At 64.3% G+C, this 101,980-nt stretch carries 83 protein-coding genes; 38 read left to right on the top strand and 45 right to left on the bottom strand.

The features are described 5' to 3' along the window. Positions 1 to 147: 147 nt before the first annotated feature. Complete coding sequence (locus OKA04_RS22540) at positions 148 to 714, top strand: hypothetical protein (protein WP_264503484.1); 567 nt, start codon at positions 148 to 150, stop codon at positions 712 to 714. Positions 715 to 730: 16 nt separating this feature from the next. Here OKA04_RS22540 and OKA04_RS22535 read toward each other — a convergent pair whose 3' ends face one another. The 7 genes from OKA04_RS22535 to OKA04_RS22505 all read right to left on the bottom strand — a co-directional run bounded on the left by OKA04_RS22535 (position 731) and on the right by OKA04_RS22505 (position 6,847). After that, the gene (locus tag OKA04_RS22535) at positions 731 to 2,176 is read right to left on the bottom strand and encodes a hypothetical protein (RefSeq protein WP_264503483.1); all 1,446 of its coding nucleotides are present in this window, start codon (positions 2,174 to 2,176) and stop codon (positions 731 to 733) included. Positions 2,177 to 2,186: 10 nt separating this feature from the next. Beyond that, positions 2,187 to 3,296 carry a patatin-like phospholipase family protein gene (locus OKA04_RS22530; protein WP_264503482.1) on the bottom strand — a complete coding sequence of 370 codons (1,110 nt, stop codon included), beginning with the start codon at positions 3,294 to 3,296 and terminating at the stop codon, positions 2,187 to 2,189. A 72-nt stretch (positions 3,297 to 3,368) separates the two neighbouring features. Beyond that, a complete protein-coding gene (locus OKA04_RS22525; protein ID WP_264503481.1) occupies positions 3,369 to 3,800 on the bottom strand; it encodes an arsenate reductase ArsC in 432 nt (143 codons plus the stop codon). Continuing rightward, entirely contained in the window at positions 3,797 to 4,450 is a 654-nt protein-coding gene (locus OKA04_RS22520; RefSeq protein ID WP_264503480.1) for an MIP/aquaporin family protein, read from the bottom strand. Before OKA04_RS22520 ends, OKA04_RS22525 begins: the two co-directional genes overlap by 4 nt. Before the next feature lie 4 nt (positions 4,451 to 4,454). Then, on the bottom strand, positions 4,455 to 4,934 hold the full coding sequence (locus OKA04_RS22515; protein ID WP_264503479.1) for a DUF6428 family protein: 480 nt from the start codon (positions 4,932 to 4,934) through the stop codon (positions 4,455 to 4,457). Continuing rightward, positions 4,931 to 5,290, bottom strand: a complete 360-nt coding sequence (locus tag OKA04_RS22510) for an ArsR/SmtB family transcription factor (RefSeq protein WP_264503478.1) — start codon at positions 5,288 to 5,290, stop codon at positions 4,931 to 4,933. The genes OKA04_RS22515 and OKA04_RS22510 overlap by 4 nt, the downstream gene beginning before the upstream one ends. A gap of 75 nt (positions 5,291 to 5,365) precedes the next feature. Then, positions 5,366 to 6,847, bottom strand: coding sequence for a SulP family inorganic anion transporter (locus OKA04_RS22505; RefSeq protein ID WP_264503477.1), 1,482 nt, complete (start codon positions 6,845 to 6,847; stop codon positions 5,366 to 5,368). A gap of 498 nt (positions 6,848 to 7,345) precedes the next feature. On the opposite strand from OKA04_RS22505, the gene OKA04_RS22500 reads away from it, so the two are divergent. The 7 genes from OKA04_RS22500 (at position 7,346) to OKA04_RS22470 (ending at position 18,165) form a co-directional block, all read left to right on the top strand. Further along, the gene (locus tag OKA04_RS22500) at positions 7,346 to 10,390 is read left to right on the top strand and encodes a DUF5060 domain-containing protein (RefSeq protein ID WP_264503476.1); all 3,045 of its coding nucleotides are present in this window, start codon (positions 7,346 to 7,348) and stop codon (positions 10,388 to 10,390) included. A 128-nt stretch (positions 10,391 to 10,518) separates the two neighbouring features. Beyond that, positions 10,519 to 11,358, top strand: coding sequence for a hypothetical protein (locus tag OKA04_RS22495; RefSeq protein ID WP_264503475.1), 840 nt, complete (start codon positions 10,519 to 10,521; stop codon positions 11,356 to 11,358). 445 nt (positions 11,359 to 11,803) lie between these two features. Beyond that, positions 11,804 to 12,892, top strand: a complete 1,089-nt coding sequence (locus OKA04_RS22490) for a ribonucleotide-diphosphate reductase subunit beta (RefSeq protein WP_264503474.1) — start codon at positions 11,804 to 11,806, stop codon at positions 12,890 to 12,892. Between the two features lie 63 nt (positions 12,893 to 12,955). Next, positions 12,956 to 13,348 (top strand): four helix bundle protein, encoded by a 393-nt coding sequence (locus tag OKA04_RS22485; protein ID WP_264503473.1) that lies wholly within the window; start codon positions 12,956 to 12,958, stop codon positions 13,346 to 13,348. Between the two features lie 131 nt (positions 13,349 to 13,479). Next, the gene (locus OKA04_RS22480) at positions 13,480 to 16,752 is read left to right on the top strand and encodes a ribonucleoside-diphosphate reductase subunit alpha (protein ID WP_264503472.1); all 3,273 of its coding nucleotides are present in this window, start codon (positions 13,480 to 13,482) and stop codon (positions 16,750 to 16,752) included. An 11-nt stretch (positions 16,753 to 16,763) separates the two neighbouring features. After that, entirely contained in the window at positions 16,764 to 17,093 is a 330-nt protein-coding gene (locus tag OKA04_RS22475; RefSeq protein WP_264503471.1) for a hypothetical protein, read from the top strand. Then, entirely contained in the window at positions 17,086 to 18,165 is a 1,080-nt protein-coding gene (locus OKA04_RS22470) for an ImmA/IrrE family metallo-endopeptidase (protein ID WP_264503470.1), read from the top strand. Before OKA04_RS22475 ends, OKA04_RS22470 begins: the two co-directional genes overlap by 8 nt. 1 nt (position 18,166) lies before the next feature. Here OKA04_RS22470 and OKA04_RS22465 read toward each other — a convergent pair whose 3' ends face one another. The 3 genes from OKA04_RS22465 to OKA04_RS22455 form a co-directional block, all read right to left on the bottom strand. Then, positions 18,167 to 19,108: an alpha-glutamyl/putrescinyl thymine pyrophosphorylase clade 3 protein gene (locus OKA04_RS22465; RefSeq protein WP_264503469.1), complete on the bottom strand. Its 942-nt coding sequence runs from the start codon at positions 19,106 to 19,108 to the stop codon at positions 18,167 to 18,169. Continuing rightward, positions 19,056 to 19,907, bottom strand: coding sequence for a hypothetical protein (locus tag OKA04_RS22460; protein WP_264503468.1), 852 nt, complete (start codon positions 19,905 to 19,907; stop codon positions 19,056 to 19,058). Before OKA04_RS22460 ends, OKA04_RS22465 begins: the two co-directional genes overlap by 53 nt. An 84-nt stretch (positions 19,908 to 19,991) precedes the next feature. Further along, complete coding sequence (locus tag OKA04_RS22455) at positions 19,992 to 20,921, bottom strand: thymidylate synthase (protein ID WP_264503467.1); 930 nt, start codon at positions 20,919 to 20,921, stop codon at positions 19,992 to 19,994. Between the two features lie 221 nt (positions 20,922 to 21,142). Between OKA04_RS22455 and OKA04_RS22450 the strand changes: the two genes are divergently transcribed. The 3 genes from OKA04_RS22450 (at position 21,143) to OKA04_RS22440 (ending at position 29,663) form a co-directional block, all read left to right on the top strand. Then, a complete protein-coding gene (locus OKA04_RS22450) occupies positions 21,143 to 22,519 on the top strand; it encodes an SGNH/GDSL hydrolase family protein (protein ID WP_264503466.1) in 1,377 nt (458 codons plus the stop codon). Between the two features lie 88 nt (positions 22,520 to 22,607). After that, positions 22,608 to 23,006 (top strand): hypothetical protein, encoded by a 399-nt coding sequence (locus OKA04_RS22445; RefSeq protein WP_264503465.1) that lies wholly within the window; start codon positions 22,608 to 22,610, stop codon positions 23,004 to 23,006. Positions 23,007 to 23,177: 171 nt separating this feature from the next. Then, the gene (locus OKA04_RS22440) at positions 23,178 to 29,663 is read left to right on the top strand and encodes an nSTAND1 domain-containing NTPase (protein WP_264503464.1); all 6,486 of its coding nucleotides are present in this window, start codon (positions 23,178 to 23,180) and stop codon (positions 29,661 to 29,663) included. Positions 29,664 to 29,673: 10 nt separating this feature from the next. On the opposite strand, the gene OKA04_RS22435 is transcribed toward OKA04_RS22440, so the two are convergent. After that, positions 29,674 to 29,886, bottom strand: a complete 213-nt coding sequence (locus tag OKA04_RS22435; RefSeq protein WP_264503463.1) for a PEP-CTERM sorting domain-containing protein — start codon at positions 29,884 to 29,886, stop codon at positions 29,674 to 29,676. 195 nt (positions 29,887 to 30,081) lie between these two features. Here OKA04_RS22435 and OKA04_RS22430 point away from each other — a divergent pair, with 195 nt between their 5' ends. Together OKA04_RS22430 and OKA04_RS22425 are read left to right on the top strand one after the other, a co-directional pair. Then, complete coding sequence (locus OKA04_RS22430; RefSeq protein ID WP_264503462.1) at positions 30,082 to 30,345, top strand: type II toxin-antitoxin system HicB family antitoxin; 264 nt, start codon at positions 30,082 to 30,084, stop codon at positions 30,343 to 30,345. Then, the gene (locus OKA04_RS22425) at positions 30,342 to 30,773 is read left to right on the top strand and encodes a TA system VapC family ribonuclease toxin (RefSeq protein WP_264503461.1); all 432 of its coding nucleotides are present in this window, start codon (positions 30,342 to 30,344) and stop codon (positions 30,771 to 30,773) included. The genes OKA04_RS22430 and OKA04_RS22425 overlap by 4 nt, the downstream gene beginning before the upstream one ends. Positions 30,774 to 30,789: 16 nt before the next feature. On the opposite strand, the gene OKA04_RS22420 is transcribed toward OKA04_RS22425, so the two are convergent. Together OKA04_RS22420 and OKA04_RS22415 are read right to left on the bottom strand one after the other, a co-directional pair. Next, complete coding sequence (locus OKA04_RS22420) at positions 30,790 to 31,746, bottom strand: hypothetical protein (protein WP_264503460.1); 957 nt, start codon at positions 31,744 to 31,746, stop codon at positions 30,790 to 30,792. Beyond that, positions 31,739 to 32,287, bottom strand: a complete 549-nt coding sequence (locus OKA04_RS22415) for an RNA polymerase sigma factor (protein WP_264503459.1) — start codon at positions 32,285 to 32,287, stop codon at positions 31,739 to 31,741. Before OKA04_RS22415 ends, OKA04_RS22420 begins: the two co-directional genes overlap by 8 nt. Positions 32,288 to 32,371: 84 nt before the next feature. Here OKA04_RS22415 and OKA04_RS22410 point away from each other — a divergent pair, with 84 nt between their 5' ends. Both OKA04_RS22410 and OKA04_RS22405 read left to right on the top strand, forming a co-directional pair. Continuing rightward, entirely contained in the window at positions 32,372 to 33,304 is a 933-nt protein-coding gene (locus OKA04_RS22410; RefSeq protein WP_264503458.1) for a DUF6807 domain-containing protein, read from the top strand. Then, positions 33,301 to 34,725 carry a Gfo/Idh/MocA family protein gene (locus OKA04_RS22405; RefSeq protein WP_264503457.1) on the top strand — a complete coding sequence of 475 codons (1,425 nt, stop codon included), beginning with the start codon at positions 33,301 to 33,303 and terminating at the stop codon, positions 34,723 to 34,725. Before OKA04_RS22410 ends, OKA04_RS22405 begins: the two co-directional genes overlap by 4 nt. Here the strand turns inward: OKA04_RS22405 and OKA04_RS22400 are convergent. Next, on the bottom strand, positions 34,695 to 35,231 hold the full coding sequence (locus OKA04_RS22400) for a phosphatase domain-containing putative toxin (RefSeq protein WP_264503456.1): 537 nt from the start codon (positions 35,229 to 35,231) through the stop codon (positions 34,695 to 34,697). The genes OKA04_RS22405 and OKA04_RS22400 overlap by 31 nt on opposite strands. Positions 35,232 to 35,258: 27 nt before the next feature. Here OKA04_RS22400 and fdhD point away from each other — a divergent pair, with 27 nt between their 5' ends. Both fdhD and OKA04_RS22390 read left to right on the top strand, forming a co-directional pair. Next, positions 35,259 to 36,026, top strand: coding sequence for a formate dehydrogenase accessory sulfurtransferase FdhD (gene fdhD / locus OKA04_RS22395; protein ID WP_264503455.1), 768 nt, complete (start codon positions 35,259 to 35,261; stop codon positions 36,024 to 36,026). A gap of 73 nt (positions 36,027 to 36,099) precedes the next feature. Then, positions 36,100 to 36,804, top strand: a complete 705-nt coding sequence (locus OKA04_RS22390; RefSeq protein WP_264503454.1) for a Bax inhibitor-1/YccA family protein — start codon at positions 36,100 to 36,102, stop codon at positions 36,802 to 36,804. A 1,058-nt stretch (positions 36,805 to 37,862) separates the two neighbouring features. On the opposite strand, the gene OKA04_RS22385 is transcribed toward OKA04_RS22390, so the two are convergent. Then, positions 37,863 to 38,690 carry a hypothetical protein gene (locus tag OKA04_RS22385; RefSeq protein ID WP_264503453.1) on the bottom strand — a complete coding sequence of 276 codons (828 nt, stop codon included), beginning with the start codon at positions 38,688 to 38,690 and terminating at the stop codon, positions 37,863 to 37,865. A 124-nt stretch (positions 38,691 to 38,814) separates the two neighbouring features. Here OKA04_RS22385 and OKA04_RS22380 point away from each other — a divergent pair, with 124 nt between their 5' ends. From OKA04_RS22380 to OKA04_RS22360, 5 genes are all read left to right on the top strand, one after another. Next, on the top strand, positions 38,815 to 39,672 hold the full coding sequence (locus tag OKA04_RS22380; protein WP_264503452.1) for an ABC transporter ATP-binding protein: 858 nt from the start codon (positions 38,815 to 38,817) through the stop codon (positions 39,670 to 39,672). Between the two features lie 9 nt (positions 39,673 to 39,681). Next, on the top strand, positions 39,682 to 40,596 hold the full coding sequence (locus tag OKA04_RS22375) for an ABC transporter permease subunit (RefSeq protein ID WP_264503451.1): 915 nt from the start codon (positions 39,682 to 39,684) through the stop codon (positions 40,594 to 40,596). A 1-nt stretch (position 40,597) separates the two neighbouring features. Further along, a complete protein-coding gene (locus tag OKA04_RS22370) occupies positions 40,598 to 41,554 on the top strand; it encodes a hypothetical protein (RefSeq protein WP_264503450.1) in 957 nt (318 codons plus the stop codon). A 63-nt stretch (positions 41,555 to 41,617) separates the two neighbouring features. Then, the gene (locus OKA04_RS22365; protein WP_264503449.1) at positions 41,618 to 42,340 is read left to right on the top strand and encodes a metallophosphoesterase family protein; all 723 of its coding nucleotides are present in this window, start codon (positions 41,618 to 41,620) and stop codon (positions 42,338 to 42,340) included. After that, positions 42,337 to 42,729 carry a (deoxy)nucleoside triphosphate pyrophosphohydrolase gene (locus OKA04_RS22360; RefSeq protein WP_264503448.1) on the top strand — a complete coding sequence of 131 codons (393 nt, stop codon included), beginning with the start codon at positions 42,337 to 42,339 and terminating at the stop codon, positions 42,727 to 42,729. Before OKA04_RS22365 ends, OKA04_RS22360 begins: the two co-directional genes overlap by 4 nt. Before the next feature lie 9 nt (positions 42,730 to 42,738). On the opposite strand, the gene OKA04_RS22355 is transcribed toward OKA04_RS22360, so the two are convergent. The 3 genes from OKA04_RS22355 to OKA04_RS22345 all read right to left on the bottom strand — a co-directional run bounded on the left by OKA04_RS22355 (position 42,739) and on the right by OKA04_RS22345 (position 45,087). After that, positions 42,739 to 43,383 (bottom strand): thermonuclease family protein, encoded by a 645-nt coding sequence (locus tag OKA04_RS22355; protein WP_264503447.1) that lies wholly within the window; start codon positions 43,381 to 43,383, stop codon positions 42,739 to 42,741. Between the two features lie 7 nt (positions 43,384 to 43,390). Continuing rightward, positions 43,391 to 44,050: a murein hydrolase activator EnvC family protein gene (locus OKA04_RS22350; protein WP_264503446.1), complete on the bottom strand. Its 660-nt coding sequence runs from the start codon at positions 44,048 to 44,050 to the stop codon at positions 43,391 to 43,393. Between the two features lie 77 nt (positions 44,051 to 44,127). After that, complete coding sequence (locus OKA04_RS22345) at positions 44,128 to 45,087, bottom strand: undecaprenyl-diphosphate phosphatase (protein ID WP_264503445.1); 960 nt, start codon at positions 45,085 to 45,087, stop codon at positions 44,128 to 44,130. 71 nt (positions 45,088 to 45,158) lie between these two features. On the opposite strand from OKA04_RS22345, the gene OKA04_RS22340 reads away from it, so the two are divergent. Continuing rightward, on the top strand, positions 45,159 to 45,788 hold the full coding sequence (locus tag OKA04_RS22340) for a DUF2062 domain-containing protein (protein WP_264503444.1): 630 nt from the start codon (positions 45,159 to 45,161) through the stop codon (positions 45,786 to 45,788). Here OKA04_RS22340 and OKA04_RS22335 read toward each other — a convergent pair. Continuing rightward, complete coding sequence (locus OKA04_RS22335; RefSeq protein WP_264503443.1) at positions 45,748 to 46,458, bottom strand: TPM domain-containing protein; 711 nt, start codon at positions 46,456 to 46,458, stop codon at positions 45,748 to 45,750. The two genes, OKA04_RS22340 and OKA04_RS22335, sit on opposite strands and share 41 nt — an antisense overlap. Positions 46,459 to 46,770: 312 nt before the next feature. Here OKA04_RS22335 and leuA point away from each other — a divergent pair, with 312 nt between their 5' ends. From leuA to OKA04_RS22315, 4 genes are all read left to right on the top strand, one after another. Next, positions 46,771 to 48,456: a 2-isopropylmalate synthase gene (gene leuA, locus OKA04_RS22330; protein ID WP_264503442.1), complete on the top strand. Its 1,686-nt coding sequence runs from the start codon at positions 46,771 to 46,773 to the stop codon at positions 48,454 to 48,456. Between the two features lie 81 nt (positions 48,457 to 48,537). Then, entirely contained in the window at positions 48,538 to 49,323 is a 786-nt protein-coding gene (gene rph / locus OKA04_RS22325; RefSeq protein ID WP_264503441.1) for a ribonuclease PH, read from the top strand. Between the two features lie 144 nt (positions 49,324 to 49,467). Continuing rightward, entirely contained in the window at positions 49,468 to 50,175 is a 708-nt protein-coding gene (locus OKA04_RS22320) for a type II secretion system protein (protein WP_264503440.1), read from the top strand. Positions 50,176 to 50,335: 160 nt separating this feature from the next. After that, complete coding sequence (locus OKA04_RS22315) at positions 50,336 to 51,208, top strand: alpha/beta fold hydrolase (RefSeq protein WP_264503439.1); 873 nt, start codon at positions 50,336 to 50,338, stop codon at positions 51,206 to 51,208. A 4-nt stretch (positions 51,209 to 51,212) separates the two neighbouring features. Here OKA04_RS22315 and OKA04_RS22310 read toward each other — a convergent pair whose 3' ends face one another. From OKA04_RS22310 to ileS, 3 genes are all read right to left on the bottom strand, one after another. Continuing rightward, complete coding sequence (locus OKA04_RS22310) at positions 51,213 to 51,716, bottom strand: hypothetical protein (protein WP_264503438.1); 504 nt, start codon at positions 51,714 to 51,716, stop codon at positions 51,213 to 51,215. A gap of 78 nt (positions 51,717 to 51,794) precedes the next feature. Next, positions 51,795 to 52,397, bottom strand: a complete 603-nt coding sequence (locus OKA04_RS22305) for a signal peptidase II (protein WP_264503437.1) — start codon at positions 52,395 to 52,397, stop codon at positions 51,795 to 51,797. 3 nt (positions 52,398 to 52,400) lie between these two features. Further along, positions 52,401 to 55,148, bottom strand: coding sequence for an isoleucine--tRNA ligase (gene ileS, locus OKA04_RS22300; protein ID WP_264503436.1), 2,748 nt, complete (start codon positions 55,146 to 55,148; stop codon positions 52,401 to 52,403). 210 nt (positions 55,149 to 55,358) lie between these two features. On the opposite strand from ileS, the gene OKA04_RS22295 reads away from it, so the two are divergent. Then, positions 55,359 to 55,799, top strand: a complete 441-nt coding sequence (locus tag OKA04_RS22295) for a hypothetical protein (protein ID WP_264503435.1) — start codon at positions 55,359 to 55,361, stop codon at positions 55,797 to 55,799. Positions 55,800 to 55,819: 20 nt separating this feature from the next. Here the strand turns inward: OKA04_RS22295 and OKA04_RS22290 are convergent, their stop codons facing one another. The 3 genes from OKA04_RS22290 to OKA04_RS22280 all read right to left on the bottom strand — a co-directional run bounded on the left by OKA04_RS22290 (position 55,820) and on the right by OKA04_RS22280 (position 62,376). Beyond that, complete coding sequence (locus tag OKA04_RS22290; RefSeq protein ID WP_264503434.1) at positions 55,820 to 57,367, bottom strand: reverse transcriptase domain-containing protein; 1,548 nt, start codon at positions 57,365 to 57,367, stop codon at positions 55,820 to 55,822. A 312-nt stretch (positions 57,368 to 57,679) separates the two neighbouring features. Further along, a complete protein-coding gene (locus tag OKA04_RS22285) occupies positions 57,680 to 59,326 on the bottom strand; it encodes an SWIM zinc finger family protein (RefSeq protein WP_264503433.1) in 1,647 nt (548 codons plus the stop codon). Further along, on the bottom strand, positions 59,323 to 62,376 hold the full coding sequence (locus tag OKA04_RS22280) for a WGR domain-containing protein (RefSeq protein WP_264503432.1): 3,054 nt from the start codon (positions 62,374 to 62,376) through the stop codon (positions 59,323 to 59,325). The genes OKA04_RS22285 and OKA04_RS22280 overlap by 4 nt, the downstream gene beginning before the upstream one ends. 209 nt (positions 62,377 to 62,585) lie before the next feature. On the opposite strand from OKA04_RS22280, the gene OKA04_RS22275 reads away from it, so the two are divergent. From OKA04_RS22275 to OKA04_RS22260, 4 genes are all read left to right on the top strand, one after another. Next, positions 62,586 to 63,896: a B12-binding domain-containing radical SAM protein gene (locus tag OKA04_RS22275; RefSeq protein ID WP_264503431.1), complete on the top strand. Its 1,311-nt coding sequence runs from the start codon at positions 62,586 to 62,588 to the stop codon at positions 63,894 to 63,896. A gap of 51 nt (positions 63,897 to 63,947) precedes the next feature. After that, the gene (locus tag OKA04_RS22270) at positions 63,948 to 65,150 is read left to right on the top strand and encodes a hypothetical protein (RefSeq protein WP_264503430.1); all 1,203 of its coding nucleotides are present in this window, start codon (positions 63,948 to 63,950) and stop codon (positions 65,148 to 65,150) included. Beyond that, positions 65,147 to 65,971 (top strand): hypothetical protein, encoded by an 825-nt coding sequence (locus OKA04_RS22265; protein WP_264503429.1) that lies wholly within the window; start codon positions 65,147 to 65,149, stop codon positions 65,969 to 65,971. The genes OKA04_RS22270 and OKA04_RS22265 overlap by 4 nt, the downstream gene beginning before the upstream one ends. 68 nt (positions 65,972 to 66,039) lie before the next feature. Then, positions 66,040 to 68,355, top strand: a complete 2,316-nt coding sequence (locus OKA04_RS22260) for a hypothetical protein (RefSeq protein ID WP_264503428.1) — start codon at positions 66,040 to 66,042, stop codon at positions 68,353 to 68,355. Between the two features lie 511 nt (positions 68,356 to 68,866). Here OKA04_RS22260 and OKA04_RS22255 read toward each other — a convergent pair. Next, positions 68,867 to 69,961 (bottom strand): glycoside hydrolase family 76 protein, encoded by a 1,095-nt coding sequence (locus OKA04_RS22255; protein ID WP_264503427.1) that lies wholly within the window; start codon positions 69,959 to 69,961, stop codon positions 68,867 to 68,869. Between the two features lie 201 nt (positions 69,962 to 70,162). Here OKA04_RS22255 and OKA04_RS22250 point away from each other — a divergent pair, with 201 nt between their 5' ends. Next, positions 70,163 to 71,023, top strand: coding sequence for a hypothetical protein (locus tag OKA04_RS22250; RefSeq protein WP_264503426.1), 861 nt, complete (start codon positions 70,163 to 70,165; stop codon positions 71,021 to 71,023). A 99-nt stretch (positions 71,024 to 71,122) separates the two neighbouring features. On the opposite strand, the gene OKA04_RS22245 is transcribed toward OKA04_RS22250, so the two are convergent. Continuing rightward, positions 71,123 to 73,225, bottom strand: a complete 2,103-nt coding sequence (locus tag OKA04_RS22245) for a prolyl oligopeptidase family serine peptidase (RefSeq protein WP_264503425.1) — start codon at positions 73,223 to 73,225, stop codon at positions 71,123 to 71,125. A gap of 247 nt (positions 73,226 to 73,472) precedes the next feature. Between OKA04_RS22245 and OKA04_RS22240 the strand changes: the two genes are divergently transcribed. Continuing rightward, the gene (locus OKA04_RS22240) at positions 73,473 to 75,704 is read left to right on the top strand and encodes an FdhF/YdeP family oxidoreductase (RefSeq protein WP_264503424.1); all 2,232 of its coding nucleotides are present in this window, start codon (positions 73,473 to 73,475) and stop codon (positions 75,702 to 75,704) included. On the opposite strand, the gene lpxK is transcribed toward OKA04_RS22240, so the two are convergent. Next, entirely contained in the window at positions 75,705 to 76,916 is a 1,212-nt protein-coding gene (lpxK, locus tag OKA04_RS22235; RefSeq protein ID WP_264503423.1) for a tetraacyldisaccharide 4'-kinase, read from the bottom strand. A gap of 368 nt (positions 76,917 to 77,284) precedes the next feature. Here lpxK and OKA04_RS22230 point away from each other — a divergent pair, with 368 nt between their 5' ends. Next, positions 77,285 to 77,746 (top strand): aminoacyl-tRNA deacylase, encoded by a 462-nt coding sequence (locus tag OKA04_RS22230; RefSeq protein ID WP_264503422.1) that lies wholly within the window; start codon positions 77,285 to 77,287, stop codon positions 77,744 to 77,746. Positions 77,747 to 77,786: 40 nt separating this feature from the next. Here OKA04_RS22230 and recJ read toward each other — a convergent pair whose 3' ends face one another. After that, complete coding sequence (gene recJ, locus OKA04_RS22225; protein ID WP_264503421.1) at positions 77,787 to 79,484, bottom strand: single-stranded-DNA-specific exonuclease RecJ; 1,698 nt, start codon at positions 79,482 to 79,484, stop codon at positions 77,787 to 77,789. Positions 79,485 to 79,700: 216 nt separating this feature from the next. Between recJ and OKA04_RS22220 the strand changes: the two genes are divergently transcribed. Then, complete coding sequence (locus OKA04_RS22220) at positions 79,701 to 81,170, top strand: hypothetical protein (protein ID WP_264503420.1); 1,470 nt, start codon at positions 79,701 to 79,703, stop codon at positions 81,168 to 81,170. 27 nt (positions 81,171 to 81,197) lie between these two features. Here OKA04_RS22220 and OKA04_RS22215 read toward each other — a convergent pair whose 3' ends face one another. From OKA04_RS22215 to OKA04_RS22180, 8 genes are all read right to left on the bottom strand, one after another. Beyond that, the gene (locus OKA04_RS22215) at positions 81,198 to 83,402 is read right to left on the bottom strand and encodes a hypothetical protein (RefSeq protein WP_264503419.1); all 2,205 of its coding nucleotides are present in this window, start codon (positions 83,400 to 83,402) and stop codon (positions 81,198 to 81,200) included. Between the two features lie 187 nt (positions 83,403 to 83,589). Then, positions 83,590 to 86,250 (bottom strand): AMP-binding protein, encoded by a 2,661-nt coding sequence (locus tag OKA04_RS22210; RefSeq protein WP_264503418.1) that lies wholly within the window; start codon positions 86,248 to 86,250, stop codon positions 83,590 to 83,592. 163 nt (positions 86,251 to 86,413) lie between these two features. Then, positions 86,414 to 87,334: an MBOAT family protein gene (locus OKA04_RS22205; protein WP_264503417.1), complete on the bottom strand. Its 921-nt coding sequence runs from the start codon at positions 87,332 to 87,334 to the stop codon at positions 86,414 to 86,416. Positions 87,335 to 87,339: 5 nt separating this feature from the next. After that, positions 87,340 to 87,783 (bottom strand): hypothetical protein, encoded by a 444-nt coding sequence (locus OKA04_RS22200; RefSeq protein ID WP_264503416.1) that lies wholly within the window; start codon positions 87,781 to 87,783, stop codon positions 87,340 to 87,342. Next, a complete protein-coding gene (locus OKA04_RS22195; RefSeq protein WP_264503415.1) occupies positions 87,780 to 88,184 on the bottom strand; it encodes a hypothetical protein in 405 nt (134 codons plus the stop codon). Before OKA04_RS22195 ends, OKA04_RS22200 begins: the two co-directional genes overlap by 4 nt. Next, the gene (locus OKA04_RS22190) at positions 88,181 to 88,657 is read right to left on the bottom strand and encodes a hypothetical protein (protein WP_264503414.1); all 477 of its coding nucleotides are present in this window, start codon (positions 88,655 to 88,657) and stop codon (positions 88,181 to 88,183) included. Before OKA04_RS22190 ends, OKA04_RS22195 begins: the two co-directional genes overlap by 4 nt. 29 nt (positions 88,658 to 88,686) lie before the next feature. Continuing rightward, entirely contained in the window at positions 88,687 to 89,142 is a 456-nt protein-coding gene (locus tag OKA04_RS22185) for a thiol-disulfide oxidoreductase DCC family protein (protein ID WP_264503413.1), read from the bottom strand. 100 nt (positions 89,143 to 89,242) lie between these two features. Then, the gene (locus OKA04_RS22180) at positions 89,243 to 89,899 is read right to left on the bottom strand and encodes a hypothetical protein (protein WP_264503412.1); all 657 of its coding nucleotides are present in this window, start codon (positions 89,897 to 89,899) and stop codon (positions 89,243 to 89,245) included. A gap of 120 nt (positions 89,900 to 90,019) precedes the next feature. On the opposite strand from OKA04_RS22180, the gene OKA04_RS22175 reads away from it, so the two are divergent. Next, positions 90,020 to 93,763 (top strand): glycoside hydrolase family 97 N-terminal domain-containing protein, encoded by a 3,744-nt coding sequence (locus tag OKA04_RS22175; RefSeq protein ID WP_264503411.1) that lies wholly within the window; start codon positions 90,020 to 90,022, stop codon positions 93,761 to 93,763. 76 nt (positions 93,764 to 93,839) lie between these two features. On the opposite strand, the gene OKA04_RS22170 is transcribed toward OKA04_RS22175, so the two are convergent. The 7 genes from OKA04_RS22170 to OKA04_RS22140 all read right to left on the bottom strand — a co-directional run bounded on the left by OKA04_RS22170 (position 93,840) and on the right by OKA04_RS22140 (position 99,176). Next, positions 93,840 to 94,544: a hypothetical protein gene (locus OKA04_RS22170; protein ID WP_264503410.1), complete on the bottom strand. Its 705-nt coding sequence runs from the start codon at positions 94,542 to 94,544 to the stop codon at positions 93,840 to 93,842. A gap of 224 nt (positions 94,545 to 94,768) precedes the next feature. Then, positions 94,769 to 96,076: a Fe-S cluster assembly protein SufD gene (gene sufD, locus OKA04_RS22165; RefSeq protein WP_264503409.1), complete on the bottom strand. Its 1,308-nt coding sequence runs from the start codon at positions 96,074 to 96,076 to the stop codon at positions 94,769 to 94,771. Between the two features lie 47 nt (positions 96,077 to 96,123). Then, positions 96,124 to 96,297, bottom strand: coding sequence for a type II toxin-antitoxin system HicA family toxin (locus tag OKA04_RS22160; RefSeq protein WP_264503408.1), 174 nt, complete (start codon positions 96,295 to 96,297; stop codon positions 96,124 to 96,126). Further along, positions 96,294 to 96,482, bottom strand: a complete 189-nt coding sequence (locus OKA04_RS22155; RefSeq protein WP_264503407.1) for a hypothetical protein — start codon at positions 96,480 to 96,482, stop codon at positions 96,294 to 96,296. Before OKA04_RS22155 ends, OKA04_RS22160 begins: the two co-directional genes overlap by 4 nt. An 11-nt stretch (positions 96,483 to 96,493) precedes the next feature. Then, a complete protein-coding gene (sufB, locus tag OKA04_RS22150; RefSeq protein ID WP_264503406.1) occupies positions 96,494 to 97,930 on the bottom strand; it encodes a Fe-S cluster assembly protein SufB in 1,437 nt (478 codons plus the stop codon). Between the two features lie 26 nt (positions 97,931 to 97,956). Beyond that, positions 97,957 to 98,715 (bottom strand): Fe-S cluster assembly ATPase SufC, encoded by a 759-nt coding sequence (sufC, locus tag OKA04_RS22145; RefSeq protein ID WP_264503405.1) that lies wholly within the window; start codon positions 98,713 to 98,715, stop codon positions 97,957 to 97,959. A 35-nt stretch (positions 98,716 to 98,750) separates the two neighbouring features. Further along, complete coding sequence (locus OKA04_RS22140) at positions 98,751 to 99,176, bottom strand: Fur family transcriptional regulator (RefSeq protein WP_264503404.1); 426 nt, start codon at positions 99,174 to 99,176, stop codon at positions 98,751 to 98,753. Between the two features lie 182 nt (positions 99,177 to 99,358). Between OKA04_RS22140 and recQ the strand changes: the two genes are divergently transcribed. Then, positions 99,359 to 101,539, top strand: coding sequence for a DNA helicase RecQ (recQ, locus tag OKA04_RS22135; protein WP_264503403.1), 2,181 nt, complete (start codon positions 99,359 to 99,361; stop codon positions 101,537 to 101,539). Between the two features lie 49 nt (positions 101,540 to 101,588). On the opposite strand, the gene OKA04_RS22130 is transcribed toward recQ, so the two are convergent. Continuing rightward, positions 101,589 to 101,980: hypothetical protein (locus OKA04_RS22130; protein WP_264503402.1), on the bottom strand; the 392-nt coding region annotated here is incomplete at its 5' end.

The raw sequence follows: 101,980 nt of genomic DNA, 5'->3' as shown, positions 1-101,980 counted from the left end.
GGAGGATTCTCCAATGGTCGTGCGGCTCTGTACAGCCCAATTGCTCAACTTCAGTTAATTTTCAGACGGCTTCTAAGAGGATATGCGCACTAACGGGTGCCCCGTGCAGTGGTAATGCACGGCAGGCGGGAGTAGAAATACCACGCCATGAGAACGACTGCTTACACGACCGACGGGGCGGTCGGCTTGGTCGATTGGCTCAAGCAACCCACGCCCCGCCACTCAATCGCCATCGGAGCCAATTGCGGCTGCGACGTCTCCAAGCTGGGACGCCGGGTCTCCGACCATCTCAATCTCCACCGCTCGCGCGACCGCGGTCACTGCCGGGCCTTCGATGCGGAGGAGGTCCGCCTGCTCGCCGGTGATCCCTTCTGGCGTCAATCCGTGCTCGCCGCCGCGCAACATGAGGCGGGCGATGACTTCCGCTGTGACTTCGAGGCGATGACGCGTGGCATCGCGGCCATCGGCGGAGCGGTGCTCTCAGGCGAGACAGCCATCGAGGCGACCGCGGATCTGGACAATGTCTTCCGCGTCTCGCTCTCGCACTGCGAACGCTGCTGCCCGGAATCCGAGCTGGTGCTGGATCCCGCGGGCTTCACGCAGGACGGTCTCGCGGCCGTCATCGCCAAACGCTTCACGCGTTGGTGCGAGGATCGCGCGAAGTCCCGGCGCCTGCGCATCGCGGAGGGCGCGCTGCCGACCGTGCTGGTGTGAATGGAGGCGCGGTGGATCATTTCCGCCCGCGGGTGCCTGCCCATTCCCACAGCTCGGTGAGCAGCAGGCGCTCGCTGGCCGCGACGACCTGGGCGGCGGTGGTGAAACACTTCGCCTCCGCCAGCTCGGCGCGCTTTTCCTTCAGCCGCCCGACGATCTGGCGGTAGAGATTCGCCCGGCGCTTGTGCTCGAAGAGCGGGATCATCGCCAGGCACCACGCCGCGATCGCCGGCAGCACCACCGGCAGGAAGGACAACAGCACGCGGTCCGCGAAGGGGGGCACCTGCCACTTGAAGACGCCTTTGAAAATCGCCACCGCGCCGAAAAGCATGGCCCCCGAGGAGGCGATGCGGAAGGCAGTCTGGAAGACCTTCAGCCGCTGTGCCGCGTGCTCGCCCTTTGAGGCGAGGTAGCCGATCTGGCCATCGAGCCGCTGCCTCAGGTAGCGGTCTCGCTCCTCCTGCCACGGGCGGCGCTGGCCGATCATCTGCCACGCCGCGCTGCGCAGGAAGGCCGCGTCGTCATGCAGCAGCTCCGCGGCGAAGGGACGCAGCGGCGGCGCGAAGGCATGTGAGGCGGAGAGCGAGCGCAGCATCTCCGCGCGCAGGCGGTCGTCCACCCACTGGTTATTGATCCGCAGGCGGGCCCCCACCCACGGCAGGCACGCGGCGAGGACGACGATGCCGAATTTCACCACCGCGGCGAGGTCGGCCCCCGGCCCGAAAACGGCGAGCACCCCGGCAATGACCGTCGCGCACTGGTTCAGCGAGATCGATCCGGCGGCAAACCAGCGCGACCTCGGCGCGCCGCGGACGGCACGTCGATCCAGCTCCGTGAACAAGCGATCCACGCCCGGCACGGCGGGCAGGCGCGCGATCACATCGTCCCGCCAAGGCAGCGGCACCTGGCTCACCAGCGGTCCCATGCGCGCCGTCTCCGCCTCGATGATGCGGTGGGGCAGGCCGCGCTCGCGCACCTCGCCCACGCTTTCCGCCGTGCCGCCGATGCCGCGCGCGGGCTGGCCGTCCCAGAGGAAGAGCATCGCATCGCACACGTCGAGGATCTCGCGCGCGGCGAGGTGGTAGGCCTCGGGGGCGACTTCATTTCCGGGGACGATCTCCACATTGGCCGCGCCATCGATGAGAGTCCTCGCCCTGGCCCACTCCGCATCATCATCGAAGTCCTCCTGGAATCGCTCTTCGGGGAATGGCAGCACCACGCTGTAGGCCAGCCCGAGCTCGCGGCAGGCCTCCAGGAAAAGCAGGTCCGCTCCCGCAGCCGCACTGGCGCGGCCGGTCAGCTCGCCCTCCACGCCATCGCGGAATTCCCGCAGCGCCGTGACGATAGCCGCCTTCACCGCCGCCGGCTCAACCAGCCGCCGGTGCCCGGCGAAGCCCACGATCCACACGCGGCGAAACGCCGGAACCCCATCACCTGCCATCTGCGATCCACGGTCTTCCATCTCCTCAATCTCAATCAAAGTGCTCCAGCTTCACCGACCGCTCCGCATACGCCCGGCCCATCTCGCCGAGGAAGTCCATCAGCTCGATATTATCCAGGGTGAAGCCCTTCTTGCTCACCTTCAGCGCGGCCTCCATGTCGGCGTCGCCGATGCTGCGGTCATAGCGCGCGTAGAGGAATGCCGCGCGCGGATTCTCCCGGACCAGATCGCCGATCTCGCTGTCCAGTGGCTCGCCATGGCGGCACTCGCCGTGCTGCCGGCAGAGCAGGTCCTGCATCCACTGCGCGGAGCCGATGAGCGCTGCCGGAACGGACTTCGCCTGACCGAGCAGATTCTCATCGAGCCGCGAGCCCCGCCCCGTCTTCACCCGTCCCGTGCCGATGGAGACAAGGCTCATGCGCTCCTTTCTATCCGGCCACTGCAGGCGATACTCCGGCAGCGTGGCCATGGTGTAGAGTAGATACGCGGGATTGTTGAAGGGCGTGACGCCGCCGTCCTCGAAGGCGAAGACCTGCTTCCTCGGCTCACCGCTCTGGCGGTCGGCGATCTCGATCACCTCCGGCGGGAAGAAGGTCGGCGCGGCAGTGCTCGCACGCACGATCTGCCACAGCGGCAGGTCGAGATTGCAGCCCGGCTGCGAGCGGTCGTTGTAGAGCGCCTGCGGGTTGTTCGAAATCGGCCACGGCGATCCGGTGGAGGCATTCCGTGTCACCACCAGCAGCAGCGTGCGGAGCTGCGCAGTACCGAGCGTCGAGGGAGTACCGTCGCTTTCGACGAAGAAATTCTTCAGGAAATCCGAGATCGGCTGACCGGCGAAGCGGTGCTTGTGGATGCTGCTCAGCCCGGCCTTCGTGAACATCACGCGGGCATTCTCGCGGTAGAGGCGCAGCACCTCGTCCACCGGTAGGCCCCACGACAGGAAGGTGGCGATGATCGCCCCCGTGCTCGTGCCGCCCATGTAGTGGAAATGGTCCGCCAGCACCATGTCCGGCCGCCCGTGCCGCTCCCGCAACAGCACTTCCATCCGCCGGGCGATCTCCAGCGAAAACAACCCGCGGATCCCGCCGCCATCAAAGGCCAGCAGCCGAGCACGACCGGAAGGGGGAGCGGTCAAATCCATGACTCCGCATTCTCTAACGGGTGCACCGCCTCCCCACCAGCAACAAAGCACGGATGTCGCGGCATGCGTCCGCTATGGTTTCCCAAACCTCAGCCCGGCGGCATACGCCTCGAAGACCTTCCGGATCTCGTCCCGCACGCGGCGGAAGACGGCCATCTGCTCGTCCTCGGTCCCGGTGGCGTGCGCGGGATCGTCGAAGTTCCAGTGATGCCGCTGCATCTGGCCGGGGAAGATCGGGCAGGCCTGGTCGGCATTCCCGCAGACCGTGATGACGGTGTGGATGTCGCGGGAAAGGAATTCATCGAGGTGCTTCGAGCGATGGCTGGCGAGATCGATGCCGATCTCGGCCATCGCCTTCACCGCAAGGGGATGCACGTAACCGGCGGGCTTCGAGCCGGCGCTCCGGACATCGATGATGTCACCAGCCGCGGCTCGGAGGATGCCTTCAGCGAGGTGAGACCGGCAGGAGTTGCCGGTGCAGAGGATGAGGACGGTTGGTTTCATGAAGGATGGTCGCTTGACCGGACGGCCCGGCACAGCGGCACTGCCAGCAGCGCACCGAGGATCGTAGCCACGGGGTTGAGCCAGAGGTGCTGGACGTGGCCGCTCACCAATGCGGGGGCGAGCGAACGCGCGGGATTCATGGACGCCCCGCTGATCGGCCCGGCGAACATCGCCTCCAGCCCGACCATGGCTCCCACCGCGATTCCCGCGGTGATCCCCTTTTCCTTCGCGCCGCTGGAGACGCTGAGGATCACCAGCATCAGCGCCGCGGTGAGCACGATCTCCAGGATGAAGCTCTGCGCGACACTCCCGGCTGGCAGCGTGGCCCCGAGGGTTCCCGGGCCCGGAAACATCAGCCTCAGCAGGACGCTCGCCGTAAATGCCCCGGCCAACTGCGCCGCCAGATAATTCGGCACGTCCCGCCAGGGAAATCGCCCGGCCACCGCGAAGCCCAGCGTGACCGCCGGATTCAGGTGCGCGCCGCTGACATCGCCGAAGGTGTGGATCATCACCAGCACCACGAGGCCGAAGGTCAGCGCGATCCCGACATGACCGATCGCCCCGCCGCTCGCCTGGTCGATCACGATCGCCCCGGTCCCCGCGAAGACGAGGAAGAAGGTGCCGAGCCATTCCGCGAGCGCCTTCCTCATCGATCTAACAGCACCCGGCAGGGCCGCAGCAGGGATTCCCGCCGCCGATCGACGGCAGGCGCTTGATCGATGGCAGCCCGCACAATTCCGGCGCGAGGCATTCGGTGTGTTTCCGCGCGAGCCGCAGGATGACCGCCTCACCGGTGACCTCGTGGCCTTCGATGGGATATTGGGAAATCAACCCGTCTTCGTATTCGATCTCCACCGGCACGGATTCGTCGGGCAGATACGCCTTCGCCTTGTCGAGGATGGCCGCCATCTTGCCCGTCTCGATGCGGTGGTCGAAGTCCTCGCCGACCCACACCTGGAGCTGGCAGGTCACGGACTCCCGCATGGTGCCGCCGCAGTCGAGGAAGGTCTTTTGCACCCGCCCGACCTCGGTGACGTGGAATGAAACCGGCACCGCCGCGCCATCGGGAAGCTGCAGGCGGAAGAAGCGGTCCGCGTGGTCGCGGAGCAGGGACTTGAGCTCGGAGAGGATCATCGGCGTGTGGCAAGTTTGACAGGTCCGGGGCAGCAGGAATTCTCGCGGACGGCGAGGCGGCGCGCGGCCTTCTCCGCATCATCCGGATGGAGGTCGTCGCCGAGCGTTTTCACCAGCGTGCGGATCAGGGCGCGGTAGCTTTTCGCGATGCGAAAGTAGGTCCACTTCTCGCACTTCTCATCCTCCAGCAGGCCTGCCTTCCGGATCACCTGCACGTGGCTGGAAACGGATGACTGCGGCATTTCGAGAATGTCCGCCAGTTCGCAGACGCACAGCGCCTCATCCATCACCAGGCGGACGATGCGCCAGCGGGTGACATCGGCCAGCGCGCGGGAAAATGAAACGACATCGCTCACAACGGGAAAACTCGTAACGAGTTTTCCCGTCATGTCAACCAGCCATACCGCGTTCCGGAATGCTGGCCCGGGCCCTCAATGTTCCAGCATCCGCTCCAGCGCGCCGGGCTTGTCGTGGATCGCCAGCTTGTCCACCACGGTGGCGCTGGCTTCATTCATGCCGATGATCCCGACCTCGGCACCCTCGCGGCGGAATTTCAAGACCACCTTGTCCAGCGCACCGACCGCGGTGAGATCCCAGAGATGCGCGTGGGAAACATCGATGACCACCTTCGCCAGCGTCTCCTTGAAATCGAAGGCCTCGGTGAAGCGCCCCGCCGATGCGAAGAAGACCTGCCCGCGCACGACATAGGTGCGGGTGTCCCCTTCCCGGCTGCTGGTCACCTCCATCACCTGCGCGATCTTCCGCGCGAAGAACAGGGCGCTGAGCAAGACACCGGCACCCACCCCCAGCGCGAGATTGTGCGTCCAGACGACGGTCACCACCGTGGCGATCATCACCGTGCTCGTGGACCTCGGATGGATGGCCAGATTCCGGAAGGACGCCCAGTTGAAGGTGCCGATGGAGACCATGACCATCACCGCCACCAGCGCGGGCATCGGCATCTTCCTCACCTGGTCATTCAGCAAGAGGAGCAACAGCAGGAGCACCACGCCCGCGGTGAGCGTGGACAAGCGGGTGCGCCCACCGGACCTCACATTGATGACCGACTGCCCGATCATCGCGCAGCCTGCCATGCCGCCGAAGAGACCCGCCACGAAGTTCGCGATGCCTTGCCCGCGGCACTCGCGGTTCTTGTCGCTCGTCGTGTCCGTCATGTCGTCCACGATCTGCGCGGTCATCAGCGACTCCAGCAGGCCGACCACCGCAAGGCTCACCGAATACGGCAGGATGATCGCGAGCGTCTCGAAATTCAGCGGCACCTGTGGCCAGAGGAAAACGGGCAGCGTGTCCGGCAATTGTCCGAGATCCCCCACGCGGCGGACGTCCAGCCGCAGCAGCTCCGCGAGCACCGTCATGACAATGATGCATACCAGCGAGGACGGCACCGCCTTCGTCAATCTGGGCAGCAGGTAGATGATCGCCAGTCCACCGGCGAGCATCGCGTAGGAGATCCAGCTCACGCCCTCCACCCGCAGGTCCAGCTCGGGGAGCTGTGCCATGAAGATGAGGATGGCGAGGGCATTCACGAAGCCGGTGATGACGGACCTCGATACGAAGCGCATCAGCCCGCCAACCTTCATGACGCCGAAGCCGAACTGGATCACGCCGGTCAGCAGCGTGGCGGCGAGCAGATACTGGAGACCGTGCTCCTTCACCAGCGTGGCCATGACCAGCGCCATCGCACCGGTGGCCGCGGAGATCATCGCCGGTCGCCCGCCGACGAATGAGATGACGATCGCGATGCAGAAGGACGCATAGAGGCCGACCTGTGGATCGACCCCGGCGATGATGGAGAAGGCGATTGCCTCGGGGATGAGGGCGAGGGCGACGACGATGCCGGCGAGCAGGTCGCCGCGCAGATTGGAAAACCACGGAGAATTCAAGGAAGGCATGACAATACAACAGGACGAGGCCGCGACGTGCGGCGGGATGGACACAGGCAGACGAATCAACCGCCGGACAACCGGGCCCGGCGGAAATCACGGGAGCATCAGCAGCTCGAACTCTCGCTTCAGGGCGGAGTGAGACTGGCGGGACAAGCCTGTGGCATCGTGTCGGTCAAAGCGGCGCGGACGCTGCCGGTGGTCACCACGCGAGGCAAGGCCGGAGTGCTCCCAGTGTGTGCGTTTTGCTTGGTGCCAAGGCCGTCGTTTGCAGATTGCGCGCGGCCTTCACACCGATGGGATAACGAGCGGGATATGCTTTTCAGTTGAACTGCGTGGCTTTCGGGACGAAATGCGGTTCACACGTATTCCGGCACGATTTGCGCAGCGACCTTGCGCGGTTGCCACGTTTGTCTCCTCCCCCCTTCCTTATCGTTCATGCGGCTTAACCTTCCATATCGGGTAATCGGACTTGTCTTATCAGCCGTCGCGTCGGCGATATCTCCCTTGTCCGCACAGACGCCGATCGCCCTGCCTGTGGAGGGAGAGCTGAAACGCTGGCACAAGCTGACTTTCGACTTCGCAGGACCGCAGACGGGCGAGGCCGCGACGCCGAATCCCTTCACCGACTACCGGGCGGATATCACCTTTATCCACACCGCCACCGGCACGACGAGAATCGTCCCCGGATATTATGCCGCGGATGGAAATGCCGCGGAGACATCGGCGACCACGGGCAATATCTGGCGTGTCCATTTCGCGCCGGATCTCGTCGGCGAGTGGACATACACGGTATCCTTCCGCAGCGGGACAAATGTTGCGTCGGCAGATGACGCAATGTCCGGAAGCAGCGGCGGCCACTTCGACGGAGTGCAGGGTGCATTCGTCATCGCGCCCAGTGACAAGACCGGCCGCGACTTCCGCTCGAAGGGTCGGCTGGAATACGTGGGCCGCCATTACCTGCGCTTCTCCGGCAGCGGCGAGTACTTCATGAAGACGGGGGTCGATTCCCCGGAGAACCTGCTTTCGTACGCGGACTTCGACGGCGACTTCAAGACCGACGGCCAGAAGGACGATCTGGTCAAAACGTGGGGCCCGCATGTGGCCGATTGGCAGGCGGGCGATCCCGTGTGGCAAGGCACGAAAGGCAAGGGGCTCATCGGCGCGCTGAACTACCTCGCCGCGGAGGGGCTCAACTCCGTCTCCTTCCTCACGATGAACATCAACGGGGACGACCGGAATGTCTTCCCCTACACGACCTACACCGAGCGCAGCAGGTTCGACGTGTCGCGGTTGGACCAGTGGGAGACGATCTTCGAGCACGGCACGCGCAAGGGCCTCTATCTCCACTTCAAGACGCAGGAGACCGAGAACGAGACGCTGCTCGACAGCGGAAACCTGGGACCTCTGAGAAAGCTCTACTACCGCGAGCTCATCGCCCGCTACAGCCACCACCTCGCGTTGAATTGGAACCTGGGCGAGGAAATCAATGACGCCACCACCGCGCAGAAGCAGGCGTGGGCGAAGTTCTTCCACGATAACGATCCGTACAGGAACCACATCGTCATCCACAATGGCGACCAGCACTTTGACCTGATGGGCCCGCAGTTCGCGCTCACCGGGATGTCGCTGCAATTGAACGAGTCAAATTTCAGCGACACCTTCACGAACGTGCTGCGCTACGTCCGGCGGTCGAGCCAGTATGGCAAGCCGTGGGTGGTGGGCTGCGACGAGCCGGGCAATGCCAGCGCCAGCCTGCGCCCGGACAACAACGCCGGCAACAGCCACACGGATGCACGGCGCGATGCCCTGTGGGCGACCATCCTCGCGGGCGGCGCGGGTTGCGAATTCTACTTCGGCTACAATTACGCGCACTCGGACACGACCTGCCAGGACTTCCGCAGCCGGGACGCCTTCTGGGCCTACTGCCGGAATGCGCTGCAGCTCTTCGCGGAGAATGATTTCTCCTTCGAGCTGATGAGCAACCAGAACGAGCTCGTCAGCGGCAACGGCGACAATGGAAACCGCTGCCTCGCGAAGACCGGCGACACGTATCTGGTGCAGCTCCGCTCGGGCGGCAGCCACACGCTCAATCTTTCCGCGGCCAGCGGTGCCTTCTCGGTGCAGTGGTTTGATCCGCGGAATGGCGGTCCCGTGATCCCCGCCGCCGATGTGCAGGGCGGTGGCACGGTCAATCTGGGCAGCCCGCCCTCGGACACTACCCAAGACTGGATCGTGCTGGTGAAATCGACCACCGGCGGCAGCGTGACGAATGCCCCCCCGATGGTAGAGGCCGGGGAAAACCAGGAGGCATTCCTCACCGGCGAGACCGTCGCGATCACGCTGGAAGGCCAGATCTCCGACGACGGCCTCCCCGATCCTCTGGACCTGGAGGTGAGCTGGATGATGGCGTCGGGCCCCGCACCCGTCGTTTTCTCCCAGGCGGGCGCGGCCGCCACGCAGGTCACCTTCAGCGAGCCGGGCACCTACGTGCTAAGCCTCGCCGCCGACGATGGTGACCTTGATGCTCACGATGAAATCACCGTGACCATCGAGCTGCCATCCCTGACCGGACGCCGCACTTTCTCACCGGTTCACGATGCCTTCACCGACGATGGTGAAAACGACAACGGGAGCACTCTGGCCGTTCGCGCGGAGGATCGCCTGGCCTATCTGACCTTCGACCTCACCACCCTCGATGCCGTGCCGCTGGGCGCGAAGCTGCGCCTGACGGAAGCGGCAGGAATCGCCACCGGGGAAACAACTATCCGCGCCTACGCCGCGCTCTCGAATGACTGGGACGAGGCCGCAATCACCTCGGAGACCGCCCCGGCCAAGGGCGCGGAACTCGGCAGCTTCACAGGATCGATCCCGTCCGGGGGTGTGATCGAGATCGACCTCGGTGACTGGGTCACGACACCGGGCGTGCAGGGCCTCTTTCTCGAAGCGGAGTCTGGTGAAGCTGCCTTCGCCTCGAAGGAAGCCACCGACCCCGCGAAGCGCCCGCTGCTCGTCATCACCACCGAAGGCAATACGCCGCCGGTCTATGCCGGCCACACCTTCACCACCACCATCAACAAGCCGGTGACGCTCCCGTATGCGACGCTGCTGGGTGGCGCCTACGATCCCGATGGCGACCCGGTCACGCCGGTCATCCTCCCCCACGGCTCGACCGCCCAAGGTGGCCAGGTCTCGATGAATGCGACGGCTCTCACTTATACACCGTCGATCGACTACTTCGGCCCGGACTCATTCCCGCTGACCGTGGAGGACGGCCGCGGCGGCTTCATCACCGCACAAATCTCCGTGGAGGTGACCCAGGGCGGAAGCGGCACGCCCTCCGCGCCACCGATACTGGAGCACGCGGGCGATGGCGCGATGCGCTTCCGCTACACCGGCACGCCCGGTGTGGGCCACACGCTCCAGCGCTCCACGGATCTCCTGACCTGGATCACGCTCGCCTCCGAGCTGGGAGTGGAGGACGGCGTGATCGACTACCTCGACACGGATGCTCCGGAAACGGCGGCATTTTATCGAATTGTGACGCCGTGACGCAGGGCACATGCTCGCCGATCATTGATCTTTAATAAGTCACAACCATTCGTGCCTCGCGGAGTTCTTGCCTGCGGGAAGCAAAGGGGGTAAATCGGCACTTAGACAAACACCCCCCCTGTTCCTGCATGAAGCTGCTACCCCCCTTCGCGCTTTTCGCTCTCGCTTGCTCCGGTCTCGCCACCGCCACGGTGGTGAATATCGACTTCGCCACTCCGAACAGCTCCGGCTACACGGGATTTGGCGCGGCGGAAACGACACCCGGCCATACGGTCTGGAACACAGGTGCCTATTCAGGCTCTGGCAACTCCATCACCCTGCTGGATCTGGTGGACTCGGCGGGTTCCCTCACGACGGTGGATTTCACCCTCAGCGGATTCCAAGGCTCGAATGCCGCAGGCGGCGGGGAAATGGAGCGCGCGTCCGGCTACTCGGAGCTGATGACAGACTACCTCCAGATCGACGGCGGGATGGACTCCAGCGTCCCCGAGTTCGCCGTCACCGCCACCGGGAAATTCAGCAACCTCGTGGTGGGTGCCAGCTATGACATCTATTTCTACGGGCAGGGCTCCACCTTCTCGCCAGGGGCCGGTGCGATCAACCGCGGGCAAAACAGCCTCTTCTCCGTGAATGGCGGCGCTCCCCTGCAGACGTCGTGGGACGGCATCGCGGGCGGCAACGGCATTCTCACCAACGGCGTCGAGTACGTGCGCTTCATGAATGTGGTCGCTCTGAATGGCGGAGCCGAGGGCGGTGTGATCAATTTCACGTGGGCTAATGTCGTCGCAAGCGGCTCATATCCAAACGCCACCCAGGATCTGGCGCCGAACGGCAATGCCACCGGCAACACTGCCTCGCGATACGCTGCCCTAAATGCCGTCCAACTCGTGTCCGTGATCCCCGAGCCTTCCGGCGCGCTGCTGGCCCTGCTCGGCATGACCGGCCTGCTCGCCCGCCGTCGTCGCTGATCCCGGTCTTCCGGAGGAGGGCTGACCAGGGGAGGCACTTGCTTTCAGGGACATCCTCCGGGGTGAATTCCATGAGCGGCATTCACCTTACCGCGGCTAAAATTTTGCGTCGCCCTTCCGGATTTTTAAAAAGTTTCAGCAGGCGTTTTCGGGCGAAAATTTTCATGCCCCTAGGGGGCCCCGGAGCGAAATGCACCCCTCTTTCACGACCCCCACATTTTCCGGGCGTTTAGGGATTTCGGGGCGATTGTCAAGTTCGCGCCGGAACCATCGCCATACCACATGTGGTATTGTGAATAATTTGTGGATACCATATGGACAGAATCGGCTTGAGGTAAGCAGGGGCTCTCCATAAACATTTACGCCGCTCGCACGCGCCGCCCGGCCCGCCGGAAGTCCCTGAAAATCACCTGCAAACCTCGCGAAAGCCGCCCTTCCCACACAGATGTCCGCCACCACCACGATCACCCTCGGCAACCGCACCTTCGTCCTCGATCGCGAAAAGGCCGAGCAGGCCTTCGCCGCCAAGAAGGTCATCAATGGCCGCGACACCATGTTCTTCAACATCCTCCCGCTGAAATACCAGTGGGCGTACGACCTGTACAAGACGATGAAGAACAACCACTGGGAGCCCGAGGACATCACCATGCAAAAGGATGTCGAGCAATGGCGCTCCGACGAGATCACCGACGTGGAGCGGTGGATCATCAAGATGGGCATCGGCTACTTCTCCGCTGCCGAGGGCATCGTGGGGGACAATGTCCTCCATGTCGTCCGCGAGGTCGTCACCGCCCCGGAGCTGAAGCTCGTGCTGGGCCGCCACGCGCATGAGGAAAACATCCACGCGGACTCGCTGGTGTACATGCTCTCCTCGCTGGGGCTGAATCCCCACGAGTGCGAGGCCATGTTCGAGGACGTGCCCTCCATCACCGCGAAGAACCACTTCGTCGTCTCGAACAGCCGCGCCCTCCGCCGCGATATCGACCTTACCGTCACCGCAAACAAGCAGGCGCTCGCGAAGAACATCTTCATGTTCGGCCAGGTCATGGAAGGCACCCAGTTCTACGGCCTCTTCGGCATGATCCTCAGCCTCTACCGTCAGAACAAGTTCCCGGGCATCGGCTCCATGTTCCGCTACACCCTGCGCGACGAGAGCAATCACATCGAGGTCTTCCGCAACCTGCTCATGGACCTCGTCGATGAGAACCCCGACATCTGGACCGAGGACTTCCGCGAGGACCTCCGCGCCACCATGAAGGAAGGCATCACCCTCGAGAAGCAGTTCATCCGCGACTGCCTCCCCGTCGCCGGCCTCGGCCTGAACTCCGGCGACTTCGAGCAATACATCGACTACATCGCCGACCGCCGCCTCGCCTCCTGCGGCCTCGCCCCGCTCAACGAGACCGCCACCAACCCCTTCCCCTGGCTCGCCGAGATGATGGACATCAAGAAGGAGACCAACTTCTTCGAAGGCCGCGTCACGGAATACCAGAAGGCCTCCGCCCTCGCCACCGTCGACGACGACGAGCTGTGAGGGCTTTTGTGCCGGGTGATCGGTGATCAGTGATCGGTGGAAAGACAAAAGAGTGAAGAAACCATGAGTGAGATCGAAACCTTTGAGGATCTGGACGTGTGGAAGCGCGGCTGCAATCTCGCCGTGGACGTGCATGTCGCACTCGCGCAATCGAAGGAATTCGCCCTTCGCAGCCAGATGGAGCGCTCTTCCCTTTCCATCCCGTCAAACATCGCCGAGGGCGCGGAGCGTGACAGTACCGCCGACTTCATCCGCTTCCTGCGCATCAGCAAGGGCTCCTGCGGTGAACTCCGCACTCAGCTGTATGTCGCCGAGCGCATCCGCCAACGCCTCGGGGCCACCCCACTGGAAGGCTCCCGCGAAATGATCTCCGAGACACGGACCATCTCCAAGATGCTCCAGGCCCTCATCAATTCCCTGCTGCGCCGCCTGAAGAACACCTCCGGCAACTCCTGACCCTCGCGCTCCGCCCTCTCACTTCTTCCACCGATCACCGATCACCGATCACCCGGCACAAGACCTTCCCGCTCCCGCAAAACCCTCCCGCTTCCCTTCTCTTAACACGCTCCCGCACCCTTTAGCTCGCCATGTACCGCGCCGTTAATCCCGACGAAGACCTTCTCCTGAAGCAAGTCATCACCGACCGCTTCACCATCCCGGCCACCGACCGTGCCTTCTCCTGGCGCGAGGTGCTGCCACAGGAACGCCGCAAGCCGATCACCGACATCATCGTGACCCGCGGCGAAGAGGACACCCACTTCTCGCTGGAAGACGTGGCCGACGCCATCGGTGAATCCCTCGCCGACCTCCTCATCTCCCGCCAGGCCGACGAGAAGTCCATCTTCTCCGACGTGAACCGCAAGTTCGTCGCGGACGTCGCCCACTCGGTCGCGAATTCCCTCATGAAGTCCCTCGACGACGGCGGCCGCCTCCGCCTGTCCGAGGCAGACCTCTACCTCCTCATCGAAAAGGCCCTCCTCGAAAACGAGGCCTACGACGTCGCGAAGTCCCTCGCCTTCCGCCGCTCCATGGAAAAGACCGGCACCGTGGACGTCCACTCCAGCCCCCACGCCCTGCCCGTGCGCCTCATCCGCCGCAGCGGCAATGTGGTCCCATGGTCCGAGACGAAGATCGAGATCGCCGTCCGCAAGGCCTTCCTCACCATCAAGGAAAACCCCGAGGCCGCCGTCGACATCGCCAAGGCCGTCACCGACCGCATCCGCCGCGGCGACCAATCCTTCGTCCACATCGAGGACGTGCAGGACATGGTCCAGGAAGAACTCATGCGCCAGGGCCGCTTCAAGGCCGCCGAGCACTACATCCTCTATCGCGCCCAGCGCGCACGCCTCCGCATCGAGCAGGAAGAAAGCGCCGATGACCCGAACCAGGAGTTCATGGTCACCGTCACCACCGACGATGGCCGCGCCGCCTTCTGGGACGGCACCGAGCTGAAGAAGCGCATCGCCTACGCCTCCATCGGCCTGGACCTCTGCCTCCCCGAGGCCGAGATCGAGCGCGAGCTCCGCCGCTCCGTCGGCTCCGAGATCTCCGAAAAGGACCTCAAGGCCACCATCATCCTCAATGCCAAGGCCCTCATCGAAAAGGACGCCGACTTCGCGAAATTCGCCGGCCGCATCCTCCTCTCCTACATCTACGAGGAAGTCCTCGACTGGAGCATCCAGAAGGACGGCATCGAAAAACTCCGCTCCGCCCACCAGACCGCCTTCAAGAGCTACCTGAAGCACGGCGTCGCCATCAAGCGCCTCCACCCGGAGCTCCTCGACACCTACGACCTCGACAAGCTCGCCGAGGCCCTCGACCCCACCGCTGACCTGGATTTCGACTACCTCGGCATCCAGACGATGTACGACCGCTACCTCATCGTCGACAAGACCGGCAGCAAGCCTCGCCGCCTGGAGACGCCCCAGTTCTTCTGGATGCGCGTCGCCATGGGCCTCTTCAAGAAGGAGGAAAAAGACCGCGAGAGCTGGGTCGTCCGCCTCTACAATCTCTACAAGGGCCGCCGCTTCTGCTCCTCCACCCCCACCCTCTTCAACAGCGGCACCCTCCACAGCCAGCTCTCCTCCTGCTACCTCTACAAGGTGGACGACTCCATCGAGAGCATCATGATCCGCGGCATCGCGGAAAATGCCTTCCTCTCGAAGTGGGCCGGCGGCCTCGGCGGCTCCTGGACCTCCGTTCGCGGCACCGGCGGCTACATCCAGGGCACCAATGGCGAGTCCCAGGGCATCATCCCCTTCCTCAAGCTCCACAATGATCAGCTCGTCGCCGTGAATCAGGGCGGCAAGCGCCGCGGCTCCGGCTGCGCCTATCTGGAAACGTGGCACAACGACATCGAGGACTTCCTCGAGCTGCGGAAAAACACCGGCGACGAGCGCCGCCGCTGCCACGACATGAATACCGCGAACTGGATCCCGGACCTCTTCATGAAGCGCATGGAAGACCGCGGCCAGTGGACCCTCTTCCGCTCAAATGAGGTCCCGGACCTCCACGACCTCTACGGCAAGGCCTTCGAGCTCCGCTACACCCAGTACGAAGCCCTCGCCGCCGAGGGCAAGATCTGGTCCCGCCAGTTCCCCGCCATCGAGCTCTGGAAGGGCATGCTCAAGATGCTCTTCGAGACCGGCCACCCCTGGATCACCTTCAAGGACCCCTGCAATGTCCGCTCCCCGCAGGACCACGCCGGCGTCATCCACTCGTCGAACCTTTGCACGGAGATCACCCTGAATACCTCCGACGAAGAGACCGCTGTCTGCAATCTCGGCTCCGTCATCCTCGACACCCACGTCACCCGCGACGGCGCCCTCGACCACGAGATGCTGAAGGAGACCATCACCGTCGCCATCCGCGCCTTGGACAACGTCATCGACATCAACTTCTACCCCACCCAGGCCGCCCTCACCGCCAATAGCCGCCACCGCCCCATCGGCCTCGGCGTCATGGGCCTGCAGAATGCCCTCTACAAGCGCGGCCTCTCCTTCGCGTCCGACGCCGCCGTCGAGTTCAATGACGAGTTCATGGAAGCCATCGCCTACTACGCCTACGGCGCTTCCAGCGATCTCGCCGGCGAACGCGGCACCTACTCCAGCTACAAGGGCTCCAAGTGGGACCGCGGACTCCTCCCGCAGGACACCGTCGATCTCCTCGAGGACGAGCGCGGCCGCAAGATCGACGTCCCCCGCGGCGGCAAGATGGACTGGTCCGTCGTCCGCGAAAAGATCGGCAAGAACGGCATGCGGAACTCCAACGTCCTCGCCATCGCCCCCACCGCCACCATCTCGAACATTACCGGCACCACGCCCTGCATCGAGCCGAACTACAAGAACCTCTACGTGAAGAGCAATCTCAGCGGCGACTTCATCGTCCTGAATGCCGAGCTCGTGAAGGACCTCAAGAAGGCCGGCCTCTGGAACCAGGAAATGCTCGACCAGCTCAAGTACTTCGACGGCGAACTCGACTCCATCGACGACATCCCCGAAGCCCTCAAGCACAAGCACAAGACCGTCTTCGGCATCGGCCACGAATACATCGTGGACGCCGCCGCCCGCCGCCAGAAGTGGATCGACCAGAGCCAGAGCGTGAACCTCTTCCTGGCCACCCCGGACATGAAGACGCTCTCCCACATGTATCGCCGCGCCTGGGACAAGGGCCTCAAGACCACCTACTACCTCCGCACCCTCCAGGCCTCGAACATCGAAAAGGCCACCATCGACGTGAAGAAGGAAGTCCGCGGCGGCATGGCCGCCTCCACCACCGGCAAATCCTTCACCGCCGAAGAAAAGAACGCCTGCTCCCTCGAAGCCATGATGAACGGCGGGACCTGCGAGGCTTGCCAGTGAAATGCCCAGACGTGGAGGTAGCCTTCTCAACCCCCAAGATCCGCACGCTCTGCGAGGACCCTCGCAGAGCGGTTAAGGACTTGGGTGATGAAGTTGCTGATCAGCTACAGCACCGTCTAGCTGACTTGGAATCTGCCTACAAAATTGACGACTTGTTCGTTGGCGGCCCCACAGTCATCGACAATGGTGGAAGAGGTCGCCTCCAAGTTCACATCGCGAATGGGACCTATCTCTTCGCCGAAGTAAATCATCCTAAAGTTCCTCGAATGAAATCCGGGGACATCGACTGGGAAAAAGTTTCAAGTCTGAAAATCCTCACCATAGGAGAAAAGCATGACTAAGTCTTCCTACTCTCCACAATGGATTTCACATCCAGGAGAGACCATCCGCGATGCCATAAAAGAAAGAAAAATATCCAAATCTGAACTCGCCAAAAACCTTAATCAGTCACTGGCGAAAACGGATGATCTCCTCAAGGGAATCGCGCACATAACAGAAACCACTGCGAAGCTCCTCGCCTCATTTTTGGGGGCCAGCGAGCAATTCTGGCTGGAACGAGAAAAGAAATATCGAGGTCATCTCTATCGTCTGGCTGACGCTCGTAATGAGGATGCGTGTGATCTTTGGTTGAGAGAATTACCCATAAGTGAAATGACCGCATGGGGATGGCTAAAAAGAAGGCCTTCTGCTGGCTCTCAGGTTGATGAGTTACTCAATTTTTTCGGCCTGCCTAGCCCGAGTGCCTGGAAGGAGCGGTATCAACATCTTTCCAAATGCGCAGCGTTCAGGACATCATCAACATTTGCAGCCTCTGTGGGAGCAACCTCCGTCTGGCTTAGAAAGAGCGAAGTCGAGGCTTCTCAAGAAGAGTGCAATAGCTGGGACCCGGATGCTCTGGTCGCTCAAATGAGTGACCTTAAAAAATTGTCTCGCGTTAAATCACCCACGAAATTCATATCTTCACTAAAGAAGATTTGTTCCTCCTGCGGTGTCGCGGTTTCTATCATTCCCGCTCCAAAGGGCTGCAGGGCCAGCGGAGCTACATTTTTTCTTTCGCCAGAAAAAGCGGTAGTGTGCTTAAGCTTTAGGTATCTATCCGACGACCATTTTTGGTTCACCTTTTTCCATGAACTTGGGCACTTATTACTACACGGAAATAAGGGAGTTTTCATCGAAGGTATCGATGAGCAATCCCAATATGAGAGTGAGGCGAATACCTTCGCCGCCAACACTGTAATACCCGAAAAATTCAAAGGTGAATTTCGGAAACTGGGGTCCGACCCTTTTCTTGTTCTAGAATTTGCGAAGAAATTGCAGATTTCACCAGGAATTGTAGTTGGTCAACTTCAGCACGCCAAAATTATTCCTCAGAATGTCATGAATCGACTTAAGGTTAGATATTCATGGGAATAGCTTATCCTCGAAATGGTTTAAACTTCATTGGAGATTTTTGCCAGTTGCACAGCGAATCTTCCATCGCCTGCATTCCTACTTCCAAGTAGGATTCGAGAGCGATGATTTTATCTTCAGCTTCTTTCCAAGAAATTTTCGCTTCGGAATTGCCAGCCAAGAGAAGCTTCGCGGCTTTCAACGGACCCGTAGCGCCCTCGAAATATGGAGAGTTCGGCTCGATAGGAAATAGCTGGGTGCGTCCCATCTGAGCCAAGTAGTCAAATTTGGCCATTCGACCGAAAGAACTGACGGTCATCGCTTTATACAAAGCTGAAAACACCTTCCGGGGATCGCCATCGTTTTTTTCTATGTATCTATCGATTAGCTCCCGATGAGTTCCATCATTCTGAACCCATTCAATATAGCTGTGTATTGAAGCTCCCGTGCCTGTCTGACTTGTAGCTGAAAGGCTCTGATACTTGCGGTGATTTCCGAAGTAACGAGGGACTCCATCAGCGCCTTTTAATATATTCATATTAGCTGAGAGCCATTGAATGAAATCTTCTGAATAGTTGGTAATTCGATCCCATGTCCACCAATTTCCTTGCCCAAGTCTCCCGTAGACATCACGAACCAATCGCCATCCAGTTCGGCGATTTTTCCCAAAATGAACTGATAAGAATATTAGCCAGCAGGCCTCTTCAAAGACTCCTTGTTGATTATAATAGATTCCCGCTTTGATAGGGTCGAAAGCGATGCTATTTGGATCCGCGACAATAGGCTTTTGCTGATTACCTACGAGTTGTGCGATGTAACGGTCTCTCCTAACACTTTCAACCAGTTGCTCAACCCACGCCCACCTCGCCACCTTTGAGGAAATTCCAGGAAGAGAATGGTGAGATTTCTCAAATTCATCCAACGAGTTCAAAAGCGCGCCTGCTAGTGTCGCATCTTTGGGTTTCATGATCTTGAATGTCGATTGAAAGGGCGAGCCAAGTTCTAATTGAATTAATCACAGATTTGGTAATTCCATAGCTGCTCTGAATATTATGATTATACCCATATACTTTGATCGACCTGCCTAAATCGATTCCTGCGAGATGCTCGATAACTCCCGTGTAGGAGTATCCATCCACCGGCTTACCAGTTACGCGAGGAAGTGACCATTCCGGTCTCAAGCTAGTTGTTAGAGGTTTTCCAGACAGGATTTCGAAGTTTTTTACCACGGAGACACCATTAAGCACCAGCGCTTCCACATTGGAGTCACGCAAGATTATTCCGAGAAAATCCCCCGAAACAGCTAATAACGAAGATTTTTCCTTCGGAGTTAGTGCGGTCCATTTTCGGCCAGTGGCGTAGGGTGAGAGGTCGAGATGACAAGCTCCACCACCATCCCACTCATAATAAGATAGACCTGTCCCTCTAATTAATTCATTCAATTTCTTAAACCACAAATCATATGGATTTGAGGAAAAATAGTTTACGCAAGCCGCCTCGATTTTTGCGATGTCTGTATCGCTTGCTTCTTTCCAATTTGAGAGATTTAGAGACTGCAAGGTAGGAAATCGTCTAACAGAACCCGCCAACTCGGACCCTGCAGCGTCAACGAATTCTCTATTACTCGGATTAAGACCAACTGTCGCGATAGAGGCATTATTTAGATCCCCAAAGGTGTGCACAGGGCAAGCCCAATCCATTACACTGATCCTCTTGAGATCCTCTGAATAAATTCTGGCGAGTAGCTGCTCAATGAGAGATTTCATGATATGAATAATGACCGGTCAAATAATCATAATTTTTATCTAGGCCAAGTCAAGCGAAAATGCCTACTTTCCGTTAACTTAAATCTACACATCGGACACGATTTTTTTCATGTTTGCGGGGGTGCGCCGGCTTATATAAGCAGAATAAAATCTATTTGACATCCGAGCTTTAATCAAGGCAACTTTAGCGCTATCATCCTTAACATGAAAAATTTGAATTAACCTAGCGAGGTCAGCCCAGTAGTCAGGTAGACTTTTATGATCATGATCGTCACTTGCAATCCCGCGAGCCTGAGATTCAATTTGAAGTAATTTTGAAATTGAATCCCAAGGATTCTCCTTGGGCATATCTGGCATCGCCCTTGTCGATTGCCAACCTTCTTGAAGATAGGCTTTGGCTCTAGCTTCAAATTTCTCATAAATATGGAGACTTCCGACCGAGTGAATATAATTTCCAAGATCTTTGCCGAGAGACCTTGCTACAATCTCTTGTAACATCGTAAAGCAAAATATATCGTGAGGCAACCCCCAAAAGGCATCGTTAGACCGCATGTGTGCGTGCATATCGAGCTTGTTACCTCTCACCATGAACTGAAGCGTACAGGTACAAGGAATCTCCTTCTTTCTCGGTGGCAGGAGATCTGCTGCATCAAAGAGCTGAATCACTGCTCTTCTAGATCCGGGATATTTATCCAGAAGCTCAATTATATTAGTTAGCTGATTTATCGGGCGTCGTCGTCCCGCAGCCTTTTTCGTCAAAAGCCTAGGGCCATACGCGCCAAATATCGTTAGTCCGTCATCTGAATTATTTTTATACTCCTCAACATAAGGGGTTATATCATCGAGACGATTACTCCCGGAGAGATACCAGACAAGCTCACCCAATCCACTGAAAATTTTCCCTCGGGTTTCACTACGGCTGAGCCTTGCTCGAGGATTTGTAAGCTTAAGAAGCGCTCCTCTTATTTCCCGATTGTCACCACGGGAAGCACCGCTGTGAGAAGGACTCTTCAATATTCGAGGATAAACTCGTTGGAGGAGATCATCTAAAGTCTTCGCTACAAGATACACAGGAGAGGAGGTTTTCGAGAGTCAAATCTGATAAACATGTGATGTCGATGATGAATTTCATAATGATGTTACCCATTACTCTATAGCCCCGGTACCACGGTGTCTTGTCTCAGCTCGCACGCGCTCGCAAGGTTTCCCGTCCTTGAACCGTTGAAGGGATTCCCATGAGCCATCCCTTGAAAGCCTGGACCGCCGCCCTTTCCCTTTCGCTGGCGCTGGCCGGCAGCGCCGCCGCGGAGGAGCCCGCCCCCGCCTACGTGCCTCGCGCGCCCCTGGCGAAGCTGGACCTGCACGATGGGGACACCATCGTCTTCCTGGGCGACAGCATCACCCACCAGTGCCTCTACACCCAGTACGTGGAGGACTACTTCTACACCCGCTTCCCCCGGATGAGGCTGCGGCTGCACAATGCGGGCGTGGGCGGCTCCCGCGCCTGGGACGCCCTCCACCGCTTCGACCGGGACGTGGCCGCCTACCAGCCGAAGTACGTGACCGTGCTGCTGGGGATGAATGACGGCCGCTATGCGGAATACCTGGATGACGTCTTCACCGGCTACAGCACGGAGATGGACCGGCTGCTGGAAAAGATCGACGCCTGCGGCGCCACGGCGGTGCTGATGACGCCGACGATGTTCGACGCCCGCGCGAAGCGGATGCAGCCGCCGGGGGGCTTCATGGGGCCGAAGGCGGTCACCTTTTACAATTCCACGCTCGCCTACTACGGCGCGTGGCTGCGGGACACCGCGAGCGAGCGGGGCCTGGGATTTGTGGACATGTGGGGGCCGCTGAATGAGACCACGCTCCGCGAGCGCCGGAAGGACCCGGCATTCACCCTGATCAAGGATTCGGTGCATCCGGACGCGCCGGGCCAGGTGGTCATGGCCGCCGCGATGATCGGGGACCTGGGTCTCCCGCGGATCGTCTCGGAGATGAAATTCAGCCTGCAGGAGGAGCAGTGGACCTCCACCGCGGAGGCCGCGGAGATCACCGGGCTGGAGGGAACGGCGGACGGGCTTTCCTTCACCTCCCTGGAGCGCGCCCTGCCCTGGGTGCTGCCGGCGGACGCCCAGCCCGGGGTCCGCCTGACGGACCTCGGCGGGGAATTCGGCAGGCAGACCTTGACCGTATCCGGCCTCCCTGCCGGCACCTACACCGTGTCCATCGACGGCGCGGAAGTCACCCGCGCGACCCGGGAGGAGCTCCAGACCGGCCTGCCCCTGCATGACCTGGCGAAGACCCCGCAGTATCAACAGGCCGCGCACGTCGCCGAGCTGAACAAGCAGCGCAACGAGGGCCCGGTGAAGACGCTCCGCAACGAGTGGGTCAATTTCCAGCAGGTGAAATTCCTCCAGTCCCAGGTGGAAAAGAATCCTGCCGACGAAGCGGAGAAGCAGCGCCTGGCCGACGCGGAGAAGAAGCTGCCCGGCATGGAAGAGCGGGTGAAGGCAGCCGAGGCCGCCGCCCGGGCGATCGAGGACGATATCTTCAAGAACAACCAGCCCCGCCCGCACCGCTTCGAGATCCGGCCCGTCGGGAAGTGACCATCCCCCCGTCCCCTCCTGGCGGTGATGGCGGCCAATGCGTCGTTTCGCTTGGCAAAGCTCGCGTCCCCGTTCTAAGCCCCGCGCGATGCTTTCCCACGAACCGATCGAATGGCCGGATGAAGTCGAGGTGCTGGTGGATCGCCTGGAGGGTGAATCCGCCGGGCGCACCCTCAGCCGCGAGGAGCGCGCCCTGATGGACGTGTACGAGACCGTGCCGGTGCTGGAGAGCGAGGACGGCCTCCACGGGTTTTGGCAGAGCGCGGTGAATCACCGCCGCGTGATCGATTCCTTCGAGCTCATCGGCGCCACCACCCTGGTCGATCCCATGAAGGCCAGCCAGTGGTGCGAGACCCGCCCGGAAGACCGCCACGACTACAGCGAGACGGAGGAGGAATACCTCTCCACCATCGAGGAAGAACTCTTCGAAGGCATGGACGAGCTGGTCGATATCGTCCTCGCCTTCATCGAGGACGAGTTGGAGTGACGGGGGCGGGCGGGTAGAGCTTTTGACGGCGATGCGGGCCGGAAGAGGTAGCGGGGTGTCTCGGTGCTTCTGCGGGCCAGTGGCTCCGCGCTCCCAGGGAGGGGAAGTGGAATTATTTCCCGAATTTACCAGTTAGAATTCCGGGCCGCGGCGGTTTTAACTGTCCGCGGGATGCAAACCCTCACGCTCTTTGTCAGCTCTCCCGGCGACGTTCGCGATGAACGCCAGGCCGTCGGGAGGATCGTGGAGCGATTGCAGGCGCGCTATTGGAACTTCATCCGGCTGGAGCCGGTGCTGTGGGAAAAGGAGCCGCTGCGGGCGACGGCGCATTTCAATGAGGAGCTGATCCGCCCGTCGGACTGCGATCTCTTCGTCTGCATCCTGTGGTCGCGGCTCGGCTCGCCGCTGCCATCGCAATTCAACCGCAAGGACGGCACGCGCTTCGACTCCGGCACGGAGTGGGAGCTGGAGGAGGCCACCGAGGCCTACGAGGAGCGCGCGGCGGCGGGGAAAGATGGCAAGGACGCGAAGGCGAAGCCGGACATCCTGGTCTATCGCCGCATGAGCGACCCGCCGCCGGGCGGCGACGCGGGGGCGAAGCGGGAGCAGAAGAAGAAGCTGGATGCCTTTTGCGAGCGCTTCTTCTTCAACAAGGACAAGACGATCCGCCGCGCCTTCTCGCCGTATGAGACCACGGACGAATTCATGGCGCTCTTCGAGCAGCACCTGGAGAAGCTGCTGCTGCGCCACATCCGCCTGCAGAGCGGGCTGGCGGAGGATGCCGTGCGGCCGCTGCCGCTGGAGGGCTCGCCCTTCAAGGGGCTGGGCACCTTTGACTTCGAGGATGCGCCGCTCTTCTTCGGCCGGAACCGCCCGATCGCCGAGGCACTGGCAAAGCTGAAGGAAAACCACGCCGCGGGCCACGCCTTCCTGCTCATCTACGGCGGCTCCGGCTACGGGAAGTCCTCGCTGATGCGCGCGGGCCTCGCGCCGCGCCTGACCGCCGATGGCTACCTGCCGGACGTGGGCGAGTGGTGCGGCACCTGCCTGCTGCCGGTGGAGGGCGATTCGCCGCCGCTGGAGACGCTCGCCCGCGCGATCGTCGAGGCCATCCCGGACCTCGGGAAGCTGCGCGATACTTCCGGGAAAGCTGCCTCCGACCCCGCTCTAACGCATTCGAAGAAAAAGCGGAAGGGCCACAAGCCCCAGCCCGCATCTGCCCACTCGCCAAAGTCCGCCGAGCCCGTGTGGGACACCGCGCGGCTGGCGCGCATGCTTGCCAAGCCGGAGGACCTCGTCTTCGCCATCGCCGCCATCGTCGCCGGGCTGGACCGCGTGCGTGCGGGCAAGCCGGCGCACCTGCTCATCCTTATCGACCAGCTCGAGGAAATCTTCACCGCCGGTGACGTGACCGCGGAGATGCGCGACGCGTATTTCCAGGTGCTGGCCGCGCTGGCGATGTCCCGCCGCGTGTGGGTGGTGGCCACGATGCGCAGCGAGTTCTTCCCGCGCGTGCCGGAGCACCGGGATCTCTTCCAGCTCGTGCGCCACGGCGGCGGCTACATCCTCAGCCCGCCGGAGCTGCCGGAGCTGCACCAGATCATCCGCTACCCGGCGCTCGCCGCCGGATTGCAATTCGAGCGGCATCCGGAAACCGGGCGCGATCTCTCCGAGCAGATCTACCAGGACGCCGCGGACGCCCACGATGCGCTGCCGCTGCTGGAATTCACGCTGGAAGAGCTCTACCAGCGCCGCCGCGAGAACGTGCTGGCCTGGGCCGCCTACGAGGAGCTCGGCGGGCTCGCCGGGGCGATCGCGAGGCGCGCGCAGGAGACCTACGATGCGCTACCTTCCGAGACGCGGCGCGAGGCGGCGAAGCAGATCTTCGGCGAGCTGGTCACGCTGGATGCCGCGCATGAAGGGCCCGCCACCCGCCGCCGCGCGAAGCTGGCGGACCTGCGCGAGGTTCACCCGGGGGCTCCGGCTTTCCTCACCGCCTTCATCGAGGCGAAGCTGCTCGTCACCGGCAGCGAGCACGATACCGCCACCGTCACGCTCGCCCACGAGGCGCTGATCACGCACTGGCCGGTGCTGAGGCAGTGGATCGAGGACCACCGGGACCTGCTGCTCGCCCGCCGCAGGCTGGAGGACTCGACGCGGCTGTGGACGGATGGCAATCGCTCGCCGCGGTTCTTTCTGACGGAAGGCCGCCTCGCCGAGGCCGAGCGCGTCGCCACCAGCGGGGTCTTCCGCCTGGGCGATGACGAGAATGAACTCGTGCGACTCTCCCGCCTCCGGGCGCGGAGAAAGCTGCGGATTTTCCAAGGAGCCACCGCCGTCTTCGCCGTGCTCGCGGTGGGTGCCGGAGCGCTGGGCGTGGTGGCGCGGAACAAGCAGCGGCAGGCGGAAGTGGCCGAGGACAAGGCGAATGCCTCCGCCGCCGAGACGCGCCGCTCGCTCGCCGCGGCAGACTTCGACTCCGGGGCCGCACGCGTCGCTGCAGGTGCGCCGGATGAAGCGCTGCCCTACCTGCTCGCCTCGCTGGAGAGCGATCCTGCGAATCTGGACGCCCAGGCCCTGCTCCTAGAGACGCTGCGCCACACGGCATGGAATTTCCCGGAGATCACGCTGAAGCACCCGCAGCCGGTGCGCATGCTTTCCTTTGGCGCGGACCGCGACACGCTCTTCGCCGCCACCGACACCAGCTCCAGCGCCGAGGGCTTCAATACCACGCTGCGCTGGGACCTCGCAAAGCCGGCGATCTCCTCGATGCTGGCCCCGCACTGGGGCGAGATCACGTTGACGCTGTCCACCTCGCCCGTCGGGAAGCACGTGCTCATCCAGCGCGGCTACAAGGCTGCCGACGATACTTTCCTCTGCGATGGGGAAACGATGCAGGTAATCGCGCGGCTGCCCGTGACGAAGGCGCATCCGGTTCCGGCCACCTGCTTCGCGTGGTCGCCGGACGGGGCCTTGTTCGCCTATCCCGCGGATCCGGATCCGGGCAGCCCGGGCGCGGACTCGCATTTCACCTGGCGCATCATCGACGCCACCACCGGCCAGACCGTGCGGGAGTCGGAAGCCCTTCCGAAATCATCCGCGGCACCCATCGCCGCCCAGCTCGACCGCACCCGGCTGCGCGCCGTCGCCGCGGACGGGGCATTCCTGGAAATGCCCATCCGTCCGGACGCGCCGACACGGCACGAGAAGATCGAGCCGGAGTTCGACTTCGCGATCTTCAGCCCGGACGGCGAGCGCATGCTTGCGGCCATCCCGGGCGATGAATTCACGAAGCCCAGCCACGCGATCGTCGAGTTCCGCGAGGATACCGGGAAATTCGACACCCATCTGCGCGACGTGACCGCGGAGGATGGCTGGGCGGCACCCGCCGCGCTTGCGGAGCGCTTTCCGTGGTCCTCCTGGGACTCGCCTTTCTGGAAAGGGATGTATGCCGCCTCCGATGGCATCACCCCGCCGCTGCTGGCCACGGGATCGCTGCTGGAAATCTCCGGCGCAGGCGCGGCCCGCATGCCGGTGCGTGCCGGGTCGAAGATCGAGGCCGTGGCTTCATCCGGCAGCCGCCTGGCCGTGGGCTCCGCATCGGGTGAGCTGACGATCTACGAAGTGCTCGCCCCGCTCGGCCACCAGCTCCCTCCCGCGACGGAGCAGGCCGGGGACGAGGGCGAATCCGGCTGGATGACCGCCGGGGAAAACGCGACCTACCGCATTCAATCACGCGGCCGCGACTGGCGGCTGAGGACGAAGGAAGGCGACCACGTCACCGCGCTCCAGCGGCACCCCGGCTGGATGTATACCACCGATGTCGCCCTGCCCTCCGATGGAGCCTTCACCGTGCAGGCCGGATTCAGCGCCGGCTCCGGTGGTTACTCCGCCGCGGGCATGGTGGTGTGCGACACGACCACGGGGGAAATCCTCTCCGATCTCGAGCCGGTCTCGGAAATCCGCGGCGTGAGCTTCCTCGGCGACCGCCACCGGGTGGCGGCGATGGGGGCCATGGAAGTCATCATCGCTGACGTGGACAAGGGTGGCTTCCGCCGCGTGGCCACGCTGCCTGTCGTCGATGCCCGTGCGCTGCACCACATCGCCGGGCGGGACCTGCTGGCGGTCGCGACGGTGGACTCCGTGCGCGTGTTCGATGCGCGCGATTTCTCACCTGTCATGACGCTGCCGCTCGCGCAAGCGTCCGGTGCCCGTGACGAGAGCTGGGATCAGGCAACCTCACCGGCGATGTGGGCCTACGACGCGAGCCGCGACTGGCTCGCCTACCACCGCGGAACCCTGCTGCACGCCTGGTCCCTGCGATCCGGCAGGCAGCTCGTGGGCGGTTTCACCCTGCCCTCCGCGAATGTCAGCCACGGCTTCACTGAAAGGGACGGGATGGTCGGGCTCGCACTCACCGGCGCGGTCGAGGCCTTCGTGCCGCTCGCCCGGCTGGGGGGACTGGATGCCTCGCAGCTCGCCACCTTGCGCGCGTTTTCCGAGACCGTCGCGGGCACACGCTTCGCCGATGGGTCACGCGCGCTCGCCTCGATGCCGTCCGCGAAACGCCACGAACTCGCGAAGTCGATGGATGCCGCCGCCGCGGAATCCCTGCTGCCCGGGGCGAAGGACCTGCTGGCCAAGCTGGCCGCGCACCCTCCCCGCGCCAGCACCCCGGCCACGTGGGAGCCGGTGTGGCAGCGGTTGACGCTGGGCAAGGGGGAAAGCCAGCGCATCGCCCGCTGGGCCGCCGATCTCGGCACGGATCACCCGTGGTTCCGCAGCTATGTCCGCGGTCTCATCGCTCGATCCGACGATGCCTTCTTCACCTGGCTGCGCGGCGAAACCCCGGCGGGCCACGAGGAAAATCACGAGGACCCGCTGCCGAATGATCCTGAGATCGGCCACCTTCACCGGCTGGCCGGGGACCCGGCCGCCACCACCGAACTCAAGCGCGCCGCCTGGCAGGTCCTCCGGATTTCCCGGGCTGGCAAGACGCTGGTGACGGAAAGCGATCCTGAGGAATTCCCGGGCATCGATTTCGCCGCGCTGGAAAAACTCGATCCCGCCACGCTGGCAGCGCTGCGCAAGGCCCTCGATGAGGGCGAGCAGAGCGACTGGCGGATCAAGCTGATCGACGATGAACTCGGTCGCCAGCCCGCCGCCGTGGCGCTGCTGGATGGCCACGTGGCATCCACCTTGGCCACCTGGGACGCGGAGAATACCCCTGAACACGCCATCGCCCATGCCGAGGCGCTGGCCCTCCGCGGCGAGGTGACGAAGGCCGCGGAATTCCTCGCCGGGAAGATCCCGGACGATGCCGCCCTGACGCTGGAGCAGGCGCATTTCCTCATCGCTTCGCGCCTCGCATCCGCCTGCCCGGTGGCAGTGGAGCGTTCGCTGGAGGCGCTCGGCTCGCCATGGCTGCGGGCGGCATGGGTGGCCATGCCTTCCGATGAGCCGCTGGCGGAAAAGGTGGCCCGCACGATGACCGCGGTGGCGGGCGAGGGCCCCGCCGCGATCGCCGCGATGCAGGCAGCCCTGCGGGCAAACGACCCCGCCGCACTGGTAGCAGCACTGGGCATGGCGAAGGACCTGCCGGGGCCCGTCCGCGAATACGCCACGGCCCGCACCTACTGGGCAGAAGGGAAAAAGGCGGAGGTCTTCGCCATGTGGCCGGAGGTGCCGGACTTCGGAGCGCTCGAGTCCGGGAGCGATTGGCATGGCTGGGAGTCCCTGATGGGCTACGAGGAAACCAATGCCTTCCTCGATGAGATCGACCGGATGGCCGCGACGCTCCATGCCGCGCCCGACGCCAGCGTGGAAGATCTCACCGTCCTCGGCGAATTGCTTCTTCAGAAGGAAACCACCGCCGACTTCGGCGTGAAGCGCGTCCGCGATGCACTGGTGACCTGCGCGCTCGCGCTGGCGGACGACGCGGGCTCGGCGGACCTCGTGACCCGGATGGTCGATCACGCGCGGCTCGCCGGGGCATCGCACCCGGACTGCCTGCGGATCGAGGCCCGCTCCTTCATGGCGCAGGGGGATTTCACCGCTGCCTACGCCCGATGGCTGCTGCTCATCGACAGCGAACGCGGTGAGATCGTCCCGAATGACTACCTCTATGCCGCCCAGTGCGTGTTGGAGGACATGCAGGATGTTGCGGCGATCGAGCTGCTGAACCGCGGCAAGGCGCGCTTCGCCGCCGATGTGGACTTCGCCTACGACTCCGCCTGGCTGCTGCTCACCACGGCGCACCCGGAGGAAGCCGGCATCATGCTGGAGCACGGCTTCAAGATCCCCTTCACCGAGGACCAGACACAGACCGCCACGGCCATGCTCGTCTGCGCCGCCGAGCAGACCGGCCGCACCGAGCGTGCCGACGAGGCATTCCAGGACCTCATCATCCTGAGCCCCGAGTGGGGTGAGGAAAAGAGCGTCGAGTCCCTTGAGTGGCCCGATGACCTCACCCAGATCTTGCTCTCGGTGGCAAAGCGCAGCCGCGGGGAAGCCGAGCCGGAAGAAGCCGCACCGAAGGCCATCGAGATCCCCGAAGAGGACGGGGACAGCGGGATGGACGAGCTTCCGTATCCGGACGATCTCTCCAACCCTGACGATCTTCCCGACCCGGACAAGTTCCCCGGCATCGAAGACTGACAGCCGCTCCTCAGCGGGAGCGCGGCCCGCCCTTTCGCATCAGCAGCAGGAGCACGGCCATCGCACCGGCCAGCAGGAAGAGCGGCGAGGGCTCGGGCACGGCGGTCGCCTTCACCTCGGGGATCGGGTCGCCGATCCCGGGGCCCTGCGTGGCATGGGCCACGGACAGGATGAGCAGATTCACCGCGGCCAAGGCTCTGCGGCAGGCATTCGAGATCTTCATGGCACCGGGGGGATCGGAAAAGCCGTGAAGGGAATCACCTCCAGAGCGGGGCGTGGCATAGCAGGCTTTGAAGGGCGGAACAAGCTGCAAATCGCAGCACTGCCCGTACCACACCAGCACCAAGCGCACACATGAATGCCACTTTCCAGAAAACGAAATGATCGGATTGCCTCCCGCCGCCGCGTATCCCGCGGGATGAAAACCCTGATCGATCTTCCTACTTCCCTGCATCAGAGGGCGCACTGCCGCGCCTCCGAGCAGGGCGTTACGCTGGCCGAGGTGGTGGTGGAGGCCCTTGAGAAGGAACTTTCGCCCTCGCGGACCACCGCGCGCACGGCCCACGACCGGCACTTCGAGATCGATAGCTTCGGCGTCCCGCTGCTCCGCCGCATCCCGGGCGACACCACGGTGGTGACCGCCGCCTTCATCGAGCGGTTGCGCGACCAGCAGGGCATATGATCCGGCTCGCCGATGTCCCGGTGCTGATTGCGCTGGCCGACCCGCGCCATGAGCACCACGTAGCGGCACGGCGCTGGCTGGCAGCGCGTCCGACGATGGGGCTCGCCACCTGCCCGATCACGGAAAGCGGCTTCCTCCGCATCTACGGCCATCCCTCCTACCCGCATGGTCCGGGCTCGCCGGAGAAAGCCCTGCTCGACCTGAAGGCCTACCGCGCACGCCGCGGTCATCATTTCCTGCCCTGCGACCTGTCATTCGACGATCCGCTCCTGACCTCGCTTGCAGGACTCACGCCGCAGCGCCTGACCGACGTGTATCTAGTGGCGCTGGCGCTGAAGTACGGGATCCGCTTTGCGACTTTCGACGCAGGCATACCCACGCGGTTGGTCGCCCGCGGATCGGAAGCGGTGGACGTGATCCCGGTGTGACTCCGCAGGGGCGCGGTCAGAACATCTCTTCCAGCCGCTTGCGATCGACGTTTTGCTTTCGCTCGGCGTTCTTCTCGCCCATCAGGACGAAGACCCAGTCATCGTCGCTCCAGCGGGCGGCGGTCCAGGTGCCGTGCTTGCCAAAGGTCGGCTGTCCGACCGCGGACAGCTTGCACTTCACATCGCAGCGCTTGAAGACCATGAGGTGGACCTCGTCATTCTCTTGGCGGAAGCAGACCAGAGCGCCCTTTTTCCCCTCGATCTCGATCTCGCGGCAGCCGAGTCCCGGGATCTTCTTCAGACCCTCGGGCAGGCAGCGGTTCGGGCAAGGCAGCTTGGCCGCCTTGATGTGGTCGAAGAGCAGGTGATGGTCCGGATTGTTCAGGTCGAGCCGCAGGCCCGAGGTCTCGAAGGTCTTGATGAAGCCCTCCTCCACCCGGCTGATCGGCAGCGAGGCGGATACCGGGACGATGTTTCCGGAGCCGACGTACGGCACCCCGTCGGACACGAGGTTGGCATCCACTTCGCCACCCGGCCGGCTGGCCATGAAGGCGAGCGCGATGCCCGCGGCCGCGGCGGCTGGCAGGCCGAAATTCCACCACCGGCGCGCCCTGACCGGCTCGGCCGCGGTGCGCTCCATGGCGGAAAGGATCTCCCCGCGCAGGGCACGCGGCGGCTGGATGCCCGCCATCGCCCCGATGACCGAGACGTCGAACTTGTCCGGATACACTGCCGCATCCCCGCGCTCCATGGCGAGGCCGACGAGGATTTCCTCCCGCAGCATCGGCGGGATGGTCACCGCATTCAGCGCGGTGGCGAAACCGGCGTCGCTCGCCCGCTCACGGGCCAGCCACTCGCCGAGTTCGCGATCCTTCGCCGCCCAGGCCAGCGCCTCGGCGAAATCCGGGTTCTCCGCGTCCGCTCCATCGGGGCGGAAGCAACGGAGGATAAAGCGTGCTTCCTCCTTATCCATGGCTTGATCTCAGGGCCTCAGGTTGCAGTTGAAGAATGTTTTTCGGAGCGCTGGAAGGCTCCGCGGTCATCCGGCGGCGGAGCATGTCCTTTGCCCGTGAGATGCGGGACATCACCGTGCCGATCGGCACGTCGAGGATCTCGGCGATCTCCTTGTAACTATGCTGTTGCAGGTAAAACAGTGCGAGCGGTGCGCGGAAGGTTTCGTCAAGGTCGCCCAGCAGCTCGAGCGCGCGCTGGCCGTCCATCTGGCGCTCGGTGTCGTCTTCCTCCGAGCACATCCTGCCCGCCACGGCCTCGGTCAGTTCCTCGTCGGTATAGCGTTTCGCCTTGCGGGCGAGGGCGAGGAATTCGCGGTGCAGGGTGGTGAAGAGCCAGGTCTTCGCCTTGTCCCGCTCCTTGAGCTGGTGCCCCTTCTGGGCCCAGATGCAAAAGGTCTGCTGGACGAGGTCAGCCGCGGTGTCCGCGTTTTTCGATAGCGACATCGCGAAGCGGTAGAGCGCTTCGTAATGGGCATCGACGAGTTGTTCGAATTCCGACATCAGACGTTTCTTGGAGAATGCCTCATGGAGGTTATTCCGCAATTTTCCATCGCCCACCCGCAGCCTCTTGTCCAGCTTGCCGGAATGAAGCGCCTCATCCTGCCCCTGCTTTTCACCGCCGCGGCGTCCGCGGACGAAGGATTCACGATCAAGGCCACCACCGAACCGACAACGGTCCAGGTGGAGCTGGATGGCAAGCCCTTCACCGCCTTTCACACGGACTCTAAGGTGCCCTATCTCTACCCGCTCCTGTCCGAGTCCGGTGCGACGCTGAGCCGCCGCTGGCCGATGGATGACAGCGCGAAGGGAGAAGAGCGCGACCACCCGCACCACCGGTCCTTCTGGATGAGCCACGGCGAGGTGAACGGCCACGACTTCTGGGCCTTCCAATTCGGCAAGGACCCGCGGATCGAGACGAAGAAGGTCCACGGGATGAAGAACGACTCCTTCACCGTGGACCTCGCGTGGACCGCGGGCGGCAAGACCCACCTGACCGAGGAGCGCACGTATTCCTTCAAGAAGCTGGACGACAAGACCACGCTGATCGGCGTCTCATCGAAGCTCACCGCGGCGGATGGCGACGCGAAATTCGGCGATACGAAGGAGGGCTTCTTCGCCCTGCGCGTGGACCGCACCCTGCGCCAGAAGGGCGCCCAGGCGAAGGGCCACATCGCCGACTCCGAGGGCCGGAAGGACAACGACTGCTGGGGCAAGCGCTCGAAGTGGGTGGCCTTCACCGGCCCGGATGAAAAGGACGAGCCCGCGGTGCTCGCGATCTTCGACCACCCGTCGAATCTCCGCTTTCCCACCTGGTGGCACGCCCGCGACTACGGCCTGCTGGCGGCAAATCCCTTCGGCATCCACGACTTCGAGAAGAAGGATGACAAGCACCTCGGCGATCATGTCTTGAAGAAAGGCGAGTCGATGACATTCCGTTATGGCGTGGTCCTCCACCACGGCAGCCTGGAATCCGCCAGGCTGGCCGACCACTGGACCGACTTCTCGCAGACGCCATGAACCGCCGCTTTTTCCTCCATACCTCGGCCTTCGCCGGCACGTGGTCGATGCTCTCACCGCTGGCCCGCGCCCAAGGGGCGAACGAGGACCTGCGCCTGGCCGTGATCGGCTTCAAGGGCCGGGGGATGAACCACATCGACAACGCCCTGAAGACGAAGGGCGTCCGCCTCGTCGCGCTCTGCGACTGCGACGCGAAGGTGCTGGCCGCAGGAAAGGACAAGCTGGAGAAGCAGAACGTCAAGGTCGCGACCTACGAGGACTATCGCAAGCTGTGCGAGGCGAAGGACATCGACGCCGTGGTGATCGCCACGCCGAACCACACCCACGCGCTGATCGCCGTGACCGCCGCGGCGAATGGCAAGCACGTCTATGTGGAGAAGCCCGTCTCGCACAACGTGTGGGAAGGCCGCGTGCTCGCCGACGCGCAGGCGAAGTATGGGAAGATCATCCACCACGGCTTCCAGCGCCGCTCGGAGACCTCTTGGGCCGAGGCATTCGCGTGGCTGAAAGAGGGGAATCTCGGCAAGCTGAAGCTCGCACGCGGCTTTTGCTACAAGCCCCGCCCGTCCATCGGCAAGGTGAACGGCCCGCAGAAGCCGCCCGCCGAGGTGAACTACGACCTGTGGTGCGGCCCGCGCCCGACCGACCCGCCGCGCCGGAAGCAATTCCACTACGACTGGCACTGGCAGTCCCCGTATGGCAACGGCGACCTGGGCAACCAGGGACCACACCAGCTCGACGTCTGCCGCTGGGCGCTGGGCGACCCGAAGGAATTGCCGCCGACCGTGCTGTCCTGCGGCGGCCGCTTCGCCCACGATGACGATGGCGACGTGGCAAACACGCAGGTCGTCTTCCTCGGCTACCACCCCGTGCCGATCGTCTTCGAGGTGCGCGGCTTGCCCAAAAAGGGCGTGGATTTCAAATCGGGCATGGACTCCTACAAGGGCCAACAGGTGGGAAACCTGATCGAGTACGAGGGCGGCTGGCTTTCCGGCGGCCACGACGGGAAGTGCCAGATGTTTGACACCGAGGGTAAGCAGCTCCGGTCCTTCCAGGGCGGGCGCTCGCACTTCGGCACCTGGGTGGACGCCATCCGCGCCGGGAAACAGGACGCGCGCCACTCCGCCGAGAATGGCCACCTCTCGTCCGCGCTGGCCCACATCGGGAACATCTCCTGGGACCTCGGCACCCCCGCCTCGCCGGGCGAGGTGAAGGAGGCCTTCTCAAACGCCGCAGCCGCCGAGGCCGTGGAGCGCATGGCCGCCCACCTCGCGGCGAACAACGTAGACCTGGCCAAGCAGAAGATCCGCCTGGGAGCCTCCCTCGCCATGAGCGGCGAGAAATTCACCGGCACCCATGCGGACAAGGCGAATGCCCTGCTGAAGGGCAGCTACCGGACGGGATTCGAGCTGCCGGTCTGAGGCCGGTAGACTTCCCGCCGGATCCTCGCCACGTCCACGGTCTCAAGGTATTCCCGGATATTCGGGAAGACCTTGGCGTGGTGGCCGTGGGCCTCGTCAGTCAGCTCGGCAATGGCCCGCTCCCGCGACCAATCCTGCACGACCATGCGATACATCGCGATGACCACCCCGGTGCGGTCCGCCCCGTGGAAGCAGTGGACCAGCAGCGGCTTCTCCGCGGACACCATGATCCGCAGCGCCTCCACGATGTCCTCGTCGCGGATCTCGCCGGCCCTCATGCGGACGTGATGGAGCTTCAGGCTTTTGCCCGCCTCTTCCTTGTCCGAGTGCCAGCGGCGCAGGCACAGCACCTCGCCGATCCCCTCCTTCTGTAAGTCGCGGAAATGCGAACGCCCGGGCTGGCCGGACCGCCACACCTTCTCATCCACCCGGTGCAGGTTCGGCGTGCCGGCGCATGAGGCGAGCAGCAGCGCCACGGCCAGGGCAATCGGGGCTTTCCGAATCATGGCTGCAAATCTAGGCAAGAGCCCGGCATGGACAAGCACGTGATGGCCACGGACGCGGAGGGCGCGGAAGTTCCCGATCAGGTCGTGATCGAGGAGCCCCTGCAGATCGTGATCGATGGCCACCCGGTCGCGGTCACCATGCGCACGCCGGGCCACGATGCGGACCTCGCGCTCGGCTTCCTGCTGACGGAGGGCGTCATCCGCTCCCGAGAGGATGTGCGGAAGATCGACACGGACTCCCGCGACAATCACGCGCTGGTCTTCCTCGCTGACTCCGCAGAGGTGGATCTGCAGAAGCTGACGCGCCACGTCTTCAGCGCCTCATCCTGCGGGGTCTGCGGGAAGGCGACCATCGAGGCGGTGACGACGCAGCGCCCGCCCCTCCCCGAAAGCATGCTCTTTTCCCCGGAGGTGCTGCTGGCCGCACCGGAAAAGCTGCGCGAGGCACAGTCCGTCTTCGCCCGCACGGGAGGACTACATGCCGCGGGAATTTTCGCTGCCGACGGGAACCCGCAGGTGATCCGAGAGGACATCGGCCGGCACAACGCGGTGGACAAGGTGCTGGGACACGCTGTCGAAGCCGGGTGGAATTTATCACAAAGTTTCCTATTGGTGTCCGGACGCGTATCTTTCGAGATCATGCAAAAGGCGCTCGCGGGTGGCATCCCGCTGGTAGCCGCGCTCTCCGCTCCCTCCTCGCTGGCAGTGGATTTCGCCGAGCGCTCGAATCAAGCACTGGTGGCCTTCCTGCGGCCGCCGAAGTTCCGCGTCTTCGCCGGGAAGCTGGCCCGCTGAGGTTCGCTGGGACTGCCCGTCACCGAAATCACCTTGATTCGAGGGGAAGTGGCGACCATACATCCTGCGACATATGAATTCCTCCTTCAATCCCTATGCCGTCGGTCCGGTGGCGGAGGCGCCGCTGGAAACGCGGACGGACTTCGTGCGGAAGACCTACTACCACCTTGCAGGTGCCATCCTCGCCTTCGCCGCGCTTGAGGCGGTGCTCCTGGCCATCGTCCCGCCGGAAGCCGTCTTCGGCTGGCTCAGCTCAGGCAAATTCAACATGTTGCTGGTCCTCGGCGCCTTCATGGGTGCCTCCTACATCGCCAACAAGTGGGCCTACAGCAGCACCTCGAAGAGCACCCAGTATCTGGGTCTCGGCCTCTACGTCGTGGCGCAGGCCGCGATCTTCCTGCCGATGCTGCTTTTCGCAAAGCTTTATGACCCGATGGCCATCGGCAAGGCGGGCGTCGTCACCGGCGGCCTCGTTCTCGGCCTGACCGCGATCGCCTTCACCACCAAGAAGGACTTCACCTTCCTCGGCGGTGCGCTGAAAATCGGCGGTATCGTCGCGATCGGTCTGGTTGTTTCCGCGATCCTCTTCGGCTTCGGTCTCGGCACCTGGTTCTCGGTCGGCATGATCGTCCTGGCGGCAGGCTCGATCCTCTACACGACGAGTGCGATGCTCTATCACTACTCGCCCGGCCAGCACGTCGCCGCCTCGCTCTCGCTCTTCGCAAGCGTCGCGACCATGTTCTACTACGTGCTCCGGTTGTTCATGAGCCGCGATTGATCGGATCGTAAGCATTTCATTCCCAAGGCCGGATGTCCCCGTGGCATCCGGCCTTTTTCTTTGAGCCGTGGACTACACCTGTCCGTGATACCCTCCTACTTTCCGGACTCCACCCTGCCTCCGTAGTCGTGGTGGTGACACCACGGAAGCACCGGGGCCGCCCGCCGTCAGGGACTCGGTTTTCAGGGCCAACGGCCCGGCCATCCCTCAGCCCCGGCCACCGGCCGGGGTCTCAGGATCGACGAGGACGGCGGCCTGAAGGGCCGCGATAGGAGGCGGGCCGGTCCTTCCAGAAAACGATCCCAACCACCCTCCTGCATCTCGCTTGAACCGCCGTATTCCGCGCAGGCATCGTCGCCTCCCCATGAGGCGGGCCTTGGCACGTATCGCGGCCCTTCAGGCCGCCCCGTTCCTCGGACCCGTTTCCCGGGCCGATGGCCCGGGCTGAGGAATGGCCGGGCCTTTGGCCCTGTAGAGCGGAAACGTGAGGCCACCTGGTCGCGATGCCCGGGCTTGGGCAGGCTTCCGGCAAGATGCCGGAGCCACGACTTGAAGAGGTCGCCCGTAGTCGTGGTGGTGATATCACGGGAGCCACGGGATGGCTCCTCAACCGGCGACCGAGTTTTCAGGGCCAACTGCCCGGCCATCCCTCAGCCCCGGCCATTGGCCGGGGTTTGAGAATCGACGCGGGACGGCGGCCTGAAGGGCCGCGATAGGAGGCAGGTCGGTCCTTCCAGAAGACGATCCCAACCACCCTCCTGCATCTCGCTTGAATCGCCGTATCCCGCGCAGGCATCGTCGCTTTTCGATATGGCGGGCCTGCCTCCTATCGCGGCCCTTCAGGCCGCCACGTTCCTCGGACCCGTTTCCCGGGCCGATGGCCCGGGCTGAGGGATGGCCGGGCCTTTGGCCTTGTAGAAATGTCGATATCTTCGCGCAGGCCGTTTCACCAATCCAACCACGATCCTCACGAAAACGCCCGCCGACCCCCGACGAAAAAAGCAGGCCCCGCGAACGGGGCCTGCCTTGAAATATCAACGGGTTGATCGGGATGCCGCTTACTTGAGCTTCACCTTGATCTCTTCCTTGGTCTCGATCTTGAGACCTTCCACGTCCTTGAAGGCGGCGGCCACTTCTTCGGGCTTCGCGTCCTTCATCGACTGGAGCTTCTTCATGTTCGCCGGGTCGCCGACGAGCTTGCCAAAGGGAACGTCCATGATGGTCACCGTGGTGCCGCTCACGTGGCTGGCATTCGACTCGGCGATGCCGCCGGGGATCTCCAGCTTGAAGGTGACGCGCATGTCCTTGAACATCTCCTTCATCATTTCCATCATCTGGGCGGCCATCGGGTCTTCGGCGTCGTCTTCCTTGGCCTCTTCACCGGCCTTCTTGTCGCCGTCCTTCGCCTTGTCCTGAGGCACGGTCATGACGAGTTCGCCGTCCTTGTAGGTGAACTTGATCGGCTCTTCCGCGGCCTTCTTGCCATCCGCATCCGGGGCATCGCCGCCCGGGCCGCCCGCGCCTTCCTCCTGCATGCCGGAGAGCGCGTCGCTGAAGCTGTACTTCACCTTGTTGATGTCCTTGAAGGCGAAAACGACGATGGCACCCTTCTTGCCGCCCTTCTCAAGCGCCTCGACCTTCTCGACCGTGACGCCCTCGCCCATCTTGGCGGCCTGCTCCTCGGCCTTCTTCTTGTCCACCATGTCCTTGGTGGGGTCCTGACCGCTCTGGGCGGCCATTTCCACCATCTCGGCGCTGATCAGGATGGTCTGGGTGATGGTGCCGCTGCCGTCCTTGTTCAGGCTGACGGTGGATTCCTGCTCGAAACAGGAGGTCGTGAAGAGCGCGAGCAGAGCCGCGCCGCAGAATTGAAGTGCTCGTTTCATGGGGTAGTCGCGAAATTGCACCAAGACGTAACTTTGACAAGGACTCGCTTGAGTCATCCCGGCCAGATTGACGGGCGAAACACGTTGCCGACGCCGCTCTCCCTCTAGCATCCTCAGCGCGCCGATGGAAACTGCCGTAGAGATCACCGATCTGGTAAAGGACTTCCGCCCGGCGGGCCGCAAGGAACCGCTGCGCGCGGTGGACCACGTGTCGCTGACCATCGCCCCAGGCGAGGTCTACGGGCTCATCGGGCCGAATGGCTCCGGGAAATCCACCACCATGAAGGCGCTGCTGGGCCTGGTGCAGCCGGACTCCGGGGTGTGCCGGATCTTTGGCAACGACTCGATGAAGGTCGACTCGCGCCAGGATGTCGGCTTCCTGCCGGAGAATCCCTACTTCTACAAGCACCTGAGCGGCACCGAGACGCTGCGCTTTTACGGGAAGCTCTGCGGCCTGCGCGGCGCGAAGCTGGAGGCCCGGGTGAAGGAACTGCTCCACCTGGTGGACCTCGAGGGCGCGGGCGACCGGCGGCTCGGCGGCTACTCGAAGGGCATGCTCCAGCGCATCGGCCTGGCCCAGGCACTGGTCCAGGAGCCGCGGCTGGTCATCCTGGACGAGCCCACCGCCGGGGTCGATCCGGTCGGCTCCCGCGAGATCCGCGACCTCATCTTCGACCTGAAGAAGCGCGGCATCACCGTCTTCCTCTGCTCTCACCTGCTGGAGCAGGTGCAGGAGGTGTGCGATCGCGTGGGCATCATCCATCGCGGCAAGATGGTGAAGGAAGGCCGCATCGACGACCTGCTGGCCATCGGCGACCAGACGGAGATCGTGCTGCGCGACGCCTCGCCCGAGCTGCTGGCCCGGCTGACCACGGAGATCCAGGCCGACGGCAAAGCGGAGCTGCTGCGCGCCGGCCGGCCAAAGACCACTCTGGAGCGCCTTTTCCTGGAAGAAACCGTGAACCGCCGCGACGACCGCTGACCCGACCCGATGCACCGCCCCGCGCCCAACCGCCCGCTCAATCCACGCCGCATCGGCGTGATCGCGATGCACACCTTCACCCAGCTCGTGCGGATGAAGGTCTTCTACTTCCTCGGGATCTTCGCCGTCATCCTGCTGGCGAGCAATCTCTTCAACATCCAGCACATCGACCGCCCGAATCTCGAAGGCATGGAAGTGCTGCGCTCGATCCGGAACCTGTCCCTCGGGACCATGACGATGTTCTCCGTGGTCATCGGGATCGTGGCGACGGCGCTGCTGATCCCGAAGGACGTGGAGGACCGCACGCTCTACACCATCCTGGCCAAGCCGGTACCGCGGCTGGACTACCTGGTGGGAAAGCTGGGCGGGCTCGTGCTGCTCATCTTCACCTCGCTGCTGCTCATGGACTTGCTCATGATGGGGGTGCTGACGATCCGCACGAACATGGTACTGGAGGCGCAGACCGCCTCGGCCCTCCGCATCGGCTGGCCGCCCGACCAGATCGCGGCTATGAAGGAAGAGACGGCCAAGCTGGGACCGGGCTGGGACCTGCAGGTCGCGGTGCTCGCGGTATTCCTCCGCGCGGTGGTGATCGCCTCCGCCGCCCTGCTGCTCTCCATCCTCTCCAGCAGCACGCTCTTCACGACGGTCACCGGCTTCATCGTCTATTTCATCGGGAACTTCCAGGCCACGGCGCGCGAGGTTTACTTCGACTCCGCGGGGGTGAGCGCCATGGAGCGCCTCGCCGGACTGGCCGTGGCGACCATCTTCCCGGACATGTCGCTCTACAACGTCATCGACAAGATCATCTCCGGGATGGAGGTCCCGCCCGGGACGGTGGCCACGCTGTGCGGGGTGACGGGCTTCTACCTCGTGATGCACCTCTTCGTGTCCTGGCTGGTCTTTTCCAAGAAGGAGTTCTGAGATGAAATCCCGCCGACCGCTCATCGCCGCCGCCGTCTTCCTCGCCGGGGGACTGCTGCGCCTGCCGCTGGAGCAGGCGGTGACGGCGGACTTCCGGCAGCAGGGGCTGCTTTCCCCGCCGCTGGAGATCGCGACCCGTGAGAAAATCGGTCAGAATAGCTGGGCAATCGCCCTGTCCGGCCTGCGGACGCTGGTGGCGACCTTTGCCCAGCTCCAGGCGACCGGCCACTTCAACAAATGCGAGTGGACCGATCTGGAAGGCTGGATGAATACCGCCGTGGAGCTCTCGCCCCAGGGCACCTACTACTGGGACATGGGGGCCTGGCACATGGCCTACAATGCCGCCGCGTGGTATCGTCTGGAGTCCGATCTGCCGCCGCTCCGCAAGCAGGCCGAGGAGCGCCGGTGGGTGGAAAAGGGCAGGCAATTCTACATCCGCGGCATCGCGAACAACCCCGGCGACTGGCAGTTGCCGATGCTGTATGCCGTGCTTTTGACGGACGGCCGCCGGTTTCCTGACGATCAGGCCGCGGTCGAGGCGCTGCGGAAGGCGGTCGCGACGGGGAAGGCCCCGCCATACGTCCACCGCCAGCGATTCTTCGCCGAGGCCCGGGCGGGCAAGGATCCCGCCGAGATGCTCGCCGCCGTGAGGTCCCTGCTGGTGCATCAGGAAAACCGGGTGCCAACCCTGCTGGCGCTGTGCTACACGCTGGAATACCAGACCAACGAACCGGAAGACCCCGCGGCGCTGGCGCTGTCCATCTTCGGCAGCGAGGAAAGGGCGCTGCGGATTCTGGGCGACTACTACGTGAACAACGTGGTCGACCGCATGCCCGAGCGGGGCGTGGAGACGGGAATCCGCATCCTGGAAGGCCGCAGGGGCATTTCTCCGGAAGACCCGAAGAGCTACATCCGTTTGAAGGAAGTGGCCCGGCAGCGCCTCACTCTTGGCCACTGAACCGGGTTTGACTCGACAGCCGACGGAGCCGTCACCTAAAGCCTCTCCCGCCGCTAGTCTCCCATGCGAATCGCTCTCTTTGGTGACATTCATGCCAACCTCGAAGCCCTCGAGGCTGCGCTGGCCGATGCCGCCGAGCAAGGATGCACCGACTACGTCTGCCTCGGCGACGTGGTCGGCTACAATGCAGACCCCGCCGCCTGCCTGGAAAAAGTCCGCGCCATGGACTGCCCGGTGGTGAAGGGGAACCACGACGAGGATGCCTCCGGCACCCACTCGCTGGAATCCATGAACCCGGTGGCCGCGGCCGCGCTGGAGTGGACCCGCGAACAGCTCACCGACGAGCAGCGCACCTGGCTGCGCCGCCTCCGCATGGTCCGCCAGGTGGAGGACTTCACCGTGGTCCACAGCACCTTGGACCAGCCTGCGCACTGGAACTACGTGACGAACCGCTTCGACGCGATGTCGAACTTCTCGTACCAGTTCACTCAGGTCTGCTTCCACGGCCACACCCACGTCCCGCGGGTGTATGTGAAGACGGACAAGGTGACCGAGGTGGCCGCGGATTCCGTGGTGATCGAGGACGGCTCGAAATATTTCATCAATGCCGGCTCCGTGGGCCAGCCCCGCGACGGCGACTGGCGCGCCTGCTACGCGATCTACGATCTGGAGCACAAGCTGGTCGTATTCCGCCGGGTGGAGTACGACCTCGCGACCACCCAGCGGAAGATCATCGATGCCGGCCTGCCTTCCATGCTGGCCGAGCGCCTCGCCGACGGCCGATGATCGAGGTCGTCGCAGGCCTGATCCTCGATGGCACGGGCCGCCTGCTGGCCTGCAAGCGCCCGGAGGGCAAGCACCTCGGCGGCAAGTGGGAATTCCCCGGCGGCAAGGTCGAGCCCGGCGAAAGCCCCTCTGACGCACTGGTCCGCGAGCTGGAGGAAGAGCTGGGCATCCGCGTGGAGACCGCCACCGCCCTCACGCCCGTGGTGTGGGACTACGGCCGCGGCCCCATCCGCCTGCATCCTTTCCTGTGCCGCATCCTTTCCGGCCAACCCCATCCGCACGAGCACTCGGAGATCCGCTGGTGCGGCCCGGACGAACTCGGCGAGCTCGATTGGGCGGAGGCCGACGTCCCCATCCTCGAAGAATGGCGGGCCATGGACACTCGATAGGAGCGCCGCTCAGAAGCGCCCCCAGGCACCGCGCCCGGCCTGCTTCGCCTCTTTCTCCAGCTCACGCAGTCGCTTGAGGCGGGCTTTCACCGGCGTGCCGTCGGGCATCTCGGCACCCCTCGTGTGAATGCGGACGAGGCCTTCGCGGACCAGCGTTTCCTCCAGGAACGGGCCGCCGCCTTCCGGCGTGACGAAGGCATGGTAGCGGCGGTCGTTGAAGGGATCGTCCCAGCGGGTGTGCAGGGTGAAGGGCTTGCCGGCGAGAAGCTCGTGGACGCGGGCCTTGGCACGCTGGCCGATCTCCACGGCTTGGTCATCGGTCAGGCCGAGCGCCTGCGCCTGCTGGTGGATGCGCTCATGGTTCGACTTGCCGCCGCGGTAAGTGCGGCGCTGGCTTTCCGGGGCATCCACGTAGTAGAGGCGGACCTGCTCGACCCGGCCATCCGGCAGGCGGACGTGGAAGCTGTCGCCGTCGTTGCTCTTGTGATCCTGCCAGAGGCAGCCGGTGATGACCTCGTAGGTCGAGGTCTTCGGGCGGTCTTTCTGCCCGGAAGCGACGGTGGGCTCCTTCCACTCCTTCAGGAGCGTGACGACCACGGCCAAGACCAGCAGCACCGCGAACTGCCAGGGATTCATCGGTCGGCGTCGTGCCATGTCCGCGTCAGATGCCCTTGAAGCCCTGATATTCCTTGTACGTGCCGAGCGGCATGGCGGCCTTGCCCCAGTCGCGGTTCAGGCGGCGGTACTTCTTGATGAACTGGGTGGGATCCGCCCAGTTCGTCATGTCGCGCGCCACGCTCTCGCGGTGCATGCCGATGCTGAGATTGTGGCGGATCTCGAAGTGAAGGTGCGCGGCGTACATGCCGCGGTTGTTCCCGATGGTGCCGACCTGCTGGCCGCGCTTCACGATCTGGCCGACCTTCACCATCATTTCCCGCAGGTGGCCGTAGAGGGCATCGATGAACCGCACTTGGCCGGACGCAGGGTCGCGGTAGGCGTAGCGGATGATCACGACATTTCCCCAGCCCTGGCGGACATCGTAGGCCCAGGTGACGACGCCGTCGCCGATGCTGTAAACCGGGTCGCCCAAATCGGTGTCGCCACCGCCGCGGCCATTCCAGTCCTCGCCGAAGTGAACCGGCGGGCGCAGGCGCAAGCCGCGCGCCGTGTAGTAGCCGGTCGCATCCGGCTTGCCCACCGGGTAGTCAAAGCCATCCGCCAGCGGCACGCGCGCGGTGCGCTGCTGGCCGTGGACAGGGGCCAGCAAGGCCACGAGCAGGGCCAGCAGGATCAGAAGGGATTTCCGTGACGCTCCGCTCACCCCGCCAGTGCACGCTCGCAAGCTGCCCCGGGCAAGAGAAATTCGATCCCTACCGGGCAACTCCCGGAAGGAGCGGCTCAGCCCGCTCCGAGGCCGAGGGTATTCGTGCCGATCAGCACTGCGGCGATGGCGGCGATGGCGATGCGATACCAGCCGAAGACTCCCAACCCCTTGCGGTTCAGGTAGGAAACCATCCACTTCACCGCGATGGCGGCGGAAATCGTCGCGGCGATGACGCCGACCGCGAGGGGGACGAGGCCATACGTGTCCCACATGAGCTGGGCACCACCGAGCTTCTGGTCGTATTTTTCCGCAACCGCGTGGAGGGCCACTTGGGTCTCGTAGCCGGGCAGGTGCTGCCACTTCTCGGCGAGATCGACACCCCAGACAGCCTTCTTCGCCGTGGCGGCTCCGAGGGTCAGGAGACCGAGCAGGAAGGAAAACTCCACCGCCGCACTGAGGCGCAAGCCGATGAAAAGCGCCCCGATGATGGTCATCAGGCTGCGGGAGGTGCCCGGCCACATGGCGATGCACTGGGCGAATCCGATGACCAGCGCCATCTTTATGGTGATCTCGGCGAGTTCCACGCCCTTGGATCCACCGCCCTTCTTCATCCAGCGGGCCACGCCGAGGATGCCCAGGCCGCCGACGAACCAGGCGATGGCGACCCACTTGAAATGAAACAGTTTCGCCTCGATCCAGTCATTGGCGAGCAGGCCGATCACAGCGGCGGGCATGAAAGCGCAGATCAGTGCGAGGACCAGCTTCAGGCCCTCCTTGTCCTTCCCGAAGAGCCCGAGGATCATCTGGCGCACGCGCGGCCAGTAGAGACCCGCCACGGCCAGGATCGCGCCGCCTTGCACGCAGATCGCGAAGCAATTGGCCGCTTCGTTCTCAAGGGCGGCCTGAAAAGGGTCCGCATCAATGCCGATGCCCATCATCCGCTGTGCCACGATGAGGTGGCCGGTGGAGCTGACGGGGAGGTATTCAGTGAGTCCCTCGATGATGCCGAGGATGAGAGCTTGCCACCAGTTCATGAGGGAGTGGCGCGGACCTTGTAGGCCAAGATCCGCCCCGGCAAGGGATTTACGGTTGCCTGATCGTCGAGGTGGAGGGAAAGTCCGGCAGCCCGGCGGATGGATCGGGCGCGATCCACCGCGGTATGAAGCAAAAGTATCTCTGGCTGGTCAGGCGCGCCTATCGGGCTCTGCGCCACCCCAAGCTGCGCCACCGCGTCTGGTGGCGGAAGTTGACGCAGCCGATCTTCGAACGTCGCCTGTGGAAGCCCTGCCGCGACACGGTGGCCATCGGCTTGGCGATAGGGCTCTTCTTCGGGGTCATCCCGTTGATCCCCCAGTCGCTCTTCGCGGCCATTGCTGCGATGCGGATGAAGGGAAACATCCCCTTCGCCGTGGCGGTCACCTGGCTTTCCAATCCCGTGACGAATGTCCCGATCTGGGTCGCCCAGCTCTGGCTGGGCAATCAGGTGCAGGATCTCTTCAGCCTCGCGCCGCCGGAATTCGCCGGGACCTTCCACATCCCGCACCTCGGGGTGGTGAATGCGGCCACCTTCATGGTCGGCGTGCTGCTCTCGGGCATCATCGCGGCGCTGCTCGCCTTCCCGATCGTCCACCTTTTCTCGGCGATCATGCCGCACCACCTGCCGAAGCTTCCCAAGCTGCCGCAGCGGGCGAGGGCTATCGTCCCTCCTCGCGGTTCCCGAAGCTCCGGGAGCTGACCTTCCCCCCGCCGAAGGGCGCACCGAGCCGGATGCCGACCGTGGCCTTCGGAAAAACGAAGCGCTCCAGAGAGCGGGCTTCCGCACGCTTCAGGCCGGCGACCACCAGCAGGGCGACGAGCCCGACCGCCGCGCCGAAGCCCACCGCCAGCAGGATCACGCGGCTTTTCGTCGAGCCTTCGGGGACCGCCGCGCGGGCGTCGAAGACCTTCGAGATCCCCGTCGCGAGCCCGATGGCCAGATTCTCGGCATATTCCTCGGTCGAGGCGGACCGGCTCAGGCTGCCCTCAATGGCGGTGCCGATTTCCGCGAGATCAGTGGGGCCGATCTCCTTCGGCCCGGTCAGGGGCAGCTTCAAGTCCGCCGGCACCTCATCCTGCTGGTAGGGCGTCTGGCTGAACCGGAAGATCCGGCTGTCCGTCTCCAGCACCAGCACCAGTCCGGGGGAGTCGCCCAGCCACGCCTCGCGCAGCGCGTGCGCCCGCTCGCCGACGCTCAGGCCGAAGAGCGAATCATAGAGGACGAAGTAGAAAGGATAGCCGTGCTTCTCCTCCAGCGCCGCGAGGACGGTCGCGATCTTCTTCTGCTGCTCCGGATTCCGCACGAACATCCGCGCCTCATCGAGAATCCCGTCCGCAGGCAGCGGCGGCGCGACGAAGCGGCCCGTCATCTCCTGGGCATGGAGCCACCCCGCAATCAGCCACAACAGCGCAACGCACAGTCCCCTCACCCCGCCTACCATTCCCAAGGATACGGTGGCTGACAAGCTCGCCGTCCCGTCTTTCCCCTCGACAGGCCGGGCCTGCCGCGCCAGCGTCCGCGGCGTGACGACGAATCTCCGCGGGCTTCTTGAGCTGCGGCCGCTCCTTCTAGGACTGGCCACCCGCTGAGCATTTCCTTTTTCCTACCGCCGTCCCTTGGCTGCTGCAATTTTTCCTGCGGCGCCCCTTTTCCTTTCAGACTCATTCTCTCTTTTTTTCCCGTGAAAACCGCCTCGATCTCGAAATACCGGCCCTTCCCGCCGGTCCAACTGCCGGACCGCACCTGGCCGGACCAGATCATCACCACCGCGCCGATCTGGTGCTCGGTGGACCTCCGCGATGGCAACCAGGCCCTCCCGCAGCCGATGTCGGTGGAGGAGAAGCTCGAGTTCTTCGACGTGCTCTGCCGGGTGGGCTTCAAGCAGATCGAGATCGGCTTCCCCTCGGCCGCGGATACGGAATTCACCTTCTGCCGCCGCCTGATCGAGGAAAACCGCATCCCGGAGGACGTGACGATCCAGATCCTGGTGCAGACCCGCGAGCACCTGATCCGCCGCTCCTTCGAGGCCATCGCCGGGGCGAAGAAGGCCATCGTCCACATCTACAACTCCACCTCGCCGCTGCAGCGCCGCGTGACCTTCAGCGATGCCTCGCGCGAGGACATCAGGCAGCTCGCCATCGACGGCGCGAAGCTGGTGAAGGAACTGGCACCGACCATCCCCCAGACCGAGGTGATCCTGCAGTATTCGCCGGAGTCCTTTTCCGACACGGAGTTGGATTTCGCCGCGGAGATCTGCAACGCGGTCATCGACGTCTGGGAGCCGACGCCGGAGAAGAAGATGATCGTCAATCTGCCGGACACCGTCCAGTGGACCACGCCGAACATCCACGCCGACATGATCGAGTGGATGTGCCGCCACCTGAAGAACCGCGAGTCGCTGATCGTCTCCCTGCACACGCACAATGACCGCGGCACCGGCACCGCCGCCACCGAGCTGGGCCTGATGGCCGGCGCGGACCGCGTGGAAGGCACGCTCTTCGGCAATGGCGAGCGCACCGGCAACCTGGACATCATCAATGTGGCGCTAAACATGAACGGCCACGGCATCGAGACCGGGCTGGACTTCTCCGACCTGACCTCGCTGCGCCAGGTGTACGAAAAGGTGACGCGCATGACCGTGGGCGAGCGCCACCCGTATGCGGGCGAGCTGGTCTTCACCGCCTTCTCCGGCTCCCACCAGGACGCCATCAAGAAGGGCCTCGACCGCCGTGAAAAGGAGGTGCAGGCCGCGCCGGATCTCGCGTGGGGCGTGCCCTACCTGACCATCGACCCGCAGGACATCGGCCGCTCCTACGAGGCCATCATCCGCATCAACTCCCAGTCCGGGAAGGGCGGCATCGCCTACATCCTCGACCGCGAGCACGGCCTCGACCTGCCGAAGACGATGCACCCGCAGGTGGGCAAGCGCATCTACGACCTGGCGGACGAGCTGGGCCGCGAGCTGACCGCGGACGAGATCCGCGACGCCTTCTACCGCCTCTTTGCCAATGTGGAGCAGCCGCTGTCCGTGAAGGACTACGAGCTCTTCCACCACACCACGGAGCGTGGGCAGGTGGCCTGCACCGCCACCATCGGCCTCTACGGCGAGGAGCGGAAGATCCACGGCCTCGGCAACGGCCCGATCAATGCCTTCGTCCAGGCGATGCAGGCCTCCGGCATGAAGGACTTCAAGGTGACGGACTACCGTTCGCACGCCGTCCGCGGCGGCTCGGACGCCAGCGCCGCCGCCTACGTGCAGGTGCAGCATGACGATGGCCGCATCCTCTGGGGCTGCGGCATCGATCCCTCCATCGAGATGGCCGGCCTGAAGGCACTGGTCACCGGGTGGAACCTGCTGCGGGCCTGACCGGCGGATTCATTGTCGTGGCGGGCGATCGGGGTTCATCCCCACTTGCCATGGATGCGGGGGTTTCCTTCACTCTGCACCATGTCTTCCGCCCGCCACGACGGCCGCCAGCCGGATCAACTGCGCCCGATTTCCTTCATCCCCCACGTGGCCCCGCATGCGGCGGGCTCGGTGCTCGTTTCCTTTGGAAACACCCGCGTGATCTGCGCGGCGACCATCGATGAGGACGTGCCGCGCTGGATGAAGATGCAGCGCGTGGAAGGCGGCTGGCTGACCGCGGAGTACAGCATGCTCCCCTACTCCACTCTGGAGCGGAAGGACCGCGATATCTCGCGCGGCAAGCTGGACGGACGCTCCTCGGAGATCCAGCGGCTGATCGGCCGCGCCCTCCGCGCCGTGACGGATCTCTCGAAGCTGGGACAGCGGACCATCTGGATCGATTGCGACGTGCTGCAGGCGGACGGCGGCACCCGCACCGCCTCGATCACCGGCGGCTGCGTCGCGCTGGCGATCGCCCTGAACAAGCTGATGTCCGCAGGCAAGCTGAAGACCTTCCCGCTGACGAAGCTGGTGTCCGCCATCTCCGCCGGCGTGGTGAATGGCCAGCCGGTGCTGGATCTGGACTACATCGAGGACAAGGGTGCCTCGGTGGATTTCAATGTCGTGACGACCGAGACCGGCGAATTCGTCGAGGTGCAGGGCAGCGGCGAGGAAGCGGTTTTCACCGGTGCCGAGATGAGCGCGATGCTGGAGCTGGCGACGAAGGGATCCGCCGAATTGGTCGCTCTTCAAAAGAAGGCGATCCTCGAGGCGGACCGCCCGAGCGGCGACGCGCTGGCCTCGCTGGCGGCGACTTTTGGAAGATGATTTGACAGGGCCTTCTTTGTCCTTGCAGCGGCTTGCGCCGGAACTAATTTGGTTCCGGTCCTCAAGCGGTATTTCCGTGAGGGGATTTCATAAAAAATACGGGGCCTTATCGGGCTCCACCATAGACAAAACCAAAGTAACACAATGAAAACCAACACTCGTCGTCAACGCGGCGGCTTCACCTTGGTGGAGCTTCTCGTGGTGATCGTGATCATCGCGGCCCTCGCGGGCCTTTCCGCACCGGTCATCCTGAAGCAGCGCAAGAAGGCTGACCAGACGGAAGCCAGCCAGAACATCCGCCAGGTGCACATCGCACTGATCGGATTCGAAGGCGACTACGGCACTTTCCCGGACAACAACACCGCCCAGGAAGTGAAGGACTCCACCGGCTCTGCCCTGAGCTTCGGCGGCACCTATGCCAACGACTACTTCCGCCAGCTCATCGCCACGACCGGCAAGGCCGAGTCGATCTACTGGTGCAAGACCGCCTACAGCCCACGCAAGCCTGACAACGACGTCTCGCCCGGCAAGGCTCTCGACAAGGGTGAAGTCGGCTTCGGCTACATCATGGCCTCCCAGACCGACGGTCTGAGCTCGTCCGGCAACTCGTCCCGCCCGGTCGTGGTGTCGCCGCTCTACAAGGCCCAGCCAAACTGGGAATTCGACCCCGAGCCGTATGAGGACAAGGCCATCGTGCTCCGCATCGACGGCAGCGCCAAGGCCGAGACCATCCGTACCGACAACCGCTACATCTCGGTGACCGGCGGCTACCTCCAGAGCCAAGGTGAGAAGAGCGTCTGGGACGAGATCAATCCCGTCCTCCGCGCTCCTGAGCCACGCGGTGCCCAGTAATCGGCTGACGCGCCATTAGATTCCCAAGCCGGGGAGCCTTTCGGGGTTCCCCGGCTTTTTTTGTGCCCCGGGCTGAGGGTCGGCGGGAATCGAAAGTGGCGATGATTTCACGGGAAACTTCGATGTGCGCGGCGGGGTCTTTCCCTTATTCTATGAGGCAATGAAGGAAGACGAACAGGCGCGGCTGCCGGACGGCCGGATGCTGGGCTACGCGGACTATGGCGACCCGGCGGGCGAGCCGCTGTTCTTCTTCCACGGTTGGCCGAGCAGCCGCTACCAGGGCAAGCTCCTGAATGATCTGGCGGCGGAACGCGGGCTGCGGCTCATCGCACCGGACCGCCCGGGAGTGGGCCTATCCGATCCGCTGCCGGGCCGGGGATTTGCAAGCTGGCCGCAGGACGTCGCGGGGCTGGCCGATGCGCTGGGAATCGGGCGCTTCAAGATCTACGGCATCTCCGGCGGTGGACCCTACACGCTGGCCACGGCGGCTGGACTGCCGGACCGGGTGATCGCCGCGGCGGTGATCTGCGGGGCACCACCGCTCGCCGATACCGCGGACCGGGCGAACATGCACTGGACCTACCGCACCCTCACAAACCTGAGACGCCTGCGCCGCGCGGCGACGCCCGGCGTGATCGCCGCCAGCCGCTGGATGATCTCCCGCGGTGCCGAGCGGGCCCCGATGACCTGGCTGATGCGCAGCATCCCGACCTCCGACCGCGAGGCAATCGCCGACGCAGGTTGCTGGGAAAGCGTGACCCGCAGCTATCTGGAAGCCGTGCGAAAGGGCACCGATCCCGTCCTCACCGAGGGCGAACTCTACCTGGAGCCATGGGGATTCTCCCCGGAGGACATCCGGGTGCCGGTCGCCTTCTGGCACGGGCTGGCGGACAAGAACCTCCCGTGCGATGTGGCGAAGCGCCTCGCCTCCCGCGTGCCCGCCGCGGAGGGGCACTGGGAAGAAGGCGAGGGCCACTACTCGCTGCCGCTGCGCTACCGGGGCCAGGTGCTCGATTGGCTGAAGGCGAGATGACTCTTCATACGGCTGGGACCGCCTCCTGAGGATCGAGCCCGCGGATTTTCCTCAGGGCGAAGACCAGCGGCGGCAGGCACAGCAAGCCGAAGGAGCTGTCGATGAGCTGCCAACCGAACGGAATCCCGCGGATCGGCCCGCAGATCAGGGCGAGCGGGATGACGCCCAGCGAGGCGATGACGCCGATGTGCAGCACCCCCGCGTAGCGGACGGGCTCGCGCCACGGCAGGATGAAGAAGAGCGCGATGACCAGATGGCCGAAGGCGAGCCAATCGGTGCCATACGCGAGGAAGGGATACTGCACGTGCGTGACCTCCAGCCCCTCCCGGACCCTCAGGATCCAGTGCAGCATTCCATCGTGCAGCGCAGGATCCGGCCGGGCTTCACCGGTGAGAAGGAGGACGACCAGGCGCAACTCGTGGAGCAGCGGGAAGGCGGTCACTCCACTGATGACGAGCCCCATGATCACGATGCCGATCGCGATCCGAATCTGCTTCAAGGCAGGCATGCCCGGAGGATCGGCACACCCGGTGAAGCCTCATCGTCGCCCGCGTGAAAAGCCCGTGAATCCCACGGGCCCGCCGCGTCACTTGTCCGCTGCGGGCTTCTTCTTCTGGTCCAGGTCAGCCTTCAGCCCGGTGAAGAAGAGCAAGCCGGCCGCGATGCAGATGCAGGAGTCCGCGACATTGAAGCACGGCCAGCGGTAGTTCACGACCGGGATGGTGAAGTCGAGGAAGTCCACCACGTAGCCTTCCTTCAGGCGCTCCCAGAGGGTCGCGCCCTGCATGATCTCCAGCAGCGAGCCCTGGATGAGACGGTCGGTGAGATTCCCGAAGATCCCGCACAGCAGCAGCGCCACGGCGACGAGTCCCCAGTTCCCCACGAAGAACTTCTTCTTCACGCCCAGCCTGATCAGCGTGAGGGCGACGATGGGGACCACGAGGAAGACCACGGGTGCCCAATCGCTGCCATTGCCGAAGCCGAAGGCCACGCCCTGGTTATGGACGCGCCGCAGGTTGAAGAAGCCCTCGACGACCACGATCTGTGACGCGCCCCCGTCTTCCCACGGCGGCGGGAAGGTCCGGATGGTCCAGAACTTCGTCCACTGGTCGATGACGTAGAGCGGCAACGTCAGCAGGAGGAGTATCCACCGGAGCTTCCACTCCTTCTTGGCTGCGGGAGTCTCCATTCGTCAGGCGTGGGAAACGGTCTGGACCACGGACTCGCAGCGGGCGCACAGGCCGGACGCGCCGAGCGGCTCGTAGCGGCGGCAGCGCGGGCACATGCCGTAGGCGGTCTTCGCGGCCTTCGCCGAGAGCTTCTTGCCGGCGGACACGTCGAGATCGGCGATGATGAAGAACTCGGTGGAGAACTGGCGGTCGCGCAGGAGATCGTAAACGGCCTCTCCCTCGGGAACGACCAACGTCACCGATGCCTCGTTGTTCTTCGTGAAGGCCTTCGCCTGGATCTGCTCCTCGATGGCGGTCTGGACCGTGCGCTTGATCTCCAGCAGGCGGTTCACCTTCGCGGTGGCCTCGCCGGAGGCGAAGGCGGCATCGGGCTCCGGGAAATCCTGCTCGTGGACGCTGCCCTCGGTGAAGGTCGCGTGCTCCCATGCCTCGTCCGCGGTGTAGGCGAGGATCGGTGCGAGCAGCTTCGCCAGTGCGGTGAAGATGTCGTACATCGCCGTCTGGCTCGCGCGGCGGCGGACGGAGTTCTTCGCGTCGCAATACATGCGGTCCTTCGTCGCATCGATGTAGATGGCGGACAGGTCGGCGGAGCAAAATTGATTGAGCGCGTTGAAGACCTTGCGGAATTCATACTGCTCGTAGGCCTTGCGGCACTCGCCGACCACGGCGTGGAGCTTTTCGAGGATCCACTGGTCGAGCAGCGGGAGATGGCTCGGCGCGACGCGATCCATCCCGGGATCGAATCCGTCGAGGTTCCCCAGCAGGATACGCAGCGTGTTCCGAAGGCGGCGATACGGCTCGGCGACCTGCTTGAAGAGGTCTTCGCTGAAGGGGACCTCGCTCTGCCAATCGACGGAGGAAACCCACAAGCGCAGGATATCGGCACCGTACTTGTTGTAGAAGAAGGCGGCGTCGGTCGGCTTGCCAGCCTTGGCCGCGTCGGACTTGGAGATCTTCTTCTTGTCCTTGTCCACCACGAAGCCGTGGGTGAGCACGGCCTTGTAGGGAGCGACATCGCGCCAGGCCACGCTCATCATGAGCGAGCTCTGGAACCAGCCGCGGTGCTGGTCGGTCGCCTCAAGGTAGAGATCGGCAGGTGCGTGCAGCTCGGAGTGCTTCTCCAGCACGGCGACGTGCGAGCAACCGGAGTCGATCCACACGTCGAGCGTGTCGCGGCACTTCTTCACACCGGCGGGCAGGCCGAGCTTCTGTGCGAGCTCCTCGTCGGAAAGCTCGAACCACACGTTGGTGCCCTGCGTTTCGACGAGGTCGGCGACCTTGCGCGCGACATCGGCGGACAGGATGGCCTTGTTTTCCGCGTCGAAGAAGACAGGCAGCGGCACGCCCCAGGTGCGCTGGCGCGAGATGCACCAGTCCGGGCGGGCCTCCACGGTGCCATAGATGCGGTTGCGGCCCCAGGCTGGCAGCCACTCGACCTTGTCGATCTCGGACAGCGCCTTGCCACGCAGGGTCTCCAGCGAGATGAAGAACTGCTCCACCGCGCGGAAGATGATCGGGGTCTTCGAGCGCCAGCAGTGCGGGTAGCTGTGGCGATAGACTTCCTTCGCCAGCAGCACGCCCTTCTCTTCCAGCAGTTCGACGATCGGCTCGTTCGACTTGAAGACATGCTTGCCGACCAGATCCGGCAGGCCGACATCCGCGGTGAAATTCCCCTCGTCATCGACGGGCGAGAGGATGCCAAGACCGTACTGCTGGCCCACGACGTAGTCGTCCGCACCGTGACCCGGGGCGATGTGGACCGCACCGGTGCCGGTGTCCGTGGTGACGAATTGGCCGAGGATGATCTTCGACGTGCGGTCGAGGAAAGGATGGCGCGCCTCGAGGTGCTCCAGCTCGCGGCCCTTCATGCTCTTCAGCACGGAAGTACGACGCATGCCGGACTTCGCCTCCAGCTCGGCCACGAGTTCCTTCACCACGATCAGGATCTCGCGGCGGCCATTGCCCTCGAACTGGCTGACCTCGTAGGTGAATTCCGGATGGACGGCCACGCCGAGGTTGGCGGGCAGCGTCCACGGAGTGGTGGTCCAGATTGCCATCGCGGCATTGCCGATGCCGAGCTTCGAGGAAGACTCGGGCGTCATCGGGAACTTCACGAAGATGGCCGTGCTTTCCTTGTCTTGGTATTCCACCTCGGCCTCGGCCAGCGCGGTCTGCGCGCCGTACGACCACTGGACGGGCTTCTTGCTTTGATAGACGGAGCCGCTTTCCACCAGCTTGGCGAAGACGCGCAGGATCTCCGCCTCATAGCCGGGAGCCATGGTGAGGTACGGATTCTCCCAATCGCCGAAGACGCCGAGGCGGCGGAAGGAGCCACGCTGGATATCGATGAACTTCTCCGCGAACTCGGTGCAGCGGCGGCGGATCTCCGCGGGCTCCAGCCCGGCGGCTTGCTTCACCACCTTGAACTCGATGGGCAGGCCGTGGCAGTCCCAGCCGGGGACGAAGGGCGCGGTATAGCCGGCCATCGTCTTCGACTTCACCACGAGGTCCTTCAGCACTTTGTTCAGCGCGGTGCCCATGTGCACGTCGCCATTCGCGAAGGGCGGGCCATCATGCAGGATGAAGGTCGGCGCATCCTGGGCACGGCGGCGGTCGAGAATCTTCTGGTAGAGGCCCTGCTTCTCCCAAATTTCCAGACGCTTCGGCTCGTTGTCCACGAGGTCCCCGCGCATCGGGAACGTCGTTTGCGGCAGCAGCAGCGTGTCTTTGTATTGGGATTCGGAACTCATTTTGCGGGCGCGGAAGCTAGCAACGCCCCTCCAAGGGGTCAACTACCGGCGCAGGAGATTGAAAATCAGGGAAAACGGGGAGAAATCTTACGTTTATTTGACAAGCCGGAGCTGAAATCTAGGGACATCCCCATGATTTGTTACCGGTTTTGGAGGCTGGCACTTGCCACCGCATGCGGAGCCTTGTTCGCGTCCTGCACGCCCCTTTCGATGACCGGTGCTGACTTCGCCGTGACGGATGCCGCCGCGCGCTCCACGGGAAAGCATGTGCGGGTGGAAGACGGGAAGAAGGCACGCCCTCTCTATCAGAACAGAGACAGCAAGGTTCTCTCCCAGGTCTCTTTCTTCACGCCACTGCATCCTGAGCACGAGTTCGACTCATTCGTCGGGGGATTCACCGGCGGCACCGAACGCCGTGGCGGCAAGATGACCCGGAGAACGCAGTGGTCTTACCGGGGAGTGCAGGTGACCGAGCAACTTCACGACTACGGCCCGGGTGCCAAGCACGGTTTGCAATACTGCCAGTCCCTCTTCGCGAGACTTCCCAAGAAGGTGGTGATCGTGGAATCGATGGCAGTCACGTCCGATCCCTCGAAGGTGAAAGGAGACGATCTGATGAAGTCGATCCTGGCCAGCCAGACGACGAACTGAAAGGCTCCCGATTCCCCGGCCTACTTCCCGCCGAACCAACGCCGGATCTTGCCAAATAGGCTGGACGAGACATCCGCACCAGGAAGCGGCGGAGGGGATCCGGCAGACGCAGCCCCGGGCACCGGGAATGGCGGTGGCCCCTGGCGTTTGGCCGGGTGGCGGATTTCCGGCTGGAAGCCGTGGCGCTTCAGCAGGGCCATAGCGCGCTTGTGAAGGCCTGCATGGCGCTCGGCATCGACCATCGTGAGATAGTTCGCGAAGCCGCCGACGCGAGCGAGGATGCGGTCGCCGCTGCCACGCCATGTGCAGCCGACAGGGCCGGTCTTTTCCATGCGATGGAGCAGCGCCTTGAACTTGCGGACATCGTCGCGCGGCACGGACAGGCGCTCGTTGACGGTGAGGCCCGTCACATCATGGCGGCGTCCCTTGCCGAGCGTGCGCAGCTTGTCCGGGTGGAGGTGGAAGCCCTCCTCCTCGATCACGCGGCGGACCTGCCAGAGCAGCTTGCGCCCGGCATCGCGGTCGCCGGACTTCGTGGAAAAGGTCAGGTCGTCAGCATAGCGCGTGTAGGCAAAGCCGTGCTTGCGCGCGATGCCCGCCATGCGCGCGTCAAAGCGGCGGCACAGCAGGTTCGTGATCGCCGGGCTCGTCGGCGCTCCCTGCGGCAGATGACGGACACCCGTGGCGACCTGCCACGTCTGGCCATCCAGCTCCACCTCCTCGACCGGCGGCTCCGTGCAAAGCTGGGCGAAGATGGTCGCGACCGAGCGCGAATAGCCGAGCGCATGGAAGAGCCCGAAGACGCGCGGCCATGTGATATTCGGGAAGAAGTCGCGCAGGTCGAGATTGATCACCTGCGATGACCCGACGTGCGGCGAGGCATTCGTAAGGATCGACCGCTCGCGGAGGAAGCCGTGCGCGGCCTCATGCACCGGCACCTTGTTCAGGATCTGCTCCAGGATACAGTGCTGCGCCCGCTTCAGCCGCGGCATGGGTGCAGAGATCAGGCGATGGCCGCCCGCCTTCTTCGGCATCAGGAAGCGCCGGTAGTGGCTGATCTTCTCGACCTTCCGCCCGTAGGCGAGGAAGCGCAGCTCGCCCACCTCCATCACCATCGACTGCGCGAGCGCGCGGTGATTTGGAAAGTCCGGCAGCCCGTGGCGCGCCAGCCGGTCGTGACGCGACTCCAGTTGATTGAGACCCGTGGAGGCATCGTCGCCGAGGTGGAGGATCTCGTCCCTCTTCCGCCGCTCCCATGCCTCGGCACGGGCCTGGCGCTCCTGCTCGCGGCGCGCCTTCGTTTCCTTCTGCTTGCGGCGCGATTCGACGAGGCGTTCGCGACGCATCTCCTTCAGCGCCGCCTCGCGGTTCTGATAGCGGCGCTGCTGCGCGGTGAGCGAGCGGAGGTCCGCTACCAGATCCGCCTCGCGCTTGAGCAAGGCCTCCGGGATGGCGGTCTCGGCGGTGCCGGGCTTCCAAAAGCCCTTCCGGATCATCTCCTCGAGGATGACCTTGTCACGGCTGCCGGCGGCGCGGATGCGATCGTAGATTTCCTGGCGTTCGGACATGGTCGGATCAGGCACGACGGGAGGAAATCGACAGCGGCGGGCGGCGTCTTCGTGCAACTCGGAGGACCGGGCTGCTCAACTCAAGCGGCACCCCTACCAGTGCGTCAGTTCGCTTCACGGAAGCCGGACCGGAACTGACGCACTGGTAGGGTAGTGCCGCACAGTCACGAGCTGACCGGTGAAGCGTTGCAAGGCTGTGAACATGGACGGCGATACGCCGACCGGATGGCAAGATCCACACCCCCGCCGCTGTCGAAATAAATCTATGGCGCGGAAGAGCGGCACCGAAAGATAAATCATCGGTCCTCGTCTTCATTTCGCCGAAAAATGGTAGCGCGCCTTTGCCATGCGGACCGCGAGGACATGCTCGCAGGGCCCCATGCGCAGGCGGTTCTGTTGGAAAAAATTGCACGAGCACTTCGCACGCACGAGACGCTCGTCGGAGTCGATCACCGCCTCCACGGGATAGCGCGCCTTGCCATCGTCCACGACACCCGCGATCTGGCGCTCGCCGATGCGCTCCTCGACTTCCACCTTCACGGAGCCGCGTTGGAATAGCTCGCGCGCCTTTGCCTCTCGTTCATTCGAGAAGCGCAGGCGATCGAGCGGCAAGGGCTCGCGGCTGAGCGCGCGGGCACGCCACACGTCATCGCCCGGGTCCTTTACCACCAGCCCGGCCTGTGTGCCCGCGACCAGCGCGCCGAGCACGTCGGCCTGCGGCATGGAGAGCTGCGCGGCGAGCGACGAGTCGCTTGCAAACCAGCTCTTGTTCAGCGCGCCGAGCACCATCTCCACCGCCTCGGTCGAGACCGCGGTGCGCGGGGCCATGAGGTCGAATTGACCGGCACGCGACCAGTCATTCGCCGTCCAGCCGGAGAGGCCCAGCGTGAAATTCAGCGCGCCCATGTCCACCTGCCAGTAGGACGGCATGCCGTAGCCTAACAGCTTCACCTTCACCCGGCGTGCGAGCGGGATCATCGCCTCCAGCACCAGCAGGCGGCGGCGCCCCCACAGGCGGATCTCCGTGGCCTCGCGCGCATGGTGGAAGGAGCGGCGGCAGACGATCTCCGTGCCCCACGGATCGACGACGATCACCGGCGGCTGGCCCGGAGTGAGGCGGAAGCGCAGGGAACGCGGGCCGTGCTTCTCCTTCTTCCGCTTCAGATGAAAGCAGATCGCGTGGAAGTCCATCGGATCGAGCTCCACGTCGGTGCCATCAAGCGTCATCGCCGAGCTGACCTGCAGGAACCCGCGGACCCAGGAATCCGGGACGTCGATCTTTTCCTCGCGATACGAGGGGTCCTCGCCGGTCTTCACCTCGAAGCCGCCGGGATCGATCGCGAGCGCGGTCTCCTTGTAATCGCGGATCTTGCGGAACTCGTCGTACAAGGGCGCCGAGTAGTCGATGTTCGTCGTGCCGCAGGTAAAGTCGCCGACCTTCTCAAAGACATCGTGCGTGCAGGACAGCCGCGCGTAGCTCGACTCGTCCTGGCTGAAGCACTCGAAGAAGACCTGGTCCGGATGCACCGTGATGACGGGATCGAGGACGATCCACAGCATGCGCTCCCACTTGTAGATGTGGTCGAAGTAGCGCTGCTTCGCCTCGCGGAAGGGCTTCATCACCTCCCACTTCCGTGCGCGGAGTTCATCGAGTTCCTGCCGCGCAGTGGCGACCTGGCCCTTGATCTCGCCGGCGCGCTCCATGAACTCGGCCAGCCACAGCTCCTCCTGCGCGGCGGCCCATGCCTTGTAGTCCTCTCGCTCCTTCGGCTTCCAGCGCAGGTCGCCGGTGACGACGCGGTGCATCGCGCAGATGGCCTCGCGGAAGGTCAGCTTGTCGCGCAGCAGGCCATTGAAAGCCATCGGCGGACGCCCCCCATCTGGGACGAAGGTCATCGCCGTCGTCCGCGGGGTGGAGCCGACGCGCGAGAAGCCGCGGTATTGATACTGGAAGATCATGACGGCTCGCGGACGGGGACGGGACGGGGTTTCAGCGGGCTCTCGACCTGCGGCCAGCGGCGGCGGAGCGCATCGAGGATGCGGATCATCCCCGCCTTGTCCTGGATGGCCACGGTGCCCGACTGGCGGGCGAGCAGCGGCACGACAAGGCGCGCGATGCCTTCATCGGCAAGCGACTGCTTCTCGAGGAAAGCCATCACGCGCTGCTTCGCCACGCGCCCTGCACCGATGCGGGACAGGACAGTGCGGAAGTAGAGATCGAGCGCCGCGATGCGCTCGGTGGATCCGCTCGCGTGGCGCTCGAGGTAATTCGTCGCGAAGAGCTGGATCTCCGTCGCCGGATGCTGGCTGAAGCGCAGCAGATAGACCGGCCCATCTTCCTCGCGGAACAGGCGCGTCACCAGCTCGCGTCCGAAATCGCGCGCGGGCCGGTGATTCGAATCGCACACCGCCACCAGCGATTCCGGCGTCCAGTCGCCATCGCGGATCTCACGGCGGCAGAAGGCGAAGGCGCGTTCGCGGCCATCCTCGTAGGGACTCTCTAACAAACGCAGCACCAGTCCCGGCTCGCTGCGCAGCAGACCGGCATCGCGCTCCAGCGCAACAAACGCCCACTCGCGCACGGCGACCAGCGGATGAACCGCCCACGCGACCAGATCCTGCGTCTCGAATGGCCCGCTCTCCCGCTGAAGCAGCGCGAAGCCGAGCATCTGCCCGTGATCGTAGCGCGACTCCAGCATGCGGCGGAACGAATCCGCAGGGATCGCATCCAGCTCATTGGCGAAGGACTCGGTAAGCAGCGTGTGAACCGAGGCGTGCAGGCCTTCGAAGGATTCCTCGCGGAAAAGCAGCGGATACCACTGCAGCACCAGTTCGCGGGCCGCTGCACGATCGCGGCTGGCGACGCGGCCGAGCAACGGAGCGGCGCCTTCGCGCAGTTCCGCGTGCTTTGACACGGCACAAGCCGCCAGCACCTCGGTGCGCGAGGCCAGCTCGTGATCGGAAAGTTTTCCTAACAGCTCCATGCCGAGCTTCCGCACGGAGGTGAAGTCCGACGACACCGCGGCCAGCAGCAAGCTTTCCGGGAGACCGGCAGGCGAGGTCGATTTCAGCAGCACCTGCACCGCGAGCAATTGGCAGGCCTCCAGCGGATGCGACGCCAGTTCGGCGAGATGCGAGGGTGGCAGCGCCTGAACTTCACCCGGCGCAAGCAGCAGGAGGAAATCGACCGCCGGACCGGCGAGCGCCTCGCTTTCCTCTTCCAAGGCAAGAAGCGCGGAGACCACGCGAGCCACGAGTTCCTTCCGCGAGTCCGCCGGGATGATGGTCGCGCGCAGCAGATCGCGCACGGCGAGGCGAGAATCCTCGTGCTTGAGGAAAGCCGCCGAGGCCAGGAACGCCGAGTCACCTACGGCAACCGTCGCCACCTGCCGCAGCCACGCGATGCCCTGCACCCGCGCCTCATCCAGCGAGGACTCCAGCATCGCGAGCAGCAGCGGGAGATCGGGCGCGGAGGGATTCCACCGTGCGCGGGCGATCTCCAGGCCGAGCGCACCGGTCTCGGCGAACCACGAGCCGAGCAGGTCGGCCACAAAGCCAACGTCGGCTTCCTCGATGAAAGCGGGATTTGCCCGCCAGATGCGGAGCGCGAATTGCTGCACCTCGCGTGTCCGCGCATGGCGGAGCAGATGCATCACCGCATCCGGTGCCTGGTCCCATAGATGGGGGTAGGGCTCCTCGCGGGTGAGCGCCTCGCCGCGCTTCTCGCCGATGAAGCGCCAGATGACCTTGCTGTAGGTCTGCTCGACATTTCCACCCGCACCGCGCAGCAGCCAGATGAAGGCGAATGACGAGCTGTAGCGCGGGTACCAAGTCTTCCGCACGATATTGCGGCGCGTGGTGACGTCCCAGGTGTAGGTCGAGGTGGAGGTCTCCTGCGGCTTGTCCGTGGCATCGTCGTAGGCCAGCAGCAGGCCGGTCGCGAGCGGGACGAAAAGCGCGGCATCGCCACTGTCCCCCGCCACGGTGAAAAGACGCACCGGGCGGCGGCGCAGGTAGTTCCGCGTGCCGCTGGTATAGGCAGGCTGCGGCGCGCCCTTTGGCAGTCGCCACGGCATCGGGCCGGTGGACCCCGTGGTGTCAAAGCGGCGGACGCACTGGCCGTAGAGCTCCGCATCAAAACGGAACTCCGATGACTTTAGTACTTGGCGGAAAAACGGCATCGTCCCTCGTCCAACAAGCAGCAGCCGCACGAGCTCGTGGACCACCTCCCGCACCCAGCCATGGCGGGCGGCGAGGATCATGAGGGCGGACGGCAGGCCCGCATGCTGGCCGATGCGCAGCTCCTGCTCGACCACCTCGCGGAATCCGGTCGCGGCCCCGGAGCGGAACCTCGCGGCCACCTCCTCCGGCAATCCCGCGGCGGGATCCTCCTCCTCGGGCGTGAGCGAAGCCTTCGCCTCGGCGATCATCGCGAGCACCCACGGGGCGGCTGCGGCTGCGCGCTTCGCCATCATGTCGAGGACGACCGAGTGCTTCGACTCGCCGCAGCGACCGATCGCCCAGGCAGCGCACCAGAGATCCATGGGAGCCTGCATGCGCGTGCCGATGGAGGCGATGTCATCGGCGGACTCACGCATCATCCACGCGCCCGCACGCCAGAGCACGCGGGAAAGCTTCCAGCCCGGCTTGCCCGTCACCGTTCCTGCGGCCTCGTCCTTCAGACGACGCCGGATGGCGACGCGTCGCGGATCATCCGATGCAACGGAGGGAGCCGACACCGAGGGCAAAGCTGCAGGCAGGCCGGACTCGCCCGCGACCTTGTAGCCCTTCTGGATCTTTTCGGACACGAGCGCCTCGAAGATCTGCTCGGCCTTTGCACGCGACTCGGGGAAGGGCGTCTTCGTCCCCTCGCGCAGTGTCGCACCGCGGCGACCGTAGCGGAAATTCACCAGGAACTCACCGACACCCGCCTCACAGAGGTCCACTTCATAGACCTTGTCGGAGTTACCCTCGCGGAAATGCAGGCGGCTTTGACGGACGAGTTTCAAGGATCGCTGATAGAGGAAGTCGTATCGACTCCAACCAAACAAGCGGTCCCTTGACCGGGCAAGCGAAATGGACCGCGACGTGCAATCTTCACACGTCATAGGCCTGCGCGATGAAACAACTTGCGATTTCGATTTCCCCGCGTGTGCTGCGCCTGCTGGAGTGATGCCATGGATCTCCTGAAACGCCCGCCCTTCCCCGCCCGCGTGTCATGAATGTCGGCTACATCGCCATGAGCGGGCTGCGGCTCGTGGATGCGGAGCTGCTCCAGCTCGGCCTGTCCTTTCCCGCCGTGGCGCGGCGGGCACGGGAGATCGAGGCGCTGCCGTCGCTGGGCCTGCTGACGCTGGCAGGCATGTCGCCGCCACACATCGGCGCGGAGTACCGGGAAGTACGAGACATCTCGGAGGTGCCGGACCGCTTCGACGCCATCGCCCTCTCGACCCTGAGTGCCACCTCGAAGGAAGCCTACGCGATGGCCGCCAGATTTCGCGAAAAGGGCATCCCCGTCATCCTCGGCGGGCTGCATGCCACGCTCGCGCCGCAGGAGGCGGCCCGGCACGTGGACTCCGTGGTGATCGGCGAGGGCGAACCGGTGTGGCCTGAGGTGCTGCGCGACCTGGAGCGGGGCGAACTGAAGCCGATCTACGATGCCCGTAGTAGGGGACCCTTCGATTTCAAGGAGGCGCCGATGCCGCGCTTCGACCTGCTCTCCCCGGACCGCTACCCGCGCTTCACCGTGCAGACCCAGCGCGGCTGCCCGTATGCCTGTGAATTCTGCGCGGCCTCGATGAGACTTTCGCCTTCATTTCGCACGAAGCCCGTCGGGAAGGTAATCGCCGAAGTGAGGCGACTGAAGGAACTCTTCGGCCGCCCCTTCGTGGAATTCGCCGATGACAATACTTTCGCTGACAAGCGCCATGGCCACGCCCTGATGACCGCGCTGCAAAAGGAAGGCCTGCGCTGGTTCACCGAGACCGACGTGTCCGTCGCCGATGACGAGGACCTGCTGAAGATGATGCGCGACGCCGGCTGCCACCAGGTACTGATCGGCTTCGAGAGCCCGCGCTACGAGTCGCTGGATGGCGTGGAAATGAAGTCGAACTGGAAGGCCCGCCGCACCGACCGCTACCTGCGTGCCGTGGAGACCATCCAGCGCCACGGCATCACGGTGAATGGCTGCTTCATCCTCGGCCTCGATGGCGATGGCCCGGAGAGCTTCGAGCACGTCTTCCGCTTCGTGGAGGAAAGCGGGCTCTACGACGTGCAGGTGACCTATCTCACGCCCTTCCCCGGCACGCCGCTGTGGAAGCGCCTGTCGGAAGAAGGCCGCCTGCTCTCCGAGGAAGCGACCGAGCGCAGCACGCTCTTCGACATCAACTTCCGCCCCACCGACATGAGCGTGGATGAATTGAAGGGCGGCTTCCGCGATCTCACGCGGCGGCTCTACGCACCGGAATTCGTGGAGCAGCGCAGCAAACGCTTCCGCGGCCACCTGCGGGCTAGGGTGCGCGGGAGGTAGCCACCCGGCGGGAAGCTTGCAGATGAAGCGACCATTTCCTTCCATTCAATCATGCGCATCCTTGACCCCCTCCTCTTCCTCACCGGCCATCGCGGCGCGATCGAGCGCATCGCCGCGACGCGCCATGCATGGATCGTCGGCGCGATCCTGGTGCTGAGCGCCGGCATCGCGCGGAACTACGACCACCTCGACCTGTTGCGGAATCCGGAGTGGTTCATCGGTCCCTTCGCGGCGTCGATGGTTTCCATCGTCTTCATTTTCCTGTGGATCAGCGGCCCCTTGAAGCTGTTCAAGCTTGGCAGGGGAGGCCCGCAATTCCTCGCCTTCCTGACATTCGCATGGCTGACCGCGCCTTGCGCCTGGATCTACGGCATTCCCGTGGAGTCGATGACGGACATGGTCACCGCGACGAAGTGGAACATCGCCTTCCTCGCGATCGTGTCGCTGTGGAGGGTCGCCCTCATGACCCGCATGGTCGCGGTGCTCACCGGCGTGACGCACATGCGGGCGCTCCCCCTGATCCTCGCGCCCGCAGCCTTGGAGATGATGGTGGGCTCATTTTTCAAAAGCCTGTCACTGATCCAGATCATGGGCGGCGTGCGTCTGCCGCCTCATACGGAACTGCTCCAGCAGGCATCGCAATTCACCACCATCGCGTCCTTCTGGGTCTTCGTCGTGGTGATCATCCAAAGCATCTACTACAGGTCACGGCCTGCATTCTCGCCACTATCCCGTCCGCCAGCACCGCTGCCGAAATCGTGGATCGCGCTGGCATCCACGGCGCTCGTCCTATGGGCCATCGCGGCGGTGCCTTTCCATCCACGGATCGCCAACCGCGACCGATTGACGTCCTTGATCGATGCGAAAGATTATAGGGAAGCCATCGAGTTCGCTTCGGCGAGGACCCGTGCCGACTTCCCCCCGCACCACTACCTCCCGCCCGAACCCGATGGCTACCGATTCCCTTTCGAATTGCTGGAAGCCCTGCCCGCCGATGCGCCGGACTGGCTCCGCAGGGAGTGGGAGTCGAGTGCCATCGATGCCCTCTGGTTCAACCTCCCCTACAGCAGCGAAAGATGGGAGGACATGGAACGCCGACTGCCGAAAATCACCGCACTCATGAGAGCGAGGGCCGATGAGATTCGACAGGCCAGACCACGCAACTCCGACGAGATGGATTTTCTCCGGCGCTTCGACTCGATCACCAAGCCCCAAGCCACGAAACCCTCGACCCCTCTTTCACCGGAACCATGAACCTCACCCTTCGCCTCTGCCTGCCCGCCATGCTCGCTCTCTCCGCTTGCAGCAGCCCGGATATCCCGCGCATGCCCGGCCCACCTTCGTCCGCACTCACCGTGGCGGGGATCCGCGCGGATTCCGATCAGCGATTCAATGCACTGTTAGAAGGAGCCACGGACAATACCATCATCACGAACTACGCGACCGACCGGCCCTCGACGTGGGGGAAGAATTTCACGCGGCGTCTCGATTTCACCGGTGTGGCGTGGGACGACACGCGCACTGCCACGGCCGTGTCCCCGCTGCACGTGGTGATGGCCGCGCACTACCAGCGGCCCGTCGGGTCGAAGGTGGTCTTCCATGATCGTGGCGGACGCCCCCACCAGCGCACCCTCGTCGCCGTGGAGTCGCTCACCGGCATCGCCGACGTGGCCGTGGGCAAGCTGGATGCACCGCTGCCCTCCGGCGTGAAGCCCTATCGCGTGCTGCCGCCTTCCGGTGACTATGGATCGCTCGCGGGATGCCTGGCCATCGTGACCGACCAGCAGCGGCGGGCTTTCGTCCATGAGATTTATAGCATACAGAACGGCTCGCTTGCATTCAGCCACGCAAACCGGCTCTCACCGCTGGTGAGGAAGAATCTCGTCACCGGCGACTCCGGTCATCCGTCCTTCCTGCTCGTCGGCGGAGAGATGGTACTCATCGGGACGCACACCTTCGGCGGGCCGGGCAAAGGTCCCTTCTACTCATCGCCCGCGGTCTACCGCGGGGTGAATGCCGCGATGGCCAAGCTCGGCGGCGGCTATCAACTCGGCACCGTCCCGCTCGCGCTGTAAATTCTTCGTCACTTCACCGAATTATCATCGAAGTTGTGATATTGGCGCGTAGTTATCGCTATCACGACATGCGTCACCTTCTCCTCATCGCAGCCCTCGCCTGCCCCCTCGTCGCCTCCGGACAAGGCAACTTCGCCCAGGAATTCCACAACGCCCGGAAGATCGAAAGCACCGACATCGCCGCGGCGTCCGAGGGGATGACGCGGAGCTTTCACAAGGCCATCGAGGCCGGGAATGCGGACTATGCCACGGCCGCGGGAGCGAGTGCCTGCGAACTCATCTACCGGCAGGGCAAGAACGTCGAGGCAGGCAAGCTCGCCCGCGAGGTGATCGATGCGCTGGACGCATTTCCTGTCGAGGGCTTCCAAGGCGATGCCGTCCGCCGTTGCACGATCTTCGGCTATCTGGAGCGCGGCCTGATGATGGAGGGCAAGATCGGAGCCGCTCTCCAGGCAAACCGCGCCGGGGCGGAAACGCTGCGCGGGAAGAAGCTCAGATCCGACGGCAATGGCGCACCGATCACCGTGTCGGAGGTCATCGTGCTGCCCGCCGGTCTGCGGTCGGTCGGCTGGCGACTCATCGAGCGCGAGGCGAACCTGCTCGACCACATCGGCCGCACGGCAGAGGCGCGCGCACTGCTGGATGAAGCGGCGGCACATCTGGGCCAGCAGGGTCGGAAGCTCGCACCAGTGGAGCATTTCTATGCATCGAAGCTGCTGGCCACACGGGCCGACCTCCTGGATTTCCTCGGTTACGAGGAGGAGGCCATCCGACTCCAGCGAGAACTGCTTGCGAGCGGGCTGATGGACAAGAAGAGCGGCCCTCTGAAGCCCATCCTGCAACTGAACCTGCTGCGCAATCTCTCCCAATGGGAGGGCCCTTCCGAGGAAATCCTGGCCGAGGCAAAGCAAGCCGCCGCGGATGCGAAGCAGGCCGGAGGAGGGCGCGGCACCGAGCGCCTGGTCGCCAAGATGGAGCTCGACCTGAAGGAGTCGAAGGCGGCGCTGGAAGCGATGCGAGAGGGAGCCGCATTCGAGAAGTCCATCGGCCACCTCCACGACGCGCTCTATGCGGACCGCGACTATCTCGTCAGCCGGGCAAATGCCGGGGATGAAGGACTGGATGCGGAATTCACCGGCCTGCTGGAGCGGATGCGCGCGCAGGGCAACAAGCGCGGCGAGCCCACGCTCTACCGCGAGTATGGCAACTACCTGCTCGAACGGGACCGGCCGATGGAAGCCGTGGCAATGTTCACCGAAGCGCTGCGGCTCACCCGCTCCTTCGGCTGGGTATTGCATGAGCCGTCGCTGCTTTCGAAGCTCTTCAAGGCGCGATTCGAAGCAGGCGATCTCGCCGGGGCGCGGGCGGTCCTTGCGGAGTTCGACGCCTTCCTCGCGAAGCATTCCGACATCCCCGCGGCACGGCGGGTGCTGGCCGAGACGGGGCGCGCGGTCGCACTCGCACGATTGGGAGAAATGGACGCCGCGAAGGCCGCGCTCGCCAGCGCGAGGAAGCTCGCCACCGACCTGCCGGATCATCGCAAGGAGTGGCTGACCCCGGAGATGGAGGCGCGTCTCATGAAGCTGACGTCGCCGACCCCCGCCACGGTGGCACAGCTCCAACCACTAACCGTGCAGCCGCTGGAAATCACCAGCATCGCCGCCCCGGGAAAAAGCGCGCGGACCCGCTTCACCGTGTTCAATTCCAATCCGACCGGCGTGAAAGGATCGCTGGTGATCAGCGGACCGGGTGCTGCGATCGCGGGCGATGACGTCCGCTTCGAAGCTGGCAAACCGGTGTCACAGGTCCGCATCGCTCGCTCCATCTCCTCGGGGGGAGATGTTTCCATCACCGCGATCATGGCCTCCGGAAAGGGCGCCGCGGCCGTGGCCAGCGTGGCGTGGGATCATGCGGATCAAAAGCCCGGAGCCGCCACGCTGTGGAATGTGAGCTGGGACGAGGCTGCCACCGGCAGCGTGGTGCTGGACGCCAGCGCGCTCGCGACGAGCCCCTTCCGCTCGGTGGTCCTTTTCCACGAACTCGCGGCACCCGCACACGAGGCCGATGGGATATCCTTCCGCCTGGTGTCTAAGGTGCCGCTGCGCTTCGAGTACTATGACCCCCGTAGCCAATCCCTCCTCGGTGTGGATGCGAATGGCAACGGCGATTTCACGGAGAAAGGCGACCTCTACTTCCAGGGCAGCACCGGCGCTGCCGCGGCATTGGTCCCCGCCGGTCCCGGCGACAAGCCGCTCGGCGTGGAGATCCGCATCTTCGCCATCGATGGCAGCCCCGCCGCTTCGGAGGCGGAGCCCCTGATCCTTGCCGCCGAGGTCTTCCGCGATGGAGAATGGCGCATGGAGGCGGAGAACACGCTGGAGTGACAAGTGGGGCCGGAGACATTTCGTCCTATCTTCCGCCGCGTTTACGTGCGGGGCCAATGCGCGGAACTTTCCATACGTTCTTGAAACCGAGATCCTCCGAATCAAAGGCCCTGCCTTGAGAAAAGCTCCAATCCGGGCCTCCAACCGAGCACCCAGCCCAAGGCTCCAACCGGGCACCTCTTTGTCCCGAAGGGACTTCGCAACAGAGCCCCGGGTTGCGAGGCACGAGCTACCCGGGGAAATGATCGGCAGGCAAGCCTACCTCGAAGAGGTTGTGTAAAGGGCGGACACACCGGCGCGGCGCTTTGCACAACGCCGTTTGCGTAGGAAATCACACGCGATCGGAGACCCAGGGTAGCTTCGCAACCCCGGGCTTCAGGATGCAGTCCCGTCGGGACAGGTTGGGACAGATCGTGTCGCGACCAGATCACACGGGGACCGTCGAATTCGAGGAGACATCCAGCAAAGGCCCACACCGACTTCCCTACGATTTCCCGGAGAAGCGCGACTCTCACCGCGCCTTCGCCTTGTCGGACTTCTTCCAGAATTCGATGCCCGCGGGCGTTTCGTGGTCCACGAGCAACCACAGCTCGCGGGCCAGCGATGCCTGGCTGATGAGGTCGGGCGCGGGTGACTTCTTCCACTCGGCGTAGTGATGCGCGGCGTTCTTCACGGCGCGCTGGTGGTAGGCCTTGTCGCCGGTGGCGCGGTAGAGTTCCAGATCCGCCTCCACCATCAGGTGCGCCCACTTGATGGGGTCGCGATACGCTCCGGTGCCGCGGTCGAGCAGACCCTCCGCGGCCTTCCCCATGCGGAGCGCTTCATCGAGGTAGTAGCGCTCGCCGGTGCGGGCGTGGAGCGAGAGGAAGACCCGCAGCATCAGCCCGGCATTGTAGGTGAGCTGGTCTCGGTTGACCGCCTTGGTCTTCACGTTGATCGCGTCCGAGAAAAGTCCGTTGGGCGCCTGCAGCGTCTTCACCGTCCACACCGTGATCTTTTCGCCGAAGGCATTCCACTTCGCCGCGGCGGGCTCCTTCTCGAATCTCGCAAGCCGGAAGCACCCCAGCGCGCCGGGGCCGTTCACGCAGGTGTTCTTGCAGTCGCCATTGTGCTTCTCGTGCCACCAGATCCCGCCGCCCGCTTCCTCGTCCCAGCCGCTCACCACGAATTCCAGCGTCTCCTCGGCACGCTTGAGATAGCGCGACTCGCCGGTCAACTCGTAGGCCTCGAGGAAGGTGAGCACCATCCACGCATTGTCGTCGTAGTACTTGTCATTCCCACCCTGGGTGCGGGCAGGCTCGTAGCCGGGGATCTTCACCTTCACGTCCCAGTAGGCGTCCATGCCCTCGAAAAACTTCCGCATCACCGGGCGATACTTCTTGTCGTGCCGCGCGGCGCCGACGACCGCGGAGAACATCACGCCGCTGCCCCAGATCATGTCCGGGTCCTTGCCGCCGGACTTCGACGCGTAGAGGCCCGACTTCCGGTCCCAGAAATTCTCCTGGATCGACTCCGTGACTTCGACGGCACGCTCCAGATGAACCGATGGCGCGGCCACCGCGGACAGCAGCATGGCCGGGAAGAGGAGAAGGCGGGCAAGTCTCATGGGCGGAAGTCCGATGACATCTCAAACCACCCGCGACAAGGAGCGGTCGCGCAAGTGCCGCGCGATGTCACAAACTTCCCGCTTGCCAAATTAACTTTGCGATACAAAGTCGCACCGCTTTCACCCCATTGAGCGAACCGCTCCGCTCGAATACTTTGCAATACAAAGCGAATGTCCGCAAGCCTCCAATCCCCTCCCCTCATGCGTCTCCAGATCCGCCGCGCCATGGTGGCCGGCCATGGCACGGAGACGCGCGATGCCCTCGCCCGGCTGGATGCGCGGCTGCGGCGCGGGCCAGTCACGGTGCTGGGCCCGCTCGCCCCGGATGCGGCACTGTGCGAGCTCTATCGCCGCCGCGGCGCGCTGGAGGGAGACCCGCAGGAATACCGCGCCCCCACCCACACCGTGGTGGTGCCGCTGGGCGGCCTGCCGAAGGAGACGCGGAAGCAGTGGAAGGAAAACGGGCACGACCTGCTCGACCTGACGCTCCCCTCGGTGCGGCGCGCGCAGACCTCGCTGAATCTCCTGACGCTGGAGCACTGCAAGCCACTGGTGGCGGGCTACCGCGGGGATGCCGAGAGCCTGGCCATCGCCGGTGAGGCAAAGGGTGCCACCGTGGTGGAGGATGCGGAGCAGGCGGGGCTGCTGCCCTTCGCCCCGAAATTCGGCATCGTCTGCCAGACGCGCATGACCCGCCGCCACGCAACGGTGATGGTGGAGGCGCTGCGGCAGCGCCACCCGGACAGCCGCTTGGTTTTCCTCGATACGACCTCACTCGCGATGTTGGAGCGCGAGCGGTCCGTGGAAGCGCTCAGCCGCTGGGCGGAATCGATCATCGTCGCGGGCGAGGCTGGAGAGGCCTCCGTGCGCGCGCTGATCGAGACGGCCCGGCGGCTGGGTCTCCCCGCGAGGGCCGTGGCGGATGCCGGAGCACTGGAGCCGCGTGACTTCGCAGGCATCCGGCGGATCGGCATCACGGCCGGTGAATTTTCCCCCGATGCCGTGATCGAGGCGATCTCCGCCCGGCTCGAAACCGAGGGCGGGGACGCGGACGCGGACTGAGCGGCGGATTCAGATTTCTTGGACTGGGAGTAAGGCGAAGTGCTGGAGCGCGGGTGGGGTCCCCGCGCTCCAGCAGTGTCGCAAAGGCGGATCAGCCGATCACAGGACCTTCTCGAGGAAGGCCCACTCGTCGGCGGTCTTGTCGATCATCTTGGAAAGCGCCGTACCGGCACCGTGACCGGCGCTGGTGTCGATGCGGATCAGCACCGGCGGGCCTTCCTTCGCCTGGCACTCCTGCAGGCGCGCGGCGAATTTGAAACTGTGGGCAGGCACCACGCGGTCATCGTGGTCGGCGGTGGTCACCATCGTCGCCGGGTAGCGCGTGCCGCTCTTCAGCACGTGATACGGCGAGTACTGGAGCAGGGCCTTGAATTCCTCGGGATTCTCCGCGCTGCCGTAGTCCTTCTCCCAAGCCCAGCCGATGGTGAACTTGTGGAAGCGCAGCATGTCCAGCACGCCCACGGCGGGCAGGGCCGCGCCGAAGAGGTCCGGACGCTGGGTCATGCAGGCACCGACCAGCAGGCCGCCATTGCTGCCGCCCTGGATGGCGAGCTTCTGCGGCGAGGTGTAGTTCTCCTTCACCAGCCACTCGCCGGCCGCAATGAAGTCATCGAAGACATTCTGCTTCTGGAGGCGCGTGCCCGCCTGATGCCAGTCGCTGCCGTACTCGCCACCGCCGCGGAGATTTGCCACCGCGAGGATGCCGCCACGCTCCAGCCACACCGCGCGGCCGATGGAGAAGCCGGGCGTGATGCTGATATTGAAGCCGCCGTAGCCCGTCAGCAGCGTGCGGTGCGAGCCATCGAGCGTGATGCCCTTCTTGTGAACGATGAAGACGGGGACCTTCGTGCCGTCCTTGCTGGGGACGAAGACCTGCTTGGTCTCGTAGGCCGAGCCATCGAAGCCGACCTTCGGGCTCTTCCACAGCGTGCTCTCGCCGCTGGCCAGGTCGTAGCGATAGATCGCGCCGGGATCGGTGAAGCTCGTGAAGGAGTAGAAGGTCTCCTTGTCCTGCTGGCGGCCGCTGAAGCCACCGGCGCTGCCGATGCCAGGCAGATCGACGTCGCGGATCTTTTTCCCGGCGACGTCAAAGACCGCCACCGCGCTCTTCGCGTCCTGCAGGTACTCCACCACCAGCTTGCCGCCGACCATGCTGGCCTCCTGGAGCAGGTCCTTAGACTGCGGGATGATCTCCTTCCACGCGGAGCGCTCCGGCTTCGTCACGTCGATGGCGATGATGCGGTGGCGCGGTGCATCGAGATCCGTGCGGAAGTAGAACTCGCTGCCCTCGTTGCCGATGAAGTCATAGCTGGCATCCGCATCCGCGAGCAACTCGATCACCTTCTCCTCCTCCTCCTCGACCGGGCGGTAGAAGAAGCGGTTTTTCGGATCGGTGCCCTCGGACACGCGGATCACGAGATACTTCCCGTCCTCCGTCACACCGCCGCCGAAACCCCAGCGCGGCTGGTCCTTCCGCTCGTAGATCACCTTGTCCTCCGACTGCGGGGTGCCGATCTTGTGGAAGCAGAGCTTCTGGTACTCGTTCTTCTGCGTGAGCGCGGCACCCTCCGGCGGCGCATCGTAGCGGGCGTAGTAGAAGCCGCTGCCGTCCTTCGCCCAGGAGATGCCGCTGAATTTCACCCACTTCAGGTGATCGCCCGTGTCCTTGCCGGTGGCGACGTCGCGGACGAGGATCTCGTTCCAGTCGCTGCCGCCGCGGGAGATCGAGTAGCCGAGCAGCTTGCCATCCTCGCTCGGCGAGAAATTCGCGAGTGCCACGGTGCCATCGGCCGAGAGTGTGTTCGGGTCGAGCAGCAGCCTGCCCTCGCCGTCGATGGAGTCGGAGACCTTCAGCACCGACTGGTTCTGCAAGCCGGTGTTGTGGGTGAAGAACCACTTGCCGCCGTATTCGCGCGGAGCTCCGGTGCGCTCGAAATTCCACAGGTCCGCGAGGCGCTTCCGGATCTCGCCGCGCTGCGGGACGGTCTCCAGGAAGGATTCGGTGACCTTGTTCTGGGCCGTGACCCAGCCCTTCGTCTCCTCGGCATTGTCATCCTCCAGCCAGCGGTAGGGGTCGGAGACTTTCGTGCCGTGCAGTTCTTCCGACACCTCCGCCTTGCGGGTGGCGGGGTAGTCGATCACGGCGGCCAGGCTTATCGTGGGTATCACAAGGGTGAGAAGCGAAGGGAGTTTGGCGGTCATTCAGTGGAAGCGTTGGCCGGAAAGCGATGCCGGAGCCGCGCTTTTTCCCGGAATTCCCCGCGCCCCGGCATTTCACCGCGAGGATGATGCCCGGGCCGACGGTCTCCCTACCCTCGTGAGGCGGCGGCCCGAATCAACCGCTTTGCCGCAAATCCCGGGCCACGGGAGCCGCTGGATCTAAAAAATGACCGATTCACCCGTCGAGGGCGTGCCTTGCCGCCAGAGGAATCACCGCTAGCTTGGCCGGGTGAGTCACGAGCGCATCTCCACGCCAAAGGAACAAGCGGCCGGCCTGCCCGCGGTGGCATCGTCGCTGAAGCACGTCTTTGGCAAGGCAGGCGTGGCCCGCGGGACGAAGGCCCTGCTGGAGCTGAACCAGGTGGGCGGCTTCGACTGCCCGAGTTGTGCGTGGCCGGATCCGGACCGCGATCGCTCGCATGCCGAGTTTTGCGAAAACGGGGCGAAGGCGGTGGCTTCGGAGGCGATGTCGAAGACGATCGGGCGCGAATTCTTCGCTACACATTCCGTGGCGGAGCTGATGGCGCAGAGCGACGCGTGGCACGACCTGCAAGGGCGGCTGGCCGAGCCCATGCTGCTGCGCGAAGGAGCGACGCACTACGAGCCGGTATCGTGGGACGAGGCTTTCGCGATCGTCGCGGAGGAGCTGCGCGCCCTCGTCTCGCCGGACGAGGCCGTCTTCTACACCTCCGGACGCGCGAGCAACGAGGCGGCCTTCCTCTATCAGCTCTTCGTCCGTGCCTACGGGACGAACAACCTGCCGGACTGCTCGAACATGTGCCACGAGTCGAGCGGCCTCGCGCTGAAGGAAGCCATCGGCGTCGGCAAGGGCACGGTGACGCTCGACGATTTCCTGGAAGCCGACGTGATCCTCTGCGTGGGCCAGAATCCCGGCACGAACCACCCGCGCATGCTGACCACGCTGGAGGAGGCCGTGGAAAAGGGCGTGCGGCTGGTGGCAGTGAATCCGCTGAAGGAAGCCGGACTGCTCGGCTTCGCCCACCCGCAGCACCTCCGCGGAATGCTGGGAAATGCCACCCCGCTCGCGTCCACCTACCTCCAGGTGAAGGTGAATGGCGACATGGCGCTCTTCCGCGGCGTGGCAAAGGCGCTCGTGGCCGCGGACGACATCGACCACGACTTCATCCGCGACCACGGCTTTAACTACGATGCCTACCGTAGTTTGCTCGAAGCCACGGGATGGGAACGGATCGAGGAACTCTCCGGCATTTCGCGCGAGCAGATCGAGGACCTCGCGGACCTGCTCGGTGCGGGAAGCCGCAAGGTCATCACCTGCTGGGCGATGGGGCTCACGCAGCATCGCAATGCCGTGGCGACCATCCGCGAGATCTCGAACATCCACATCCTGCTCGGCGCGATCGGCCGCCCCGGTGCCGGCCTCTGCCCCGTGCGCGGCCACAGCAACGTGCAGGGTGATCGCACGGTGGGCATCTTCGAGAAGATGCCGGAGGCATTCCTCGCCGCGCTGGAGAAGCAGGCAGGCGTGCCGGTCCCGCGGAAACACGGGCACGACACGGTCGCATCCATCCTCGCGATGCACGAGGGCAGCGCAAAGGTCTTCTTCGCCCTCGGCGGGAACTTCGCGCAGGCGACGCCCGACAGCGCCTTCACCGCGGAAGCCCTGGGCAAGTGCCGGCTGACATGCCACGTCTCGACGAAGCTGAACCGCAGCCACCTCGTCCATGGACGCCGCGCGCTGATCCTGCCCTGCCTCGGTCGCAGCGAGGAGGATGGAGGGCAATTCGTCACCACGGAGAACTCGATGGGTGTGGTGCAATCGTCGCAGGGACGGCTGAAACCGGCATCGGGGCATCTTCTCAGCGAGCCGGAAATCGTGGCCCGCCTCGCGGAGGCAACGCTGGGAGACATCGGGAACATCCGCTGGCGCTGGCTGGCGGAGGACTACGACAGGCTTCGTACTTGGATCGAGGCGGTGATCCCCGGATTCGACCGCTACAACGAACGCGTCCGCGAGCCGGGTGGCTTTTACCTGCCGAATGCCGCGAAGGCGCGCGTCTGGAACACGGAAACCGGGAAGGCGAACCTCAGCGCCGCGCCGCTCGACGCCTACCAGACCGCCCCCGGGCGCTTCCTGCTCCAGACCCTGCGCAGCCACGATCAATTCAACACCACGGTGTATGGCCTCAACGATCGCTACCGGGGCATCTCCGGCATGCGCGATCTCGTCTTCATCAATCCGCAGGACCTCACCGAGCTCGGCGTGCAGCCCGGCCACCGCATCGACGTGACCAGCCACTGGAGCGATGGCGAGCGCCACCTGCGGGGCTTCCGCGCGATCCCCTACGACATGCCGCGCGGCCTCGCCGCCGCCTACTTCCCCGAGGCAAACGTGCTCGTCCCCGTGGGCCATGTGGCAGAGGGCAGCAATACCCCGGCAAGCAAGAGCATCGAGGTGAGCATCACACCCGCGCGCGACTGATCACATCGCGTAGGCATCCCGATGCCTCAGCACCGGATCGCCCGGCGCGCCGGGATGGCAGAGCCGCGCGATGAGGTCGCACCACGCATCGTGACCCTTCAGGATCTCGACCTCGATGCGGAGGAAATAGACCGGCACGGTGGCCTCCTTCGGCCGGGGGAAACGCACCGCATCCTTCTCCGTGGTGACCACCACCTCCATGTCGCGCTCGATGCAGCGCTGCATGAACTTGTCGATCTCCTTTCGCGAAAAGCGATGGTGATCGGAGAAGCGGCGGCGGATCTCCACGCGGGCGCCGAGCTTTTCCAAGCTCCGCTCGAAGCCCTCCGGCACCGCGATGCCGCTGATGGCCGCGGTCCACTTGTCCTTCAGGAAATCAAGCGGCTGTCGCTCGCCGGTGAAGACCTCCTCGAGATAGCGCGGCCCGTGCGTGCACTCGATGATCGGCGCGACGCGGTTGTGGCGGCGGAGGCGCTCGATGAGCGCTTCATTCGAGGTGCCGTCGCACTTCGTGAGAAAGATGTAGCTGGCGCGGCAGAGATTCCGCGGCGGCTCGCGCAGCGTGCCTCGCGGCAGGATGGCCCCGGTTCCGAAGGGCGCGGTGCGATCCACCAGCACGATATCGATGCCGTGCGAGAGGTGGAGGTACTGCAGCCCGTCATCCAGCACCAGCGTGTCCGCACCGAGCTGGCCCACGGCGAAGCGGCCGCCCTTCACGCGGTCCTTGTCCACCACCACCGCCACGCCATTGAGATTCCGCGCGAGCATGAAGGGCTCGTCGCCGGCGAATTTCGAGTCGAGCAGGAGCGCACGACCGGTGGAGACCACCTTTGGCATCTTCTCCGCCGGCATCTTGTTGCCGTCCTTGTCCTTCCAATTTTGCGGGGTCTTCAGGCGGCGGCTCTTGTAGCCGCGGCTGAGGATGGCGACGCGGCGGCCCTCGTCGCGCAGGGTGCGGGCGAGCAGCTCGACCACGGGGGTCTTGCCCGTGCCGCCGACGGTCAGATTTCCGATGCTGACCACCAGGGTGCCCAGGTGGTGCTGCTGCTTCCACCGTCGCCGGTAGATGAGCAGCCGGGTCTGGACGAGGCCGCGGTAAACGCCGGACAGCGCGCTCATGGCGAGCCGCATCATGCTGGCACGGAAGCCCTTGGCGCGGCCGAAAATCACGTCGGCGCCCCAACGCTCCAGCTCGGCCAGCGTTTCCTTCATCGGCACCGCCAGCGGAACCCGGAACGGGCACGCGAGGCAAGAACGGGATGACGTTTTGGCAATCGGCGGGAAAAACGAGTCGGAATGAGGGTCATAAAGCCAGAAATGGTTCATGACGTTTCGTAAAGAATCGACCGGCTCACCCCTTTTCCACCGTGCCCGCTCCGGATCCCGGTACGGGCTTTTTCCTGGATTTTACCCGGTCATTTGACCCCCGCCGGAGCCGGGTTAGACTGTTAGCAATCTCAATAGCGACCGGTCGGATTTCTCCCCGGTCCCCGCGGCACCCCTGCACGGTGCCTAGCTCTATCAACCCGCCGGACCGCGAGACGCGATGTGCCCGGCCCATGGAAAGCGAGGGTTCAGCCATGCTATCGAAGAAGCTCAAAGCCTACCTCGACTCGAGGAACATCAAATACATCACCATCACCCATTCCCCGGCCTACACCGCCACCGAGGTGGCGCGCAGCGCCCACGTGCCAGGCAGCCTGCTGGCGAAGACCGTGATCATCCTGATCGATGGCGCGCTCGCGATGGCAGTGCTGCCATCAAACCGCCGCCTGAAGCTGGAGGACCTGCACGACCTGACCGCAACCGACGACGTGAAGATCGCGCATGAGCACGAATTCAAGCGCCGCTTCCCGGACTGCGAACCGGGTGCCATGCCGCCCTTCGGAAATCTCTACGACATGTCCACCTACGTCTCCCCGGACCTGGCCGCGGAAGCAGAAATCGCTTTCAACGCCGGCTCCCACACCGAGCTGATCCGCATGTCGTGGAGTGACTACGAGCGTCTGGTGCGGCCGCAGGTGGCGAGGTTCACGACGTGAGCCAAATCAGGTATCAGATGACCTTAAATCCCGCTGATCCTCAGCGGGCTGCGCGGACGTCCTGGATGATGATTTGCAGCGTCGTCCGGCCACGAAAGCAATTCCGGTCGATCGTGAAAGCGATGTCCCACGGCGGATCGGGCAGGGCGACCTCGCCGCCGCCGAAGAAGACGGCATCCTGCTCGTGGTAGCCTTGGCGAAGGTTCAGCCGCAGGTGCTGGTTCTTCATGTGGACCGGCGGGCGGCTGAGATGGACGCTGCGGGCCATAAAAATCGGCTGCGGATTCCCGTTTCCGAAAGGCTGGAGCAGCTCGTAGTCGGCCAGGAATTCCAGCGAGAGCTGGTCGAAGGAAATCTCCGCATCCACGCACAGCTTCGGCTGGCGCTGTTCGGGGACGGTATTGCTCAGCACGAAGTCGGCGAAATCCGAGCGGAAGGCATCCATGCTCCCCTCGGTGATGGAAAGCCCGGCCGCCATGTCGTGCCCGCCACCAGCGAGCAGGTGACCGCGGCAGGCATTGATCGCCTGGACCAGCGAGACGCCCTCGATACTGCGCCCACTACCCTTCCCAACTCCCTCGGCATCAATGGCCACCACAAAAGTCGGCTTGTGAAACTGCCGCATCAGGCGGGATGCGACAATGCCCACCACACCGGGGTGCCAGGTCCGCGAGCCGAGCACGATAACCGGGTCGCGCACGGGGTCAAAGGTCGCCATGAGCATCTCCATCGCCTCGCGGCGGATCTGGTTCTCATGCGTCTGCCGGCGTTTGTTGTACTCGTCGAGCTTCTCGGCCAGCGTCCGGGCGAGCCGCTTGCAGTCCGTCAAGAGGGTCGCCAGCGCATCCTCCGGCACGTCCATGCGGCCCGCGGCATTCAGGCGCGGGCCGATCCGGAAACCGACGTCCATCGATGTCGCCTTGCCATTCATGCCGGAGACTTCCTGCAGCGCTTGAAGTCCGGGATTCAGCGTCAGCGGCAGGCGTTTCAGCCCGTGGCGGACCAGCAGGCGGTTTTCCCCGACCATCGGCACGATGTCCGCGATGGTCGCGACTGCCACCAGCTCAAGCAGTTCCTTGAGATCGAAATTCGGCGTCGGGCGCTCCTTGAGCATGGCATGAGCCAGCTTGAAGCACACCCCGGCAGCGCAGAGATAGGTCGGGCCGCTGCCGCACTTCGGATTCACCAGCGCGACCACGTCCGGCCGACCGCGCGGGCTCGGCTCGTGGTGGTCCACCACGATGACATCGACGCCGTCGGAGCGCAGGGCCGCGACTTCATCGAGGGAAACGGTGCCACAATCGACGGCGATCAGCAGGTCGGGCTTCGGCCCCTCGACCATGCAGCGCGCGAGCGCGGCGCAGCTCAGTCCGTAGCCCTCGCTGCTGCGGCGCGGGATGAAGTGCCGCGGCTCCAGCCCGTAGGCGTGCAGCGTGCGGCGCATCACGGCGACCGAGGTCACGCCATCCACGTCATAGTCGCCGTAGATGCAGACCTTTTCCTTCCGGTCCACGGCCTTCAGGATGCGTTCCACGGCGGGCCGCATCTCGGTGACCTCGAAGGGATCGGCCAGATCGCGCAGCTTCGGACGCAGGAAACTCTCGAGATCGTCACCCGCGGGCAGGCCCCGCTGGCGGATCAGATGCTCCAGAATCGCTGGAAATGCGCGTCCCCGACCGTTTCCATTCGAGTGGAAAGGGTCGCCGCGGAGGATCCAGTCGGCGGGAGGAGCGCGCATTAGGGTTGCGGACCTTAATCAGCGACCCGCGTGCCACTCAAGCCCCCATCTCCGTCAGCCGCAAACGGGTTTCGCATCGACCAAGCCCCGTGCCATTCGCAATCTGGACCCATGGGAGAGGCGAAACGGAAAAAACAACGGGAGTGCCCGGCGCAAGGACGCACGATCACGCCGGAAGAATGCGGTCAGGGGCGGAACAGCGCCATCCCCTGCCCGGTGACCTGCCTGTTCAATCCCTTCGGCAGCGCCGACCACCGCGAGCAATTCTTTGATCTCGAAGCCAAGATCCTCAGCCAGCTCAGCAAGAGGCTGATGGCCGACCTGCCGCCGTCGAAGGTCCGCGAGCTGACCAACTTCCTCAGCGAGTGCGATGACTTCACCGCGCAATCACTGCTGGGCTGGCACCTGATCGGCGAGGGCCGGCTGGCGAAGTGGAAGGCGGACGGCTTTGCCGCGGACTGGAAGAACGACGAAGCCGTCATGCTCCGCTACTACGGAACGCTCCGCCCAGTCCTGCTGGAATTCCGGGAAGTGCTCGACCACCAGACCTGCGTGGCCATCGATCTGCTCCGCCCGGAGCTGCCTCCGTTTCACGTGATCGACGAGGAATGTGCCGCGCGGATGGGGCGCTTCGACGTCGAGCTCGCTTGGGCCTACGAGATTCCTACCGGGCTCCGGATGTGTCCCGATACGGCCCCGATGCCCTCCACCGGCGTGGTGGAACCGGCGGACGCCTTCGCCATGCTGCTCGCTCATCTCGGTGCCCCGGAGGAGGATGGCCGCGATCTCTGGCTGATGGAACACATGCCGCTGCTTGAGGAAGCGTTCCGCGCCATCGCAAACGCGAGGCGGAATCCCGCGGATCGATACGACCTCGACGTGGTCCCGGACTCCCTCCGTCCGAACGGCGACGAATGGGACTACTCGGGGGAAATCCTGACCGATCACCCGCAGCCCGCGCTGGACGGAAAGTCCCCGCGCGAAGCGGCCAACGACCCCGCGCTGCGGCCCCGGCTGACCAGCCTGCTGAAGGAAGTGATCCGCTCCGGCGACCGGCTGCGCAGGACGGCGGGAATGGACATCGACTTCAACCTGCTGCTCGCCGAACTCCGCCTCGAGGAGCTGATCTTCCCGCCCCCACCGCTCGGCGTGCTGGAAGAGAGCGAGGATCCGGATTGGGACGATGAGATCCCGCTCGATCCGCCGCCCTCGCAGGAAATGCTGGAAGGCGAAGAACTCAACAGACGGCTGCAGGCCGCCACCGGCGACGAGGCCCTGTGGAATCGTCTGGAAGTCCGGCTTGCCGACATCCTCGATGCCTTCAACGACCTGAGCGAAAAGCTGAACGACCACGAGCTGGCCATCCTGCAAAGCACCGCGCTGGCGGCACTGGGAGCCCTCCACCCGGACCAACCTCCCGGCTACGAGCCCGATCCGGAACGCATGCTCGCCCGCTACGAAAGCTGGATCAAAAGCGGCAGCGATGACGAGACACTGGCCGACTACCTCGACCGGATCTTCGCCGAGACCCGCCAGCCCGCGCTCTGCGAGTCGGCGGCGGACATGCTGATGTTCACGGAGAAGCAGGCGGGGAAGAAACTGCGCCCGAAGAAGCTCGACGCCATTTTCACCGCCCTGACCGCCGCGATCTGGGAAGCGGCCCACTGGCCGCCGGTCCTCCGGTAGCCGCGGGCAGCCCGCCAGCGGGGCCCATCACAGCGCCCCGCGCTCGGCGGCACGGAGCAGGCGCTCGTAGCGCTTCTCCAGCTTCACGGCCTTCGACTCGTCACCGGCGGTGCGGTAGTAGGAGCAGATCATCTTGTAGATGGAGGTCTCCGTGTTCGCGCGGAACCAGTCCTTCGATCCGGTTTCCACGACGCGCTGGAAGGCGAGCTCGATGTCGCGCGCGGCCTTGCGGGCGCTCTCCGGGTTGTCCTTGCAGAAGGAGAAGTAGTCCTCCGCCATGCGCTTGAAGCCGGTGATGCTGCCGCCGTACTGGCGCAGCGCCTTGTCGTAGAGGTTGCCGATCTCCTTCGCCGCGCCGGGGGAGTTGTTCTTGAAGATGAGGTCGGCCTCGCGCTTCAGCGAGTCGGCCACGAGATCCTTTTGCTCGCCGGCCTCGCGCTCGATGCGGCGGCGCTCGCGCGCCAGCATGCGGCGGGCATCGCCCTCCTTCGCATACGGGAAGAGGTATTCGCTCTCCGCCTTCGCCGCGAGCTGGGCCATGCGCGGGTTCTCGCGGAATTCACGGCGCATGCGGTCCACGAAGTCATCCCAGGCTTCGAGGATCTCCGGCGCGCCGGGCTCCTTCGCTTCCTTGGTCTTGGTGACCAGCACGTCGTAAAGGCTCTGCCACGTCTCGGAGAATGCCTTGCCAAGGTTGTTCGCCACCCGCACCGCGGCTTCGGAGGAAGCGGGCTCATAGAAATTTTCCATCAGCTTGCCGAGCCACAGGTAGCGGAAGACATTCACGGTCTGCAGGCGGCTCTGCTGCGCCTTGTCATTCCACAGCCAGATCTCCTGCTCGCTGACATCGCCACCGACCTGCGGATTGCCTCCGGCACCATTGGCAGCGCCGCCGATGCGGCCGATGTGGGTATCCCACTGGTCGTCCTTCGTCTTCACCGCGGCCCAGGCGTGACCGCCGAGGTCGGTCTCACCGGAGAGGCCGATCGCCGGGATGCCCAGCGCGCGGGCGGTATTCACACAGAAATACGTCTGGTCTCCGCAGATGCCGCCTTCCTTGAGGATCTGCGCGAAGGAATACTCCTCGTAGGGATTCAGCCCCTCCACGGCGCGCTCCATGAGGTACTCGATCATCCCGTAGGCATTCCCCCACTTCGACCGGCTCAGGTGCATCTTGTCGATCGCCCAGCCCAGCTCCGTCTCGGGGACGGGCGCGCAGACCACCCACACGAGGTCGCGGGCGCTGAGCTTGTTGATGGAAGTGGCCAGCTTGCCCTTCTCATTCATCTGGACGTACCAGGTGTAGCGCGGGATCGGCTGGACCACGCCGGCGCTCTCGGAATCCTCCAGCTCCATCCGGATCTCGCCCTTGTCGAAGACGACGCCGCAGGCGAGGGCGAGGTTGAAATACTTCTCCGCCTCCTGGCGGTTCGCCGCCCAGGCATCCGCCATGATCTCCACGACCTTCGCGGTATTGTCCTGTGGCTTCACGGTCAGCAGGACTTCCTCCATGGCCGTGTCATTCGTCATCAGCCAGGCGAAGAGCTGGTGCCCGTAGGTCGGCGTGGTGATGTCCGAGGAGGAAAAGCGCTGCAGCACCTGCCAGCGGAGGAAGACCTGATAGAAAACGGGCTCCTTCCACAGTCCGTCGAAGCGGTCCCGGATCTTCGCCGGGTCCAGCTTGCCAAGCTTCATCTGCGACTCGGAAAGCGAGCGCTTCAGGAACTCGCTGTAGTCGGTCCACGCGCCGAGCCGGACCGTCTCGGCCAGCAGCTCTTTCTCGCGGGCGACCTCGGCGGTCTTGGTGGAATCGATGCCGATCAGGGCCAGCACCGGCTCACCGGCCAAGCGCGTGCCAAAGAGCTTCGCCTCGGTGGGCGCGGGGGCAGGTGCCTCCTCGGGTGTCGCCGGGGCCGGGGCCACCTTCGGCACATTTGCCGCCGCCACTTCCGGGGCGGTCGTTTCGGGAGTGGCCGGGGTCACCTCGACCGGCGTCTCGGGCGCTGCCGCCACTTCCTCCGTCACCGCTTTCGCAGGCTTCTTCGCGGTCTGCTGGGGCCCATCGTGTCCGCGCTGGTCATAGATCCACCACACCCCGCCAAGTCCCACTGCCATGAAAAGCGCCACCGCCAGCATGGAGCCGGTCGCATTGTTCCCCTTGCCGCGGACGATGACCGTGCGGATGGGCGAGCCTGGCGGCCGGGACGGAGATGCTTTGCGCGGCTCTTTCATGGCATGAAACGGGTTAAAAAATGACAGATAATGCCTTCGGTCGGCGGAAACGCTGACTTGGAATACGTGTCGATGCAACTCGTTTTCCACGAGTTGCATATCTTGATCCGCCAAAGCCAGCTTTCCCGTGATGGGTCGGGTGACTCAGCGCCACCCGTCCCGGACTTCGCTTAAAACCCGGGAAGTTTCAGGCGGTTGCGGTGGAACCTCGCCGCGCTCCGCCGAAGAGCATCAGGAAAATCCGCGAAACCTGCTGCCACGCCACCGCTCCCACCACCCCCGCGAGCATGGTGCCGACGTAGGCGAGGAGGATCGCTGCGGGCACATTTCCGTCGAAGAACGGGAAGCGCTCCGGCAGCACGAACTTCGTGACGTGAAGGACCAGCGGATGGGCGAGGTAGGCCATGTAGCTGGCCGCGGCAAGCTGCGAGACCAGTCCACCGACCCCGGCAGGCAGGCGGATCTCCCGGACAGCCGCCAGCACGAGCATCGCGCCGATGAACCAATACGGGCGGCTGCTTTCCGGGCCAAACTGCGCAATCACCACCGCGCTGCCGACCGCCACGAGCAGGAGCCGCTGCCACGCCCGCGTCGCCACCGCGAAGGTCCACCCGAGCATGTAAACATACAGCCAGCCGTCGAACTTGTGCGAAAAGCTCTCGCTGCCGAAGAAGTGGCGGCCCACCCAGAATGCCGCCGCGCCCAGCCCCGTGAGGGCGAGGCCGCTCGCAAAGGGCTGCGCCCTCGCCCATCTCCGCAGCGGCGGGATGAGGAAGAGGCCGCTGACGATGAGCAGGCAGTGCAGCAGCGCCTCGATGAACCAGAAGGAGAAGAGCAGCCCGCGGTCCTCCGTGCCGATGAAGAACACACTGGTCAGCGACCACCACGCCGGATGCGGCGGCATCTTCGTGGCGAAGAGCAGCGCCGTCATCAGCAGCAGGTAGGGGATCACGATGCGGCGGAAGGCCCCCTTGATCGCAGGCACCACGCTCCCGGCCAGAAATTGCTCCCGCTGGAAACGGCACAGCGAGTAGCCCGCAAGGCAGAAGAGGATCGTGGTGCCGCCGCGCAGCCAGCCGGTGTGATCCGGCGCGCCGTGGCCGATGAAGATGGTCGAGATCGCGAGCAGGCGCAGCAGGACATCGACGGATAGCGTGGTCGTCGCCCGCTGCTTCACCGGATTCAGCGCGCGCTCCTGCCGCAGCGCCTCCAGATCGTGGAAGGTCAGGCGTTCCCAATGCTGCGGCAGCACGCCGAGCATCTTCTCCAACCCGCGCGAGACGATCATGTAGGAAAGCGAGTCCCCGCCGAGCGTGGCGAAGCTGGCATCATCGTCGATGCGTGCCTGGCCCAGCGCCTTGCCGTAAAGCGCGCGCACGGGATCGTCCCCCGTGACCACATCGGCGGCTTCCTTCCGATGCAATTCCTCGCCGGCCTTGCGGATGGTCAGGTAGTCGATCTTCCCCGAGGGCAAGGTGGGGGCCTCGTCGAGATTGAAGACGATGAGGTGGTGCGACGGCAGCTTGCAGCGCTCCGCGAGAAGCTGGCGCGCGCTGGCAGCATCCGAGCCGTCGATCAGCGCGACGGCCACGAATTCGTCATTTCCCGTGGCGTAGGAGCGGCGGCCGGACTCGCGGAGGATGCGCTCCACGTCATCGAGCCCGATGCGCAGCCCCGCTATCTTGCTGAAGCGGCTGGAGCGCCCGACGATCTTCACGAAGCCCGCCTCGGACCATTGGGCGATGTCCCCGGTTTGCAGCTCCGTGAGCTTGGCCGGGGCGGCGAGGTCCTCGCGCTTCAAGGCATAGCCCATCATCACGTTCGGCCCCTGATAGACGAGTTCGCCGGAGTGGCCGGGCTTGCGGATCGCATTGCCCGCTTCGTCGCGGATCTCGAATTTCCCCCGCGGGATGGCGACGCCGATGCAGTCGGAATTCTCCAGCGTCTGCTCCGGCGGCAGGTAGGCCATCCGGGCGGTCGCCTCGGTCTGGCCATACATCACGAAGAAGCGGATCCCTCGGCTGCGCGCGAATTCCGAGTAGTCGCGCACCAGGTTCGGAGGCAGGCGGCCACCCGCCTGGGTCATCACCCGCAGGCTCTCCGGTGGATCGGAGCGCAGGCCGACTTTTTCAAAGAGCTCGTAGGTATAGGGCACGCCGGGCAGGTCGGTCACCTGCTCGCGGCGGACCACTTGCCAGAATTCCTCATCCACCACGGACAGCTCCGTGAGCACGACAGAGGCACCGGCAGCGAGGTGGGAATTCAGCACCGAGAGGCCGTAGGAATAATGCAGCGGCAGATTCGTGATCGCGCGCCGCTCCGGGGTGATCTCCAGGTACTCGGCGATCGAGCGGGCATTCTCATGGAGGTTTGCCTGCGAGAGCTTCACCAGCTTCGGGCTGCCGGTGGAGCCGGAGGTGGAAAGCATCACCGCGAGATCCGGGTGCAGCGCGCTTTCGTCGTCGTCGGCGTGCTCGCCGCGAGCCTCGATCTCCCAGGCCGATCCACGGTGGAGCACCGCCATCTCCGGCCGGAAGGTCGCGATGATCGGGTGCTCCCGCGAAGTCGCACCCTCGGCCGCGAGGATGACCGGCGTGCCGGAGCGAAGCGCGCCGAGATAAGCGGCGATCGCCTTGATGTCATTCCGCATCTCGATCACGAGAAGCTGATGCCTCCGGGAAAACTGCCGCGCATATCCATCCGCGCGCTCCGCGAGTTCTCGATATGACAAATGACAACCGTCCGGCAGGACTATCGCCACCCGGTCACCATGGGACTCCAGGGAGGAAAAGAAATGCGGCTTTTGTGTGGAAACCGTCGATGCGGGGGGAACAAGCGTCGATACCATGGAGAGAATGGGTGGGGGGAAAACCACTGGAAGAAGGGGGACCCAGTGGCGGGCGGGGAATTCCGGAGACCTCTCGCATCTCCGGTTTCCCTAACCCCAATCGTAACAAACACCCCCCGATTGCCAAGATTTCAGTAACCCGACCCTAGAGGATAACGCGGGATCACATCACTCCGCGCGATATCCATTCCGCCAAGATATCAAAGACACCGAGACATCTTGCAATAACCTGATCCCGGAATGCCGGGGGAAACAGCACGCCGAGCGGCAGTGCCACGGCGAGCAGCGCGGGGATCTTTCCAATGGGGCGACCCAGCTTCCTTTCCAGCAAGGTGAGGCAGCCATGCGCCGCGAAGAAGGCGGTGGGCAGGCCGAAGCCCGCGCGGACCGGCAGCGTGATCGCCAGCTCGTGCAGCAATCCCGAGCCGAGGAAGACGGCCATCACTCCCGCGCTCTCTCCGCACCGCTGCTGCACCGGCCGACCGACGAGGCGCTGCATCATCTGCGAGTAGCCGACGTTCCAGCGCTTGCTCCAAAAGTCACCGATCCCGCGGGCCGCGAGGAGATTCGGGAAAAGCGTCCGCACCGGGAATCCCGCGGCGCGCAGCACGCCCTTCAACACCCGCAGCGCACCGAAGTGAAAGCCGAGGCTCATCGGCAGGAACATCACGAGGATATGCCGCCACCCCATCCACCAGACCAGCCATGCACCCAGGGTACCCACCGCCATGAGCGAGAGGCCCACGGCGATGTCGCCTTTCCACTCCAGCCCGGCGCGGCGCGTCTGGAAGCTGGCGGGATCCATGCCGAACCAGCAGACCGAGAAGATCAGGTAGCGGGGCATGGCGAGCTGCCGCTTTTCATCCGCCCACTCCGCATACACGAGGCCCTTCATCGCGCCGAGCAGCACGCAGCAGATACCGATCATCCGGAGCAGCGGCGCATCCCCGGCCAGCATTCGGTCCGCGCCAATCATCAGGGCCAGCAGCAGCAGCCAACCGGCGAGACGCCTGGGACCGGCAGCCCTCACTTCCGCGAGGAGCGGTCCTGCCGCGATGCCCGTTGCCACGAGGATTGGAATCACCCACATCACGGTATTTCTCCCGTTCCGATCCAGCCCGCATTCCACGCCACCAGTCCGCCGAAGAGGACGACGAGCCCGATGAAGAGCAGCGTGAGCAGTTGCTTCGCGATGCGGTTCGCCTTGCTGCCCTCGACCTCGCTCAGGTCAAAGCCGAAGAACTGGAGCCACAGCCGCACCGACCACCACAGCAGCATGAAGGTGGACATTGCGGTGGCCGATCCCGTCCGGCCCAGCAGCCACTCGCCGAAGCCCAGCGTGAGCACGGCGAAGAAGACGTGGCTGCTCCAGACGTAGATGGAATACGTCCACCACAGCTCGCGCATCAGCGGGGTGAGACCGGCGAGCTTTTCCCGCCAGCCAAGGGCCTTCGGAATCCAGAAGCTCGCGATGCTCAACATGACCAGCGAACCGCCGCCGATCCATAGCCCGATCTCTAACAGCTCTTTCATGCGTAAGTCGTGGTGAGGATGAAGATGGTGCCGAGGGCGGCGAAGACCCCGAGGAAGAAGAGATCCCAGCCGCGCTCCCGGCGGCGCGTTTCCTTGTCGTAATAGACGAGCTGGACCACCACGCGGCTGATCCAGAAAACTCCGAAGAAACCGCTGAGCACCCGGCCCATGCCGTCCGCCATCAGGAGCTGCGGCCACCCGAGGCACAGGACCCCGAGGCCGCCGACGATCGCGATGATGTAGGCGCAGTGGACATGGAAGATCTGCCGCACCATCACCTCGCAGCCCGCGAGATTCTCCCGGTAGCGCAAGCGCCGCGCCGCGACGAAATTCGCGATCGCGATGCCCGTCATCATCAGCCCGGCGACGCGCAGGGCAATTACTAGGAATGCAGTAGTCATCGCTTGAAGTGTGGGATGGCCGTCGGCCTTGTCCGCGGGGGTACTTCCGGTGGCGACATCGTGGCGACAAGACGCACCATGGCCGTCCCGATCAGACCGAAGATCGACGCGGGCAAAACGCCGCAGGTTCCGAAAACGAACACCAGATAGATCCAGCCCAAGAGATTGAAGCCGCCACCGACCAACAGCGCCGCCGCGGACACCGAAACGACGCCGGAGAGATACAAGAGGAACGCGAACAGGATGCCGGCTCCGAAGTGCTGCAGCCCTGCCCGCAAGCGGATGCCGACGCACTCGATGATCAAGATCATCACCGAACAACCCACTGCAATCGGGATGGCGCAGGCCACGATGAAATCCGCGAAGGCCGCGGAGCCACCGAGGCAGAACGGGGCGAGCAGGACCAGGAGCGACAATCCGAAGATGGGATAGATAGCCGTGCGGAAATCGGCAGGAGTGACATTCGTCTTCATGTAGGTAGGGGCGTATGGTTCTTCCGATTTCATTTCGTCACGCAGAAGCCATCCGCGCACACCGCCTCCTCCATCCGGTGAAGCACCTCCCTCACCTGCCGGTCCTTCTTCCGGAAGAAGACCTTGCTCAGCGCGTGGCGGTTCGCCGCGAGGACCCTGCAGGCGCGGATGGCCACGGGCAGCATCGCCGGGCCGCCGAGGCGGCGCGCGGCCGCCTGGTGATTCGCGCAACTGTAGAGGCACCACACCCACGCCTCCGCCCCGCGGAAGATCCCGCCATCACTCGTTCTCACCACCATCTCCCGCGCCGGGTCCAGCGTCCCGAGCCCCGGGAACACGCGCTCCGCATCCGGCGATTGGTAGGGCACGAACCCGATCTGAAATGCCCGCGGCTGCCGGGCGATCCACTCGTGGAAGCTGCAGCACATTCCGCAGCGACCATCGTAAAACACTTCGATTCCTTCCACCGAGACAGGCAAGTTCATCGCGTTCCCCTTTCGTTGTTTTCAGTATTTACTGAAACTCCGAAAACAACAAGGGGAATCTGCTGATGACGATGCTCTGCCGTGCTGAAGTCCTACCTGCTCACTCCACCGTCTCGATCTGGATCCCGTTGATCGGGGCGCGGAAGACATTGTCGGTGGCGTCGGCGGCGGTTCCGCGGGCCTGGATGACGTAGCTGGCGGAGCCCGTGACGGTGACGACCGTGTAGTTCCCCTCGCCCGTGGTGCCGGGATAGACGCGACGGAAGGTGCCTTCGAATTGCTCGCCCGGGGCATCCGTGATGCCGGTGGCGACCGTGCCGATGGTGAAGGTCCCGGTGCGGGCAACCGGGGCATCGACGTAGGTATTCTCGCCGTCGGAGTAGAGATAGATCCGGTAGGTGAGGGCGGGATTCAGGTTGTTCAGCGTGACGGTGGTATTGCCGCCGCCGACGTCGAGGTAGCCTTTCATCATCCGCTTGTCAGCGGTCTCGGTGGTGACGATGCCGCTCGACCAGCCGCCCACGGTGAAGGTGGCGGTGATGGCGCTGGCCGCCCCCGTGCCATCCACCAGCGCGACGCCGGACTGGGTGACATTGTTCCAATGCGTGGCCGCGACCACCCCGGCGGTATCGGTCGCGGCGAGCGAGCCGTTCGCCCCGGCATTGCCGACGAAATTGATACTCACCACGGCACCACCGGCCGGGATGACCAGGGCACAGGCGAGGGCGAGGAAGGCGGAGCGCGGGATCGAGTTCATGCGTCGAGGATGGAGTGTCCGGCACCACGACGATCTGACGCGGGAATTTCCGCAAAAGGGAAAAATCCCGTCAGAAGCCCGCCCCAGCGGACACTGGAAGGGCATCTGACCCGATATCCCATGAGACGCTGCATCCTCCTCATCCTGGCCATGTCCACCGGCGGACACCTGCTTGCCGAGACCGTCGTCAGCCCGGATGGCCAAATTTCCGCGGACGTGACCGTGGTCGCCGGACGCCTGTCATTCACGCTGCAACGCGCGGGCGTCACGGTCATCGAGACCTCCCCGCTCGGCTTCACGATGAATGGCAGCGACCGCGGCAGCGGCGTGACGCTCGGCACGGTGACGGCGGAGAGCGCGAACGAGACCTTCCCCTCCCGCCACGGCGTGAAGGCGATGGCAGTGAACCATTTCAACGCGAAGAAATTCGCGGTCACGCACCCGGCGAGCGGCGGCAGCTACACGCTGAACGTGCGGGCCTTCGATAGCGGGATCTCCTTCCGTTACGAGGTGGAGGGCGAGAGCGCGAAGAATATCTCGGCGGAGTCCACCGGCTTCGTGATCCCCGCCGGCACCCGCGTCTTTTCCCAAGGCGGCGTGAACGTGTATGAAAACATCTACGGCGGCGCGGACATCGCCGCCATCACCGGCGGCGCGACCCTGGGGCCACCTGTGGTGGGCCGCCTGCCTGCGGGCGGAGGGTATGTCTCGATCACCCACTCGGGTCCCGGCGAGGGCTTCCCCTGCCCCTATCTCGTGAAGGTCTCCGGCGGCAGCAACCGCGAGCTGCGGAACACCTACCCGCGGAATCGCGACAATACCTTCGGAGCCTCCACCGGCGCGCCCGCCTACAGCCCGTGGAATGTGGTGACCGCGGGGTCTCTCGAAGCGCTGGTGAACAGCGACATCGTCGAAGCCGTCGCCCCGCCACCGGACCCGGCGCTCTTCCCCGATGGCGCGGCCACCGCGTGGGAGCAGCCGGGCCGCTCGGTGTGGGACTGGATGTCGCGCTTCCCCGGCGGCATCACCCCGGCGAACTCGAAGACCGAGTCGCTGTGGGCGAGCAGGCTGGGCTTCGAATACAACACGATCGACGAAGGCTGGGCGGCATGGAACGGCGGCAACCCGTGGCCGGAGATCGAGGACATCGTGGACTACTCCTCTGGCATCGGCGTGAAGGTCATGGTGTGGACACGCTCCCACGACATCCAGACCCGGGCGCAGCGGGCGACCTTCTTCGGACGGCTCCAGCAGGCCGGCGTGAGCGGGATCAAGGCGGACTTCTTCGACTTCACCGCGGTGACCCCGGCGGCGAAGGAGCGCGTGAAGCTCATCGAGGACATCCTGAAGGACGCCGCCGCCCACGGGCTGGTGGTGAATCTCCACGGCACGGTGAAGCCGATGGGGCAATTCCGCACCTATCCGAACCTGCTCAACATCGAGGCCGTTTACGGAAAGGAGTCCTTTCCCGACGCGCTGACGACTTCCTACATCCCGCTGACCCGCCTGCTCGCGGGACCGGCGGACTATACGCCGCTGGGTCTGCAGGGCACGCTGCAGGGCGGACAGACGCAGGCCTTCGAGATCGCCAGCATCGCCAACATGGCAGGGCCGCTCATCACCTACGCCGAGCGCGGCGACCGCATGGCGCAGAGCCCCTTCGCCCCGGTGATCAAGCGCATCCCCTGCCTCTGGGACGAGACAAAGGTGCTACCTGGCACCGAGATCGGCGAGTCGTGCGCGATGGCCCGCCGAACCGGGAATGACTGGTTCGTCTCGATCATGAACAGCGGCGTCGCGCGCAACTGGACGCTCGACCTCTCCTTCCTCACTCCGGGCACGACCTATCAGGCCGAGATCATCCGCGATGGCGCGACGGTGATGGAGTATCGCCAGGTGGACGGCGCGACACCGCTGCCGGTCGCGACCTCGGCCAGCGGTGGCTTTGTCGCACGCTTCAGTGTCCCGTCCGCCACACCGGTCGCGACGCTGCCATTCTCGACATCCTTTCAGACGGGACGTGGCAGCATCTATGCCGAGGACGGCGTGGTGCTCTCCACCCAGGCGTGGGCCAGCCCGCTCCTGGAAGACCGCCTGCCCGATGCCCTGTGGTCGATGACCGGCAGCGGCGTCGCGGCATCCTTCGGCGGGACCGATGCGTGGCAGGGAGGCACCTCCGTGAGGGTGAGCGGTGATCTCTCCGCCGCGCAGGATCTCGCGCTCTACACCACCGACGTGGCGGTGACTGCAGCCACGCATCTGAAGCTCGCCTACAAGCGTGGCACCGCCGGTGCCGCGAGCGGCATGGAGCTCGGCCTGCGCTTCACCGATGCACCCGGCACGCCCGTGATGATCCCTGTGCCCGCGGCTACCTCGGCCGGGTGGGAGCAGGCGGACTTCCCGCTCGCCGCCCACGCGGGCCGCAGGCTGGGCGGGATCTTCCTGCGCTTCAGCAGCGCGGTCCCGGTCACGGGCTACACGATGAAGATCGGTGGACTGTCGCTCTTCAATGCCCCGCTCCCGCCCATGGCCGCGGCGTCGGACTTCCGCATGGAAAACCTCGCCGTCACCGGCCTGGACTCGCTCACGGGCACCCTGCTCTGGACCGCCGCGCCGGGAAATCCATCGCACTACGCGATCTACCAGAAGAACGGGCTGACCGGAGAGCTGCTGTGGCACGGCGTGACGGACGCGACCTCATTTCCCATCACCACCAACCGCATGGGCGAGGAAGCGGCGGCGACCTTCCGCATCGTGGCCGTGGGCGGGAACGGCGTGCGATCCGGGGCGATCGAGACGTCCGTCGCGCTGCCGCCTCGCCCGGTTCTCGGCGCGGCCCTGACCGGCACGGTCATCGGCACCGCCGGGTCCTTCCAGAATTCAGCGAACACTCGCGACAAGGTCTTCGACGGCGACGTGGCGACCTTCTTCGACGCGAATGTGGCGAGCGGCGCATGGGCCGGCCTGGACCTGGGTGCGACCGGAGCCAGCCGTGTCCGCGGGATCCGCTTTCACCCGCGCGACGGCTGGTCCGCCCGCATGACCGGCGGTGTCTTCCAAGGCGCGAACCAGGCCAACTTCAGCGACGCCGTCACACTGGCGACCGTCACCACCCAACCGCCGGAAGGCATCTACACCGTGGTACCGGTGACGAACGCGCAGGCCTTCCGCTACCTGCGCTACCTCTCGGCTGCGAATGGCTGGTGCAACGTGGCCGAAGTGAGCTTCCACCCGCCCGGCGTGCCGCCCGCTCCCGGGAACATCAAGGCCTCGCGCGACGGGTCCTCCGCTCTGCTGCGCTGGACGCCCATCGCCTCCGCGCAATCGTATCGAGTGAAGCGCTCCTCCACCGCGGGCGGACCCTACACCGTGGTGGGCGATGCGGTGGCCGGCGACTCTTTCACCGACCCGGGCCTCGCCGCGGGTGCGCCGTTTTTCTACGTCGTCTCCACCATGTCCGTGGATGGCGTGGAAAGCCCGAACTCCGCGGAGGTGCAGGCTGTGGATTCCTACCGCGCCTGGCTGCTCTCCGCGGGCTACACGCCGGGTGCCGCCGGAACAGGATTTCAGGATGATGCGGATGGCGATGGCATCCTGAATGGCATCGAATACGCCGTGGTCTCCGCCCCATGGATCGCCAGCCAGAGCAGCGCGGGCACGGTGGTGATGGCGGACGTGCTGGATGACGGGATGCTGGAAGTGACCCTCCTCGCCTCGGACGATCTGGATGAATGGACGCCCGTCACCACGACAGTGCAGGCCGACCAAGGTGCCGCACCCGCCGGGTCGCGCAGGCTCGCCTATCGCGATGAGACCTCGCCGCTGCCGGTGAGGAAATTCTACCGCCTCCAGATCCTGCGCTGAGCGGCACGATGAAAAGGCCTCCGTCCCGGATGCGGAACGGAGGCCATGATTCGCGCAGGTTTGCGAGCAGTGGAGATCAGCGGCGGCGGCGGATCACCGGGACCAGTCCCAGCAAGCCGAGCAACAGGGTGGACGCCTCCGGCACCTGCACGATCTGGATGCCATTCAGCGCGGCGCGCGGCAGGTCATCTTCCAGCGTCCCGCGGAAAGTGAGGTCGTAGCTGGACGATCCGCTGAGGGTGAAGACGGTGTAATTTCCAACACCGGTCGTGCCCGTCGGGACCTCGACGAAAGTGCCGTCGAAGTTCCCCGATGCATCCGTGATGACGGTGGTGGTGCCGCCCATGGTGAAGAAGCCCCGGCGTGAATTGGTGCCATTGTCACCGTCCGAGTAGAGGTAGAAGCTGTAGGTCAGCCCGGCATTCAGGCCGGTGAAGCTGACCGTCCGCAGGCCCTCGAAGTTGTCGAGGTAGCCGTTGAACATCGTGTGGTTCGGCGTGGAATTGCCGGTATTGATCTGGTATGGCCCGATATTCGTCCACGAGACGGAGATGCCGGACGCCGCCCCGGTGGAGTCGACGAGCGGGGTGGCGGCATTGTCGACGCCGGCGGTGGCGATGACGTTGTTCCAATTCGCGGCAGGCACCACACCGGCTACGTCCGTGGTCGCGAGGGTGCCGGACGCACCGGCACCGCCGACGATATTGATGCTCACGGTGGCCGCACCGGCCGATGCGGTCAGGCCGGACACGGCGGCGAGGAGAAGGGAATTTCGAAGCATGGTTTTCTCAGGAGGTAGGATTTTTTTCCGACGGAACCGGCCCACGAGGGACCTTCCGCGGGTGTAGTGTCCGCTGCTCCTGACGCCTGACGGAAAAATCGCGGGAAATGATTTCCTGCTGCCGCCAGCTCCTTCCTCCCCTTTCCTGGCTAGGAAAAGGGCACCTGCATCCTCACCTTCTCGCGCGGATCAACCGGGCATCCCAGCCGTCGCTGACGCCTCACTCACGCACCGCCACCGGCGATGTGCGCGAACTTGTCGTCGAGGAAGCGCAGAACCACTTCCTCCACCTTCTCGTCGGCGAGGCGCTCGATGACTTCCACGGAGAATCCGCGGGCGATGAGCTGGCGGGCGCGCACCGGGTCGATGCCGCGGGCGCGGAGGTAGAAGATCTCGCTCTCGTCGATCTGGGCGCTGGTGCTGCCGTGCGAGCACTTCACGTCGTCGGCATTGATCTCCAGGCCGGGCATGGAGTTCGCCTCCGCCTCGTCGCTCATGAAGAGATTCCGGCAGGTCTGGTAGGCATCGGTGCGGTGGGCACCCTCGTCCACGAAGATAAGGCCGGAGAAAATGGTACGAGATTCATCGTACAACGAGTTCTTGTAGAGAAGGTCGCTGTAGGCACCCGGGGAGACGTGGTGCTGGAAGGTGCGCTGGTCGTACTCCTGCTCGCGGGCGGGGATGCTCACGGAAAGCATGTCGGAGCGCGAGCCCTCGCCCTCGAGGCGGCTCAGCGATTCATTGCGCGCCCATGCCGCGCCGGTATTCAGGATGAAGCCGATGGCGGAGGCATCCTTGGCCACGCCGGTCTCGTTCACCTGGATCACCTTCGACTTCTCGTTGAAGGCCTGGATGGCGACGTAGTCGAGCTTCGAACCCTCGCCGGCGATGAGGTCGTTCACCGCGATGCAGAGTCCCTTGCCGTCATCATTGGCGGACTGGAAGTAATCGGCCACGCGCACCTTGGCATTCGCGCCGGTCACGATGAGCGTGTGCGGGAAGATCGCCACGCCGTCGCCGCTGATCCAGTGGAAGACCTCGATGGTGCCCTCGACCTCCACGCCCGCGGGGACGTGGACGAAGAGACCGTTGCGCAGGTTCGCCTCATGCAGCGCGGTCCACTTGGCCGAGCCGAGACGCGTGTCCTGCTTCATGAAGTGCTCGCGGACGAGATCGCCATGCGAGACGAGCGCGTCGGCCAGGGGAAGGCAGACGACGCCCTCCGGAAGCTGCGACCCGGAGTGAAGGAGCTGCTCGTTCGCGAAGACGAACTTCGCCGCCGGAGCCTCCACGCCCTGCGAGCGCGTCACCACGTCCGCCGGAGCCTCCGCCGAGGCACGGGCGATGCCGGAGAAATCAAGCTGCTTGTAGCTGGAGAAGCGCCACGCCTCGTCACCGCGCTTCGGCGTCGGCGTTTCAAGGAAGCGCTGCCACGCGGCACGCTGGCGCTCGGCGAACCAAGCGGGAAAAGCGGCGGGCGTCTCGGGAGCGGATTCGAGCAGGGAGGCGGGATGTTCGAGCACGGCGGGCATCGGAAAAAGTTGGAGAGCGGTAAAGAGAAAGGCCTCGGATGGGCCGGTCAGGACAGTTTCTTGATGATCGACTTCGCGAGGTTCTCGTTGATCTCCCGGTGGCGTGGCACTGGCTGGCAGACCTTCGTGGTCATGTTCTGATACCAGTCGTGCTTGCCGCCGTGGCGGATCAATTCGCAACCAAGATCGGTGAGCTTCTTGATGAGGTCCGCCCGTTTCATGCGATCACCAGTTCGCCTCGATGACGGACACCGGGAATCGCATCGGTCGAGAGATCCTTGTAGAGGTCGATGAGGTGTTCCTTGAGATCTTCCAGCGATTCACCTTGGGTTTGATACTCGGGATAATCGTCGAGAAATCCGACGAACTGCCCGCCATCCTGCCAGTAGGTGAAAGTCGCTTTCATGAAATCGAGATTTAGCCGACCGAACCCTCCATCTCGAGGTCGATCAGGCGCTTGAGCTCGACGGAGTATTCCATCGGGAACTCGCGGACGAGGTCGTTGATGAAGCCGTTCACGGCGAGCGACATCGCGGCGCCTTCGGAGAGGCCGCGCTGCTGCATGTAGAAGAGCATTTCCTCGGACACCTGCGAGACGGATGCCTCGTGCTGCGTCGCGTGCTGGTTGCCCTTCACCGTGATCGCCGGGTAGGTGTCCGTGCGGCTGCGCGTGTTGATGAGCAGGGCGTCGCACTCGGTGTTGTTCTTGCAGCCCTTGAGGTGCTTCGGGATGTGGACCTGGCCGCGGTAGGTGGAGCGGCCCTGGCCGACGGAGATGGACTTCGACACGACGTTCGAGGTCGTGTTGTTCGCGGCGTGGATCATCTTCGCGCCGGTGTCCTGGTGCTGTCCGGTGTTCGCGAGGGCGATGGAGATCACCTCGCCGCGGGCGCGCTCGCCCTTCATGATGACGCCGGGATACTTCATCGTCAGGCGGCTGCCGATGTTGCAGTCGATCCAGCGGACCTCGGCGTCTTCCATCGCGAGGCCGCGCTTGGTGACGAGGTTGAAAACGTTGCTGCTCCAGTTTTGCACGGTCACGTACTGGATCTTCGCGCCCTTCAGCGCGACCAGCTCCACCACGGCGGAGTGCAGCGTGGAGGTCTCGAATTTCGGCGCGGTGCAGCCTTCCATGTACATCACCTCGGCACCCTCGTCCGCGATGATGAGCGTGCGCTCGAACTGGCCGAAGTTCTCTGAGTTGATCCGGAAGTAGGCCTGCAGCGGCTGCTTCAGCTTCACGCCCTTCGGGATGTAGATGAAGGAGCCACCGGAGAAGACGGCGCTGTTCAGCGCGGAAAACTTGTTGTCACCCGTGGGGATCACCTTGCCGAACCACGGGCGGAAGATCTCCTCGTGGTTCTTCAGGCCTTCCGTGGAGTTCACGAAGATGACGCCCTGCTTGGTCAGCTCCTCCTTCATGTTGGAGTAGGCCGCCTCGGAGTCGTACTGGGCCTCCACACCGGCGAGGAAGGCACGCTCCTGCTCCGGGATACCGAGACGCTCGAAGGTCCTCAGCACTTCCTCCGGCACCTCGTCCCACGAGCGCTTCGGCTTCTCACCATCCGAGAGGTAGTAGCGGATGATGTCGAAGTCGATGTTGTCCAAGTCCTTCGTCGCCCAGTTCGTGGGCATCGGCTTCTCGCGGAAGACCTTGAGCGCCTTCTGGCGGAAGTCGCGGATCCACTGCGGCTCGCCCTTCACATCGCTGATGTAGTCAACGGTGCGCTCGGTGAGGCCGCGGCCGGCGTCGAACTTGTGCCGCTCCGGGAAACTGAAGTCGCCCTTGGTGCGGTCGATGTCGATCGCCTCGCGGGTATCCGCGTCGATGGTGGTGGATGCGTCGTAGGACATGGCGGGCGAGGAAATTTGAAGTGGGATCAGGCGGAGACGAGGGCTTCGTCCTTCAGGAAATCGTAGCCGTTCTTTTCGAGCTCCAGCGCGAGCTCGGGTCCGCCGGAGCGGACGATCTTGCCGGCGGCCATCACGTGGACGTGGTCCGGCGCGATGTAGTCCAGCAGGCGCTGGTAGTGGGTGATGAGCAGCATGCCGCGGGCCGGGGAGCGCATGGCATTCACGCCCTTCGCCACGATCTTCAGCGCATCGATGTCGAGGCCGGAGTCCGTCTCGTCCAGGATGCAGTAGGTCGGCTCCAGCATCATCATCTGGAGGATCTCGTTGCGCTTCTTCTCACCGCCGGAGAAGCCTTCGTTGACGGAGCGCGCGGTGAACTTGCGGTCCATTTCCAGCAGGTCCATGCGGGCGTAGAGGCTCTTGTAGTAGGCCACGGCATCGAGTTCCTCGCCCTTCGGCATGCGCGATTGGAGGGCGGCGCGGATGAAATTCGCATTCGAGACGCCGGGGACTTCCGCCGGGTACTGGAAAGCGAGGAAGATGCCGGCGCGGGAACGCTCGTCGATGGACATCTCGAAGATGTCCTGCCCGTCGAGGGTCACGGTGCCGCCGGTGACGACGTAGCCCTCGTGACCGGCGATGACTTTCGACAGCGTCGATTTGCCGGAACCGTTCGGTCCCATGATGGCGTGCACTTCGCCGGCGGGGATTTCAAGGGTGACGCCCTTGAGGATCTCGGTGCCGTCTTCGAGGGTCGCGTGGAGGTCGGTGATGACGAGGGACATGGGAATGGGAAATTCGGGATCTGAAACTCGGGATTTCAAAGGGCGGGCAATTCGCCGCGGAGAGTGATTTCGACGCCGGTGACGACGGCGCCGGGCGGGAGAACGAGCACGTCGGCGAGATTCACGCCCGGCTTGAAGGTCACGTCGTGGATCTTGCCGCTCGCCTTGTCGTGGAAGTGCCCGTGCTCCTCGAGATTCGGGCAGAAGCGGGACGACTCGCGGTCGAAATTCACCTGACGGATCACGCCGTGCTGCACCAGCGCCTCGAGGCAGTTGTAGACCGTGGCCAGCGAGATATTCGGCAGGCGGTCCTTGATCCGCATGAAGACGTCATTCGCGGTCGGGTGGTCCCGCTCGCCCATGAGCAGGCGATAGACCTCCCAACGCTGGCGGGTCATGCGCAGGCCGGAAATCTCGGCAGGCATGTCATCCGGCAGGCTGTCTGGAGAATGGGTGACCATCGGGGCGGCGGGAAGCTAGGTCCGCGTCGACCATTAGCAAGAATTATTCTAATTTCAATTCCAGAATGCCGGACGTGGGAGCATCGCGTCGCACGGAATCCAGAAGCCGGGCAACACTTTTCCCATAAAACGCTGAAAGAAAGGGCTTGAAGTGTTCAGGAGATCACCATTAACAGGACTTCATGACCCCCGATGCCGGACTGCTGCCACTGCTGAAGAAGCACTTCGGCTATGGTGAATTCCGCCCCCTGCAGCAGGACATCATGGAGGCGGCGCTCGCAGGGCGGGACACGCTGGCCATCCTGCCCACCGGTGCGGGCAAGAGCCTCTGCTACCAGCTCCCCGCGCTGGCCCGCGAGGGCGTGACTCTGGTGATCTCGCCGCTGATCGCGCTGATGAAGGATCAGGTGGACCAACTCCTCGCGGCAGGGGTAGCGGCCACCTTTCTCAATTCCACGCTGTCCCCGGACGAGAACCGCCGCCGCCTCGACGAGATCCGCGACGGCACCTGCAAGCTGGTCTATCTCGCCCCGGAGAGGCTGATGTCCGGCGACTTCCTCTCCACCGTGCGGACGTGGAATGTGACCGCGCTCGCCGTCGATGAAGCGCACTGCATCAGCGAATGGGGCCACGATTTCCGCCCCGAGTATCGCCGCATGAAGGAGCTGCGCCGGGCGCTGCCGGACGTGCCCGTCATCGCCCTGACGGCCACCGCGACACCTCAGGTGCGTGAGGATATCCTCGCCCAGCTCGCGCTGCGGGATCCGGCGGTCTTCCTCGCCAGCTTCAACCGGCCGAACCTGAACTACGTTGTCGAGCCGAAGGAGGATGCCGTCACCCGCATCGTCTCCTTTATCAAGTCGCGCGGCACCGACTCCGGCATCGTCTATGCGCAGTCCCGCAAGCGCAGCGAGGACCTCGCCGCCTCCCTCCGCACCTCGGGCATCCCCGCCGTCTGCTATCACGCGGGGCTGGAGACCACCGAGCGCGCGCGGAACCAGGAGGCCTTCCTCCGCGACGAGGTCCGCGTGGTGTGCGCCACCGTCGCCTTCGGAATGGGCATCAACAAGCCGGACGTCCGCTTCGTGATCCATGCGGACCTGCCGAAGAATCTGGAAGGATACTACCAGGAAACGGGGCGCGCCGGACGCGATGGCCTGCCTGCGGATTGTCTGCTGCTATTCTCCCGCGGCGACGTGACGAAGCACCTGCGCTTCCTCGACGAGATCAGCGACGAGGCGGTGCGCGACAATGCCCGCCACCAACTGGAGACGATGGCCGACTTCGCCGAGAGCGACGCCTGCCGGCGCATCGGGCTGCTCGGCTACTTCGGCGAGTCCTGGATCACGGATGGCTGCGGTGCCTGCGACAATTGCCTCACCCCGCGCGAAACGTGGGACGCCACGGTGGAGGCACAGAAGATCCTGAGCTGCGTGCTGCGCGTGAAACAGGCAGGCGGCCCGCCGGTGGGCATCCGCCACCTCGCCGATATCCTGTCCGGCTCGCGCGCAGAGAGGATCCTCTCCCGCAACCACGACAAGCTTAGTACTTACGGCATCGGCAAGGAGCACTCCGCCGCGAAGTGGACGGAGATCGCCCGGCAGCTTGCCCGCAAGGGCAGCCTCACCGTCGAGGGCGGGAACTACCCCGTCGTCTCGGTCAGCGCCGACGGCATGGCCCTGCTCCGCGAGCGGAAGCCGGTCACCCTCAGCAGGCTCATGGTCGTGGGGAAAGCCGCCGTCCTGCGCGCCGGGGACATCGAGTGCGACATGGAGCTTTTCGAGATCCTGCGCACCCATCGCAAGCAGGTGGCCGATGCCGCGGGCATGCCGCCGTATGTGATCTTCTCGGACGTCGCCCTGCGCCACATGGCCCGCGCCTATCCGGTGGACGATGCCTCCTTCCTGAAGATCCCCGGCGTGGGCGAACGCAAGCTCGCCGACCACGGCCCCGGCTTCATCCGCGAGATCATCTCATGGCTGGAATCGCATCCGCGCCGGGAATTCGCCCCGCTTCCCACAAGCTCCACCACCCCCGCCGCCAAGCCGCCCAAGCCCGCAGTCAACGCAACCGCCCAGATCACCCTCGAACTCTGGCGCTCTGGCAAATCCGTCGATGCCATCGCCAACGAGCGCAAGCTGGGCTTCTCCACCATCGAAGGTCACCTCGCCCAGGCCATCGCCAACGGCGAACCCGTCGATCCCCGCCGCTTCTACACCGCGCAGGAAGAGTCCGAAATGCGCGCCGCCCTCCATGGCTACACCGAGGAATCCCTCAAGCCCGTCCACAACCACCTCGGCGGCCGCATCAGCTACGGCAAGCTCAAGATCTTCCGCGCGATCCAAGAGCATACTGCTGGATAGTGAATCCTCCCGTGAAGAACCGCCGGAACTACTGCCTCGGCGATCTTGCCTACGACAATCTGCAGTCGAGAACAAATGGCTCGACTTCGAAACCTTCGACTTTCGCCTGTTCTACAAAGTTTGCCACGGTTCCATACGCATCGGAAAGTTCTGCATGCATCAGCTTTGATGTCTGAACGGGTGCCAATTTTGCAAACCCCGGGCTGTGAAACCATGCCACCAGAAAAATCCCGTGGGTGCGGCCGTGGGGCCTCAGGTAGTCATCGATCAGTTGCTCCTTGGCTCCGGTTTCGATCTCTCCGTTCCAGCATCCTTTCACCTCGATTGTGACACTCAGCGGTACCTCCTGTCGGTTCCGGCCCTCAGAAGCCGTCTGAAAATTAACTGAAGTTGAGCAATTGGGCTGTACAGAGCCGCACGACCATTGGAGAATCCTCCGAT

It is taken from the genome of Luteolibacter flavescens, from assembly GCF_025950085.1.
Lineage (GTDB): Bacteria > Verrucomicrobiota > Verrucomicrobiia > Verrucomicrobiales > Akkermansiaceae > Haloferula > Haloferula flavescens.
The sequence above is the reverse complement of the archived record's forward strand: the minus strand, read 5'-3'. Positions and strand labels throughout refer to the sequence as shown.

Bases quoted from the DNA above. Each gene is read 5' to 3' on its own strand.
- OKA04_RS22210 (WP_264503418.1), bottom strand. From the start codon at position 86,250: ATGGTATCGACGCTTGTTCCCCCCGCATCGACGGTTTCCACACAAAAG.
- OKA04_RS22425 (WP_264503461.1), top strand. From the start codon at position 30,342: ATGATCCGGCTCGCCGATGTCCCGGTGCTGATTGCGCTGGCCGACCCG.
- OKA04_RS22400 (WP_264503456.1), bottom strand. From the start codon at position 35,231: ATGATTCGGAAAGCCCCGATTGCCCTGGCCGTGGCGCTGCTGCTCGCC.
- OKA04_RS22305 (WP_264503437.1), bottom strand. From the start codon at position 52,397: ATGGAGACTCCCGCAGCCAAGAAGGAGTGGAAGCTCCGGTGGATACTC.
- sufB (WP_264503406.1), bottom strand. From the start codon at position 97,930: ATGTCCTACGACGCATCCACCACCATCGACGCGGATACCCGCGAGGCG.
- recJ (WP_264503421.1), bottom strand. From the start codon at position 79,484: ATGCGCGCTCCTCCCGCCGACTGGATCCTCCGCGGCGACCCTTTCCAC.
- OKA04_RS22170 (WP_264503410.1), bottom strand. From the start codon at position 94,544: ATGCTTCGAAATTCCCTTCTCCTCGCCGCCGTGTCCGGCCTGACCGCA.
- OKA04_RS22380 (WP_264503452.1), top strand. From the start codon at position 38,815: ATGGAAACTGCCGTAGAGATCACCGATCTGGTAAAGGACTTCCGCCCG.
- OKA04_RS22270 (WP_264503430.1), top strand. From the start codon at position 63,948: ATGCGCATCCTTGACCCCCTCCTCTTCCTCACCGGCCATCGCGGCGCG.
- fdhD (WP_264503455.1), top strand. From the start codon at position 35,259: ATGGACAAGCACGTGATGGCCACGGACGCGGAGGGCGCGGAAGTTCCC.
- OKA04_RS22540 (WP_264503484.1), top strand. From the start codon at position 148: ATGAGAACGACTGCTTACACGACCGACGGGGCGGTCGGCTTGGTCGAT.
- OKA04_RS22445 (WP_264503465.1), top strand. From the start codon at position 22,608: ATGCTTTCCCACGAACCGATCGAATGGCCGGATGAAGTCGAGGTGCTG.
- OKA04_RS22515 (WP_264503479.1), bottom strand. From the start codon at position 4,934: ATGATCCTCTCCGAGCTCAAGTCCCTGCTCCGCGACCACGCGGACCGC.
- OKA04_RS22435 (WP_264503463.1), bottom strand. From the start codon at position 29,886: ATGAAGATCTCGAATGCCTGCCGCAGAGCCTTGGCCGCGGTGAATCTG.
- OKA04_RS22410 (WP_264503458.1), top strand. From the start codon at position 32,372: ATGAAGCGCCTCATCCTGCCCCTGCTTTTCACCGCCGCGGCGTCCGCG.
- OKA04_RS22460 (WP_264503468.1), bottom strand. From the start codon at position 19,907: ATGAAATCTCTCATTGAGCAGCTACTCGCCAGAATTTATTCAGAGGAT.
- OKA04_RS22195 (WP_264503415.1), bottom strand. From the start codon at position 88,184: ATGACTACTGCATTCCTAGTAATTGCCCTGCGCGTCGCCGGGCTGATG.
- OKA04_RS22345 (WP_264503445.1), bottom strand. From the start codon at position 45,087: ATGAACTGGTGGCAAGCTCTCATCCTCGGCATCATCGAGGGACTCACT.
- OKA04_RS22265 (WP_264503429.1), top strand. From the start codon at position 65,147: ATGAACCTCACCCTTCGCCTCTGCCTGCCCGCCATGCTCGCTCTCTCC.
- OKA04_RS22450 (WP_264503466.1), top strand. From the start codon at position 21,143: ATGAGCCATCCCTTGAAAGCCTGGACCGCCGCCCTTTCCCTTTCGCTG.
- OKA04_RS22495 (WP_264503475.1), top strand. From the start codon at position 10,519: ATGAAGCTGCTACCCCCCTTCGCGCTTTTCGCTCTCGCTTGCTCCGGT.
- OKA04_RS22520 (WP_264503480.1), bottom strand. From the start codon at position 4,450: ATGAGGAAGGCGCTCGCGGAATGGCTCGGCACCTTCTTCCTCGTCTTC.
- OKA04_RS22215 (WP_264503419.1), bottom strand. From the start codon at position 83,402: ATGAAAGAGCCGCGCAAAGCATCTCCGTCCCGGCCGCCAGGCTCGCCC.
- OKA04_RS22290 (WP_264503434.1), bottom strand. From the start codon at position 57,367: ATGTCCGAACGCCAGGAAATCTACGATCGCATCCGCGCCGCCGGCAGC.
- OKA04_RS22310 (WP_264503438.1), bottom strand. From the start codon at position 51,716: ATGCCTGCCTTGAAGCAGATTCGGATCGCGATCGGCATCGTGATCATG.
- OKA04_RS22160 (WP_264503408.1), bottom strand. From the start codon at position 96,297: ATGAAACGGGCGGACCTCATCAAGAAGCTCACCGATCTTGGTTGCGAA.
- recQ (WP_264503403.1), top strand. From the start codon at position 99,359: ATGACCCCCGATGCCGGACTGCTGCCACTGCTGAAGAAGCACTTCGGC.
- OKA04_RS22375 (WP_264503451.1), top strand. From the start codon at position 39,682: ATGCACCGCCCCGCGCCCAACCGCCCGCTCAATCCACGCCGCATCGGC.
- OKA04_RS22315 (WP_264503439.1), top strand. From the start codon at position 50,336: ATGAAGGAAGACGAACAGGCGCGGCTGCCGGACGGCCGGATGCTGGGC.
- OKA04_RS22190 (WP_264503414.1), bottom strand. From the start codon at position 88,657: ATGAAGACGAATGTCACTCCTGCCGATTTCCGCACGGCTATCTATCCC.
- OKA04_RS22385 (WP_264503453.1), bottom strand. From the start codon at position 38,690: ATGAAACGAGCACTTCAATTCTGCGGCGCGGCTCTGCTCGCGCTCTTC.
- OKA04_RS22490 (WP_264503474.1), top strand. From the start codon at position 11,804: ATGTCCGCCACCACCACGATCACCCTCGGCAACCGCACCTTCGTCCTC.
- OKA04_RS22180 (WP_264503412.1), bottom strand. From the start codon at position 89,899: ATGAACTCGATCCCGCGCTCCGCCTTCCTCGCCCTCGCCTGTGCCCTG.
- OKA04_RS22285 (WP_264503433.1), bottom strand. From the start codon at position 59,326: ATGATCTTCCAGTATCAATACCGCGGCTTCTCGCGCGTCGGCTCCACC.
- OKA04_RS22175 (WP_264503411.1), top strand. From the start codon at position 90,020: ATGAGACGCTGCATCCTCCTCATCCTGGCCATGTCCACCGGCGGACAC.
- OKA04_RS22485 (WP_264503473.1), top strand. From the start codon at position 12,956: ATGAGTGAGATCGAAACCTTTGAGGATCTGGACGTGTGGAAGCGCGGC.
- ileS (WP_264503436.1), bottom strand. From the start codon at position 55,148: ATGAGTTCCGAATCCCAATACAAAGACACGCTGCTGCTGCCGCAAACG.
- OKA04_RS22535 (WP_264503483.1), bottom strand. From the start codon at position 2,176: ATGGAAGACCGTGGATCGCAGATGGCAGGTGATGGGGTTCCGGCGTTT.
- OKA04_RS22355 (WP_264503447.1), bottom strand. From the start codon at position 43,383: ATGGCACGACGCCGACCGATGAATCCCTGGCAGTTCGCGGTGCTGCTG.
- OKA04_RS22200 (WP_264503416.1), bottom strand. From the start codon at position 87,783: ATGAAAGAGCTGTTAGAGATCGGGCTATGGATCGGCGGCGGTTCGCTG.
- OKA04_RS22260 (WP_264503428.1), top strand. From the start codon at position 66,040: ATGCGTCACCTTCTCCTCATCGCAGCCCTCGCCTGCCCCCTCGTCGCC.
- OKA04_RS22185 (WP_264503413.1), bottom strand. From the start codon at position 89,142: ATGAACTTGCCTGTCTCGGTGGAAGGAATCGAAGTGTTTTACGATGGT.
- OKA04_RS22155 (WP_264503407.1), bottom strand. From the start codon at position 96,482: ATGAAAGCGACTTTCACCTACTGGCAGGATGGCGGGCAGTTCGTCGGA.
- OKA04_RS22505 (WP_264503477.1), bottom strand. From the start codon at position 6,847: ATGCCTTCCTTGAATTCTCCGTGGTTTTCCAATCTGCGCGGCGACCTG.
- OKA04_RS22255 (WP_264503427.1), bottom strand. From the start codon at position 69,961: ATGAGACTTGCCCGCCTTCTCCTCTTCCCGGCCATGCTGCTGTCCGCG.
- OKA04_RS22250 (WP_264503426.1), top strand. From the start codon at position 70,163: ATGCGTCTCCAGATCCGCCGCGCCATGGTGGCCGGCCATGGCACGGAG.
- OKA04_RS22440 (WP_264503464.1), top strand. From the start codon at position 23,178: ATGCAAACCCTCACGCTCTTTGTCAGCTCTCCCGGCGACGTTCGCGAT.
- OKA04_RS22320 (WP_264503440.1), top strand. From the start codon at position 49,468: ATGAAAACCAACACTCGTCGTCAACGCGGCGGCTTCACCTTGGTGGAG.
- OKA04_RS22275 (WP_264503431.1), top strand. From the start codon at position 62,586: ATGAATGTCGGCTACATCGCCATGAGCGGGCTGCGGCTCGTGGATGCG.
- OKA04_RS22390 (WP_264503454.1), top strand. From the start codon at position 36,100: ATGAATTCCTCCTTCAATCCCTATGCCGTCGGTCCGGTGGCGGAGGCG.
- OKA04_RS22245 (WP_264503425.1), bottom strand. From the start codon at position 73,225: ATGACCGCCAAACTCCCTTCGCTTCTCACCCTTGTGATACCCACGATA.
- OKA04_RS22370 (WP_264503450.1), top strand. From the start codon at position 40,598: ATGAAATCCCGCCGACCGCTCATCGCCGCCGCCGTCTTCCTCGCCGGG.
- OKA04_RS22360 (WP_264503448.1), top strand. From the start codon at position 42,337: ATGATCGAGGTCGTCGCAGGCCTGATCCTCGATGGCACGGGCCGCCTG.
- OKA04_RS22430 (WP_264503462.1), top strand. From the start codon at position 30,082: ATGAAAACCCTGATCGATCTTCCTACTTCCCTGCATCAGAGGGCGCAC.
- OKA04_RS22420 (WP_264503460.1), bottom strand. From the start codon at position 31,746: ATGGATAAGGAGGAAGCACGCTTTATCCTCCGTTGCTTCCGCCCCGAT.
- OKA04_RS22525 (WP_264503481.1), bottom strand. From the start codon at position 3,800: ATGAAACCAACCGTCCTCATCCTCTGCACCGGCAACTCCTGCCGGTCT.
- rph (WP_264503441.1), top strand. From the start codon at position 48,538: ATGTCTTCCGCCCGCCACGACGGCCGCCAGCCGGATCAACTGCGCCCG.
- OKA04_RS22530 (WP_264503482.1), bottom strand. From the start codon at position 3,296: ATGGATTTGACCGCTCCCCCTTCCGGTCGTGCTCGGCTGCTGGCCTTT.
- OKA04_RS22465 (WP_264503469.1), bottom strand. From the start codon at position 19,108: ATGAAACCCAAAGATGCGACACTAGCAGGCGCGCTTTTGAACTCGTTG.
- sufC (WP_264503405.1), bottom strand. From the start codon at position 98,715: ATGTCCCTCGTCATCACCGACCTCCACGCGACCCTCGAAGACGGCACC.
- sufD (WP_264503409.1), bottom strand. From the start codon at position 96,076: ATGCCCGCCGTGCTCGAACATCCCGCCTCCCTGCTCGAATCCGCTCCC.
- OKA04_RS22335 (WP_264503443.1), bottom strand. From the start codon at position 46,458: ATGACGGGCCGCTTCGTCGCGCCGCCGCTGCCTGCGGACGGGATTCTC.
- lpxK (WP_264503423.1), bottom strand. From the start codon at position 76,916: ATGAAGGAAACGCTGGCCGAGCTGGAGCGTTGGGGCGCCGACGTGATT.
- OKA04_RS22295 (WP_264503435.1), top strand. From the start codon at position 55,359: ATGACCGGTGCTGACTTCGCCGTGACGGATGCCGCCGCGCGCTCCACG.
- OKA04_RS22470 (WP_264503470.1), top strand. From the start codon at position 17,086: ATGACTAAGTCTTCCTACTCTCCACAATGGATTTCACATCCAGGAGAG.
- OKA04_RS22140 (WP_264503404.1), bottom strand. From the start codon at position 99,176: ATGGTCACCCATTCTCCAGACAGCCTGCCGGATGACATGCCTGCCGAG.
- OKA04_RS22415 (WP_264503459.1), bottom strand. From the start codon at position 32,287: ATGTCGGAATTCGAACAACTCGTCGATGCCCATTACGAAGCGCTCTAC.
- OKA04_RS22405 (WP_264503457.1), top strand. From the start codon at position 33,301: ATGAACCGCCGCTTTTTCCTCCATACCTCGGCCTTCGCCGGCACGTGG.
- OKA04_RS22480 (WP_264503472.1), top strand. From the start codon at position 13,480: ATGTACCGCGCCGTTAATCCCGACGAAGACCTTCTCCTGAAGCAAGTC.
- OKA04_RS22365 (WP_264503449.1), top strand. From the start codon at position 41,618: ATGCGAATCGCTCTCTTTGGTGACATTCATGCCAACCTCGAAGCCCTC.
- OKA04_RS22230 (WP_264503422.1), top strand. From the start codon at position 77,285: ATGCTATCGAAGAAGCTCAAAGCCTACCTCGACTCGAGGAACATCAAA.